This window comes from Micromonospora sp. NPDC049559 (genome assembly GCF_040676675.1).
GTDB lineage: Bacteria > Actinomycetota > Actinomycetes > Mycobacteriales > Micromonosporaceae > JBFAPK01.
This window is the reverse complement of sequence record NZ_JBFAPK010000020.1, coordinates 1-115343: the sequence shown is the minus strand read 5'-3', so window position 1 is coordinate 115343 and position 115343 is coordinate 1. Positions and strand designations below refer to the sequence as shown.

Sequence of the window (115343 nt, the reverse complement as noted above, 5' to 3'; positions counted from 1 at the left end):
CCACCACCGGGGAGGGGCTGAGCCGGCCGAGCGTCGCGTACAGCTCCGCTATCCGCGCCCAGTCGGTCACGCCGCGGTCCGCCCCCCGCAGTTCCAGCGCGGTGATCGCCGCCTGGAGCTGGTACTGCCCGGGGGTGCCGAGCCGCAGCGCGCGGTTGAGCGCCGTCAGTCCCTCGCGGATCCGGTCCGGGTCCCAGCGGGACGTGTCCTGTTGGGGCAGCGCCACGTAGCCGCCCCGCCCATCGGTCCGGGCGGCCCGGCGGGCGTCGTGCAGCACCATCAGCGCCAGCAGCCCCCACGCCTCGGCGTCGTCCGGCATCAGTTCGCAGAGCAGCCGGCCCAGGCGGATCGCCTCGTCGCACAGCTCGGCCCGGACCAGGCGGTCGCCCTCGCTGGCGGAGTAGCCCTCATTGAAGATGAGATAGACGACGCGGAGCACGCCGCGTACCCGGCCGGGCAGTTCGTCGCCGGCGGGCACCCGGTACGGGATGTGCGCATCGGCGATCTTGCGCTTGGCCCGGACGATCCGCTTTCCCATCGTCGGCTCGGCGACCAGGAAGGCGCGCGCGATCTCGCCGGTGGTCAGGCCGCCGAGCGTACGCAGGGTCAGCGCGAGCCGGGCCGGCATCTCCAGGGCCGGATGGCAGCAGGTGAAGATCAGCCTGAGCCGGTCGTCGACGATCTCGTCCGGGTCGCTCGGCGCGGGCTGTCCCCGCTCGTCCAGGCGGAGCAGCTCGGCCAGGCGTTCGGCCCGGCCGGCGACCGCCCGCTCGCGGCGCAGCAGGTCGATCGCCCGCCGCCGGGCGGCGACCGTGATCCACGCTCCCGGGTTGTCCGGGACCCCGTCGCGCTGCCACGCCGTGATCGCGGACTCGAACGCGTCCTGCACGGCATCCTCGGCGATCTGGATGTCGCCGGTGTACCGGATCAGCGTCGCCAGTACGGCGGCCCGCTCGGCGCGGAACGCCCGGACCAGGGCGCCGCCCGCGTCGGCCGGCGCGGCCGTGGGCCCGTCCCGGTCGCTCATCTGCCCGGTGCGGGCGCCTGGCCGGTCGTCGGGACCGCACCCGGATCCATGATCGGGCGCACCTCGACCGAGCCGTAGCGGGCGGTCGGCAGCCGTGCCGCGTGCCGCAGCGCCTCGTCGAGGTCGGCGCAGTTCAGTACGTAGTACCCGGCGAGGATCTCCTTGGTCGTCGCGAACGGCCCGTCGGTGAGTTCGGTCGCACCGTCGCGTACCCGCACCGTGGTCGCGCTCGTCGGCGGGTGCAGCGGTGCGTTCGCGACGAGCAGCCCCGCCTCGCGCAGGCTCTCGGTCACCTCGCGCCACAGCGGCAGCTCCGCCCACCGCTCCTCCGACCGCTCGGGCTCGTCCGCCGCGGGCGCGTACAGCAACAACATGTACTCCGGCATCGCACCTCCTCCGTTCCGCCGCGTACGCGGTCCTCGTCCCGTACGACGCAGCATGGCACGGGATTTGGACCGTCGCCGCGAGTGCGCCACGCCACCCGGCGCGCAGCCGCCACGCCACCCGGCGCACAGCCGCCACGCCGCCCGGCGCACAGGACACGGCCTAGCCGAGCAGGTTCTCGATCGCGTCCAGCGCGGCCGGTACGGTCTCCGCCACGACCAGGCGCTCGGCCGCGTCCGGCCGGACGAACTGGGTACGGGTGAGTCCGCTCAGCCACTCGACCAGGCCGCCGTAGAAGCCGTCGGTGTCGACCAGCACCATCGGCTTGCGATGCAGGCCGAGCGTCCCCAGGGTCCAGATCTCGAAGAGTTCGTCGAGCGTGCCGAGCCCGCCGGGGAGGGTGAGGAACGCGTCCGACTTGTCGATCATGGCGGTCTTGCGCTCGGCCATGCTCTCGGTGATCACCAGCTCGTCGGCGTCCAGGTCGGCCACCTCGCGCTGCACCAGCAGCCGCGGCATGACGCCGAGCGTGCGTGCCCCGCCGGCGCGGGCGGCCTCGGCGACGGCGCCCATCATGCCGACGCAGCCGCCGCCCGACACGAGCGTGTGCCCGCGCCGGGCGATCTCCGCGCCCGTCTCGGCGGCGAGGTCGAGCCAGTTCTGTTCCAGGGTGCGCGACGAGGCGCAGAACACGCAGATGGCGGCCACGGCTCACTCGTCCCGCTGGTTGCTCGCGGCGGCCTGCTGGTCCGCCTGGGTCTGGGCCACCGCCGCCTCCTGCAACGACTCCTGCTCAGCGGCGAGCGCCGCGTCCGCGTCGACGATGTGCGCCACGGCGGCCGCGACGTCGTCGGTGAGGCAGATCAGGTCGAGGTCGACCGGTCCGATCTTGCCGTCGGCGGCCATGGTGCCGCGGAGCCAGTCGAGCAGGCCGGACCAGTACTCGGTGCCCATCAGCACGACCGGGAAGCGGGTCACCTTGCCGGTCTGCACCAGCGTCAGCGCCTCGAAGAGCTCGTCCATGGTGCCGAACCCGCCGGGCAGGACCACGAACGCCTGCGCGTACTTGACGAACATGGTCTTGCGGGCGAAGAAGTAGCGGAAGTCGATGGCCAGGTCGACCCAGTCGTTGATGCCCTGCTCGAAGGGGAGTTCGATGCCCAGCCCGACGGAGAGCCCGCCGGCCTCGGTCGCGCCCCGGTTCGCCGCCTCCATCACGCCGGGCCCGCCTCCGGTGATCACGGCGTAGCCGGCGGCGGCCAGCGCCGCTCCCAACTCCTCCGCCAGCCGGCACTCCGGGCTGTCGGGCTTGCTGCGGGCCGAGCCGAAGACGCTGACCGCGGGCGGCAGGTCGGCGAGCGTGTCGAACCCCTCGACGAACTCGGAAAGGATCCGCAGCGCCCGCCAGGCGTCCTTGGTCTTCCAGTCGCCCCGGGTACGCGAGTCGAGCAGCCGCTGGTCCGCGGTGCTCACCGGGATGGCCTCCCGGCGCAGGGTCACCGCCCCACGGTGCCGTACCGGGCCGGGGTCCCGGCCGCCGTGCCGCCGATTGGTGTGGCTCATGAGGTCAACCGTATCGGTGGGGATCCCACCCGGGCCCGCGCCCCGGCCGGTCGACGGACAAAGCCGCGGGTGACCGGAGAAACCACGGCCGGTGTCGCCGAAGGGAAGAAAGGGTACGGGTCGGAAAGACGACGGCAAAAAAGAACGAGATCGTGACAACAAAATCTGTCGTACCGACGTCTTACTATGCACATACTGCGTATGCACGGCGCCCACCGGCGACCGGCCCGGCGCGACACCCGGCCGGGACGCCGGACCGTCGAGCACCTTCGGGGGGAGGAACTGGCGTGATGAACAGCAACGAGATCATCCGGCAGCGGCGGCAGATGCAGCGGCGGATCCGGGACGTGGTGGCGGAGCGTCGGCTCTCGCGCCAGCAGGACACGGTCGGCATCGAGGACGCTTCGGACGTCCGCCCGGACGACCTGCGTTCCACCGGCGAGACCCTGCTCGCCAGCTGACGTCCGACCGCTACCAACAGGCCACGCGAGGCCCGTCCCGCCCAGGCGGGGCGGGCCTCACCAGGTCAGGAGGCGAGCCAGCGGTGCAGGGTCGCCGCGCCGTCCCTGATCTTGCCAATCTCGACGTGCTCGTCCGGGGCGTGCGCCAGGTTCGGGTCGCCCGGCCCGAAGTTCAGCGCCGGGATGCCCAGCGCGGCGAAGCGGGCCACATCGGTCCAGCCCAGCTTCCCGACCGGCGCCTCCCCCACCGCCGCCAGGAACTCCCGGGCCGGCTCCGCCGTCAGCCCCGGCAGCGCCCCGGCCGCCGAGTCGGTCACCGTCACCTCGTACCCGGCGAAGACCTCGCGGACGTGGTCCTGTGCCTCCTGCTCGCTGCGGTCCGGCGCGAACCGGTAGTTGACCTCCACCTCGCAGCGGTCGGGCACCACGTTGCCAGCCACCCCACCCCGGATGCTGACCGCGTTCATGCCCTCGCGGTAGGTGCAGCCGTCGATGGTCACGGCCCGCGCCTCGTACGACTCCAGCCGGCGCAGCACCTCGCCCGCCGCGTGGATCGCGTTGACCCCGTGCCACGACCGCGCCGAGTGTGCCCGGCGGCCGGTCGTGCCCACGGTCGCGCGCATGGTGCCCTGGCAGCCCGCCTCGACCACGCCGTAGGTCGGCTCCAGCAGCACCGCGAAGTCGGCGGTCAGCCACTCGGGGTGCGCCTGCGAGACGAGGGTGAGCCCGTTGTACCTCGACTCGATCTCCTCGGCCTCGTAGAAGAAGTACGTCACGTCGTACCGGGGATCCGGCACGGTCACGGCCAGGTGCAGCGCGTACGCCACCCCCGACTTCATGTCCGACGTGCCGCAGCCGTACAGCAGGTCGCCCTGCATCCAGGACGGGAAGTTGTCGTTGAGCGGGACGGTGTCCAGGTGGCCGGCGAGCACGACCCGCCGCTCGCGCCCCAGGTCGGTACGGGCCATCACGGTGTTGCCGTGGCGCCGCACCGACAGGTGCGGTACGGCCCGGAGCACCGCTTCGACGCAGTCTGCGATCTCCTTCTCGTGCAGTGAGACGGACTCGATGTCGACCAAGGCGCGGGTCAACGCGACCGGATCGGCCAACACCTCGGGGGTCAGCGGGTTCTCCATGGTGGGCACGGTACCGTCAGGTGTCTGGGGGCGAGGAGCGAGCAGCCCAGCCCAGCCCGGACTCGGACGAAAGGTTGCCCGGTGACCACTGCACAGCCCGCCTGGGGCATCGGCCTGGCCACTGTCACCGACCAGGACCAGGTCCTCGACACCTGGTACCCGGGTGGAAAGCTGGGACTGGGCACGCTCCCGCTCGGGCCGAGCGAGGACCCGGCCGAGGCGATCGGCCTGCCGGCCGGCGCGATCGGCGAGCGGGCGCTGCCCGGGCTGCGTACCGTGGTCGTCGTCACGGAGATCGGGTCGCTGGCCGAGCCGATCAAGGACGCCTCCGACGCGTACCTGCGGCTGCACCTGCTCTCCCACCGCCTGGTGCGGCCGAACGAGCTGAACCTGGACGGCATCTTCGGCACGCTCGCGAACGTCGCCTGGACCTCGGCCGGCCCCTGCCCGCCCGACCGGGTCGACGAGCTGCGCGTGATCGAGCGGGCCGCCGGCCGGCACCTCGCCGTCTACGGCGTGGACAAGTTCCCCCGGATGACCGACTACGTGGTGCCCTCCGGGGTACGCATCGCCGACGCCGACCGGGTCCGGCTCGGCGCCCACCTCGCCTCCGGCACCACCGTCATGCACGAGGGCTTCTGCAACTTCAACGCCGGCACGCTCGGCGCCTCGATGGTCGAGGGGCGGATCGTGGCCGGCGTGGTCGTCGGCGACGGCTCCGACATCGGCGCCGGCGCCTCGATCATGGGCACCCTCTCGGGCGGCGGCACCGAGAAGGTACGCATCGGCGAGCGCAGCCTGCTTGGCGCCAACGCCGGCATCGGCATCTCCCTCGGCGACGACTGTGTGGTGGAGGCCGGCTGCTACATCACGGCCGGCGCCAAGGTCACCCTGCCGGACGGCCGGGTCGTGAAGGCGCGCGAACTCTCGGGGGTCGACGGGCTGCTCTTCTGGCGCAACTCGGTCACCGGGGCGCTGGAGGCGCGCCCGCGCACCGGCCGCGGCATCGAGCTGAACGCGGCGCTGCACGCCAACGAGTGACCGGCCGGGGCATCGGGCTGACCGCGACCGCACCACCCCCGCACCGACGACCGACGGGCCGAGCCGTCCACGGGCCGCCGGCCGGTACCGTCCCCCGCCTGAGCCAGGCATGATGCGCTGATGGACCCGACGACAGGACCGAGGGCCGACCGCGACGCGGAGGTCGTCAAGGGCAAGCTCGCCCGGCTGGACGAGCCGCACGTGGCTCCGATCACCCGGTTGGTCGAGCAGATCCGGGTGCTCGTCGGGACCGACGTGCCGTACGTCGACCCGACGCTCGGCGGCGTCGACGCCGAGGTGCTCTTCCTGTTCGAGTCCCCGGCCCGGACGGCGGTCCGCAGCGCGCTGCTCTCCCCCGACGACGACGACCCCGCCGCCGCGAACGTCTGGGAGTTCTACCGCGCCTCCGGGCTGGACCGGCGCCGCTGCGTGCACTGGAACGCGGTGCCGTGGCCGCTCGGGGCCGACCGGAAGAGCCGGCACGCCGAGCGCAACGACATCGAACAGGCCCTGCCGTGGCTGTCCCGCTTCGTCGACCTGCTGCCGCGGCTGCGCCTGGTCGTGGCGCTGGGCGACGCCGCCCGGCAGGCGCTGGCGCTGTACCTGCTGCGGGAGGACGCGCGCCTGGTGCCGTGGCTGGCGGTGGCGCACCCGAGCGGCCGGGTGCGCGGCGCCAACCCGAGGATCTGGCAGGACGTCTCCCGCGCCTTCGACGTCGCCGCCCGGATCACCGCGCCCGAGCAGGGCCGGCTGCTCTCCGACTGAGGCCCAGGCTCCGCCCGCGTACCGGGTGACCGGCCGGGCGCCGCGCCGTCCCGCCGTCAGCCGGCGGCGCGTTCGCGGGTACCCCGGCGCACCTGGCGCAGCCAGTGCAGCACCTCGCCGTCGCCGAGCGGCTGGGAGAAGTGGTAGCCCTGGGCGCAGAGGCAGCCGATGTCGGTCAGCAGCACCCGCGCCGCCTCGGTCTCGACCCCCTCGGCGATGATCTCCAGTCCGAGCGTCTCGGCCAGCCGCAGGATCCCCTCCATCAGCAGCCGCTGCCGGCGCGACGAGGCGGCGGTGGCGGTGAACGAGCGGTCCAGCTTGAGCACGTCGGCCGGCATCTTCTGCAGGTAGCTGAGGGACGAGAAGCCGGTACCGAAGTCGTCGATGGCGACCCGTACCCCCATGCCGCGCAGCTCGGCGAGTTCGGCCCAGACCCGCTCGTCGTCGCGGAGCAGCAGGCTCTCGGTGATCTCCAGCATCACCAGCCGGGGCGGCACCCCGGCCTCCGCCAGCGCGGCCCGGACCTTGTCGACGAAGCCCGCGGTACGCAGCTGCCGGCCGGAGACGTTCACGCTGACGTACGGCGTCGCGCCCGCCGGCATCTCCGCGTGCCAGCGGGCCGCGGCCGCCACGGCGTGCCGCAGCACCCAGTCGCCGATCGGCTCGATCAGGCCGGTCTCCTCGGCGAGGGCGATGAACTGCGCCGGCGGTACCTTCCCCCGGACCGGGTGCTGCCAGCGGACCAGCGCCTCGAAGCCGACCGCGGTGCCCCGGGCCAGGTCGACGATGGGCTGGTACTCGATCACGAAGTGGTCCTTCTCGACGGCCTCGGTCAGCGCGGCCCGCAGCTCCAGCCGCTCCACGATCGCCGTGTGCAGGGCCGACTGGTACCGGCACCAGCGCCCCTTGCCGGCCCCCTTCGCGACGTAGAGGGCGAGGTCGGCGCGCTGCAACAGCTCGCCGGCGTCGGTCGCGTCGGCGGTGGTCGCCACCCCGATGCTCACCGACGGGGTGACCAGGGCCTCGCCGAGCAGGAGCGGTACCGCCAGCGCGGTCACCAGCTGCTCGGCGATCCGCTCCACCGCCTCCGGGCCGTCCGCGTCGGTCACGAGCACCGCGAACTCGTCCCCGCCGAGCCGGGCGACCGTGGGCGGCCCGCCGCCGGGCGGTACGACGCCCGGCAGCTCGGCGACGACGGCGCGCAGCCGTTCGGCGGTCGCCACCAGCAGCGCGTCCCCGGTGCCGTGCCCGTGCGAGTCGTTCACCGAGGTGAACTCGTCCAGGTCGATGCTGAGCGAGCCAACGGTACGGCCGCTGCGGCGGGCCCCCTCGACCGCCTCGTGCAGCCGGTCGTGGAAGGCGACCCGGTTCGCCAGTCCGGTCAGCGCGTCGTGCGTCGCCCGGTGCTGCAGCTCCCGCTCCAGCCGGCGCCGCTCGGTCACGTCCCGCACGGTGAAGACCAGGCCGCGTACCGTCCGGTCCCGGCGCAGGTCGCGGCAGCTGACCTCCAGCTCCACCCGCTGGCCGTCCGGCCGCCGTACGCTCCAGTCGTGCCACTGTTCGTGGCTCGGCGGGTCGGACCGGATCGCCTCCAGCAGCCCGGCGACGGACTCCCCGTCGTCCGGGTGCACCAGCGCCCGCAGCTCGGTGCAGCTCTCCGGCTCGACCCCGAGCACCGTCGTCACCGACGGGCTGGCGTACCGGATCCGGTCGCTGTCCTCGACGATGAGGATCATGTCGGCCGTGTGCTGCACGAGGCTGCGGAAGTACTCGTCGCTGTCCCGCCGGCTGATCTCCTGGCTCAGCCCGATCCGCTCCAGCGCGAGCGCCACCTGGGCGGCCAGCACCTCCAGCGAGTCCCGTACGGCCGCGAGCACGGCGGCGTCGGCGGCGACGAGCAGCGCGCCGACCCGGGGCAGCGTGGCCGCCCGCTCGTCCAGCACCAGCGGGCAGAGCACCACGGAGTCGAACCCGCCGAGCTGCTCGGCCAGGGCCGGCTGGAGCGCGCGCACCCGCAGCACCCGGGTACGGCGTACGGTCGCGGCGCGCGGCGCCGAGTGCGGCCCGGACGGGGCGCCGACGGCCGGCCCCCAGATGCTCGCCGCCGTGGCCGGTATCCCGTCCGACCGATGCACCGAGAAGATCACTCGGTGGGCGGCGTACGCCGGCACCAGGTGACCGACGGCCACCCGTACGGCCCGGTCGACCTCCTCGGCGCTCGCCGCCGAGACCAGCGCGGCGCCGGCCTTGCGCAGGCTCCGTTCCCGGGTGACCGAGAGCCGGTGCGCGTCCACCGCGTCGGCGAGCCGGCTGAGCACCAGCACGAACGTCACGCCGGAGACCACCGCGATGACGGTGGCGTCCCGCACCCGCCCGGTGACCGACTGGAAGAGCAGCACCCCCGGGGCGAGTACGGCCGCCGCGCCGAGCAACATCAGCCGCACCCCGCTCAGCTCCGCCTGGTACGGCTCCGCCGGCTCGCTCAACCGGACCATCGACGGGTGCAGGGCGGCGGCGCCCCAGCCGACGTAGAGCGCGAACCAGCCGAGCTCGACCGGGCCGCCGCCGCGCCACTCGCCGTCCAGCACGGCGGCGCCGAAGGCCAGGTCGGCGATGAGCATCCCGCCCGCGCCGGTCACCAGCAGCACCGCGGCGACGTTGCCCCGCACCGCGGTGAGCAGCCGTACCGTCGTCGCCAGGACCAGCACGTCGGCGAGCGCGTACGCGGCCAGGGTGGACCGCTCGAACGAGCCGACCTCCGGCGTCGCCAGGTACGGCGCGATCAGGAAGACCCAGATCAGGAACGCCACGGCGGTCGTGTAGATCAGGGAGTCCAGCAGGCCGGAGCGGTCCCGGGCCGCGGTGGTGGCCCGGGTCAACCCGAGCAGGCCCATCCCGATCAGCGGGAACATCGCCAGGTAGCAGACGTCCGAGAACGGCACCGAGAGGTCCCGGCCCGCCTGGCCACCGCCGAGGCTGTAGCTGGCGTCGCCCACCGTGAAGGCGAGCAGGCCGGCCGCGAGCAGCCACCACGCGTACGCCCGGCTCGGGCGGTGGATCCGCGTACCGAGCACCACGACGGCGGCGCTGAGCAGGCCGATCACGACGCCCAGGAGGGTGCGCAGCCCCGGTAGCGCGAAGAATCCGGCGATCAGGACGGTCATCCCCGCCGCGTACCAGGTCATTGCCTTCCGAGCTGCCACGAGCCTCCTGTCGACACCCCCGCGGGCCGTGCCGCGCCGTCCGGAAGAAACGTTCGTGCCCGGTTTACCAGCCAGCGATGCGCTTCGCTATCACCCCGGCGGGTAGTGGTGTCAGCCGATGCGTCAGCTCTCGTCCGGCAGCCGGTCCGCTCGATTCGTCAGCTCTCGTCCGGCTCGCGGAGCCGCACACCGTGCCGCTACTCGTCCGGCTCGCGGAGCCGCACACCGTGCCGCTACTCGTCCGGCTCGCGGAGCCGCACGACGAGGTCCGCGCGGGGCGCGGTGGTGGCGATCAGCCTGGCGTTGGCCTCGTCGCTGCCCCGGGCCCACGCCTCGGCGGCCGCCACCGTACGGCCGTAGGCGACGTGCCGGTCGACGAGGCGGCGCAACCGGATCTCGGCCGCCAGGTCGAGGAACCAGATCTCGTCGAGGATCCGGCGCACCTCGCTCCACGGTGGATCGGGCAGGAGCAGGTAGTTCCCCTCGGTCACCACCAGCCGCACCTCGGCCGGTACGCCGATCGCCCCCGCGATCGGCTCCTCGATGTCGCGGCGGAACTCCGGGGCGTACACGGGCTCCGGCCCGCGCTCGCGCAGGCGGTGCAGCAGCGCCACGTACCCGGCGGCGTCGAAGGTGTCGGCCGCGCCCTTGCGGGACTCCCGGCCCAGCCGGCGCAGCTCCGACCCGGCCAGGTGGAACCCGTCCATCGGTACCAGCGCGGCGACGCCGCCCAACGCGGCCACCAGCCGGGCGGCCAGCGTGGACTTGCCCGCCCCGGGCGCGCCGGCGATGCCGAGCAGCCGCCGGGGCGCGCCGGCGGCCAGTTCCCGCGCCCGGGCGACGAGCTCCGCCAGGGTCAGCTCGGCGGGGGCGGACACGTCAGTCCAGCGTGGGCGTGCTGATGGTGAACCGTGCCTCGACGCTGGCGTGCACGGTCTGCACCTGCGGGTCGAGTTCCAGCTCGGGCGCGGCGGCGGACTCGGCCATCATGCTGACGCCGTAGCCGACCCGGTTCATCGACGGCGGCGGCGCGCTGCTCAGGCCCGTGTCGGCCAGCTCCACCAGCGCCGTGACCTGCGCGCCGAGCGCGTCGGCGTACTCGCGGGCCCGGGTCACCGCCGCGTCGACGGCGGCCCGGCGGGCGGCGGAGTGGACGGGGCTGTCCGGGCGCAGCAGCCACCACGGACCGTTGACCGAGGTCTGGTCCTGCTCGGCCAGGCGCAGCATCAGCTCGCCGAGCACGGTGAAGTCGGTGACCGTCACGGTGGTGGTCACGCTGCCGTGGTAGGCGGCGACCCGCTCGCCGGAGCGCTTCAGCTCGGGGCGTACCCGCAGGTCCCCCGCCTCGCGACGGTCGATCGCGGGGCCGTACCCGTCGATCAGCTCGCGGACCGCGTCGGCGCGCCGGGCCAGGCGCTCCAGCGTGGTCTGGCGGTCGCGGTCGCGCGCGGCCACGGTCACCGAGAAGCGGGCGAGCTCCGGGGGTACCTCCCGGACGACCTCACCGCGCACCGACACGACCGGACTGTCCACCATGCGGCCAACCCTATGCCAGCGGCCGGCCCTCGCTGTACCGCTCCGCCGTTCGGGTCCATCACGGTCGGCCGACCGTTGGGCGGGACCGACACCCGTCGTACGGCGGATGGCCGGACGGCCGGCGACAAGCATTCAGTCGGCTATCTGGCAATTGGGAACTTATCCGATATTCCCCGCGACCCGGGCGCCATCCGGGGCAGTTGAAACCGGCGTCGGTTCTTTCCCAAGCCGGTCATGGTCACCGGACCCGGCGGAGACCGACGACCCGGCAGAGCAGGGGGAACAGATGACCACTCGCACCGTGCCGCGCCAGCAGGAAACCTCGATCTTCGAGCGTCGTGAGTCGGCGGTACGCAGCTACTGCCGCCGCTTCGACCGCGTCTTCGACACCGCGCGGGGGAGCGTGATCCGAGATGTCTCCGGCCGGGAGTATCTCGACTTCGTCGCCGGCGCGGGCGCGCTGAACTACGGACACAACGACCCGGACATGGGCGCCGCCCTGATCGCCCATCTCGAACGCGGCGGCCTCGCACACAGCCTCGACCTGTTCAGCTCGGCCAAGAGCGCCTTCCTGACGGCGTTCGAGACGCACGTACTGCTGCCGCGCGGGTTGGACCACCGGGTGCAGTTCACCGGCCCGACCGGCGCCAACGCGATCGAGGCGGCCCTCAAGATCGCGCGGAAGGTGACGGGTCGCACCAACGTCGTCGCCTTCACCAACGCCTTCCACGGGGTGACCCAGGGCGCGCTGGCCGCGACCGGCAACCGGCACCACCGGATCGGCCCGCAGTTCCCGCTGCACGGGGTGACCCGGATGCCGTACGACGGTTATCACGGCGAGGGCGTCGACACCGCCGACTTCCTGGCGCGGATGCTGCGCGACCCGTCCAGCGGCGTGGACGCGCCCGCCGCCATCCTGCTGGAGACCGTGCAGGGCGAGGGCGGACTCAACGTGGCCTCGACACCGTGGCTGCGGCAGATCGCGGAGCTGGCGCGGGACTGCGGCGCGCTGCTGGTGGTGGACGACGTGCAGGCAGGCTGCGGCCGTACCGGCACGTTTTTCAGCTTCGAACCGCACGGCATCGTCCCCGACCTCGTCGTACTGTCGAAGTCGATCTCCGGCTACGGCCTGCCGATGGCGTTGCTGCTGATCCGGCCGGAGTACGACGCCTGGCTTCCCGGTCAGCACAACGGGACCTTCCGCGGCAACGTGCACGCCTTCGTCACCGCCCGGGTCGCCCTCGAGAAGTTCTGGGCGGACGACGCCCTGACCGACGACGTGGCGCGCCGGGGCGCGTTGCTCGCCCGCCTGCTGGCCGGCGTGGCCGCCGCCATACCCGGCGCGACGGTCAAGGGGCGCGGGATGTTCCGGGGCGTCGACACCGGCTCGGGTGCGCTCGCCGCGACCATCGCCGAGCGCTGCTTCAAGGACGGCCTGCTGCTGGAGACCGCAGGCCCGCACGACGAGGTCGTCAAGGTCCTCGCGCCCCTGACGACGCCCGACGACGTCCTGGAACACGGCATGGCCGTGCTGCTCGCGGCCGCCCGGACCGCGGTGTCCGAGCGGAACCCCCGCGCCGAGGACGATCCGCGCGGGACCGGACGCGATCTCGTGGTCGAGCCCGCGGGGTGGCACCCGTGACCGGGGAACGGCTGGTCCCGCCGCGCACCGCGGCGCCGCCGGAGACCCGGACACCCCCTGACACCGCCGGCGTCGCCGCCCCGGCGGCCGAGCCGGTCGGCTCCTCCGGTACGACCGCTGCGCCCCCACCGGCGGACCTCGTGCTGACCGCGCCTGCCGACAACGAGATCCGGTGGCGACCGGGTGAACGCCTGCACCACCTGTTCGAGGGCCGCTGCGACCGGTTCCGCGCCGAGGGCGACCCCGACCATCCGGCGGTCGACGACGGCGAGCTGAGGCTGACCTTCTCGCAGCTCGACACGCGGGCCAACCAACTCGCCCGCTACCTGCTGGGGCGGGGACTGGGTCCCGGGGACCGGATCGGGTTGCTGATGGACCGGTCCGCCTCCGCCTACGTCGGCATGCTCGCCGTATCCAAGATCCATGCCGCCTACGTCCCGCTGGACGTGAGCTTTCCGGCGGACCGGATCTCCTTCGTCGTCGCCGACGCGGGCGTCGCCACGGTCCTCACGCTGTCGTCCCTCGCCGGCCGGCTCACCGCGCTGGCCGTACCGGTGCTTCCGCTGGACCGGTGCGCGGAGATCGAGCAGCAGCTCACCGCCCGGATCGGCCCGGACGAACTCGCTCCCGCGACGGGCGACACGGAGTTGGCCTACGTCATCTACACCTCGGGCACCACCGGCCGGCCCAAGGGGGTCGCCATCGACCAGGCGAACATCTGCAACTTCGTCCGGGTCGCCGTCGAGAGCTACGGCCTGCGCGAGGACGATCGGGTCTACCAGGGCATGACCATCGCCTTCGACTTCTCCGTCGAGGAGATCTGGGTGCCGCTGATCTCCGGCGCGACCCTGGTGCCGAGCACCGCGCCCGGAGCCCTGGTCGGTCGGGATCTCGCCGATTTCCTCGTCCGGCACCGCGTCACCGCGCTCTGCTGCGTGCCGACCCTGCTCGCCACGATCGAGGAGGAGCTGCCCGAACTCCGGTTCGTCCTCGTCTCCGGCGAAGCCTGCCCACCGCATCTCGTCGCGCGCTGGCACCGGCCGGGTCGGACGCTGCTGAACGTCTACGGGCCGACCGAGACCTCGGTCACCGCGACCTGGACGCGGCTCACCCCCGGAGCGCCGGTGACGATCGGCACCCCGCTGCCGACGTACGCGGTGGTGATCCTCGGACCCGACCAGCGGGCGCTGCCCCGGGGCGAGACGGGCGAGATCGGCATCGCCGGCGTCGGTCTCTCCCCGGGGTACGTCAACCGGCCCGACCTGACCGCACACGCGTTCATCCCCGACCGGCTGGGAATCCCGCACAACCCGTCCGGACGGATCTACCGGACCGGGGACCTCGGCCGGGTCAACCAGGACGGGCAGCTCGAATACCTGGGCCGCGCCGACAGCCAAGTGAAGATCCGTGGTTACCGGATCGAGCTGACCGAGATCGAGTCGGTGTTGCTGACCCTGCCGGAGGTCGCCCAGGCGGCGGTCGCGCCGTACGAGCCGGAACCCGGCGTCGTGGAACTCGTCGCGTTCTACACCCGGCGCGCCGACGCGCCGGACCTGGACCACGCGGCCACCGTACGTACGCTGCGCTCGCTGCTGCCCGGCTACATGGTCCCGGCCTATCTCGAGGAACTTCCGGCGCTGCCGATGCTGCCCAGCGACAAGGTGGACCGCAAGAGCCTCCCCGCCCCGACCGGACCGCGCTGCCAGCCGCGCGGATCGAGGGTCGTCGCGCCGGCCGGGGCGACCGAGGCCGCGCTCGCGGAGCTGCTCGCCGAGCTGTTGCGGGTGGAGCGGGTATCGGTCGAGGACGACTTCTTCGCCGATCTCGGGGCCGATTCGCTGATGATGGCCCGCTACTGCGCCCGGATCCGGGAGCGGCTGCGTACCGAGGTATCGATCAAGGACGTCTACCTGAACCCCACCGTCCGCGACTTCGCCGTGGTGGTCGCCGGCGTACTCGACGCGGACGCGCCCCTGCCGACCGCCGAGCCGCCGCCACCGCCCGTGCGGCTGTCGAGCGACCTGGAGTACTACGGCTGCGCGATCCTGCAGGCGCTCTTCGGCCTGGTGTATTTGGTCTGTCTCGCCGGGCTGTCGATCAGCGGGTACGTCTGGATCACCGCCGCCCAGGGGATGCTCTCCACCGGGCTGCGCTCGCTGGCCTTCGGGGCCGGCGGCTTCCTCCTGGCGAGCCTCCTGCCGGTCGCGCTGAAGTGGCTGCTGATCGGCCGCTGGCGGGCCCGGACCTTCCCCATCTGGGGGCTGACCTACTTCCGCTTCTGGGTGGTCAAACGGCTCATCCGGGCCAGCCCGATGGTGCTGTTCCGGGGCTCGCCGCTCTACTCGCGGTACCTGTGGCTGCTCGGCGCGAAGGTCGGCCCGGGTGTGGTGGTGCTCTCGCGGTCCGTACCGGTCTGCACCGACCTGATCACCCTGGGCGCCGGCACGGTCATCCGCAAGGACGTCAGCTTCCTCGGCTACCGGTCCGAGGCCGGCCGGATCACCACCGGCCCGATCCGCCTCGGCCGGGGCGCCCACGTCGGCGAGGGCAGCGTGCTCGACATCGACACGACGCTGGGCGACGGCGCCCACCTCGGCCACGCGTCGTCCCTGCGCGCCGGGCAGACCGTGCCGCCCGGGGCCGTCTTCCACGGCTCACCGGCGGTACCAGCCGCGACCGGCAACCCGTTGCCGACCCGCCGGCCCTGCTCGCGGGCGCGCCGGGCGTACTACGGCGCCAGCCAACTGCTCGGCCGGATGCTTGTCGACACCCAACTGGTCGTGCTCGCGGCCACGCTGGCGTTCGTGGTCGACGTCAGTACGGTCGGCGGGTCGCTGCTGATGTTCTTCGGCGCGATCCCGCTCGGCCTGCTGCTGGCGGTCGCCGTACCACGGCTGGCGCACCTGTTCCTGTCGCCCGGCCGGGCCTACCCCCTGTACGGCTGGCACTGGACGTGCTTCCAGACGGTCTCGCGGTTCAGCAACGTCCGCTTCTTCAACGTGCTCTTCGGGGACAGCTCCTACATCGTCGGCTACCTGCGGGCCATCGGCTGGCGGCTGCGCGGGGTGCGGCAGACCGGCTCGAACTTCGGACTCGTCCAGAAGCACGACAGTCCGTTCCTCTGCGAGGTGGACGGCGGCGTCATCGTCTCCGACGGACTTTCCATGATCAATGCCAGGTTCTCCAGTTCGTCGTTCGCGCTCGCACGGGCGACCCTCCGCCAGGAGAGCTTCCTGGGCAACGGAATCGTGTACCCCGCCGGGGCGAGGGTGGGCGAACGGTGCCTGCTCGCCACGAAGGTGATGGTGCCGATGGACGGGCCCGTACGGGAGGGGGTCGGGCTGCTCGGCTCGCCGCCGTTCGAGATCCCCCGGTCCGTGCGCCGGGACAGCGGCTTCGACGAGTTCAAGACCGGTGCCGAGTTCCGCCGCCGGCTGGCCGGCAAGAACCGGTCGAACCTCGGCACCATGGGCTGGTACCTGCTGACCCGGTGGCTGCTCTTCCACCTCTCGGTACTGGTGGTGGTGCGGGTGGAGGGGGTCCACGACGGCGCCCGTCCGAACATCTTCTCCCTGGCCGCGGGGATCCTGGTGGCCCTGCTGCTCAACGTCGCCGCCGCCGTCGCGCTGGAGTGGACCAGCCTCGGGTTCCGGCGGCTGCGCCCGCTGTACTGCTCGATCTACGACCCGCGCTTCTGGCGGCACGAGCGCTACTGGAAACTCGCCGAGGTCGGCTTCCTCGCCCTGTTCAACGGCACACCGTTCAAACCGTTGGTGCTGCGCATGCTCGGCGTACGGGTCGGCCGCCGGGTCTACGACGACGGCTGCGGAATGCCGGAGCGGTCGCTGGTCGAGATCGGTGACTACTGCACCCTGAGCGAGGGCTCGATCCTGCACACCCACTCGTTGGAGGACGGAACCTTCAAGTCCGACCGGGTCCGGCTCGGCAACGGATGTTCCGTCGGTACCGGCGCCCTCGTGCACTACGGGGCCGACCTGGCCGACGGGGTGGTGGTCGCCCCCGACTCGTTCGTGATGAAGGGGAGCAGCGCACCCGCGTACACGATCTGGCGGGGCAACCCGGCCCGTCTGGTCTCCCGGCCGAACTGAGCGGAGCGACCTGGCGCCGTACGTCGAAGCCGACCGGCTCGGCGGGGTGCATACGCCACGTACAGGAGCGACCGTGGCGCGTTCGATGGATCGGATCGCCGGTACGTATTTTGGTGGCCACGTGAACCGTCACGCCTCCGGAACAGGAAGGCCTCCTTCGTCGTGCGTATGCTCTTCACCTCCGGGCCGGTACACAGTCATCTCGCGCCGATGTTCCCGCTGGCCACGGCGGCGCGCGCCCGGGGACACGAGGTCGTCTTCGCGACGGGCGCGGACGCCGCCCGCCACGTCGAGAAGGCCGGCCTGACGGCGGTGCCGGCGGGGCTGCCGTTCGCCGAGTCGATCCGGCGGTACCGCGACTCCGTTCCGGGCGACCTGTTCGCCGCGCTCTCCCCGCACGAACGGCTGCAACACGTCGTGCTGCACTCGCTGATCGGGATCAACGCCCCGGCGATGGCCGACGACCTCGTACCGTTCGCCCGCGAGTGGCGGCCCGACCTGGTGGTCAGCAACCTCGCCGAGTGGGCGGGCGAGGTCGCCGCCGCGGCCGTCGGCGCGCCGCACGTCCTGCACGGGTTCGGGTCCCCGAAGTCGAACGCCTCGGCTCCCCTGCTCCGCGCGGCGCTCACCGATCTGCACGCACGCTGGGAGGTCGACCCCGCCCGCGGCGCCGCCTACACCGCGACGCCCTACCTGGACATCTGGCCCGAGGAGCTGCGCCCGGAGGTGCCGGGCTGGCTCTACCCGGAGATGTGGCCGCTGCGACCGGAGAGCGTCCTCCCGCTGGCCACGTCCCCGCCTCCGCCACCCGCGCTGTCGGGACTGCCGTACGAGCGGACCGTCTACGTCACGCTCGGCACCACGCACAACAACAGCGCGGTGGGCGTGCTGGCGGTGATGATCGAGGCGCTGCGCGACGAGGGGGTGAACCTGGTCGTCACGATCGGCCCGGACGGCGACCCGGACCGGTTCGGGCCCCAACCGGCACACGTCCGCGTCGAGCGCTACATCCCGCAGCAACTCCTGCTGCCCCACTGTGACCTGGTGGTCTGCCACGCCGGCGCGGGCAGCGTACTCGGCGCGCTCGCGCACGGGAAACCGCTGGTGATGCTCCCCGTCGCGGCCGACCACCACGAACTGGCCGGGCTCGTCGAGGCCGGCGGTGCCGGGTTGACCTGTCCCGCCCAGCCGACGTCACCGCACGCCGTCCGCGACGCGTTCCGCCGGCTCGGCGCCGACCCGTCGTACCGCGCCAACGCGGCCCGGATCGGCGGGCGGATCGGGGCCATGCCCCGCGCCGAGGAGGTCGTACCGCGACTGGAGGAGCACGTCCGGTGCGTACGGGACGCGGCATAAGAACGGCACGGCCAGCGGCAAGGGAGTTGACGGGACGCGAACCGCATCGCTCATGATGAATGCGTGGCGTCGCGGTGGCGACGCCGGCAGCCGAGAGCGAGGAGTTCGTCGTGCGCAGCCACCCGTACCGAACGGCCCGGACCCGGGCCCGCGGTCTGATCCTCTCCGTCCTGGCGGTCGCCCTGGTCGCGCCGGGAGCCGCCCCGGCGTACGCGGCCTACGAGGACACCGAACCACCGAGCAGACCCGGCCCGATCACGGTGGTCGAGGCCACCAACACCACCCTGCTGATCAGCTGGGAGGCGTCCACGGACAACGTCGGCGTGGTCGAGTACCAGATCGGCATGCGGTACGAGGACTTCGGCCGGAGCTTCTCCAGCCCCACCAACAGCCTCCGGATCGACGCGCTCAGCCCTTCGCACACCTACTACCTCACGGTGCGGGCGCGGGACGCGGCCGGAAACGCCTCCGCGTCCTCGCCGGAGCTGCGCGTCACCATGCCGCCCGGGGACAGCGAGCCGCCGACCGTGCCGGGTCGGCCGGTCGCCTCCGAGATCGCCGCCACGAGCGTGCGGCTGACCTGGGCCCACTCGACCGACAACGTCATGCTCGCCCGGTACGACATCATGCTCGTCGAAGCCGGGGGCGCCCGCCGCATCTGGGACGTGCCGCAGTACCCGACCGGGCCGAACACCACCGGGATCGGCAACCTGACGCCGTCGACGACGTACACCTTCGCGATCCGGGCCGTGGACGACGCCGGCAACGCCTCGGCGCTCTCCGAGACGGTGACCGTGACCACCCTGCCACCGCCGCCGCCGAGCTGCACCTTCGACTTCGCCCAGTACCCCGCAACCGGGGCCACGAGGACCCGGCTGGTGCTGCGCAACACCACCGCGACGACGATCGACGGCTGGACGTCGAGCTGGAGCCTGCCGGCCGAGCACGAGCTGCGCGGACTGCGGGGCGCCGTGCTGCTCGACCGCTACGACGGCTTCGTCAGCGTGGCGAACGCCAGCCACAACCGGGTGATCCGGCCGGGCGGCTCCGTCACGATCACGTACCTCTCCTCCGCACCGGCCGAACCGGGGACCGTCTGGCTCAAGAGCAACCGCTGCGCGCCCGTCTCCTGACGGCGCGGCCGGGGAACGGCCGAGGTTTCCGACGTCGCGGGTGGGAGATGTCAGATGGATGACGCCCAGGGCCCCAGGGCGAACCCACCGGCCCGGCTCGATCGGAGCCCCGAGCCGTGCGCCGGGTGCGAGGATGTGCGGGAAGGAGGCCACGACGATGAAGGCCCCGCCGTCGCCGGCGGTACGTCGGCCGGTGATGTACCACCGCTGGAGCCGGATCGCCTTCCTCCACTGGCGGTACCCGACGGAGACGCTCCAGGCGCTGGTACCGGCGCCGCTGACCGTCCAGACCTGCGACGGGTCGGCCTGGGTCGGCCTGACGCCCTTTCTCATGCGCGGGGTCCGGGCGCCCGGCGTGCCGGCGCTGCCGTGGCTGTCCCGGTTCCCGGAGACCAACGTCCGCACGTACGTCCGGGACCCGAGCGGGCGCAGCGGCATCTGGTTCTTCTCCCTGGACGCCGCCCGGCTCCCCGCCGTGCTGGCGGCCCGGGCGGGGTACGCGCTGCCCTACTTCTGGTCGGAGATGGCGGTGCGGGTCGACGGAGACGTGGTCAGCTACCGCAGTCGGCGCCGCTGGCCATCCACCGGCCGCGGCCGACGCCGGGCGGAGCTGCGGCTCGGACCGGCGCTGGCGGAGCCGGAGTACGACGCCCTGGCGCACTTCCTGACGGCCCGCTACCGGCTCTTCTCGAAGGTCGCCGGTCGGTTGGTCGCCGCCGAGGTGGAGCACCCGCCCTGGCCGCTGCGGCACGCGGAGCCGGTGCGGCTGGACCAGGACCTGCTGACCTCGGCGGGAATCCCGGCCCCCGACACCGATCCCCTGGTGCACGCCTCCGACGGGGTGCCGGTACGCGTCGGGATCTGGCATCGGTGACAGCGCGGCGCCGGGGGCGTCCGCCGGGCCCGGCGGACGGCTGAAACGGGTCCGCCGGCGGCACCGCGTCACCGCGGGCCCGGCGGACCGGGGACTGATCAGCCCTGCTACGCGTTCGACTGACGCCAGTCGCGTACGCCGTCGCGGAGCTTGTCGAAGAGCGCCAGCGGCGGTCCGGCCAGCAGGTTCGCGGCGGCCGACTCGCCGCTGTGCGGGTGCGGCCGGGTCGGCGCCATCGCCTCCGCCGCACGCAGCGCCCCGGCCATCCGGACCAGTTCCTCGGCCGGTACGTCCCGACGCAGGGCCGGGAACTCCTCCGACTCCTCGTGGCTGGCGTGCCGGATCACGGCGTCCGCGAACTTGGCCAGGCGGGTGTCGAAGTCCGGGTGCTCGACGCCCAGGTCGTAGAGGTCGGCAAGCTCCCGCTTGGCCTCGTCCTCCTCGTGCAGCCGTTCGGCCACCAACTGTTCCACCTCGGCGGCCCGCTTGGCCGCCGGGTGCACCACGATCTCCTCGGCGCTCTCGTGTACGGCGAGCAGCCGGACCAGGTCCTGGAACAGCTCCCGCTTCCGTTCCCCCTGCGCCCCGGCCAACTGGGCGAAGAGCCCCTTGATCTGGTTGTGCTGGTCGAGCAGCAGGTCGACCACGTCCTGTTCCTGTGCCATTGTCATCCGAGCACCCCTCCGGTCGGGTCCGTTCCGCTTGTCACCTCGTTCCCCGTACGGGCGCGTTCATGCGGTTCGGCGCGGGCTTTCCCGAATGGCGGGTTCGCCGACGGCCCGGCGGAGGGACGGCGTGGGCGGAGACGCTCGGGGCGGGCGGCGGTACCGCTCAGCGTTCGGGCGCGCAGGCGGCGTAGACCACCTCGGTGGGCTCGACGGCACAGCCGGTCAGGTAGCCGCCCGACTCCCCCAGCGCCAGCAGGAAGTCCCGCTCGGCGCCGCCGGTGCCGGTCCCCGCCCCGCCGCCGTTCCCGGCGCTGCTCCCGGCGCGCGGGAACCGCCGGACCGAGGCGGCGACCCTCCGGTCCAGCAGCGCCTCGCGCAGGCCACGGCCCTCGGCGTACCGGCGCTGGAGCGCCTCGACGTCGTCGTCGCGCACGGCGTCGGCCAGCGCGGCGAGGAACTCCTGCACCGCGCCGAGCTGGCGCAGCACCGCGTCCCGATTGTTGATCACCATGTCGGCGGTACGCCGGCTCGGCGCGCCCGCCACCCGGGTGCCGTCCCGGAAGCTTCCCGCGGCGAGCCCGAGCACCGCGTCGCGCAGCGGCGAGCGGGCCACCGCCCCGGCGAGGCTGCCGGCGAGCAGGTGCGGGATGTGCGAGGCGAGCGCGGCGGCCGAGTCGTGCACCACCGGGGACATCGGCACGATCTTCGCCTCGAAGACCCGCACCAGCAGCGCCGCCAGGGTACGGAAGTGGTCGAGCGGGGCGTCCGACGGCGGGCAGAGCACCCAGGCCGCGCCGCGCAGCAGCTCCGGCGCGGCGGCCGTCAGCCCGGCCCGCTCGGTACCCGACATCGGATGCCCGGGTACGAACCGGTCCGCGAGCCCGTGCTCGACCGCGTACGTCGCCAGCGCCGACTTGGTGCTGCCCACGTCGGTGATGACGCAGCCGTCGCCGGTGGACTTGGTGACCGTGGCCAGGGTCTCCGGCAACGTCGGCAGCGGCCCGCAGAGAAAGACGACGTCGGCCTCGCGTACCGCCTCGACCAGCTCGTCGGCGAAGACCAGCCCGCGTCCGCGCCCCTCCCGCCGGGTGCCCGGATCCGGGTCCCAGCCGCACACGTCCAGCTCCGCGTCGGAGCGCGCCGACCCGGGGAATGCCGCGTCGGAGCGCGCCGTCTCGGCCAGCCGCAGCAGGATCGAACCGCCGATCAGGCCGGTACCGACCACCGCCACGCGCGTCATGGTCCGCCCCGTCAGCCCGCGAGCCGGTCCGCGACCGCCGAGACGTGCTCGTCCGTCTCGGTCAGCGCCAACCGCACGTGCCGCCGGGCGGTCGGGCCGTAGAAGACCCCGGCCGCGACGAGGATGCCCCGGCGGGCGAACCAGTCGACCGTCTCCCAGCAGTCCTCCTGCCGGGTGGCCCAGAGGTAGAGCCCGGCCTCGGAGTGTTCGATCTCGAAGCCGGCGCCGAGCAGCGCCGCCCGGAGCAGCTCGCGGCGCGCCGCGTACCGGTCCCGCTGCGCGGCGGCGTGCTCGTCGTCGCCCAGCGCCGCGACCATCGCCGCCTGCACCGGCGTCGGCACGATCATCCCGGCGTGCTTGCGTACCCGCAGCAGCTCGGCCACGAGCGCCGGGTCGCCCGCGACGAAGCCGGCCCGGTAGCCGGCCAGGTTGGAGCGCTTGGAGAGCGAGTGCACGGCCAGCAGCCCTTCGGCCGACCCGCCGCAGACCTCGTCCGCGAGGATCGAGACGGGCTCGGCCTGCCAGCCCAGCGGCAGGTAGCACTCGTCGCTCGCCACCACGGCACCGCGCTCGCGGGCCCAGTCGACCACCTTGCGCAGGTGCGCGGCGGGCAGGACCTGGCCGGTCGGGTTGCTCGGCGAGTTGACCCAGACCAGGCGGACCCGGGTCGCCGGACCGAGCGCGGTCAGCGAGTCGGACCGTACCGTGGTGGCGCCGGCCAGCCGGGCCCCGTCCTCGTAGGTCGGGTAGCAGACCGACGGCACCACGACCGTGTCGCCCGGGCCGATGCCGAGCAGCGTCGGCAGCCACGCGACCAGCTCCTTCGAGCCGATCGTCGGCAGCACCCCGAACTCGGTACCGCCGGTGCGGCAGGTCCGGGCAACCCAGTCGGAGATGGCGGCGCGCAGCGCGGCGGTACCGGCGGTCAGCGGGTAACCGGGCGCGTCGGCAGCGCCGGTCAGCGCCTCCCGCACCAGCGGCGGCACCGGGTCGACCGGCGTGCCCATCGACAGGTTGATCAGGCCGTCCGGGTGGCTGGCGGCGAGCGCGCCGGCCTGCTCCAGGGCGTCCCAGGTGAACTCGGGAAGCCGGGCGGAGACCGGGGCGGACGCGACCGCACCGGACCCGGGTACCGACGCCCCGGGCCCGGACATGGCCGGGCCCGACGTCTCCACCGCCGGTCCCTGCCCGTTGCCGATCCGGTTCAGTGTGCTTCCCCGCGCGGCGGCTGGGCGGCGACGAAGGGGCTGTCCTTCTCGACCTTGCCGATCTTCGAGGCGCCGCCCGGCGAGCCGAGGTCCTCGAAGAACTCGTAGTTCGCCGAGGTGTAGTCCTTCCACTGCTCGGGCACGTCGTCCTCGTAGAAGATCGCCTCTACCGGGCAGACCGGCTCACAGGCCCCGCAGTCGACGCACTCGTCGGGGTGGATGTAGAGCATCCGGTTGCCCTCGTAGATGCAGTCGACCGGGCACTCTTCGATGCACGCCTTGTCGAGCACATCGACGCACGGCTCGGCGATGATGTAGGTCACCGATCTTCTCCTCCGCAAACTACGCCGCGATCAGCCGCGACGGTAAGAGCCTAGTATCTCGCCGTGGAGGAGGTCGATCGTGCTCCGAAGGCAGGATGTGGGACACCGTGTGGTGGTCCGCCGGATTGTGGGGATTTCCGAGGGCCGGACGCAGTTCTCCGACACGCTGGGTGAGCTCGTCGAGCTGAGCGAGACCCATCTCACGGTCGCCACCGGCAAGGGCGAGCTGCGCGTACCGCTGGCCGAGGTGCACCGCGCCAAGCGGGTACCGGCGGCCCGGCGGCCGGTCGCGGGCGCGGTGGTCGACCTGGAGTTGGCGGCGAACGAGGCGTGGCCGGCGCCGGTGCAGGACCGGCTCGGCGGCTGGCTGCTGCGCGCGGCCGACGGCTGGACCGGGCGCGGCAACTCCGCCCTGCCGGTCGGCGACCCGGACCGGCCGCTGCCCGCCGCGATCGACGCGGTCGAGTCCTGGTACGCCGCCCGCGGCCTGCCGGCGCGGATCAACGTACCGCTGCCGCTGGCCGGGCCGGTCGGCGTGGCGCTGGACGAACGCGGCTGGCGCGCCCAGCCGCCCGTCCTGGTGCAGACCGCGTCGCTGGCCGCGCTCCTCGACCGGATGCCGCACCGCGCCGACCTGCCCACCGTCGAGCTGCTGGAGGAGCCCTCGGACGCCTGGCTCGCGCTCGTCGCGGCCCGCAAGAGCGGCCCCGACCGGCCGGCGAACAGGCTGCCGGAGGCCGCGCTGCGGCTGCTGACGGCGGTGCCGACGATCCGGTTCGCGCACGTGTACGCCTCGACGGGCGGCCAGGAACTGCTCGCCGTCGCCCGCGGCACGGTCACCGGTCAGCGCGGGCGCTGGCTGGGGCTGACCCTGCTGGAGGTGGTGCCGGCCGCCCGCCGACGGGGGCTGGCGCTGCACGTGCTCCGCGCGCTGACGCGGTGGGCCGCCGGACTCGGCGCCACGGACGCGTTCCTGCAGGTCGAGGAGCACAACGCGGCGGCGGTGGCGCTGTACCGGCGGCTCGGCTTCACCACCCACCACACGTACGTGAGCCGGGTCGCGCCCGACTGAGCCGGCCCGCCGGTGGGCGGGCCGGCGGCGGGGTCAGCGCCGGACGACGCGCTGCGGCTTCGCCCGCTTGACCTCGGCGAACCGCTTCAGCGACTGCGACCGGTGGTCCAGCCCGAGGGCGGTGACCAGGAGGTAACCGAGCAGCACCCCACCGGCGGAGAAGCCGGCGTAGAGCCAGATCTGCGCGAAGAACTCGCCGGCGCCGTTGGCGAAGGGCTGGCTGCCACTGATGAACGGCCCGATGAAGATCGTGGCGGCCAGCGCGACCAGGATCGCCACGGCGACGTCGCCGCTCCATCGGGCCAGCGGCTCGCGCCGGGCCACGACGAATGCGATCGCCGCCAGCAGTACGCCGATCACGGCGAACATCGCGAGCGAGACCCGGTCGGAGGCCTCGGTGCCGTTGTCGAACCCGAACCTGATCACCAGCCGGGCCACCACGTTGATCACGAACAGGATGCCCGCGAGCACTCCTACCGGCAGCCAACGCTCCTTCATCTGTTTCCTCCCCGCGGATCGGACCCACGCCAGCTGACGCACCGCAACCGGGGCGTTGCTGCCACAGATATTTACCACTCCGACCTGGGAATGAGCTATAAGTCACCGGCGCCGAAAACGCCCGCGAGCCGCGACGGCGCGCCGGTGACCCGGTCTCACCGGCCGGGCGGGCCGGCGAGGTGCGCGGCGGGTGCGCGCCGGCCGGGTCAGGAGAGGTCGACGGTCCACTGGGTGCCCACGACGCCGAGCAGTCTCAGCGCCTCAGCGGAGGGACTGCCCGGCCGGGCGGTGTAGATGATCAGGCGTTGCCCGTGCCCGGCGATCTCCAGCACCTCGCACTCCAGGGTCAGGTCGCCCACCACCGGGTGCCGGAGCTGCTTGGTGGTCGAGCCGGCCCGTACGCAGACCCGCAGCTGCTCCCAGCGCCGTACGAACTCGGGGCTGGCCGCCCGGAGCCGGGTGATCAGCTCCTGCACGCCCGGGTCCTCGGGATACCGGCCCGCGGCGGCGCGCAGCTCGGCGACGCACTCGTCGGCAAAGGCCGAGGAGTCCGGGTCGGCCAGCGCGGCGGCGGAGTACTCGCCGACGAAGAGGTTCCAGACGATGTTGCGCCGGTGCGGCGGCCACGCGGACGGGTCGCCCAGCAGTGCGGCGGCCATCGGGTTCCAGGCGAGGATCTCGTACTTGACGTCGATCACGTACGCGGGCGTGTCGTCGAGCCGGTCGAGCAGGTGCAGCACGCCCGCCGGCACGTCCCGGCTCGGGCTGGTCGGCGGGGTGGGCAGCTCGCCGACCAGATGGTAGAGGTGCGCGCGCTCGGCGTCGTACAGCCGCAGCGCCCGGGCCAGCGCCGAGAGCACCTGGCGGGACGGGCGCGGGCCACGCGCCTGCTCCAGCCGCGAGTAGTAGTCCACCGAGATGCCGGCGAGCCGGGCCACCTCCTCCCGGCGCAGGCCCGGCGTGCGGCGCCGGGCACCGGCGCCCAGCCCCACGTCGCCGGGCTGCACCCGGGCGCGGCGGCTGCGGAGGAACTCGGCGAGCTGGCGGCGGTCCATCCGCCCATCCTGCGCCGGTCGGTGGCGTCGAACCAGGGACCGCCGGTCCGTGGTTCGGCCGGTCTCTCCCGCCGGCGCCGTGGCCGCCGCAGGATCGGCGGCATGAGCGAAGCGAAGATCGCCCTCGTCACGGGCGCGAACAAGGGAATCGGGTACGAGATCGCGCGCGGGCTGGGCGGCACGGGCGCCACCGTGCTGGTCGGCGCGCGCCACCGGGGGCGCGGCACGGCCGCGGCCGAGAAGCTCGCCGCCGAGGGGATCCGGGCGGTGCCGCTGGAGCTGGACGTGACCGACCCGGTGTCGGTCTCGGCCGCCGCGGCCACGGTCGAGCGGGAGCACGGCCGGCTCGACGTCCTGGTCAACAACGCCGGCGTCCTGCTGGAGCGCGGGCAGCGGCCGAGCCAGACGCCGGTGGCGCTGCTGGAACGGACCTACGCCACCAACGTGTACGCCGTGGTGCTGGTCACGAACGCCCTGCTGCCGCTGATCCGCCGCGCGGCGTCCGGTCGGATCGTGAACGTCTCCAGCGGCCTGGGTTCGCTCGGGATCACCAGCGATCCGACGGGCCCGTACGCGGCGTTCCCGCTGCTGGCGTACAACTCCTCGAAGAGCGCGCTGAACGCGGTGACCGTCTCGTACGCCAACGAGCTGCGCGACACGCGGATCAAGGTGAACGCCGCCGACCCGGGCTACTGCGCGACCGACCTGAATGGGCACGCCGGCCCGCGCACGCCGGAACAGGGCGCGATCGTCGCGGTACGGCTCGCCACCCTGCCGGACGACGGCCCGACGGCCCGATTCTTCAGCGAGGACGGCGCCGAACCCTGGTGACACCGCCGGCCGGGTAGGGCCGCTGGCGACGGCGGGTCGACACGGTCAGCGGCCCGGTACGGGCGGCTGGCCGGGTCGGGGCGCGAGGATCAGCCGGTAGCCGGCCACCGCGAAGGTCAACGAGCCGACGGCGATCATCGCGACCCCGACCCAGTTGTCCCCGGCGAGCAGCACGTCGCCCTCGCTGGTCCGCCCCGCGGCGACCAGCATCAGCGCGAACCAGGGCAGCGCCGGCAGCAGTACCGCCCAGCGGCGGCCGACCGCGCGGTAGGCGAACCAGCTCAGCGCGGCGTTGCCCAGCACCACCAGCAGCACGGCGACGCCGGTCGGGACGCCGCCGATGCGCAGGGTCGAGCAGAGCAGCTCGACGACCCCGGTCACCACCGCGGCCACCACCGCGACCACCCCGCCGGCCACGCGAACGAGAAGATCGAGTACCGGCCGCCGGCGGGGCGGTTCCGGCAGCAGCTCCGGGGAGGCGGTCACGGGCGGACTCGGCAGCGTCACCGCGAGCCGGCCTCCGCCGGGGCGGTCCCGCCCGGCACCGCCGGACCCGGCACCGCCGCCGTGCCGGCCGCCAGCCCCGCGAAGAGGTCGTCCTCCCAGCCGTACGGGCCGGAGCCGGGTCCCTTCTCGCCGGCCGCGAGCGTGTAGTACTCCACGCCCATGAACTCGTTGCCGAAGTTGCCGGCGATCGAGTAGAGCCAGGAGTTGTCGGGAATCTGGCTGGCATGCGCCCGCATCGCCGCCTCCTTGGCGGCGTGGTGGTCGGTACCGTCGATCCGGGCCGCGATCTGCTCGTCCGGCGTGCCGAACGGCAGCTCCTCGGCCTGGTCGAGACCGGCGAACGGGTTGTCGGCGGACTCGCGGAAGGCCGCCATGCCCGCCTCCAGCACGCTCCTCGGCATGGCCGTCCAGTAGATCTTGTCGGGCCCGAAGCCCTCCGCCCCGGCCAGCTCGGCCGCCCGCATCGCCACCCGGTGCGCCTGGATGTGGTCCGGGTGCCCGTAGAAGCCGTTCGGGTCGTAGGTGACCAGCACCTGGGGGCGTACCTCCCGCATGATCTCCACGAGGTGACCGGCCGCCTCGTCCAGGTCCGCCTGCCAGAACGCGCGCGGGTGGGCGTTGGTGGGCAGGCCCATCATGCCCGAGTCGCGGTACCGGCCCGCGCCGCCGAGGAAGCGGTGGTCGGTGACGCCCATCGCCGCGCACGCCGCCCGCAGCTCGGTCAGGCGGTAGCCGCCCAGCTGGTCGGCCTCGGTCGCGGCGAGCCGCGCCAGCTCCGGTAGGTGGATCTCGCCCTCTTCGCCGAGCGTGCAGGTGACCAGGGTGACCCGGGCGCCCGCGGCCGCGTACAGGGCCATCGTCGCGCCGGTGCCGACGGTCTCGTCGTCGGGGTGCGCGTGGACCAGCAGGAGCCGGCGATCGGCTACGTTCGTCACGTCTCGACACTGTACGCGGCCCCGCCGCCACCCGGCCCGAACCCGCGCGGGCCGTCGCGCGCGCCGCCGCCCACCCGTCCGGCGCGCCGACGTGTGCCGGGCCGCGGGCGACGTCCACGATCGGACCGTGCCCGGTCGGGCGTCCGATCCTCAGCTCGGCCCCATCCCGGAGGGCGCCGATCTACGATCTCCGTGTGGACTATCCGGAGCTGGCCGCTCGAACCCGCCGGTTCACCCGCGGCGCGCCACGGTCGGTGACCGTCGCCAACGACGGCTCCCGGGTGGTGTTCCTGCGCTCCGGCGGTCCCGAGGACCCGGTCGACGCGCTGTGGCTGCTCGACGTCGAGTCCGGCGAGGAGCGGCTGGTGGCCGACCCGGCGGTGCTGCTCGGCCGGGACGACGTCGGCGACGACCTGCCGGCGGCCGAGCGGGCGCTGCGCGAACGGCAGCGGCTCAGCGCCGGCGGCATCGGTGGCTACACCATCGACCCGGCCGCCCGGGTGGCCGCCTTCGCGCTGGCCGGGCGGTTGTTCCGGGCCGACCTGGTGCACGGCGACGTGGTCGAGGTGGCCGTAGCCGGGCCGGTCCTCGACCCCCGGCCCGACCCGACCGGGCAGCGGCTCGCCTACATCACCGAGGCGCCGCCGGAGGGCGGTACGCACAACGTCGGGGCGGCCGACCGGGCGGTGGTGCAGCTGCGGGTGGTCGACTCGGACGGGACCGACTCGTTGCTCGCCGGCGAGGACGCCGGGGTGACCTGGGGCCTGCCCGAGTTCGTGGCGGCCGAGGAGTTCCACCGGTTCCGCGGCTACTGGTGGGCGCCGGACGGGCGCACCATCCTCGCCGCCCGGGTCGACGAGTCCCGGATCCCGCGCTGGCACCTGCACGACCCGAGCGAGCCGGCTGCCGCGCCGCGCAGCTTCGCGTACCCCCAGGCGGGCGGCCCGAACGCCGAGGTGAGCCTGCACCTGCTCGACCTCGACGGCGGCTGGGTCGACGTGCACTGGGACCGGGAGACCTACCCGTACCTGGTCTCCGTGCACTGGGCCGACGGCGGTCCGCTGATCACCGTGCTGCGGCGGTTGCAGCAGCACGGCCTGGTCCTCGCCGTCGATCCGCGCACCGGTGAGACGCAGGTGCACGCCGAGCTCGCCGACCCGCGCTGGGTCGAGCCGGTCGCCGGCACCCCCTGCCACCTGCCCGACGGCCGGGTCCTGGTCGGCGGGGAGCTGGCCCACGACGGGTACGACGCCCGCTGCCTCTTCGCCGACGGCACCCTGCTCACCCCGCCCTCGCTCTACGTACGCCGGGTGGTCGGTCGGCTCACCGGTACGACCGGCGCCGAGCTGCTGGTCGAGGGGAGCGACGGGGAACCGAGCCAGCAGCACCTCTTCCGGATCCGTACCTCGATCGGGGCCGGCGGGGTCGACGCCCAGCGGTTGACCACCGACCCGGGGTGGCACGTGGGCGCGGTCGGCGGCGACGTGCTGGTGGTCGGTAGCGCGTCGCTGGACCACCCGGGTACCCGCTGGACCGTCTGGCAGGGCGAGCGCGAGGTGGCCACCCTCGTCTCCCACGCCGCCACCCCGCCGTACGCCCCCCGCCCGGTGCTCGACCGGGTCACCGACCGGCGGCTGCCCAGCGCGGTGCTCTATCCGCGCAGCCACGTCGCCGGGCGGCGGCTGCCGGTGCTGCTCGACGTCTACGGCGGCCCGGGGCACCAGGAGGTGCTGGCCGCGCGGTCGAGGTGGCTGGAGCGGCAGTGGTGGGCCGACGCCGGCTTCGCCGTGGTGACCGTCGACAACCGCGGTACGCCCGGCGTGGCGCCCTCGTTCGAGAAGGTGATCCACCGCCGGGTCGCCGACGTCGTCCTGCTCGACCAGGTCGACGCGCTGGCCGCGCTGGCCGGCAAGCACCCGGACCTCGACCTGGGCCGGGTGGCGATCCGGGGCTGGTCGTTCGGCGGCTGGCTGGCCGGGTTGGCGGTGCTGCGCCAGCCGGAGCTGTTCCGCTGTGCGGTGGTCGGCGCGCCGGTGACCGACTGGGCGCTGTACGACACCGCGTACACCGAGCGGTACCTGGGGCTGCCCGCGGAAAGCACGGACGTCTACGCGCACCACTCGCTGCTGGAACTGGCCGCCGAGCCGTTCGCCGTGCCCGAGGACGCCCGCCCGATGCTGCTGGTGCACGGGCTCGTCGACGACAACGTGGTGGCCGCGCACACGCTGCGGTTCTCCGCCGCGCTGCTGGCCACCGGCCGCCCGCACTCGGTGCTCCCGCTGACCGGCGCCACCCACATGGCGGCCGGCGGCGCCGCCGAGCGGCTGCTCCGGCTGGAGCTGGATTTCCTCCGCCGCCACCTCGCCTGAGGGCCCTCGTTGTCGCATGCTTTTACCGCGGAGGCCGACATCCGACGCCCACCGCGGCCCCGGCCGGGCGGAGTGAACGCGCCGGGTGAACGGTCCAGGCCGGGTGAACGGTCCAGGCCGGGTGAACGGTCCAGGCCGGGTGAACGCACCGGGCGGACGGGTTGGGCCGGGCGGACGGGCCGGGTTTGGGTGAGGGAGGCGCGACGGCATGGCGGACGAGGTGTGGCGCGCGGAGGCCGACGACCGGTGGCTCGCCGAGCGACGGTCGGGCCTCATGGGTTGGCTCCGCCGCCGGTTCCGGCTGCTCGGCGGGGTCGCCGGGGCGGTGTCGCACGCCGACACCGGGCCGTACGCGGGTGCCCCGCGCAATCCCCGGCTGGGCACCGGCGACGAGAAGACGTACTCGACCGTGCGGTACTCGACCAACCAGGTCACCAACAGCAGGACCGTGGCCGACTCCGACAAGTGTCGGCGCTGCGGCGAGCCGCTGGTCGAGCGGCACCAACTCGAGTACGCCCAGGACGGGCGGAGCGCGGTCCCGGTCGGCGCGGTACGGGTCTGCCGCGGCTGCCAGGCCGACTCCTGGCTGCTGCGCTCCCGGATGCCCGGAGCGTCCCGGGCGCGCGACGTCGCCCGGAAGAACGTGGTCTGACCGGTCTGCCGCGCCGCGGCAAGGCCGCCGGCCGCGCCGCCGCGCCGTACCGTGCCGGCGGCAGCGGCCCGCCGCGCGGTCGGCAACGCCCCGCCGTCGGGCGCGGCAGAAGAGGCGGCAGCGGCAGCGCGAAGGGCCCCTCCCCGCGTCGTGGACGGCGGGAAGGGGCCCTGGCGAGGAACGTCTACTGCTTCACGTACACGTTCACGAAGGACGGGTAGCCCACGATGCTGGAGATGAAGATGCCCCCCACCTTCGAGCCGTGCAGGTAGTTGCCCCGCTCCACGAAGAGCGGCACGACCGGGGCAAGCTCCTTCATGATCCGCTGGTCGAGCTTGGCCCACTCGGGCGCCTGCTCGTTCGCGGGCATGGCGAGCACCCGGTCGAACTCGGTGTTGATCGCGTCGTTGTTGACGTACGAGGTGTTGCTGTTGCTCTCGGCCTTGATGCTGCGCCCGTCGAAGAGCACCGGCAGGATGGCGGCGCCGCTCGGCCAGTCCGCCGCCCACTGGCTGATGTAGAGATCCCAGGGGTTGTTCTTCTTGCCGACCTCGTCGAGCTTGGCGTCGGCCGGGATCGTCTTGATCGTGATCTTGATGCCGGCCCGCTGGTAGTTGGCCTGCAACTGCGTGGCCAGGCGGGTGCCCTCAGAGTCGTCGCTGACGCCGAGCACCAGCTCGGGGGTCTTTCCGGCGAGCAGCTCCTTGGCCTTCTCGGCGTTGCCGGTCTTACCGGCCGGGTACGCGTCGTACTGCTGGAAGCCGATCGTGGAGGGCGGCATCAGCGTGGTGACCGGCGTGGCGCTCGCCTCGCCGCCGTACGCCTTGACGAAGCCGTCCCGGTCGATGGCGTAGTTCAGCGCCTGCCGCACCGACAGGTCGGTCACCCGCTGGGTGTTGATGTCCAGCCGCCACAGGCTCGGCGTCTGCCCCTGCACGCCGCGCGCCTGCAGGGCCGGGTCGCCGGCGACCCGGGGGATCAGCGAGGACGGAACGCCGTTCCAGGCCAGCGCGGTCTGGTCGTCGCCGTTGTCGGCGATCACGCGGTTGGCGCCGGCCTCGGCGTCCGGCCCGTAGTTCCACACGATCTTGTCGGGGTACTGGTGGCGCACCGGGTCGGTGGCCGGGTCCCAGTACTGGTTGCGCTCCATGACCAGCTCGACGCCGGCGGTGTTCTTCGTGATCTTGTACGGCCCGGACGAGAACGGCTGGTTGTCCAGGTTGACGCCGGTGTCCTTCTCCGGCTTCAGCGGCGCCGTGTACGGCAGCGAGACCGCGAACGGCAGGTCACAGTGCGGCTTGGCGAACTCGAAGCGCAGCGTCTTCGCGTCCGGCGCGGTCAGCCCCGGCGGCAGCGAGCTCTTGTTGGCCTTGAAGTCCCACTTGGTGTCGTACTGCGGGCTGTCGGCGAGCCACTCCTGGATGTAGGTCGGGCCGCCGGTGAGGTCGGGGTCGAAGGAGCGGGCGATGCCGTACGCGATCTCCTTGGAGGTGATCGGGCTGCCGTCCTCGAACTTGACCCCGTCCTTGATCTTGAATTCCCAGACCTTGCAATTCTTGTCGACGTCGGTTCCCGGCGTCTCGGCGAGGTCGCCGACCAGCAGCACCTTGCCCGAGCCGTCGTCCTTGAAGGTGGTCAGGTACCGGCTGTAGAGCGGGGCGTTCATCAGGCCCGCGAACGAGTAGACCCGCTGGGGGTCGAGGTGCGAGATCTTGGTTTCCCGGATCACGCGGAAGGTGCCGCCCTTGGTGGCGCCCGGCACCTCGGGCGCCGGGCCGAGCGAGTCCTTGCCCTCCGTGGCGATCGAGCCGGTGCTCACCCGCTGCTCGCCGTTGTTCCCGCCGGTCCCCTTGTTCTCGGTGCATGCTCCCATCGTCGCGAGCAATACGAGCGCGCCGCTCGCGACGGCTGCTCTGTTGAGGCGCATCCCGCGTCCCTTCCTGTCCGCTCAACCCAGTGAATTCGCCGAAAATATGCAGTTTGTGTAACAGAGCGCGTCAAATTCCGCCATCGGCATTAGCGGACCGATGCGCTATCGCAACCGCGCGCGGCCCGGCCGCTAGCGCAGCCGTACCCGCGGGTCGATCACCGCGTACAGCACGTCGACCACGATGTTGGCGACCACGATGAAGAACGCCGAGATCAGTACCGTCGCCATGATGGTCGGCAGGTCGCCCGACCGGACGGCGTCGACGGCGGTACGCCCCAGCCCCTGGATCCCGAAGGTGGTCTCGGTGATCACCGTCCCGCCGAGGGCCCCGCCCACGTCCAGGCCCGCGATGGTCACCACCGGCGTGATCGCCGCCCGCAGCGCGTGCCGGCCGTACACGGTGGACTTGGCCAGGCCCTTCGCCCGCGCGGTCCGGATGAAGTCCTCCGAGAGCGTCTCCAGCATCTGCGCCCGGGAGAGCCGGGCGTAGATCGCCGAGAAGAGGAAGGCGAGCGCGCACCAGGCGAGCACCAGGCCGCTCGCCCACTTCGCGGGGTTGTCGAAGATCGAGGTGTAGCTCGGGATCGGCACCAGCCGCAGCTTGTAGCAGAAGACCAGCAGCAGCACCGCGCCCACGAAGTAGAGCTGCAGCGAGGCCCCGGTCAGCGAGAAGCCGATCGCCAGCCGGTCCAGGACGCTGCCCCGGCGCAGCGCGGATATCATCCCGAGCCCGACGCCCAGCGCGAGCCAGAGCACCGCCGCCGGGATCACGATGCTCAGCGTCACCGGCAGCACCCGGGCCAGCGTGTCGGTGACCGCCTCGCTGTTGACGTACGAGTAGCCGAGGCAGGGGGCGTCGCACCGGCCGCCCTGCGCGCTGCCCAGGTCACGCCCGACGAAGATGCCCTTCATGTAGTTCGTGTACTGCACCACCAGCGGGTCGCGCAGGCCCAGCTCGGCCCGGACCCGCTCCAGCCGCTCGGCGTTGCAGTTCTTGGGACACATCCCGCTGACCGGGTCCTTCGGCAGCGCGAAGAACATCAGGAAGCTCAGTACGCTCACCGCGAAGAGCGTCAGTACGGCGCCGAGCAGCCGCCGGATCAGGAATCGCGCCATCTCAACACCTGCTAACGGGACGACTTCGGATCGAGCGCGTCGCGCAGCGCGTCACCGAAGAGGTTGAAGGCGAGCACGAGGGCGAAGATCGTGATGCCCGGGAAGAAGACGTACGCCGGATCGGTCTGCAGGTACGGGATGCTCTGGAAGATCATCCGACCGAAGTCCGCCGTCGGTTCGAGGATGCCGATGCCCAGGAACGACAGCGCCGCCTCGCCGGTCACGTACGACGGCACGGCCAGCGAGAACGAGACCAGGATCGGCGCCCAGATGTTCGGCAGCAGCTGCCGGAAGAGCATGTGCCCGAGGCCCGCCCCGCTGGCCCGCGCCGCCTCGACGAACTCGCGCTCGCGCAACGAGATCACCTGACCGCGTACCAGCCGGGCGGTGCTCGTCCAGCCGAACGCCGCGAAGACCCCGATCAGCACCGCCACCTGGAACGCCGCCGGCACCTCGTCGCGCGGGCCGTAGAAGCGCAGGGCGACCGTCGGTACGACCGCCAGCGCGAAGATGAGGAACGGCAGCGCGAGCGCGACGTCGGTGATCCAGCCGATCACCGCGTCGACGACGCCGCCCAGGAACCCGGCGAGGATGCCGAGCACGACGCCGATGGCCGAGGTGATCAGGGCCGCCGCGAACGCGATGAAGAGCGACGTGCGCATGCCGTAGACCATGCGGATGAAGATGTCCCGGCCCAGCCGCGGCTCCAGGCCGAACCAGTGGTCGCCGGTGATCCCGCCGACATAGCCGAGCGGCATGCTGTTGCCGTCGAGCCGGTCCTGGAACTGGTCGTTCGGCCCCACGCCGTACAGCCTGGCGATCAGCGGCGCCGCGATCGCGACGATCATCAGGAAGACCAGTACCGCACCACTGATCATCGCCGTCCGGTCCCGCTTGAGCCGGGCCCAGGCGAGCTGGCCCGGCGAGCGGCCGACGAACTCGCGGTCGGAACCCGTCGGGTCCTCGCCGACCGGCGTGGTCTCGGCCAGCACCACGCCCTCGACCGGTGACAGACTCATCGCGCCACCTCCTCGATCTCCACAGCGTCCGCGCTCCGCGCGTCCCGCCCCGCGACGCGTACCCGCACCGCCCTCACCGCAGCTCACCGGATTCCGGGAAGTGGCAGGCGACCGGGGCGCCGCCGTCCCGCGCCACGAGCGCCGGTTCCTCGGTCGCGCACCGGTCCTGCGCCTTCCAGCAGCGGGTGCGGAACCGGCAGCCGGTCGGCGGGTTCAGCGGCGTCGGCACGTCCCCGGTGAGGCGGATGCGCCCGGCCGGGCCGAGCTGCGTCACGTCCGGGATCGCCGAGAGCAGCGCCCGGGTGTACGGGTGCCGGGGCCGCTCGTAGATCTCGGTCCGGTCCCCGATCTCGACGATCTTGCCGAGGTACATCACCGCGACCCGCTGGCAGAAGTGCCGCACCACGGCCAGGTCGTGCGCGATGAAGACGAAGGCCAGCCCCAGCTCGCGCTGCAGGTCCCGGAGCAGGTTGATGACCTGCGCCTGGATCGAGACGTCCAGCGCCGAGACCGGCTCGTCGGCCACGATCAGCTTGGGGCGCAGCGCGAGCGCGCGGGCGATGCCGATCCGCTGCCGCTGCCCACCGGAGAACTCGTGCGGGTACCGGTTGTAGTGCTCGGGGTTGAGCCCGACCAGCTCCAGCAGCTCCTGCACCCGGCGCTTCACGCCGCCCGGCGGCTTGATGCCGTTGACCTCCAACGGCATCGACACGATCCGGCCGACCGTGTGGCGCGGGTTCAGCGAGGCGTACGGGTCCTGGAAGATGATCTGGAGGTCCTGCCGCAGCGGGCGCAGCTCCCGGCGCCCGGCGTGGGTGATGTCCCGGTCCTCGAAGACGATCTTCCCGCCGGTCGGCTCCAGCAGCCGCACCAGCATCCGCCCCGTGGTGGTCTTGCCGCAGCCCGACTCGCCGACCAGCCCGAGGGTCTCCCCGGCCCGTACCTCGAAGTCGAGCCCGTCGACCGCTCGGACGGCGCCGCCGCCACCCGGCTTCAGTCCACCGCGGACCGGGAAGTGCTTGGTGAGCCCCTCGACCCGCAACAGGGTCGCGCCCGCCGCGCCCGTCCCGCCGGCGGCCGGCGCGGTCGCGGTCGCGGTCGACACGTTCTCACTCATCGGGCCACTCCCACCTGGGCGATCTCCTCCGCGTAGATCCGCTTGCGGTCCGCCTCCGCCAGGTGGCACGCCACCAGGTGCCCGCTCTCCCCCGTCGGCAGCAGCTCCGGTACCTCGCGGCCGGAGCGTCCGCCGGTGCCGGCGGCGTACCGGCAGCGGGGGTGGAACGCGCAGCCGGACGGCAGGTTGATCAGGCTGGGCGGGTTGCCGGCGATCGGCACCAGGTCCGCGTCCGCCTCGCCGTGCAGCGACGGCACGCTGGAGAGCAACCCCCAGGTGTACGGGTGCTGCGGGCGCCGCAGCACCTGCTCGACGCTGCCGTGCTCGACCGCCCGTCCGCCGTACATGACCAGCACGTCGTCGGCGACCTGGCTGACCACGCCGAGATCGTGCGTGATCATGATGATCGCGGAGTTGAACTCGGCCTGGAGGTCGGCCAGCAGGTCGAGGATCTGCGCCTGCACGGTGACGTCGAGGGCGGTGGTGGGCTCGTCCGCGATCAGCAGCTCGGGGTTGTTGACCAGCGCCATCGCGATCATCGCGCGCTGGCGCATACCGCCGGAGAACTCGTGCGGGTACTGGTCGGCGCGCCGGGCCGCCTGCGGGATGCCGACCCGGTCGAGCATCTCGATGGTCCGCTGCCGGGCGGCCCGGCGCCCGGCCTCCGGATGGTGCACCCGGTACGCCTCGGCGATCTGCCGGCCCACCGTGTAATAGGGATGCAGCGCGGAGAGCGGATCCTGGAAGATCATGGCCATGTCCCGGCCGCGCAGCTTGCGGATCTCCTCCTCGGGGCGGCCGACGAGTTCCCGGCCGCCGAGCAGGATCTGCCCGCTGATGCTCGTGCGCCGGGGATTGTGCAGGCCGAGCACGGCCAGGCTGGTCACGCTCTTGCCCGAGCCGGACTCGCCCACGATGCCCAGCGTCCGTCCGCGCTCCACGCTGAACGAGACGCCGTCGACCGCGCGTACCACTCCGTCCTCGGTGTCGAAGCGCACCCGCAGGTCGTGGACGCGCAGGTACGGCGCCGACTCCGCGCTCTCCCGCGGCGCGGGTACCGTCGGCGCGTCGGTACGCGTCGCCGCGTCGTCCGCTCCGGACGGCACCGATGCCGGTTCTTCCACGTCGCCTCCCTCTTCCTGCCGGTGGGCGAATCCCCGCTGGTCACGGACTGCGACGGGATGCGAACGCCGAAGAGAACCTACAGCAGGGTTTGAAGGCTGAAAATAAGCTACAAACGCGGGCTTGTCAGCGGGGCCGCCGTAACGACTGCGTATCAAGCATGTTCGCAGCTCATCACCGCATTCAAGAACTCCTGTCCGGCCCGTCGATCGCGGTACGCGACACGGCGGCGGTACCCGCCGAGCACACCCGTCCGACCGGAACCGTATGGGAGACTCGGCGTCGAGTCGAGTCGGAGGTGACGATGACCTCGGCGGTGTTCGGGCACGGTGGGCCGTGGACCGAGGAGGAATACCTCGCGCTCGGTGAGACCCCAGAACGCGTCGAACTCCTCGATGGCGGCCTTCTCCTGAGTGCCGCAGGATCGCTCCGTCACCAGGCCGTCCTCGGACGAATCTCCGAGATCCTCGCGACCGTGGCCCACGGCGCGGACCCGCATGTGCTCACCGCCGTCAACGTACGGCTCCGCCCGGGTCGGATCGTCATCCCCGACCTGGTCATCACCGGCCAGGTCGACCTCGACGAGCTGGTCGTCGACGCCGCCGCGGTACGGCTGGTCTGCGAGATCACCTCGCCGGGCGACGCGGCGGCGGACAAGGTGCTCAAGATGCACTACTACGCGACCGCCCACATCCCGTGGTACCTGCTGGTCGAGCAGGAGACCGGCACGCTGCACCTGTACCGGCTGCGCGACGGCCACTACGCGGAGGAGTCGGTGGCCAAGCCCGGCGAGACGCTGCACCTCACCGAGCCGGTCGAGGCGACGCTGCGCCCCGAGGCCCTCCTGCCCTGACCCGCGCGCCCACCCTGGGGCCCGATCGGCCCGCCCGTATGCGCTCGTCTGCGCGCGGACTGACAGCGCGCCCCCGGTCGCATAGGGTTTGATCATGACTCACTTCGACGTCGCCACGGCCGCGGTACAGGCCGCGCTCGACGCGGGCGCCCGCTACGCCGACGCACGGGTGATGCACCGCCGGTACGAGTCGATGTCCGCCCGCAACGGCGAGATCGAGTCGTCGACCCAGTCCGAGGACGCCGGGATCGGCGTACGGGCGCTGGTCGGCTCCGGCTGGGGCTTCTACGCCGTACCCGATCTGTCCGACGCCGCGGCCCGTGACGCCGGCACCCGCGCGGCCCGGATCGCGGCGGCGAGCGCGCTGGTCGCGCCCCGACCCGGCGGACCGGGCGGCCCCGCCGAACGCGCGGGCTGGGACCTGGTGCCCGCGACCCCGGTGACCGATTCCTGGGCGTCGCCCTGCGAGACCGACCCGCTCTCGGTGGCGCTGTCGGCAAAGGGCGACCTGCTGGTGCACGCCACCCGCACGATGGGTGAGCACGGCGCCGACCTGGCCGAGGGGCTGTACCAGATCTGGGACACCGGCAAGTGGTTCGTCTCCAGCGAGGGGCACCGCGTCGACCAGCACATCCGGGAGTGCGGCGGCGGCATCTCGGCGACCGTCATCGGCGACGGCGAAAGCCAGCGCCGCTCCTACCCGAGCTACCGGGGGCAGTACGGCACCCGAGGCTGGGAACTGGTCGACTCGCTGGACCTGCCGGCCCACGCCGCCCGGATCGCCGAGGAGGCACGCGAGCTGGTCACCGCCCCGCTCTGCCCCGCGACCGAGACCACGCTGATCCTCGGCGGCGAGCAGATGGCGCTGCAGATCCACGAGTCGGTCGGGCACGCGATCGAGCTGGACCGGATCCTCGGCTGGGAGGCCGCCTACGCCGGCACCTCCTGGCTCGACCTGAACCAGCTCGGCAGCCTCCGCTACGGCTCCGAGCTGATGAACATCACGATCGACCCGACCATCCCCGGCGCGCTCGGCAGCTTCGGCTTCGACGACGAGGGGACGCCGGCCGCCAGGCGGGACGCGGTGCGCAACGGCCGCTGGGTGGGCGTACTGGCCGGCCGGGACTCGGCCGCCGCCGCCGGCCTCGACTACGCCGGCAGCGTACGGTCGGACGGCTGGGCCCGGTTGCCGATGGTGCGGATGACCAACGTCGGCCTCGAACCCGGCCCGCACACGCTGGACGAGATGATCGCCGCCACCGACGACGGCGTCCTGATGGACATGAACCGCTCCTGGTCGATCGACGACAAGCGGCTCAACTTCCAGTTCGGCTGCGAGATCGGCTGGGAGATCAAGAACGGCCGCCGGGGCCGCATGCTGCGCAACCCCACGTACACCGGCATCGGCCCGCTCTTCTGGCGCTCGATGGACATGCTCTCCTCCGAGACCGTCGCCTGGGGCACCCCGAACTGCGGCAAGGGCCAGCCCGGCCAGGTCGGCCACACCGGACACCCGGCCGCGCCGGCCCGCTTCCGCAACGTCCGCGTCGGGGTACGAGGGTGAGCGCGAGGAGCGAGCCGGGTTTGCGAGCCCCGCAGTCGCGAACGAAAGGCGGGCACGGGTGAGCGTCAATCCAGATCGAGAAACGGGGGACGGATGAGCAGCGAGCTCGACCTGGCCGGACGGGTCGTGGAGCTGGTCCGGCGCGCCGCCGGGCCGAGCGCCGAGGCCGAGGTCAACGCCGTACGCAAGGAGTTGGCGTTGACCCGCTTCGCCAACTCGTACATCCACCAGAACGTCGCCGAGGCGACCACGACCGTGGCGCTCCGGCTGCACCTGGACGGGCGTACGGCCGCGGCCTCGACCACGCTCACGGGCGACGACGGCCTGCGCGACCTGGTGGAGCGTACGGTCGCGGCGGCGCGGCTCGGCCCGCTCGACCCGAAGTGGCCGGGGCTGGCCCCGCCCGCGCCGGCACCCGGGGCCGGCGACTGCGACGAGGCGACCGCGCAGGCGTCGCCCGACGAGCGCGCCGAGCGGGTACGCGCCTTCGTCGAGGCCGCGAACGGCCTGGAGACGGCCGGCTACTGCCGTACGCTCTACCGCTCCGGCGGGTTCGCCAACACCGCCGGTCAGTCGGCCGGCGACCGGGTCGCCGAGGCGGCGCTGGACGGGATCGCCCGGTTCGGCGGGGTCGACGGCGTCGCCCGGCTCGCCTCCGCCCGCCTCGCCGACCTGGACGGGGCGGTGCTCGGCGCCCGGGCGGCCGTCAAGGCGCGGGCCGGCGCGGCCCCGGTCGAACTGCCACCGGACCGGTACGAGGTGGTGCTGGAGCCCAGCGCGGTCGCCGACCTCCTGCACAACCTCTCCGCGTACGGCTTCAACGGCCGCATCCACAACGAGCGGCAGTCCTTCGCCGCGCCCGGCGAGCGGCAGTTCGACCCGGCGATCACGCTGGTCGACGACGCGCCGGGCACCCCGGGGCTGCCGTACGACGCCGAGGGCACGCCGCGGCGCCGGATGGCGCTGGTGGAGCGGGGCGTCACCCGCGCCGTGGCCCACGACCGGCGTACCGCGGCCGAGGCGGGCGTCGCGTCGACCGGGCACTCGACCAGCGAGCGGGGCAACTGGGGGCCGATGGCGCTGAACCTGCGGCTGGAACCGTCCGCTGTGGACGGCGGCGGCGCCCCCACGGAGGTCTCCGGCCCGGTGGCGGACTCGGCCACCGCCGCGCTGGTGGCGCGGGTACGCCGCGGGCTGCTCGTCACCGATCTCTGGTACACCCGGGTGCTCGACCCGAAGAGCCTGGTGATCACCGGGCTGACCCGCAACGGGGTGTGGCTGATCGAGGACGGTGAGGTCACCACGGCGGTGCGCAACTTCCGCTTCACCCAGTCGTACCCGAAGGCGCTGGCGCCGGGCGCGGTACTCGGCGTCGGCACGCACTCGGTGATGCACGCCGACGGGTGGGACACCGCGTGGTGGACGGCGCCGGCGCTGCGGCTGGCGTCGTGGAACTTCACGGGCGGCGCGTCGGGGTAGGCCGTCCCGGTCGCGGTGGGGGTGGGGCCCGCCATACCCGGCTCAGCCCGTCACGCTTGATGTCTTCGCCGGGCACGGCGGGCCCCACCAACCGTGGCTTGCGGGTCCCCACCCCCAACCGCTACCCGCCGAACGCCGGCAGTGCGTGGTGTCGGGGTGGGGCGGGGATGCTTGACTGTGCGACGTGACGGACCCGACGACTCCCACCGGCGACGACCGGTCCGCCGCCATCGGCGGACCCGACGACCGTAAGCACAACGGTTTCGACCTCTCGACCGCGTTCCCGGCGGCGCCGATGTCGGCCCCGCCCGCCGACGCGGAGGTGTCGGCGGCGTTTCCGAGCGCGGAGACGTCGACCGGTCTGCCCAGTTCCACGACGTACCGAAGCTCCTCTGTGGACGATCGCGAGGACCCGGGCGCCGAGACCGTGAGCCTGCCGACGGGTACCGACCGCATCCGCGACTTCAGCTTCCTCGACCTGCCGGACGCGGGCACGCGTCCGGGCGACTCGACCGGCGCGGAAACCGGGTCGGAGACCTCCGGCGCGGAGTCGAGCGCGTCGGGGTCAGGATCGAGCGGGTCGACCGGATTCGCGCATTCCGACTTTTCGGACCTATTCGCCGCCGCCGCCGGCGGCTCGACCGACTCGACCGGGTCGAGCGGCTCGACCGGGGACGACCCGGAGGCCGGCTCCGGCGGCGACGACGAGACGCCGCCCTCGGGCGGCGCCCGGGACGACGGGGCGCGGCGGCGACGCCGCCGGCTGATCGGCGGCGCGGCGGCCGGTACCGTCCTGGTCCTGCTCTTCTGCGGCGGGATCGGTACGGTCGCCGTGGCCCTCGGGCACGTGGCGAACGCCGCCGAGCAGCGCCGCGAGGTGCGTTCCCGCACCCAGTTGGCCTGCCTCGAACTGGAGCGCCGCCTCAACCGGTTGGCCCCGCCCGGCGCCGCCGCCGGTCCGGCGCAGCGGGCGACGGCCATCCGCGCGGAGAACGCCGCCACGCAGCCGTTCCTCGCCGAGATCGAGCAGCTGCAGGATCGGGTGGCGGGCGACGGCGACGACAACGGGCGGCCCGGCGAGGCGGGTCGGGGCGTGGCCGGCTGGCTGGACGACTGGCGCCGGCTGATCGGCGCGCGCGACGCGTACGCCGACGCGCTCGACCGCCAGGTGCGCAGCGGGGCTCCCGCGTTCTTCGTCGCACCCCGTGACCGTCAGGGGCGCCCGGTGCTCGAACAGCTGCCGCACGGGCCGCAGTCGTGCGCGGGGGCCGGCCGGCGGTTGGGCGCGCCCGACCTCTGACGGCCCGTCACCGACGGGCGGGACTCCCCGGAAAAGATCCGCTTCCGATGTCCGCAGGTGAGTGAGGTTCTCCACATCGGGCATCGGATCGAGCGTCGGGACTTTCGTAACCCGAGGGACACACGCGACACTCCCTTGCGCGTCGGAGGGTTGGCGCGGCGTAACGTGTGCACCGAACTGCGCCGGAGCCGTCCGACGCAGGTATGGAACGCGCAGGGTGGCGCGCCTGCGGTGACTCCTGCCCCGGCGCATCCGTACCGGAACCATCCGTGCCCGCCAGCAAGCGCGGGCCCCGCCAGGGAGACGTGAAACATGACAACGAGGTCGGCCACCTTAACGGCCGGACAGGCGCATGGCGCGCGGGAACGCGCCGCGATCGCAGCGAAGACGTTGCGCACCGACCGTTGGTGGTTCGCCCCGCTGATCACGGTGGTCGGGCTCGGTGCGTGGGTCACGTACGCGACGGTCCGGGTCTTCATGCACAAGTGGTACTGGGTGGACGAGCACCACTACCTGACGCCGTTCTACTCCCCCTGCGTCACGGAGCGGTGCGTGCCCGAGGCGGCGCACTTCGGCCGGATCCTGCCGGGCTGGTGGATCATCCCGGACGCCGCGCTGACCCTGCCCTTCCTGCTGCTGTTCCGGTTGACCTGCTACTACTACCGCAAGGCGTACTACCGCGCGTTCTGGCTCTCCCCGCCGGCCTGCGCGGTCCCGGACGGGCACAAGACCTACTCGGGTGAGACCCGCTTCCCGCTGATCTTCCAGAACGCCCACCGGTACGCCTTCTACGCCGCCGCCATCATCTCGGTGATCAACACCTGGGACGCCGTGCTCGCCTTCCGCAGCGGCGACGAGTTCGGCTTCGGTCTCGGCAACGTGATCCTCGTCGGCAACGTGGTCATGCTCTGGGCGTACACGCTCTCCTGCCACTCCTGCCGGCACATCGCCGGCGGCCGGCTGAAGCACTTCTCCAAGCACCCGGTGCGCTACCGCTTCTGGACCTTCGTCTCCAAGCTCAACGTCCGGCACATGCAGCTCGCCTGGATCACGCTCGGCACGCTGGCCTTCACCGATTTCTACATCATGGCGCTCGATGCCAACTGGATCAGCGACCTGCGGTTCATCAACTAAGGGCCTGGATATGTCTACTCAAGAATCGACACCCAACCGGGTGGAGCGGCACCACTACGACGTGGTCGTGATCGGGGCCGGCGGGGCGGGTCTGCGCGCGGCGATCGAGGCCCGGCTCGCGGGCAAGCGCACCGCCATCATCTCGAAGTCGCTCTTCGGCAAGGCCCACACGGTGATGGCCGAGGGCGGCGCCGCGGCGGCGATGGGAAACGTGAACAGCCGGGACAACTGGCAGGTCCACTTCCGCGACACCATGCGCGGCGGCAAGTTCCTGAACAACTTCCGGATGGCCGAGCTGCACGCGAAGGAGTCGCCGCAGCGGATCTGGGAGCTGGAGACCTACGGTGCGCTCTTCGACCGCACCAAGGACGGCAAGATCTCGCAGCGCAACTTCGGCGGCCACGAGTACCCGCGGCTGGCGCACGTCGGTGACCGTACCGGCCTGGAGCTGATCCGTACCCTGCAGCAGAAGATCGTCTCGTTGCAGCAGGAGGACAAGCGCGAGTACGGCGACTACGAGGCCCGGATCAAGGTCTTCGCCGAGACCACCATCACCGAGCTGCTGCTCGACGGGGAGCACCGGGTCGCGGGGGCGTTCGGCTACTACCGCGAGTCCGGCGAGTTCGTGCTCTTCGAGGCGCCGGCCGTGGTGCTCGCGACCGGCGGGGTCGGCCGCTCGTACAAGGTGACCTCGAACTCCTGGGAGTACACCGGCGACGGCCACGCGCTCGCGCTGCGCGCCGGCGCGACCCTGATCAACATGGAGTTCCTCCAGTTCCACCCGACCGGCATGGTCTGGCCGCCGTCGGTGAAGGGCATCCTGGTCACCGAGTCGGTCCGCGGCGACGGCGGGGTGCTGAAGAACTCCGAGGGCAAGCGGTTCATGTTCAACTACGTCCCCGACGTCTTCCGCAAGCAGTACGCGGAGACCGAGGAGGAGGCGGACCGCTGGTACAGCGACCCGGACAACAACCGGCGCCCGCCGGAGCTGCTCCCCCGCGACGAGGTCGCCCGCGCGATCAACGCCGAGGTCAAGGCCGGCCGGGGTACGCCCGCCGGCGGCGTCTACCTCGACATCGCGAGCCGGCTGCCGGCCGAGGAGGTCAAGCGGCGCCTGCCGTCGATGTACCACCAGTTCAAGGAGCTGGCCGACGTCGACATCACCAAGGAGCCGATGGAGGTCGGGCCGACCTGCCACTACGTGATGGGCGGCGTCGAGGTCGACCCGGACACCGGCGCGGCGGCCGGGCACGTGCAGGGGCTCTTCGCCGCCGGCGAGGTCTCCGGCGGCATGCACGGTTCGAACCGGCTCGGCGGCAACTCCCTGAGCGACCTGCTGGTCTTCGGCAAGCGGTCGGGACAGTACGCGGCCGCGTACGTCGACGAGGTGGCGCACCGGCCGCAGGTCCGTACCGCCGACGTCAAGCAGGCCGTGGAGCGGGCGCTGGCCCCGCTGGCGCGTACCGAGGGCGAGAGCCCGTACCGGTTGCAGCAGGACCTCCAGGCGGTCATGGGCGACCTGGTCGGCATCATCCGGCGCCGCGGCGAGCTGGAGGACGCGCTGGTCCGCCTCGCCCAGCTGCGGGAGCGGGTGGCCAAGGTCGCCGTGGCCGGCGGGCGCCGCTACAACCCGGGCTGGCACCTCGCCCTGGACCTGCGCAACATGCTGGTGGTCTCGGAGTGCACCGCCAAGGCCGCGCTGGAGCGGGAGGAGTCCCGGGGTGGCCACACCCGCGAGGACTTCCCGACCATGCAGCCGACGTGGCGTCAGGTGAACCTGATCTGCTCGCTCGACGGGGAGAAGGTGCGGCTGGAGCACAAGCCGCTGCCGAAGATGCGCCCCGAACTGATCAAGCTCTTCGACCGTACCGAGCTGGCGAAGTACCTGACCGACGAGGAACTCGCCGACTTCGACGCGCTCGCGCAGGACGCTCTCGCTGAGGAGGCGAGCAAGTAATGGGCACGACACGCACCTTCCGGGTCTGGCGCGGCGACGAGACCGGCGGCGACCTCGCGGACTACCAGGTCGAGGTCAACGAGGGCGAGGTCGTCCTCGACGTCATCCACCGGCTGCAGGCCACCCAGGCGCCCGACCTCGCGTGCCGGTGGAACTGCAAGGCGGGCAAGTGCGGCTCCTGCTCCATGGAGATCAACGGCATGCCGCGGCTGGGCTGCATGACCCGGATGTCGACCTTCGAAGAGTCCGAGACCGTGACGATCACCCCGTTGCGGACGTTTCCCGTCATCCGGGACCTGGTCACCGACGTCTCGTTCAACTACGAGAAGGCCCGGGAGACCCCGGCGTTCGCCCCGCCGCAGGACGTGGCGCCCGGCCAGTACCGGATGAAGCAGGTCGACGTCGAGCGCTCGCAGGAGTTCCGCAAGTGCATCGAGTGCTTCCTGTGCCAGAACACCTGTCACGTGGTTCGTGACCACGAGGAGAACAAGCCGGCCTTCTCCGGGCCGCGCTTCTTCATCCGCGCCGCCGAGCTGGACATGCACCCGCTCGACACCAAGACGGACCGCAAGGAGTACGCCCAGGCGTCGCAGGGCCTCGGATACTGCAACATCACCAAGTGCTGCACCGAGGTTTGCCCCGAGCACATCAAGATCACCGACAACGCCATCATCCCCATGAAGGAACGCGTCGTCGACCGCAGGTACGATCCAATTGTGTGGCTGGGCAGCAAAATCTTCCGACGGGGTCAGTCCGAGAGTGACCAGGCCGGCGCCGCGCGCGTCGATCCGGACACCGGGCCCAATATCCACTCGCACGCGGGTCGTTCGCACGACCCGCACGCGGAGGTCGAGGCCGAGCGGGGCGTGAACTGGCACCGCCAGGTCCCCGCGCCCCAGGCGCCGCCGGTGGACGAGCGGGGCCGGTTGCCGATCAGCGAGTTCACGGCCGACCGGCCGGCCGCGCCCTCGCCCTTCGGCGACGACGTGACCTTCCCGCTGCCCGCCGACAATCTGAACTACGCCCACCCGGAGCAGAAGGACTGATTTCCGGCATCAACGCGACAGGGGTCGCCGGTTCCGGCCGGCGACCCCTGTTCCGTACCGTTCCAGCCGACGGACGGCGCCCAGCGGAGGCGGACCGTCGCCGGCCCGGTACCGGTCGCCTTCCGGCGAGCACTTTTCGCTTCTCCACCGACGCGGACCGTAGCCGTTCAGGCGTCGGGGGAACCTTCCAGCAGCGGGCGCAGCGCCGCGACGATGGGCCGGTCCGCCGGCAGCCAGGTCACGCTCTCCAGTTCGTCGGGGCCGAGCCAGCGCAGGTCGGAGTGCTCCAGGGGCCGCGGCCGGTCGTCGCCGAGCAGCGCCGCGGTGTAGACGCGCAGCACCGACCGGCCGTGCCCCAGCGGTACGTCCGGACCGAGCCGGTCGCCGACGCTCACCCGTACCGCGAGTTCCTCGGCGCACTCGCGCACCAGCGCGACGGCGTCGCTCTCGCCCGGCTCGACCTTGCCGCCCGGGAACTCCCACATTCCGGCCACTTCGGGCGGATTTGCCCGAGCGCAGGCCAGCACCTTCCCCGCCGCGATGATGGCCGCGCCGACCACCACCCGCGGTTCCCGCTGGCGCGACTGCCCGGATCGCTCGTCCCGCCCGCCGCTACTCGACCTTTCGGTGTGCACGGGCGTCAAGGGTGCCAGATGAATCGGCGGTTCGGGTGGCTCCGCTGTCCCCACGGTCAACAAGAGAAGGAAGTGTGGGCGTGGACACAAGCAGTCGGCCGACGAAAGACTAGGGAGCACCGACCAAGACACGGGATGGCGACGATTTGGCCACAAGCCGGCAACGACGCCTGGGAGGTGCGATGATGCGTGCGCTCTGGAGCAGCCGGCCCAAGGGCGACTACCTGAGCGACGCGTTGGCCCTGCTGGATGGTTGGACGCGCGAGGACCGGCAACTGAAGCGCACCCTGCTGCTGGACGACGCGCAGCACGCGGCGCTGACCGAGCGGATCAAGGTGGTGTCGGACGCGCTGCACCTGCGCCCCGAGATCCGCCGGCTCGACGGGCACACGCAGATCCGGGTCGGCGCCCGCGACGGCGACGCGATCACCGAGGGCGAGGTCACCCTGGCCGCGCGGATCGAGGACGCGTACCGCGTGGTGACCGGCGCCGAGTGACCTGACCGGCGGCCCGGACGCGCCCCGATCCGGCCCGGCGTGATCCTCGTCTCCCCCGCGGCGTGCCCGCGCCGGCCGCCGGCCCGTGCGGGCCGTCCTTTCCGCAGTTGGCCAGCCCGGCCCGCACGGGCGGCGCATACGACCGCGCCGGGAGGCGGACGGGCCCGATTGCCCGTACGATGCCGCGCCCCTTAGGGTGCTCGGCGTCGGACGGAGAGATGTTGATGAAACACCGAGACGGTCGCCGGCTGCGTAAGCGTTTCCTGTTGAAGGCACTGGCCGCCGCCGTGGTGATCGGCGCGAACACCCCGCCGATCTACTCCTTCGCCTCGGACTACGCCCACGATCGTGAGATCAACAGTGCGGAGTACAAGGCCAGGTACGGGTTCTGGCAGGTCGTCGAGCTGCCGCCGGCGGTACGCGTCAACGCGATCCACGCCGCGCTGCTGGACACCGGCAAGCTCCTGATCATCGCGGGCTCCGGCAACGACCAGGCGCAGTTCGACGCGGGCACCTTCAAGACGCTGGTCTACGACCCGAACACCGGGCGGACCAAGCTCGTGCCGACCCCGACGGACCTCTTCTGCGCGGGGCACGCGTTCCTGCCCGACGGCAAGCTGCTCGTCGCCGGCGGCACGCTCCGGTACGAGGTGCTGAAGGCCGACGTGAAGTACGCCGGCGGCACGATGGTGGTCAAGAACGAGTCCCCCGACGGGGCGGCGCGCACCTTCCCGAAGGGCACGGAGTTCGTGGCGCCGAACGGCAAGCGGTACCGGGCCGCCGCCGAGTTCACCGTCCCGCCCGCGACGAAGACCCTGCGGAAGAACGGCCCGGCCCTGGTCACCGCGAGCCAGACCACGCTCTGGGTGGACGCGGTCGAGCCGGGCGGCCAGTCGATCAGCACCCGGCAGACGCAGTACACCGTCACGGGCCTGACCGGCGACGACGCCCGCAACATCTACGGGCTCTCCGACCGGATGAGCCTCGACAAGCAGGACTTCCAGGGGCGCAAGGAGACCTACGAGTTCAACCCGCGCACCGAGCAGTACGAGCGGGTCGACGACATGTCGGAGAAGCGCTGGTACCCGACGCTGACCGGGCTCGACGACGGCAAGGTGCTCGCCACCTCCGGTCTGGACGGCAAGGGCGAGGTCGTCGACGGTACGCAGAACGAGATCTACGACCCGAAGACCAAGAAGTGGACGGTCCGGCCGGACCTGGCCCGCTACTTCCCGACGTACCCGGCGCTGTTCCAGACCGCGACCGCGGACCGGCTCTTCTACAGCGGTTCCAACGCCGGCTACGGCCCGGCCGACAAGGGCCGCGAGCCCGGCTTCTGGAACCTCGGCGACAACACCTTCCAGCCGGTACCGGGGCTGCGCGACCCCGACCTGCTGGAGACCAGCGGCTCCGGCTGGGTCGGGCCGGTGCAGGACCAGAAGATCATGGTGGTCGGCGGCGGCGGGGTGGGCGAGTCGAACCGTTCGACCGGGCGGATCGACATCATCCGGCTGACCGACCGCAACCCGCACTTCACGCCGGGGCCGTCGCTGCCCGAGGGGACGCGCTACCCCAACCTGGTCCAGTTGCCGGACGACACCACGCTCATCACCGGCGGCTCCAAGGGCTACCGCGGCAAGGGCGACAGCGACAACCACACCGCCCGCATCTACCACCCCGAGACCAACTCGCTGTCGTACGCGGCCGACCCCACCGTGGGACGCGACTACCACAGCGAGGCGCTGCTGCTGCCCGACGGCCGGGTCATGACGATGGGCTCCGACCCGCTCTTCAAGAACAAGCAGAACACCGTCGAGGGCGAGTTCGAGCAGCGGCTGGAGATCTACACCCCCGCCTACCTCTACCAGGGCGCCCGGCCGACGATCGGGGACGGGCCGGCGGCCGTGCAGCGCGGCAGGACCGTCCAGTACGGGGTCTCGGACAACGGCAACGGAATCGCGACCGCCCGACTGATCCGGCCCAGCGCGGTGACCCACGCGACCAACGTGGAGCAGCGTTCGGTCGGGCTCGACCTGCGCCGGATCGGCGACCGGATCGAGCTGACCATCCCGAAGGAGCCGGCGGTGCTGCCGCCGGGCTACTACATGCTCTTCGTGACCGACCGGCGCGGCGTACCGTCGACCGCCAAGTGGGTCCTGGTCCGCTGACGAGCCGTACCGCCGGAACGGGGCCCTCGTCCGCGCGACGGGGCCCCGTTCCGGCAGTCCGGGACTCGCTCAGTTGGAGCGGCGGGCCAGGTCCAGCGCGTACTCGGCCCACCACTGGCCGGCCGGCGGCTCACCCGGCCGGCAGGCCCCGTCCGACTCACCGGGCCGCTTCACCCACAGCAACGCGTCAACCCGCGGCAGACCGGTACGCGTCGTCGGCGCCGTGCCGAGCGCCCGCCCCGGCGGGTTGCACCAGTTCGGGGCCGTACCCGTGCCGCCCGCGCCCGACCACGGGCCGTTGCCGTTGCGGCTGGTGTCGACGACGAAGTGGGCGCCGCCCAGCGCGTCCGAGAGCCGGTTGCCGTAGCCGACGTTCGCCTCGGTGCTGACGAAGTTCGACACGTTGAGGGCGAAGCCGTCCGCCTGTTCGATCCCGGCCGCGCGCAGCGCGCCGGCCAGCGCCCCGATGTCCTTGATCCAGTCCGGGTTGCCGGCGTCCAGGTAGATCCGGGCGCCCGCCCGCCGGAGCACCGAGATCGCCTCGCCGAGCAGCCGGAGCCGCTCGTCCCGTACCGCCCTGCAGGCGTCCAGCGTCTGGGCGACCGCGTCCGGCTCCACCACGACGGTGGCGGGGTGCCCGGAGATGCCGGCGGCGACCGCGTGCACCCACCGCCGGTACGCGGCGCCGTCGGGCGCGCCGCCCGCGGAGTAGCTGCCGCAGTCCCGCTTCGGAATGTAATAGATCACCAGTACCGGCATCTGTTTGCGCCGTTCGGCCTGTACCACCAGGTCCGCTGCCTCGGCGCGGATCCTGCCCGGGTCCGGGTCGGTGAGCCAGTGCGCCACCGGGCGGGCCGCGATCTTGCCGACCTCCCGCGCGTCGTCGGGCCGCCCGGCCGCGGTCAACTCGGTCACCTCCTCGGCCGCCGGGCTGTCCGGGTCGAGGAAGAGGTCCGTACCGGGCAGCGCCGGGCCGCGCACAGCCGCGGGCACATCCTCCACCGACGTACCGGCCACCTCGCCGCCGCTGCCCGGCACGGCCGGGTCGGCGCCGCCGTCCCGGGACTCGGTGCAGCCGCCGGCCATGGCGACCAGTACCGAGCCGGTGACGGCCGCTGCCGCCGCGCGGGCGCGCAGAGCTAGCGCGTGGTGCAGAAGGCCCGTCCGACCGCGTGTAGTCATCCCGTCCGTTCCTCGTCTCGGCGGAGCGCGAACGTCGCACACGCTACCGGTCGGCGCGCCGCCCCGGCCCCGGCAAGAGGCGGTAGCTGACCTAGTATCGGGCCCGACCGATCCGCTGAGGCGTACGTGGGGTAATGGGTGCTGTGAACGGCGACGCCGAAAGTGTTCCCCCGTCCGGCGTACCGGTGGTCCACTCCGGGGGCGCGCTGCCCGACCCGGAGGAGCTGGCCGCGCAGGCCCGGCAGTGGGCCCGGCTCGAACGGTTCAGCCGGCTCGCCGGTCCGGTCGAGGACGTACCGGCGGGTGAGCCGTACCGGGTCCGCTACCGCACCCTGCGCGCGGCGGCCGGCCGCGGCGCGGCCACCAAGACCGCCGTCATCGCGCTGCTCAACCTCGCCTTCGAGGTGGTCTTCTTCTGCTGGCTGCTGCGGCCCAGCCACTTCGCCGAGCCGGACCCGGCCCGTACCGCCACGATCGCCAACATCTTCGTGATCTGCTCGATCGCCCTGGTCGAGCTGCTCCGACTGATCAACGTGGTCTCGCTGTCGCTGGCGTCGCTCGCCGCCCGCGACCCGGTCCCGGTCCGTCCCGACCTCAACCTGCGGGTCGCGTTCCTCACCACGATCGTGCCGAGCAAGGAGCCGATCGCGGTGGTCCGCGAGACGTTGCAGTGGGCGCTGCGGGTGCGCTACCTCGGCCCGTTCCACGTCTGGATCCTGGACGAGGGGAACGACCCCGAGGTGATGCGGATGTGCCACGAGCTGGGCATCCGGCACTTCAGCCGCAAGGAGATCGCGCGCTACAACCAGCCGAGCGGCCCGTTCCGGGCCAAGACCAAGCACGGCAACTACAACGCCTGGGTGGACCAGCACGGCGACTCGTACGACGTGCTGCTCTCGGTCGACCCGGACCACGTACCGCTGGCCAACTTCGCCGAGCGGATCCTCGGCTACTTCCGGGACCCGGACGTCGCGTACGTCGTCGGGCCGCAGTGCTACCGCAACAGCGAAACGTTCGTCACCCAGGCCGCCGAGTCACAGCAGTTCCCGTTCCACAGCGTCATCCAGCGGGCCGCCAACCGGTACGACGCGGCGATGCTCGTCGGCACGAACAACGCGATCCGCATCTCGGCGCTGCGCAGCATCGGGGGTCTCAGCGACTCCATCACCGAGGACATGGCCACCGGCCTGACCATGCACACCGCGCGCAACCCGGAGACGGGCCGGCGCTGGAAGTCGGTCTACACCCCGGACGTCCTCGCCGCCGGCGAGGGACCGTCGGCCTGGAACGACTACTTCAGCCAGCAGCGCCGCTGGTCGCGCGGGACCTTCGAGGTGCTGCTCGGCCTCTTCTGGCGCAAGGTGGTACGGCTGACGCCGGGGCGGCTGCTGCACTACGGCCTGATCACCACCTTCTACCCGTCGATGGCGATCGGGTGGCTGCTCGGTGCCGTCAACGCACTGCTCTTCCTCGCGCTCGGGGTCAGCGGCATCACGGTGGCGCCGACCATCTGGTTCGCCCTCTACGTCGACGCGACGGCCTTCTCGCTCTGGCTGTACCTGAGCAACCGGCGCTACAACGTCAGCCCGTACGAGGCGGAGGACTCCGCCGGCCTCAAGGGCATGCTGATGTCGATGCTCTCCGCGCCGGTCTACGCGGCGATGCTGATCAGCACCGTGCTGCGCCGGCCGGCGAAGTTCGTGGTGACCCCGAAGGGCAGCTCGTCGAGCCGCGACGGGCTGCGGACGTTCCGCAACCACCTCGGCTGGAGCGTCGTGCTGGCCGCCGCGTTGCTGGTGGCGTTCGTGCTCGGGCACGCCACGCCGGCCGCCCTGCTTTGGCCCTGCGTCGCGCTCGCGGTGGCGCTGTCGCCGATCGTGCTCTGGCGCTGGGACGAGTGGCGCACGTCCCGGGCCCGGGCCGCCACGGTGCCGCAGGGCGGGCGACCCGACCGGGTCGGCGACATCACCAGCGAGTTCCCGCTGGTGCGGCTGCCCCAGCACCCGGCCGAGGGGCCGGCGGAGGCGTCGGGAAAGAAGCCGGCCGCCGGTGCCTGGCTGCCCCGGCCCCGCCGGGAGTCCAGGTCCGGCTCCCACGCCGCGGCCGAGCGCTGACGGTCGGCCCCGGCCCGCCGCTCCCCCGGACCTCGGGCCCGCCGCACCGCCCGGATCTCGGGCCGGGGCGCGTCGGAGCTGCACCCTGGCCCGGCATTGTCCGGGGTGGAGCGGGCCGGACGCGGTCAGTGGCGCAGCTTCGCCAGCGCCTGCCGGCCGACCCGTAGTCCGACCACCGCGGGCACGGCCCTGCCGGCCATCCCGCGCATCCCCTTGACCGCCGCCATGCCGGGCATCGCCCTGCCGGCCATCCCGCGCATCCCCTTGACCGCCGCCATGCCGGGCATCACCTTGCCGGCCATCCCGCGCATCCGCCGGCCCGAGGTCCCGAGTCCGCGGGTCCGTCCCCTGACCCCGCGCCAGAACTGTCCCGGCTTCTGCTGCTCCCCGGCGAACGCGGTGACGATGATCAGTCCGCCGGTCAGCGCCGGAATGGCCCACTGCAGCACCCGCAACTGCCGCTGCCGGGCGGCGACGTCCGGCGGCGTACCGTCATGCGGTGCGGTACCGGCCGCCACCGGCGCCTCGGCGCGCTTCTGGAGCTGCCGACCGAGGACCCGGCTGTACCCCGTCACCGCCAGCGCGGCCACCGTGAGCCCGGTCTTGATCGCGCTCATCCGGCCCACGCCGGCCTGGACGGCCATCCGGGGACTCTCGACCACCAGCTCGCCAGCCGCGCCCACCACGTGCGCGCCGATCGCCGCCGCGTTGACCGGAGTCCACCTGGCCCATCCCTCGGAGACCACTCCGAGCCGCTGCTTCGACTCACCGACCTTCTCCGCCGCGCCGTTGAGCCCGACGGCTCCCATCAGCGAACCACCGAACCAGGCCGCCAGACCGAGATCGTGGATCGAACGCAGCATCGTGTGCTGTTCCGCCATGAGACACCCTTCGTCGTACGGGTTCCGCGCGTACCCGCTGAGCTGCGCTTCAATCCGGCCGCCCGCCCCCGCTCGGCGGCGGCGCCCCACCCACGCCCGGCTTGCGCGTCCCGTTCGGGGGCGCGGTGTCCGGTTACGGCCAGCTCGGGCCGGGCCGGCTGCCGCGCTCCGACCTCGGACCCGCCCGCCGTTCCCTCGGACACGGCCGGACGTCCCGGACGCGGACGGGGCGGAGCTGTCGGCCCTGCCAGCGAGCAGCGCACTCGCCCAACCCGCCGCCAGCGGTGTTTATGCTGGTCAACGTAGTCATCCCGGTCGCGGCGGCGCCGACGTCGAGGCGTCGCCGTCCGCCGGACCGCGCGGGCCGACCCCGGGGCCGACCCGCGCGGAGAGCACACGCGGAGGGGAGCGGACGTGGCTGAGGCGCTGGAAGTGACGACGTTCCGGTTGGCCGACGGGCGGACCGGCGCCGACTTCGTCGCCGCGAACGAGGACATCAACGCGTACCTGAAGCGCCAGCACGGTTTCCGGTGGCGCCGGATCACCGAACACGAGGACGGCACGATCGTCGACGTCGTCGCCTGGGAGAGCGTCTCCGACGCCGAGGCGAGCGCGCGCGGCATCATGACCGAGATGGGCGACTCGCCGGTGCACGGCACGATCGACCAGTCGACCGTGGACTTTCGGATCCTCTCGGTGCTGCAACACACCACCTGACCGGGGGACGCCGGTCACTGCCCCGGTCAGGCCTGGCGTACGTAGCTCAGGCCGAAGTCCAGATCCCAGGTCACGCCGTCCTCCGAGCGCTCCCAGCGCGCGTCGATGCTGGCCTCGTCGGCGGTCACGGTGCCGACGAAGCGTTGGTTGAACCCGGGCGCCTCCCGCCAGATCCGCCACTCCCGTCCGGCGAACGTCATCCGGTACACCCGGTGCACGCCCCGGCCGTCGGCGTAGAGCATGGTGAACTCGTCGGTCGCGTCGTCGAACCCGATCACGGCGTACGTCGGGAACGGCGCGTTCTCCCGCCATGCCCGCGGCGTGCCGGCCGGTATCGAGTCGACGTCCACGACCTGCTCCAGGTAACGGCCGCCGTGCCGCCAGGCGAACCCGGTCCACGCCGGACCGACGCCCTCGACCCTCGGCTGCACCGTCCAGCGGCCGACCAGCACGTCGAGCCGGGCCAGTGCGGGATTCCGGTCATTCATCTGCGCGTCTCTCCCTCGGGTCGTCCGCGTCGTTCCGGCACGCTATCAACAGGGTGTGACCATTCCGCCACCGAAGATCATCGCAGTGGCGGCGGCCCTCCCTCGACGCACTCGCCGGGAGCGGGAGCTGCTTTGACACCCGCTCCTAACCTCGGGGCATGGCCAACGTGACGTACGACCGCCGCGAGCAGCTCAGCCAGATCCAGAGCGGGCTGCTCGACGGCGAAGAGGTGATCGCCGTGTACGACGCGATCGGGGCGGGCACCGGCTTCATCGGGCTGACCAACCGACGCGTGATCATCCAGGACAAGTCGTTCGTCGGCAAGAAGGTCGCGATCACCAGCATCCCGCACTCGAAGATCACGAGCGTCAGCGTGGTGAGCAACAAGTCCTGGGGCGGCTCCTTCTTCTCCACCGGCGCCATCGCCATCCACGTCGGTACGCACACCTACGAGGTGGAGTTCCGCGGCGACCAGAAGAGCCACCACGCGCACAACGTCATCCTGCACTTCATCTCGTGACGCCGCGCCCGCGCGCCGGCGCCGACACCACGCGGTGCGTCCGAACCGCCGAAACTACCCCGGGCCGGGCGCGCCGTCCGAAGTGGACCCGCCCGTCGGGGCCCCGGCGCGGACTCTAACCTTTGCGACATGTCAGACGTCATCGAGAACGTTACGTACGACAAGGAAAGCCAGCTGGAGCAGGTCCAGAGCGGGCTGCTCGACGGGGAACAGGTGATCGCGGTCTACGACGCCATCGGCGCGGGCACCGGCTTCATCGGCCTGACCAACCGCCGGGTGCTGATCCAGGACAAGTCCTTCGTCGGCGGAAAGGTCGCGATCACCAGCATCCCGTACTCCAAGATCAGCAGCGTCAGCGTGGTGAGCAACAAGTCCTGGGCCGGATCGTTCTTCTCCAGCGGTGCGATCGCCATCCACGTCGGCTCGCACACCTACGAGGTGGAGTTCCGCGGCGACGAGAAGAGCCATCACGTGCACAACACGATCCTGAACAACATTTCCTGAGCGCCGGCGGGGCAGGCGGCGTTGTCCCGGGCGCCCGGGGCGGGGCGGCCCGGGACAGCGCCGCCGCTCCGCGCCGGGCGCGTAACGTCCGGGGCGCGATCGGCCGGGTACGCCCGGCCGGCTACCGGTGGCCTCAGACGGCGTCGCGGGCGCCGGTCCAGGGCAGACCGAGGTACCGCCCCCGCCCCGGGCCGACCGGCGAACCGATCACACCGGCACGCTCCAGCTTCGGCACCAGCCCACCGGGTACGTAGACCAGTTCGCCCGCGCTGTGCTGCCGGCCACTGCTGTCGGTCCAGTTCTGCGCGAGTCGTACGGCGACCATCGTGACCTCCACTTCCCAAGCGGGTCGCGTCGTCCTGCCGTACGGATTGCCCCGCCGGCACCCAAGGGCAAACCGCGCGCCGGGTGTCCGCTTTCCCGCATGCCGCACGGGGTTGGTCGAGGTCGACGACGGCCGCCGAGCAGCGCTCGGCCGGGCGTTGACCCGGGAACCGACGCAGCCGCCGCCGGCGATCGCGGGCCCTGCCGCGATGCCGGATAACTACCCCCACGTCGAGCGACCGCCCTGATACATTCGCGCTTCGCTTCGATCGAAAGAGGGATCCAGCATGACCGGCACGGGGGCCGATCCGGGCGCGGAATCCACGGCGGAGCCGGTAGCGACTCCGCCGGCTACACCGACGCCGGCAACGTCGACGCCGGAGGCTTCAGCGCCAAACGCGTTCGGTCCTGTTCCGACCGTGCCGCCCGCGCCCGACCCGGCCCCGGCCGGCGGCGACGGCGCTGGCGGCAGCAGCCCGACGCTGGCCTACGACCCGTACCCGCCGCTCGCGGGGGCGCACCCGGCCGGCCCGTCCATGGTGGCCCCGCCCTTCGGACCGCAGCCCTGGCAGAGCCCCGCCCCACCGGCGTCCCGCGACCGCGGTCTGCTCATCGCTGCCGTGATCACGGGCGTGGTGCTGCTGGTGGCCTGCTCCGGCCTGGTCGGCGGGCTCTTCCTGCTGCGCGGCACGAACACCGCGGAAGCCGACCGGGCACCGCAGGCGCCGCCACCGGGCGGGATGCGATCGCCCACGGCCGGCCAGGGCCCGACCGGGAGCGCCGCACCCGAGGCGGGCGGAGAGTCGGTACAGCAGGGGCCGCAGGCCAGCGAGTACCCCCCGACCAACACTTCCGACCTGGACAGCCTCTGCGAGGAGAGCACCTTCTTCCCGCAGTTGCCGAAACGCGCCGGCAAGGCCCCCCATCCGGTGGTACTGCTCGTCGGCGGCGAATCGGGGGGCCGTTACCAGGACGGTACCTACTACTTCGACGAGGGCCTCTCGTCGAGCGTGGAGCAGACCTGGGCGGCCGAGAATCCGGGCAAGGTGCAGCTGGTCGCCTGCCTCGACCGGGTCCGCACCGGCTCGACGATCCGCAGCTGCAAGTACGACGACCCCAGGCCGGAGACCCTGACGCTGCTGCGGGCCGACTGGCACCTGCGCGTGTACGAGGCGGCGACCGGCCGGAAGCTGCTGGACAAGCCCATGCCGGGCGACGACCGGAGCTGCCCGTACGTCGTGCTGACCGGCGCCGACAAGAAGATCTACGCGAGCGTCAGCAACCGGGCGAAGCTCGGTGCCCTCCGCAACCTCGTGAAGAAGTAGGTCGGCGCCGGCCTCCGAGGTGTCCGGGCGGCCCGGAACCCTACTCCGGCTCGGGCCGCCGGTCGTACCGCGCCAGCGTCGCCTTGTTCGTGCTCGCGTCCTGGAAGACCAGCTCCCACGGGCCGGTGTTCACGTCCATCTCCTTGCCGAAGCCGACCCATTTGCCGGCCAGCCGGCGCCCGGTCGGCTCGGCCAGGAGCTGGATCGCGCCGTGGTAGCGGGCACCCCGGTAGTACCCCTCCGGCGCGGTTTGTTCGACCCACGTTCCGGTGATGACATTGCCGTCCACGGTCAGGTCCATGGTGAGCGGCGCGTCGGACGACCCGGGCAGGCTCCGCACGGTGAGCCGGTCGCCGTGCTGGAGCAGCACCACGAAGTGCCGACCGGTGAACGTGTCGCTCCGGCCCGAGCTGTAGTACTCGTACCGGGACAGCCACACGCCGGAGTAGTTGCCGACCGGCGCGGTGCGCGGCACCGGGCCACCGTTCGGTACCGGCGTGGCCGCCACTGGCGCCTCCAGGTCGTGACCGCCCTGCCCATCGTCCGAGACACGAACCCGCGGTACGGCCACGGTGAAGCCCAGCGAGGCGATCGGCAGACCCGTGACGGCCTCCAGGGCACGCGCGTACGCCGGTCGCGGTGAGGCGATAGCGCCCGCTTCCCAGCGCTGCACGAGACGCTTGTTGGCGTCGTTGGGCACCCCGGCGCGGTCGCCGGCCTCCCGAAGCGCGCGGGCGAAGTCGTCCTGGCTCATGAGCAGGCCCATACGCACGGCCCGCAGCGTCGCGTTTGGAGTGACCGTCACGAGGCGAGCCTAACGCCAGCGTCGCCGGAATGTCACCCCATATGACGTCGGAATGTCACCCCAAGCGCCGTCGCAAGCAGCGACATTCCGACGACATTCTGTACCCAGCCCATGGCGACCGGTCCGATCGTTCCGACGAAGCCCGGTCGTTGCGGGTGGGAAGCACACACCGGCGAGAAGGGCCCGCCACCCGGGGCCGCCCGCCACGCACGAGAGAGGGGTACCTCATGACGATCTTGGTCGTCGCTCCACGCGAACTGCCAAAGAGCGGGACGGTCCGGGTGTGGATCGACGCTGGCAGCGGCGCGGGCGGGCAGAGGATCAGCGTGCCCGTCGGGGACCTTCAGGTGGCCGACCTGGACAGCGGAGAGGGCAGGTACGCGCTCTACACGCTCCTGCGATTGCCCCGCCCAGAGCATAGGTGAATGGGTCGAGGCTGCCTGGCTCTGTCTACGCCGGTTGCTGTCAAGGTCGCTGTCGACAGCCGCGCGGATCGCGGCAGAAGAGTGCGTCTTGCTGGTGGTCGCGACTGCGGGGTATGGTGCCCGGCATGTCCTCACCGCGTAAGTCCTAGCTGTCACGCTCCGACACGCGGGTGGAGTCTGCCCTTTTTCGGGCGGCTTCCGGTGATCATTCCCCTTCCGCCGTGATGCCGTGCATCACGCGGTACCCGCGTGTCTGTCGAGCCCGTGACGGCGCGCCGTGTCGGCGCATCCATCGACAGGACTTCACCATGGACATCCTCACCCCGACGCCGCCTCGCAACCTGTGGCGTCAACCCGACTTTCGACTGCTGCTCGGCGGGCGACTGGTCTCCCAACTAGGCGACCAGCTTCAGTTCCTCGCCCTGCCGCTCCTTACCGTGGCCCTAACCGGGTCATCAACGCAGGCCGGCATCGTGCTCGGCCTCCAGACCATCGTCTACCTCGTCTTCGGACTCGTGGCCGGCGCTCTGGTCGACCGCTGGGATCGCAAGACCACGATGATCTGGTGCGAAATCGGACGCGGGTCTCTGACCGCTACCATTCCCATCGCCGCAGCGTCCGGCGTACTCGGTATGCCGCAGCTGTTTGCCATCGCGGTCGCGAACGGCGTGCTCAGCACGCTGTTCGGGGCGGCGAACAGCTCGGCGTTGCCGAACATCGTCACCAAGGCCCAGCTTCCTAGCGCACTCGGAGCGGTCGGAGCGACGTCCAACACGCTCCGGATCGTCGGCGCCTCCGTGGCTGGCGTCGCCTACGCCCTGGGGCGGATGATCCCGTTCGGGTTCAACGCCGTCTCGTTCCTGGCCTCGGCAGCAACCCTGCGGGCCATCCGTGCCGACTTCCAGCAGGAACGACCCACGGCTACGGCGCCTCCGCGCGAGCTCGTGGCCGACATCAGGCACGGCCTGTCCTGGCTGTGGCATAAACCAGTGATCCGAACGCTAGCCCTGCTCGACGCGGGAGACAGCCTGCGTTACGGCGCCGGCTACATCCTGATCATTATGCTCGCTCAGCACCTGCACGCGAACCCCACACAGGTCGGGACCGTCTTCACCGGCGCCGCAATCGGTGCTCTTCTCGGGAGCCTGCTGGCTCCAGCACTCACCCGCCGGTTCCCACTCGGGAAACTGTCCATCGCCATGTTGTGGGTCGAGGCCGTAGCCTTCCCCTTCTACGCGGTGGCACCGACGTGGTGGCTGCTTCTGGTCGTGGCGTTCGCTGAGTCGGTGGTGTCGCCGATCTACAACGTCGCCCTCGACTCCTACCGACTCAGCGTCACCCCCGATGCTCTCCGTGGCCGAGTCACCAGCGCGATCGACACCCTCACCAGCGGAGCCACCGCCATTGGAACCATGGCCAGCGGCGCCTTGATCGCACTGTTCGGAGCGCCGACCCTGACCATCGTTCTGACCGGATGGCTCACGCTCCTCGCACTCGCGGCGACACTGAGCAGAACAGTCCGCACGGCCACAGCGACAGACTGACACGATGATCTCCCGTGGCCGCACGACGAGGCCACGGGAGACATCCGGAATTCGGCACGAGCGGACGCAGGTCAGCCGTACGCCGCCACGCTCTGTGACCGAATGCCCTGACTTCAGACGTTGAAGCGGAACTCGACCACGTCGCCGTCCTGCATGACGTAGTCCTTGCCCTCGATCCGTACCTTGCCGGCGGCCTTGGCCGCGGCCATCGACCCGGCCGCCATCAGGTCGTCGTACGAGACGATCTCGGCCTTGATGAAGCCGCGCTGGAAGTCGGAGTGGATCACACCGGCCGCCTCGGGGGCGGTGGCGCCGACCGGGACGGTCCAGGCCCGCGCCTCCTTGGGCCCGGCGGTCAGGTACGTCTGCAGCCCGAGGGTGCGGAAGCCGACCCGGATCAGCTGGTTGAGTCCCGGTTCGGGCTGCCCGATCGACTCCAGCAGTTCCCGGGCCTCCTCCTCGGGCAGGTCGATCAGCTCCGACTCGACCTTGGCGTCCATGAAGACCGCCTCGGCCGGGGCGACCAGCTGGCGCAGCTCGTCCAGGAACTCGGGGTTGCCCAGCTCGGCCTCGTCGACGTTGAAGACGTACAGGAAGGGCTTGGTGGTGAGCAGGTGCAGCTCGCGCAGCTCGGCCACGTCGATGCCGGCGCCCGCGGCGCCGGCGTAGAGCGTCACCCCGCTGTCCAGCAGCTCGACGGCCTTCTTGGCGGCCGCCACGGTCGCCGCCCGGTCCTTGCGGAGCTTGGCTTCCTTCTCCAGCCGGGGCAGCGCCTTCTCGACGGTCTGCAGGTCGGCGAGGATCAGCTCGGTGTTGATCGTTTCGATGTCGTCGGCGGGCGAGACCTTGCCGTCGACGTGCACGACGTTCGGGTCGGAGAAGGCCCGGACCACCTGGCAGATGGCGGCGGCGTCGCGGATGTTGGCCAGGAACGCGTTGCCCCGGCCCTGCCCCTTCGAGGCGCCCCGGACCAGGCCGGCGATGTCGACGAACGAGACCGGCGCCGGGACCACCTTCTGCGACTCGAAGAGGTCGGCGAGCTTCTGCAACCGCTCGTCCGGCAGCCCGACCACGCCCACGTTGGGCTCGATCGTGGCGAACGGGTAGTTCGCCGCCAGCACCTCGTTCTTCGTGAGCGCGTTGAACAGGGTGCTCTTGCCGACGTTGGGCAGGCCGACGATGCCGATGCTGAGACTCACGGGAGGCCAGTCTACGCAGGTACCCGCGGCACCGGCCCGCCGCGCCCGCCAGCCCCGCCCGCGCGCCCGCCACAACGGCGCCGCCCCGCCGATCTAGGGAGAATCGTCGTGAGTTGATCTCTAATCACGACGATTTGCCCTAGATCGGCGGGGCGGGGGCCTGCCCGGGTGCGGGCCGGGGGTCCGGTGGGTCAGCTCTTGACGGAGCCGGCCATCAGACCGCCGATGAACCACCGGCCGAGCACCACGTAGACGACCAGGGTCGGCAACGAGGTGATCAACGCTCCGGCCATCGAGGCGGCGTAGTCGGGCGACTGCGCGCCGGCCAAGGCGTTCAGGGCGATGGTGATCGGCCCGTTCCGCGTGTTCGAGAGGAAGATCGCGAACAGGTAGTCGTTCCAGGCCGAGGTGAACTGCCAGATCACGGTCACCACGAAGCCGGGGATCGAGATCGGCAGGATGAGCGAGAAGAAGGTACGCAGCAGGCCCGCCCCGTCGACCCGCCCGGCCTCGATCAGCTCTTCCGGCACCGTGGTGGCGTAGTAGTTCCGGAAGATCAGCGTGCAGATCGGGATGCCGTAGACGCAGTGCACGAAGACCAGCGTCGGGATGCCCGGCTGGATGTTCATCGCGGTCACGATGTCCCGCAGCGGGATCATCACGGCCTGGTACGGGATGAACATGCCGAACAGGATCAGCGTGAAGACCACGTCCGCGCCGGGGAAGCGCCAGCGGGACAGGACGAACCCGTTGGCCGAGCCGATGATCGACGAGATCAGCGCGACCGGGATCGCCAGCTCGAACGTACGCAGGAACGACGGTCCGAGCGCGTCCCACGCCTTGCCCCACGACGCGGTCGTCCAGACCTTCGGCAGGTTCCACTGACCGGTCACCCCGATCTCGGAACCCGACTTGAAGCTCGTGACGACGAGGACGTACGCCGGCATCAGCACGATGATCAGGAAGAGGATCAGGATCGCGTACTTGACCGTCCGGCCGAGCACCGACGTGGCCGTCAGGTCCCGGCCGCGCTTGCGGCTCGCGGCCGGCACGACCGCCCGGGGTGGCGGCGGCGCGGTGGTTGTCGTGGTCACGAGCGTCGCTCCGCCCTGGTGGTGTGGATGAGGTACGGCACGATCACGATCGCCACGAGCAGCAGCAGGATCACCGAGATCGCCGCGGCCTTGGCGTAGTCGCTGGTGAGCAGGCTCTGCCAGACGTAGACCGCCGGGACCTCGGTCAGCCACTGGGCGCCCGAGACCGACATGATCAGGTCGAACATCTTCATCGACATGTGGCCCACGATGATCAGCGCGGAGAGCGCGACCGGGGTCAGCTGCGGGAAGAGCACGTGCCGGTACAGCTGGTAGGTGCTCGTACCGTCCATCACCGCCGCCTCGCGCAGCTCCTGCGGGATGCCGCGGAAGCCGGCCAGGAAGAGCGCCATGACGTACCCGGAGAGCTGCCAGATGGCCGGTACCGCCATCGCCGCCATGCCCCAGTTCGGGTCGGTCCACCACTTGGTTTCGAGGAAGCCGAGGTGGAGCTGACCGAAGATCCAGTTCAGGCCGCCGGCGTCGTCACCCTGGGCCGAGTTCATCAGCCAACGCCAGACCACACCGGAGGCGACGAACGAGATCGCCATCGGGAACAGGTAGATCGTCCGGAACACGCCCTCGGCCTTCACGCCGCGTTCGAGCAGGAACGCCCAGAGCAGGCCGAGCAGCATCGTGCCGACCATGAACACCACGGTGAAGATCAGCAGATTCTTCAACGAGTGCACGAACCGGCCGTTGATGTCGTTGGTGAACAGGTCGGTGTAGTTCTGCAGGCCGACGAACCCCTTGGAGCCCAGCGCGTTGTGCTGGTCGGAGAGCGAGACCTTCACGGTCCAGGCGATCAGGCCGTACACGAAGATCGCCAGCAGGACCAGGGATGGGGAGATCAGCAGCAGACCTGGTCCCCATCGTTTGATTCGAGTGCGCATCGGAACCTCTATGTGCTGCGGGCCGCCTCAGGCGGCGGTACGCGGATGAGATCGGTCATGGACGCGGACCCCCGCCTGCCACGGCCACGGTGCGGCGGGTCTGGGGTTGGCCCGGACCCGCCGCACGCGATTTGGGGTAGTTCCTACTTCTTGGCGAACTGCTTGGCGCCGGCCGCCATCGCCTTCTGCAGCTCCCCGACGTTCTGGTCGCTGGAGAACTTGCCGAGCGCGGAGTTGGCCGCCCCCTGGAAGCCCTGCGAGCAGGCCGAACCGTGGGCGCAGGACGGGACCTGGGTCGCCGTCTTCCAGGCCGCGATCGCGGTCTGCTGGTAGGCCGGGTAGTCGGCCGCGTTGGCGTCGGTACGTGCCGGGATCGAGCCCTTCTTGGTGTTGAAGGCCTTCTGCCCCTCGGCGCTACCCACGGTCTTCAGCCAGCACTTGGTGCCCTCGGGGTTCTTCGCCCCCTTCGGCAGCACGAACGAGTCGGCCAGCCACTGGAAGGTCTCGCCGTTGCCCGGGAAGACCGAGTAGCCGTAGTCCTTGAAGCCCTTGGCGTCGAGGTCGGCGGCCTCCCAGTCACCCATCAGCTGGTAGCCGGCCTTGCCGTCCATCACCAGCTTCTCGGCGTCGGTCCAGTCGAAGGTGTCCCGGTCCTTGTTCGAGTAGCTGAGCAGCTTCTTGAAGTCCTCGATGCCCTTGGCGACGTCGGCACCGTTCCAGTCGGTGCTGCCGTTCCAGAGGCCGGTGAACTTCTCCGGGCCGAGGTCGGTGATCAGGACGGACTCGAGCAGCATCAGCTGGGTCCAGTCCTTGCCGACCGCCAGCGGCGCCGCGACGCCGCTGTTCTTGAGCTTGTCGAGGTTGGCGAAGAGCTCGTCCAGGCTCTTCGGCTCGCTCGTGATACCGGCCTTGCTCAGGACGCTCTTGTTGCTCCACAGCACGTTGGCGCGGTGGATGTTCGACGGCACCGAGTAGATCTTGCCGTCGACGGTCAGGTTGTCGAGCAGGCCCTTCGGGAGCGCCTCGGTGAGGCCCCACTCCTTGTACTGGGCGCTCAGGTCCTCGATCTGCCCGGCGTTGATGTAGTCCTGCAGCTCGGCACCGGCGTGCGCCTGGAACGTGTCCGGCGGGTCGCCCTGCTGGAGCCGGGACGCGAGTACCTGCTTGGCGTTGGCGCCGGCGCCGCCGGCCACCGCCCCGTTGACGAACGTGTAGTCGGGGCAGGCGGTACCGAAGGTGCTGACCAGTCCGTCCAGACCGGCCTTCTCACCACCATCCGCCCACCAGGTGAAGACCTCGACATTCTTACCGCCGCTGCCGCCGCTGTCGTCCCCGCTGCCACAGGCAGCCGGCGCCAACAGGGCCGCGACGCCGACGACGGCGAGCGCGGTGCGTCGCGTAAAGCGCATCGTCCCCTCATTTCGGTTCATGCATGGTGGTGATACGGAGCTGTTTCACGTTGTGTTGCAGCAAGTCACAGTGCTCTCGACCGAGCGCGTTGTCAACGATGTCAAGCACCGGACGACGCAGATCACTCTGTGTTGCCCAGCACCTCGCGGAGCGCTGATCAGCAGGCCACAAATCGGCGTCAACCAGGCATCGCTCGGGCTTCAATCCGGTATCGGAATGGTCACGACGACCCGCCGACGTCGCGCTGTCACCCTCCGTGGTCGACGGGCACATCGCCGTACGGTGACGTCCGATTTCCGCGAGCCACCGGTACCGTGGCGGGGCACGATTGCCACATGGAGCTGGACTTCGAACGCTGCTACCGGGCAGTCGACAGCCGCGACCAGCGCTTCGACGGCTGGTTCTACACCGGCGTCACGTCGACGGGCATCTACTGCCGCCCGTCCTGCCCCGCTACCACCCCGAAACGGGAGAACGTCCGATTCTTCCCGTCCGCGGCGGCCGCCCAGCGGGCCGGCCTGCGGGCGTGCCGGCGCTGCCGCCCGGACGCCGCCCCCGGCTCCCCCGAGTGGGACGTCCGCGCGGACGTGGTCGGCCGGGCGATGCGGCTGATCTCCGACGGCGTGGTCGACCGGGACGGGGTGCCCGGGCTCGCCGCCCGCCTCGGCTACACCGAGCGGCACCTGCACCGGATGCTCACCGCCGAGCTGGGCGCCGGGCCGCTGGCGCTGGCCCGGGCGCAGCGGGCGCAGACCGCCCGCATCCTGGTCGAGACGACCGACCTCGGTCTCGCGGAGATCGCCTTCGCCGCCGGCTTCGGCAGCGTGCGGCAGTTCAACGACACGATCCGGGAGGTGTACGCGGCGGCGCCGTCCCAGCTGCGGGCCGGCGTCCGGGGCCGGCCGGCCGCGAACGGGGCGGGCACGATCAGCCTCCGGCTCGCGTACCGCCCGCCCCTGCACGCCGGCGCGCTGCTCGACTTCCTCGCGCTGCGCGCGATCCCCGGCGTGGAGGAGCTGCGCGACGGGACGTACCGCCGGGGCCTGCGCCTGCCGCACGGACCGGCCGAGGTCGCCCTGACGCCGCTGCCGGAGTACGTCGCCGCCACGCTGCGCCTGACCGACGTGCGGGACCTGGCGCCGGCGGTGGCGCGCTGCCGGCGGCTGCTCGACCTGGACGCCGACCCGGAGGCGATCGACGCGACCCTCGGCGCGGACCCGGCGCTCGCCGAGGCGGTACGCAAGGAGCCCGGCGTACGGGTGCCCCGGGCCGTGGACGGTTTCGAGATGGTGGTCCGCGCGATCGTCGGGCAGCAGGTCTCCGTCGCCGGGGCCCGCACCGTGCTCAGCCGTCTCGCCGCCGCCGCGCGCGCGGCCGGCGACGCCGGAGACCCGACCGCCCGCGCGGCCGGCGCCCCCGAGGACCCGACCGCCCGCGGGACCGACGACGCCGAGAACCCGGCCGCCCGCGCCGCCCGGGAGGGCGAGGACGCCGCCGGGGCGCCGGCCGACCGGCTCGGGACCTTCCCGACCGCGGCCGAGGTGGCGGCGCTGCCCGACGCGGTGTTCGCCATGCCGGTCGCGCGGCGCGAGACGATCCGTACCGTCGCCCGGCACGTCGCCGCCGGGGAGCTCGACCTCGACCCGGGCGGGGACCGCAACGAGCTCGTCCGGCGCCTGACGGCGCTGCCCGGCATCGGCGGCTGGACCGCCGGGTACGTCGCCCTGCGCGGCCTCGGCGACCCCGACACGTTCCTCTCCGGTGACCTGGCGGTCCGGCGCGGCGCGACGGCGCTCGGCCTGCCCGGCGACCCGAAAGCCCTGGAAGAACACGCGACCGCCTGGCGGCCCTGGCGCTCGTACTCCGTGATCAGACTCTGGAGAGCCTCATGACCAACCTGTACCGCGGCACCCTCGACACCCCCGCCGGCCCGCTGACCGTCCTCGCCACCGGCGAGGGCGTGGTCCGCGCCGCCGGCTTCACCGCCGACGCCGACGTGCTGGCGGCCCGGATCCACCCGTCGCTGGCCGGCCCGGTGCTGCCCCGCGCGGACCTCGGCCCGATCACCCGCGCGGTCAGGTCCTATCTGGATGGTGACCTGACGGCGATCGACGAGGTCCCGGTCGAGCAGCACACCGGCGGCGAGTTCATGGGCCGGGCCTGGCGGGTGCTCCGCGAGGTCAAGGCGGGCGAGCCGGTCACGTACACCGGCTTCGCGGCGCTGGCCGGCCAGCCCCGGGCGGTCCGCGCCGCCGCCGCGGCCTGCGCCCGCAACGGCATCGCGCTCTTCGTACCGTGCCACCGGGTGCTGCGTACCGACGGCGGGCTCGGCGGCTTCCGCTGGGGTCTCGACGTGAAAAAGTGGCTTCTCGGGCACGAGGCGCGGTGACGGCAAGCTGACTCTTACTAATAGCAATTTGCCGATACCGTCGAGGGGTGCCCGCGGATCGTGACCCCTCGCCGCGCCCGACCGCCCGCCCGCACCCCCTGACCAGCCTGTGGCGCCTGCGGCGCTACGTCCGCCCGTACGCCTGGCAACTCTGCTGGTTGCTGGTCGCCGCGTTCGCCGCCACCGCCGCGGGCATCGGCATCCCGCTGGTGATCCGGCAGGTGGTGGACGGCCCGATCGCGGCGCGGGACCGGGAGGGGTTGTTCTGGCTCGGCGGGCTGGCGCTGCTGCTGGGGCTCGTCGAGGCATTTCTGATCTTCATCCGGCGCTGGGTCCAGTCGTCCCTGGCGGTCGGGATGGAGGCAACCATCCGGGACGACCTCTACGCGCAGCTGCAACGGCTGCACGTCGGCTTCCACGACCGCTGGCAGTCGGGGCAGCTGCTCTCGCGGGCCACCATCGACCTCTCGGTGATCAGGCGGTTCCTCTCCTTCGGGCTGATCTTCATGATCGTCAACACCGCCACCTACCTCACCGTCACGGTGCTGCTGATCGGGCTGCACCCCGTACTCGGGCTGCTCGTGGCGACCAGCGCCGTACCGCTCTTCCTGGTCAGCCGCCGGTTCACCCGGACGTACCTGATCGCCTCCCGGCGGATGCAGGACGAGCTGGGCGACGTCGCCACGCTGGTCGAGGAGTCGGCCCAGGGGCTGCGCACCGTCAAGGCGTTCGGCCGCCGGCCGCAGATGGCGGCGCGCTTCGCCGCCGGCACCCGGCAGCTGCACGACACCGCGATCGGCAAGAACCGGCTGCTCGCCCGCACCTCGGCGCTGTTCGACCTGGTACCGAACCTCACCCTCGCCGTGGTGCTGGTCGCCGGCGCCGTGGCGGCGGCACACGGCGCGCTGACCATCGGCGAGTTGGTCGCGTTCGTCACGCTCCAGCTCATGCTCATCTGGCCGATCGAGTCGCTCGGCTGGATCATCGCGAACGCCCAGGAGGCGACGACCGCCGCCGACCGGGTGCTGGAGGTCCTCGACACCGAACCGGCCGTCGTCGACCGGCCGGCGGCCGTACCCCTGGTCGGCTCCGACGTCGACGGCGCGCTGCGGTTCGAGGGCGTCGAGTTCGGCTACCCCGGTGGCCCGCCGGTGCTCGCCGGCGTCGACCTGGTCGTCCGCCCCGGCGAGACGCTCGCCGTCGTGGGCGCCACCGGCAGCGGCAAGACCAGCCTGCTCTCGCTGGTGCCCCGGCTGCACGACGTCACCGCCGGGCGGGTCACCCTGGACGGCCGGGACATCCGCGACGTCCGGCTCGCGTCGCTGCGGCGGGTGGTCGGCGTCGCGTTCGAGGAGCCCACCCTCTTCTCCATGTCGATCTGGGAGAACCTCACCCTGGGCCGCGCCGACGCGAGCGAGGAGGAGGTCTGCGCCGCCCTCGACGTGGCCCAGGCCAACTTCGTGCACGACCTGCCCTGGGGCCTGGCCACCCGGGTCGGCGAGCAAGGGCTGTCGCTCTCCGGCGGGCAGCGGCAGCGGATCGCGCTGGCCCGGGCGGTGCTCGGCCAACCCCGGGTGCTCGTGCTCGACGACCCGCTCTCGGCGCTGGACGTGCACACCGAGGCGCTGGTCGAGCGGGCCCTGGGTCACCTGTTACGGGAGACCACGGCACTGCTGGTGGTGCACCGCCCGTCGACCATCGCGCTCGCCGACCGGGTGGCGCTGCTCGCCGGGGGCCGGATCGCGGCCGTCGGTACCCACTCCGAGCTGCTCGCCACCGTGCCGGCGTACCGCGCGCTGCTCTCCGCCACCGCCGGTAGCCCGGACGACGTCGGACTCGTCCGCTCGTGACCGCCACCGAACCCACCGCCGACCCCGGCACCGCGACCGGCCCGGGCCACCACCCGCGCCCGCGACCGGCGCCCCCGCCGCACCGGCCCGGACCCCCGCCGCTCCCGCCCGGGTCCGCGCCGGCGGCCCCGGCTCCCCCGCCGGCCGTGCCGGGCCAGCGCCGGGCGCCCGGGCAGCGCCCGCCGGAGTCCCTCGACATCACCCGCTGGCGTGGGCTCGCCACCGAACCCGACGCCGACCGGACCAGCGCCGAGGCCGCCACCCCCGGCTCGCCCGCCCGGTTGCGCCGGCGCAGCCGGGCGCTGCTCGGCTCGCTGCTGCGGCCGCACCGGCGGCTGCTCGCGGTGACGGTGCTCCTGCTGCTGTTGCAGAACGCCGCCGGCATGGCCGGCCCGTACCTGGTCATGCTCGGCATCGACCGGGCCATCCCGCCGATCCGCGAGGACGGCTCGTACGCGACGCTGGCCGCCATCGCCACCGTCTTCCTCGTCGCCGCGGCGGCGGAGTACGTCGGCAAGCGCGGCTTCCTCACCCTCTCCGCCCGGGTCGGCCAGGCCGTCCTGCTCGACCTGCGGCGCCGGGTGTACGACCACTTCCTGCGCCTCTCGGTCGGTTTCCACGAGCGGTACACCTCCGGGCGGGTGGTGGCCCGGCTCACCAGCGACATGGACTCGATCTCGGAGCTGGTCGACGGCGGCATCGACGACCTGGTCCTGGCCGGGCTGTCGATCGTCTCGGTCGCCGGCATCCTGCTCTGGCTGGACCCGCCGCTGGCCGGGGTCACCCTGCTGGCGTTCCCGTTCCTGCTCTGGCTCTCTCGCTGGTTCGCGCTCGCCTCGGCCGCCGCCTACCGCCGCACCCGCGAGGCGATCGCGCTGGTCATCGTGCACTTCGTGGAGTCGCTCGGCGGGATCCGCGCGGTGCAGGCGTTCCGCCGCGAACCCCGCAACCAGCAGATCTTCGCGGCCGTCAACGACGACCACCGGCGGGCGAACCTGCGGGCCTTCCGGCTCATCGCCACGTACTCGCCGGGAATCAAGGTGATCGGCAACGTGACGATCGCGGTCGTCCTGACGTACGGCGGATGGCGGGTGCTGGGCGGGCACACCGAGATCGGGGTGCTCGCCGCGTTCCTGCTCTACCTGCGCCGGTTCTTCGAGCCGATGCAGGAGCTGAGCCAGTTCTACAACGCGCTGCAGTCGGCCACCGCGGCGCTGGAGAAGCTCGCCGGGGTCCTCGACGAGCAGCCGGGGGTGGCGGAGCCGGGCCGCCCGCTCCCGCTGCCGACCGGCCCGCGGCGGGGCGCGATCGACTTCCGCGGGGTCCGCTTCGGCTACCGGCCCGACGCGCCGATCCTGCCGGAGCTGACCCTGCACATCCCGGCCGGGCAGACCGTGGCGCTGGTCGGGGCGACCGGTGCCGGCAAGTCGACGGTGGCGAAGCTGGTCTCCCGCTTCTACGACCCGAGCGCCGGCGCCGTCACCCTCGGCGGGGTGGACCTGCGCGACCTGCGCGACGCCGACCTGCGCCGGGCGGTCGTGATGGTGACCCAGGAGAACCACCTCTTCGCCGGCTCGATCGCGGACAACATCCGGTTCGGCCGGCCGGACGCCTCGGACGAGGAGGTGGCGGCGGCGGCCCGCGCGATCGGGGCGCACGAGTTCATCGCCGCCCTGCCCGACGGGTACGCCACCGACGTGCACCGGCGCGGCGGCCGGCTCTCCGCCGGGCAGCGGCAGTTGGTCGCCTTCGCCCGCGCGTTCCTGGCCGACCCGACCGTACTGATCCTGGACGAGGCGACCTCCTCGCTCGACGTACCGAGCGAGCGGCTGGTCCAGCACGCGCTGCGCTCGATCCTCGCCGACCGTACGGCCATCGTGATCGCGCACCGGCTCTCCACCGTGGAGATCGCGGACCGGGTGCTCGTGCTCGACGCGGGACGCGTGGTCGAAGACGGCGCGCCCGCGGCCCTGATCTCCGGCGGCGGTCGCTACGCGGCCCTGCACCAGCAGTGGCTCGACTCCCTGGTCTGAGCGGCGCCCGCCGGGGTCATCCCCGCCGCCGCGAGCGGCACCCGAGCCGGCGACGGATCGGCCAACTCGTTCGTGTCGTCGGGGAAAGCGCCTCTAGCATCGACCCATGACTGATACGGCGAGGACCGCCCGCGCCGGTATCCCCGAGCGTCCCACCCTGGACGGCATCGAGGAGACCTGGGCGCGGCGTTGGCAGGAGGAGGGCACGTACGCGTTCGACCGGTCGAGGAACCGGGCGGACGTGTACGCGATCGACACCCCGCCGCCGACCGTATCGGGCGAACTGCACATGGGGCACGTTTTCTCGTACACCCACACCGACATCGTCGCGCGCTTTCAGCGGATGCGCGGGCGGACCGTCTTCTACCCGATGGGCTGGGACGACAACGGGCTGCCCACCGAGCGCCGGGTGCAGAACGTCTACGGGGTGCGCTGCGACCCGTCGCTGCCGTACGACCCGGACTGGCAGCCGCCGGCCGCACCGGTGAACGCCGAGGCGCGCAAGAACCCGATCTCCATCTCGCGGCGCAACTTCGTGGAGCTGTGCGGCCGGCTGACCGCCGAGGACGAGCAGGTCTTCGAGGCGCTGTGGCGGCGGCTCGGGCTGTCGGTGGACTGGTCGCTGACGTACACCACGATCGGGCGGCACGCGCAGGCCGTCTCGCAGCGCGCGTTCCTGCGCAACCTGGCCCGGGGCGAGGCGTACACGGCGGAGGCGCCGACCCTCTGGGACGTCGGCTTCGCCACCGCCGTGGCCCAGGCCGAGCTGGAGGATCGGGAGCGGCCCGGCGCGTACCACCGGATCGCGTTCGCCCTCGTGCGCGGCGGACCCGCGGGCCCCGCGCCCGACGGCGGCACCGTCGAGATCGACACCACCCGGCCGGAGCTGCTGCCGGCCTGCGTGGCGCTGGTCGTCCACCCCGACGACGAGCGGTACGCGGGGCTGGTCGGCGGCGTCGCCCGGAGCCCGCTCTTCGGCGTCGAGGTGCCGATCTACGCCCACTCGCTGGCCGAGCCGACCAAGGGCACCGGTGTGGTGATGGTCTGCACCTTCGGCGACCTCACGGACGTGACCTGGTGGCGGGAGCTGCGGCTGCCGACCCGGGTGATCCTCGGCCGGGACGGCCGGCTGCTGCCGTCGCCGCCGGACGGGGTGCCCGCCGAGCCCTACGCGGAGGTGGCCGGGCGGGCGGTGAACGCGGCCCGGCGCCGGATCGTGGAGCTGCTCGCCGAGTCCGGCGCGCTGCTCGGCGAGCCGCGGCCGGTCACCCACCCGGTCAAGTTCTACGAGCGGGGCGACAGCCCACTGGAGATCATCTCCAGCCGGCAGTGGTACCTGCGCAACGGCGGTCGCGACGCGGAGCTGCGGGAGGCGCTGCTGGCCCGGGGGCGCGAGCTGAACTGGGTGCCGCCACACATGCGGCACCGGTACGACCACTGGGTCGGCGGGCTCACCGGTGACTGGCTGGTCAGCCGGCAGCGCTTCTTCGGCGTGCCGATCCCGGTCTGGTACCGGCTCGACGACACTGGCGAGCCGGACTACGCACAGCCTCTCACGCCGGAGGAGTCGGCACTCCCCGTCGACCCGTCGTCCGAGGCGCCGGCCGGGTACGACGAGTCCCAGCGCGGCCGGCCGGGCGGCTTCATCGGCGACCCGGACGTGATGGACACCTGGGCCACCTCCTCGCTCACGCCGCAGATCGTCAGCGGCTGGGAGACCGACCCGGACCTGTTCGCCCGGGTCTTCCCGATGGACCTGCGCCCGCAGGGGCAGGAGATCATCCGTACCTGGCTCTTCTCGTCCGTGGTCCGCGCGCACCTGGAGCACGGCGTGCTGCCCTGGCGGGACGCGGTCCTCTCGGGCTGGATCCTCGACCCGGACCGCAAGAAGATGTCGAAGTCCAAGGGGAACGTGGTCACCCCGATGGGGCTGCTGGTCGAGAACGGCTCCGACGCGGTGCGCTACTGGGCGGCGAACGGGCGGCCCGGCACGGACCTGGCCTTCGACCCGGCGCAGATCAGGGTCGGTCGGCGGCTGGCGACGAAGCTGCTCAACGCGTCCAAGTTCGCGCTCGGGCTGGGCGCCGCCGACGCGCTGCGGGCCGAGGTCGGCGAGCCGCTGGACCGCTCCATGCTCGCCGGGCTCTCGGGCGTGGTCGCCACCGCGACGGCCGCCCTCGACGCGTACGACCACACGGCCGCGTTGGCCGCGACCGAGGGGTTCTTCTGGCGGTTCTGCGACGACTACATCGAGCTGGTGAAGGAGCGGGCGTACGGCTCTGGGGCCGCCGCCGAGTCGGCCCGGGCGGCCCTGGCCACCGCCCTCTCGGCGCAGCTGCGGTTGTTCGCGCCGTTCCTGCCGTACGTCACCGAGGAGGTCTGGTCCTGGTGGCGGTACGGCTCGGTGCACCGCTCGCCGTGGCCGACCCGGTACGAACTGGAGCGGGCGGCCGGGGACGGTGACCCCGAGCTGCTGGAGCTGGCGGGCGCGGCGCTGACGCAGGTGCGCCGGGCCAAGTCGGAGCGGAGGCTGTCGATGCGCGCCGAGGTGCCGCTGGCCGAGGTGCTCGGGCCGGCGACGATGCTGGAGCGGCTGGCCCTGGTCGCCGGCGACCTGCGGGCGGCGGGACGGATCGCCAAGCTCGACTACCTGCCGGGCCGGACCGAGGAACTCGTGGTCGCCTGCGCGTTCTGAGCCGCCGGTCAGCCCACCCGGCGGGCGGCACCGAGGCGCCCCGGATGGGGAACGGCCCCTCGTCGTCGGCGCGAGCGACGACGACGAGGGGCCCACCGGGACCGCCGGCGCGACTACGCCGGGCCGTACCGGTAGGCGCGGACGACGGTCTGCCGGACCGTGTTGCCCGCGCCGTCGGCCGCCGTGGCGCGCAGCGAGACGAACCCGGCGCCGGCCGGATGACGTACCCGGGCCGCGCCGTCGCGTACCGGCACGCGGTTCCAGGTCGCCCCGTCGTCGTACGACGCCTCGACCGCCAGCTCCCGCAACCTACCCACCTGGGCGCCCGGGTTCGGGCTCGCCGTCACCGGCACCGGGAACTCGCGGCCGGCCGGAGCGGCGTTGCCGGCGCCGCCGGGACGGTGAACTCGCCCTGCCCCGCGACCCGGCTCTCACCGACCTTGACGCCGTCGCGGTAGAGCAGCGTGGTGCCCTCGCCGATCTCCCGGCCGGGGCGTCCGGCGCCGTCCCCGTACGGGGAGAGCCGCACCGCCACCACGTCGCCGCCGCGCGCGGCGCCCATGCCCCAGTCCTCCGGACCGGGCAGGACCGGGCCCGCGACCGCCGCACCCCAGGTCTCCCGGTAGGTACGGCCGGCCTGGTAGCCGGTCCACGGCCCGAGCACGCCCCACCAGGACCACTGGTCTCCGTTGGCCGGGTCGGTCCAGAACATCCGGCCGACCGCCCGCCACTGGAGCCCACCGTCGGTGTTGACGTAGTGGGTGCGGGTGGCGGGCAGCGGGAACGCCGCCCCCATCAGCACCACCTGGCCGGTCCCCGGCTCGCCGGGGACCCGGTTGACCGCGTACCAGCCACCGGTCAGGGCGGGATCCTCGCCGGACACGGTCCGGGTCTCGATCGTCGCCAGCTCCGCCGGCGCGACCTGCCGCCGGTAGCCGGAGATCATTCGACCCGCCTCGTGGTGGCTGACCGAGTACGTGTTCGGGCTCCCGCTCGCGTCACCGTCGGCGCCCACCTGGGCCCAGAGCCCGTCGACGGAGGAGTGGAAACCGGGCACCGGGGTCGTACCGCCGAGCTGTCCGGTGCGGACGTCGTCGAACGTCCGCCCCGACTGCCCACCGCCGATCGGCCCGTTCGGCGTCTGGATCCGGTACGTGAACTGGGCGGCGACCTGGGTGGCCCCCGACCTCGGTACGCCGATCGCGCTCCCGGTCGCCAGCCGCCGCACCTCGTCCCGGTACCGGTCGCGCACCACGTTGCGGGCCACCCCGAGCAGCCACGGCAGCGGGTCCGCGGGGACCGCGTCCAGCCGCCGCCAGGCGATCAGGAAGGTCTCGCTGACCACGTCGTCCGCGTACTGCCGGCCGGCCCGGCTCACCGCGTATGCGTACACCTGTGCCCGGTGTGCCGCGTACCAGTCGGTGAACCGGGCCTGCGCATCTCGTTCCGTCACTGGCTCGTGCTCCTCCGCTCGCACCGCGAAAGCGACTGTCGCCGTCACCAGGTAATGCCGCCGGGGGCCGGATTCTTGCAGGGAACTTTCGCGGGGACCCCGCGCGGCCGGCGACGCAACGTTCGCGACAGCCGCTGGCAGGGTGGATCCGTTATGGTCACGGTCGGCCGTGAGCTCACGGCCCATTTCTTGGGGGAGGATTCGTGGTTTCTCGGCGAAGAGTGCTGGCCGTGGGGGCGGGGACGGCCATCGGCGCGGTGGTTCCGCTCGCGGCGGCGACGACGGCGACCGCGACGGCAGCCCAGGCCGCCCCGCGGCCGATCCCGGTACCGGAGGCCGCCCGCCGCAGCCTGCGGGGCGGGCGCCTGCTCGTGGAGCGGACCGAGTTCCGGCTGAACAGCCTGGCGGTGAGCTGGCAGGGACCGGCCGCCCAGGTCCGGTGGCGCACCGCGAACGGGTGGAGCGCGTGGACGACGGTGGTGGAGGACTGCGCCGGCGGCCGGGGCGACGTGGCCACCGGTGCCGAGGAGCGGACCAGGAGCGCCCGACTCTCCGCGCCGGCCGCCGAGGGCTACGAGGTGTGGGTGGCCGGCGAGGGGACCGCCCAGGTCACCGAGCTGGGCACGGTGGATGCGTCGGCGAGCGCGCTGGCGGTCGCCGCCCCCGCGGACTCGATGCCGCTGCCCGGCGGGGGCAGCTGCCCGGTGCCCTACTTCTCCCGGGCGGCCTGGGGCGCGGACGAGTCCCTGCGCTTCGACCCGGACACCGGCGACGAGCTCTTCCCGCCGACGTACTACCCGGTGCAGACCATCACCGTGCACCACGAGGGCGGCGGGGTGAACAACCACCCGGACCCCGCGGGCACGATCCGCACGATCTACTACGACCAGACCATCACCAAGGACTGGGGCGACATCGGCTACCACCTGGTCATCGACGAGGCCGGTCGGGTCTACGAGGGGCGCTGGACCGGCACCGACGGCGTTCCGGTCTTCGGCGGTGTCCCCGGCCCGGACGGCCGGCCGCAGATGGCCACCGCCGCGCACGCCGAGGGCTGGAACTCCGGCAACATCGGCATCTGCCTGCTCGGCGACTTCACCTCGCAGCTGCCCACCGCCGCCGCCCGGGAGGCGCTGACGACGGTCCTCGCCTCGCTGGCCCGGGTCTGTCAGCTGGACCCGCGGGCCGTGGTGAACTTCGTGAACCCGGTCAGCGGCGCCACCAGGACCGTACAGAGCATCCCCGGCCACCGCGACTGGAACGTCACCCAGTGCCCGGGCGACCTGTTCTACCCGCAGCTGCCGTCGCTGCGCGAGGACGTGGCGGCCCGGCTGCAGACCGGAATTCCGCGCCGGCCGACGGGCCCCGGCACCGGTACCGGGCCGATCCCGCGCCGCTGACGGCGTACGGGTGGCCGGCGCTCGCGACCGCGCCGGCCACCGCCCGTCCCGGCGCGCCGCACGCCCCGGCGCCACCGCCCGGGCAGGACCGCCACCGGACGCGGGCCGGCGTCCGGCGGCGCCGTCAGTACGGCCAGTCGCCGCGCAGGAAGCGCAGCCCGAGCAGGAACGTGAAGAGGGCCGGCCCGATCAGCAGCGTGATCGCCTGGAGCCGGTACGGGATGCGGTGCCGGACCAGCTCCAGCGCGTTGCCGGCGACGATGACCCCGGCCAGCATCATGAACCCGCCCCACCAGTCGGTACGGCCGAAGTCGATCGCCCCGGCGCCCATCAGCAGGAACGTCACCCCCAGCAGCGCGCCACCGAGCGCCAGCGTGGCGACGGTGCGGTGCAGCCCCCGCGCGAGCGGATGCGCCGGGTGCCAGCCGTAGGTGCCGGTCACGGCCAGCGACGGCAGGATGATCATGAAGGGCCAGCCCTCCCCCATCGCGCCGAGCATGAGCAGCGTCCCCACGGTGAAGACCAACGCCCCGACGCAGGTCACCAGGTACCCGCCGAACGCCGGCCCGCCGGCGCGGATCAACAGCGGCGCGCCGGCGGCCGCGATCAGCGCTCCCGGGATCAGGACGAAGCCGGCCCACCAGTGGTAGTGGCCGATCGACTGGGCGACGACGTTCACCGTCGCGGCGGCGAACGCCGCCACCGCCAGACCGGCCAGCCAGCGCACCCGCGCCGGAGCGCCTTTGCCCCCGGCGGTCTGCATCTGCGTAGTCACGCCCCCGACTCTGCCCGCCGTGGCCGCCCGGTGCCATCCCGCCAGCCCTACCATCCGCCGCCCGGCTACCCCGACCACGACGCAGGGTTACCGCGAGATGGCACGCACCTGGACATCCGCCGAGCCGACCACGCAGTTATACATTGACGCTAGCCAATTGCATTAATCGATGCTATGAAATGTTGATTCGCTGGCCGCCCACCAGCAGGGCAACGCCGCCACCACTGCTTGGGCATCGACGTCATTTGGGGAGAACGGTACATGAGCGAACATCAGGACGGCCGGCTGCGGACTCGGTGGCGGCGTTCGACGAGAACCATCATCGCCGCGGCGGCGCTGTGCGCCGCAACCACCGCGCTCGCGAGTGGACCCACGGCGGGGCCGGCCAACGCGGGCGTCAACCTCGCCGGACGTGGCTCGGCCCACGTCTCGCTGGCCGCCGCGGCGCCTTCCCGCGTCGCCGTGGGTAACGGACACACCTGCGCGATCCGTACCGACGGGGCACTGTGGTGCTGGGGCAGCAACCGCAGCGGCCAGGTCGGCGACGGGACCACCACGAACCGGACCGCCCCGGTACGGGTCGGCACCGCCACCACCTGGGCCAGCGCCGACGCCGGCACGAGCCACACCTGCGCGGTACAGACGGACGGGACGCTGTGGTGCTGGGGCAGCAACAGCAGGAGCCAGCTCGGCGACGGGACCACCACGAACCGGACCACGCCGGTGCGGGTCGGCACCGCCACCAGCTGGGCCAGCGTCAGCGCCGGCGACAGTCACACCTGCGCCGTCCGGACCGACGGCACCCTCTGGTGCTGGGGCTTCAACCGTAACGTGCAGCTCGGTGTCGGCAGCTCCCCGTACATCGTGGCCGCCCCGGTACAGGTCGGCACGGCGACCAACTGGGCCAGCGTCACCACCGGCTACGCGCACACCTGCGCCACCCGTACCGACGGCACCCTGTGGTGCTGGGGTGACAGTTCGAACGGACAGCTCGGTCTCGGCATCCTGAGCTACAAGGCGACGCCCACGCAGGTCGGCACCGCCACCGCCTGGACGGGCGTGACGGCCGGATACGCCCACACCTGCGCCGTCCGCACCGAGGGGACCCTGTGGTGCTGGGGCGAGAACGGGTACGGGCAACTGGGCGTCAGCGTGGCGTACCAGACCAGTCCGATCCAGGTCGGCACCGCCACCACCTGGACCCGGGCCGGCGCGAGCCTCGACTCGTCGTGCGCGACCCGCACCGACGGCAGCATGTGGTGCTGGGGCAAGAACGCCTCGGGACAGTTGGGCGACGGCACCACCACCCACCGGTACGTCCCCACCCGGGTCGGCACCGCCACCACCTGGACCAACGACTTCGCCGTCACCTACCACAGTTGCGCGCTCCGTACCGACGGCGGCCTGTGGTGCTGGGGCGACAACACCTCGGGACAGTTGGGCGACGGCACCACCACCCACCGGTCGGCCCCGGCGCAGGTGAACCTTCCGGCCTGACCACAGCCACCGGGATCCGACGCACCGTCGGCCTGTGCCGCTGACCCGCGGGCCAGCGGCACAGGTCTCAGCTCGCGGCGGGGCGTAGCAGCCGGTCCAGCCGGATCGGCAGCTCCCGCACCCGGGTCCCGGTCGCGTGGTACACCGCGCTGGCGATCGCCGCCGCCGTACCGACGATGCCGATCTCGCCGATCCCCTTGACCCCGATCGGGTTGACCCGCCGGTCCTCCTCCTCGACCCAGTACGCCTCGATCCGCTCCACGTCGGCGCAGGTCGGGATGTGGTACTCGGCCAGGTCCTGGTTGACCCAGGTCCCCACCCGGGGATCGAGCTGACCCTCCTCGTGCAGCGCCATCGACAGTCCCATGGTCATCCCGCCGATGAGCTGCGAACGGGCGGTGACCGGATTGACGATCCGCCCCACCGCGAAGACCCCGAGCAGCCGGCCGACGCGTACCTCGCCGGTCTCCGGGTCGACCCGGACCTCGGCGAACTGCGCGCCGAAGCCGTACCGGGAGAGCTTCTCCTGGCGGGCGATCTCCTCGGTCGTGTCGACGTACGCCTCGACCCCGCCGGCCGGGACGGTGCCGCCGTACTCGTCGCGGATCCTGGCGCGCAGGGCCGCGCAGGCGGAGTGGACCGCCCAGCCCCAGGAGGAGGTGCCGGTGGAGCCGCCCGCGCCCGGCGCCTCGGGCAGCTCGGTGTCGCCGACCTCGATCGCCACGCGCTCCGGCGGCACCGCCAGCTCGTCGGCGGCGAGCAGCCAGAGGGCGGTACGGGCGCCGGTGCCGATGTCGGCGGCGTTGATCCTGATCTCGTACCCGCCGTCGGCGTCCGCCCGGACGAGCGCGGTGGACGGGCGGGCCCGGGCCGGATAGGTCGACGAGGCCACCCCCGTACCGACCAGCCAGCGCCCGCGCCGGCGGACCCCGGGCGTCGGGTCGCGGCCGGACCAGCCGAAGCGCTCGGCGCCCTCGCGCAGGCAGGCGGCGAGGTTGCGGCTGCTGTACGGCACGCCGAGCATCGGGTCGACGTCGGTGTCGTTGCGCAACCGCAGCTCGACCGGGTCGATCCCGCAGGCCACGGCGAGTTCGTCCAGCCCCGACTCGACGGCGAACGAGCCGGGGCACTCGCCCGGCGCCCGCATCCACCACGGGCCCGGTACGTCGAGCGGGGCGATCCGGTGGGTGGTGCGGTGGTGCGGCGGCGCGTACAGGTTGCGGCTGTAGACGGCGACCTGTTCGGCGAACTCCTTGACCGCCGACGACTGGCTGATCGAGTCGTGGCAGAGCGCCTGGATGTGCCCCTGGTCGTCGGCGCCGAGCCGGATCCGCTGGATCGACGGCGGGCGGTAGCCGACCGGGCCGAAGAGCTGCTGCCGGGTCAGGGCCAGCCGCACCGGCCGCCCGACGTGCCGGGCACCGAGCGCCGCCAGGACGGCCGGCGAACGGGTGTAGCCCTTGGACCCGAAGCCACCGCCGACGTGCGGGCTGATCACCCGTACCGAGTCGGGGGTGAGCCCGAAGAGGTCGACGAGGGCCCGCTTCACGATCGAGGAGCCCTGGGTGGAGTCGTGCACGAGCAGTCGGTCGCCGTCCCACCGGGCCGTGGCGGCGTGCGGCTCCATCGGGTTGTTGTGCTCGGCCGGGGTGCGGTACGTCTGGTCCAGGCGCACGTCGGCGGCGGCGTACCCGGCGTCGAAGTCGCCGATCTCGGTCTCCGCCGGGTAGTCGGGGTTGACCTTGGCGGGGACGTAGAGGTCGGGGTGGTCCGCCGTCAGCACCGTGCTGTGGGGCCGGGTGTCGTACTCCAGCCGGACCAGCCGGGCCGCCTCCCGGGCGGCCTCCAGCGTCTCGGCCACCACCAGCGCCACGATCTGGCCCCGGTACGCCACCTCGGGGCGTTGCAGCACGTACAGCTCCGGGTCGGCGTCGGAGGAGAGCCGGGGCGCGTTCTCGTGGCTCAGTACCGCGATCGCGCCCGGTACCGCCAGCGCGGCGGCGGTCTCGACCCGGGTGATCCGGCCCCGTACCGCGCTCGACTGCACCACCCAGCCGTAGGTCAGGCCGGCAACGGGGTACTCCGCGGCGTACCGGGCGATTCCGGTCACCTTGGCCGGGCCTTCGAGCCGTGGGCGCGGCTGGCCAACGGCACCCGTCGAGCTGCTCACCGCGCCTCCCGGTCCGGCCGAGACGATCCCGTCCAGGGTAAGGCGACAAAGCGCGATACCGGCGGTTTATCCCGTACGGTCGATCGGCGGTGTCGTCCGCAACGCTCCCGCCCTCCCGCGCGTGTCCTGGTGGAGCACAGCCAATCCACCACCCCGGCACGAACGCGGGTCGGGTCAGCGAGGAGGTACCAGTGCAGACCACGCACGCTGGGAGCGACACGGTCCCCCGCGGCACCGGACGGTGACGGCGGGCCACGGGGAGACCATCATGTCGACGAGCTTCGACGACTTCTACAGCGCACACTTCGGCGGGCTGGTGGCACAGCTACGCGCCGGCACCAACGACCTCGCCGAAGCACAGGACGTCGTCCAGGAGGCGTTCTGCCGCGCCTGGGGTCGCTGGGACCGGGTCGGCCGGTACGAGGACCCGCTCGGCTGGATCCGCCGGGTCGCGTGGAACCTCGCGATCAGCCGGTGGCGCCGGTCCCGTACGGCCCTGCGTTTCCTGGCCGGTCAGCGGCCCGCGCAGGTGCCCGGCCCCGGGCCGGAACGGCTGGACCTCGACGCCGCCCTCGCCCGGCTGCCGCTCAAACAGCGACGGGCGGTCGCCCTGCACTACCTCGCCGGCCTCACCACCGCCGAGATCGCGCGCGAGTGCGGGGTCTCGGACAGCACGGTCCGGTCCTGGCTGCACCGGGCGCGGGCGGCCCTGATGAAGGACCTCAGCAACAGCACGGAGGAGGCGGACCATGGCTACCCGCGATGACCTGACCAGCGGCGACGGGTGGGCGGACGAGTTCCTCGGTCGGCGGTTCGACGAATACCGGGAGGACACCATGAACCGGCTGCGTCCGGCCGGCGCGCTGGCCGCCCGGCGGGCGTACGAGCGGCGGCGCCGGTCCCGCCTGATCGCGATCGCGGCGACCACCGCCGCCGTCGCCGTACTCGCCGCAGTGGGGGGAAACGCGCTGGTGCGCCGGTCCGCGCCGCCGCTCCCGCCCGCCGTCTCGCCCTCACCGGCGATGCCCTCCCCGACGGCCAGCCCGTCGTCGACGAGCCCCGCCCCTAGCCGGACCGGACCGTCCGGGGCAACCGGGTCGGCGAGCGGATCACCCGGGTCCGGACAGCCGGCGACGCCGCGCTGCCGTACCGGCGATCTGTCGGTGCGCCTCCTCGGCGCCGACGGAGCCATGGGCTCCACGGGTCGCTACTACGCCCTGACCAACGACTCCTCCCGCGACTGCACCATCACCGGGATTCCGACGGTTCGCGCCGTGGACGGCGGCGGTGCGACCCTCGCCACCGCCGAACCGGTGGGCGGCGGCGCCGACCGGAAACTGCTGCTACGCCCCGGCGCGGAGGTCTACCTGATGGTCGTGCACGGCTTCGCCGGCCTGGACGAGAACGCCGACAAGAGTCCCTGCGACCCGCCCGCCGACGCGATCTGGCTCGTGCTTCCCGGCCAGACCACGCATCTCACCCTCGAACGCCGGACCAAAATCTGCAACGGCCGCTTCGAGGTCAGTCTCTCCCAGAACCGGCCGGGAGGTTTCGGCGACTGACCGATCCGCGACGTCGGCGAAGAGAAGACGGGGCGGGTGCGTGGTGAAGATCCACGTACCCGCCCCGGAGGTCGGTCCGTCCCGGAGTGCTAGAAGTCCCCGCCGCCGAAGTCTCCGCCACCGCCCCAGTCGCCGCCACCGAAGTCACCGCCGCCACCGAAGTCACCGGCCGCGTAGTCGCCGCCGCCGAAATCACCGGCCGCGTAGTCGCCACCGCCGCCCCAGTCGTCCCCGCCGCCGCCCTGGTCGGCGTCGAAGTCCGCCCCGTCGGCGAAGCCCTCCTGGTAGCCCTCGTCGTAGCCGTACCCCGGGTCCGCGAAGGCCGGCGAGAAGAGCGCGTCGAAGATCAGCATGCCGCCGACCACGCCGGCGCCGGTCGCCAGCGCCCCCTTCCACCAGGGCTGCGAGTACCAGCCGGCCGGCACGGGACGGCCCTGGTAGTGCCCGCCCGGGTAGTAGTAGGGGGTGTCCCGTCCCGGCTGCGGGCCGGCCTTGAAGACCTGCCCCTGCACGTCGACCGTGCGCTCCTTGGTGAGCTGGCCCACACCCCGGGCCGCGGCCAGCGCCGGCAGCTCCGGGCCGGGGTCGAGGCCGAGCGCGGTACGGGCCGCGCGCACGTAGGCCAACCCCTCCAGCGCGGTCTCCCGGGCCAGCTCGAACTGCCGGGCGCTGCGCGCCTGCTCCAGCTGCCCACCGGCCGCGTTGTAGCGCTCCCCCGCGTCGGCGAGCGCCTGCCGCACCGCCGGCTCGTCGCCGTGCAGGTTCATCAGCTGCCCGCCGAGCCGCTCGTACCAGCGCTGGGCCTCCGCCCGCGCGTCGGCCAACTCGCGCGCGTGGCGGGCCTCACTCTCCCGCCGCCGCCAGAGCACGAAGCCGACGACCAGGGCCAGCAGCACCAGCAACCAGATCCATCTCACGAATACGACAGTAGCTCCGCCAGACAAAACCGGCTGTTCGGCGAGTCAGGGCAGCGGTTCGGCGTACCCGTTTGGCATGCTTCGCGACGTGGACGCTTCGACCGTGGCCGTGGTGGTGGTCTGCCTCGGCGCCGGCGGCGCCGCGGGCTGGCTCGCGGCCCGCGCCCGGTCCGCCGCCGAGATCGCCCGGCTCGACGCCACGCTGCGCGCCACCCGCGAGGGCGAGGGCCGCCTGGAGCAGTCGATGCGGGCGCTCTCCTACGAGGCGACCGCGCAGTCGCAGGAGGCGGTGGCCCGGGCGGTCGCCCCGCTGCACGAGACGCTGCGCCGCTACGAGCAGCGGGTGACCGAGCTGGAGCACGAGCGGGTCGACGCCTACGCCGAACTGCGCGAGCAGGTACGCGCGATGAGCGCCGTCTCCGGCGAGCTGCGTACCGAGACCAAGCAGCTCGTGGCGGCGCTGCGCGCGCCGCAGGTGCGCGGCCGGTGGGGCGAGCACCAGCTCAGGCGCATCGTCGAGGCGGCCGGCATGCTCGAACACTGCGACTTCTCCGAGCAGGTGACCGCCGCCACGGACCAGCAGGGGGTCCGCCCCGACCTGGTGGTCCGCCTGGACGGCGGCCGTACCGTGGTGGTCGACGCCAAGGCGCCGTTCGACGCGTACCTGAGCGCCATGGAGGCCCGCGACGAGCGCGGCCGGGACGCGCAGCTCGACCTGCACGCGCGGCACCTACGCGCGCACGTCGACTCGCTCGCGGCCAAGTCCTACTGGGCCGCGTTCGACCAGACGCCCGAGTTCGTGGTGCTCTTCGTACCGGCCGACCCGTTCCTCGACGTGGCGCTGCAACGCGATCCCACGCTGCTGGAGCACGCGTTCGCCCGCAACGTCGTACTGGCCACCCCGGCGACCCTGGTCGCGCTGCTGCGTACCGTCGCCTACGCCTGGCGGCAGGAGGCGCTGGCCCGCAACGCGGTGGCCGTGCACTCGCTCGCCCGCGAGCTGTACGGTCGACTCTCCACTCTGGGCGATCACGTCTCGAAGCTGGGCGGCGCGCTGGGCGGCGCGGTCACCGCGTACAACCGGGCGGTCGGCTCGCTGGAGGCGCGGGTACTGGTCAGCGCCCGCAAGCTCGCCGAGCTGGGTGTCTCGCGGGACGAGCTGGCCACGCCGGCCCAGGTCGAGCTGGCGCCCCGCCAGCCGCAGGCACCCGAACTGGTCGACGGCGCACCCGGAGGCTCCACTGTGGACCGATCTTCGACCAGGGACTGATTTCCATTAGCGGATTCGGCCGATCTTCGACATCGGACCGTCGGGCACTCCGCGTGGTCGTCCCGTCGCAGGTCATCCGCTAGTTGACCGGCAATTCACCCCACTCGACCAGAACATGTCACGGGCTGGTCACAACGGCCCGGTGGCTAGTGACAAGCGATGCCGGCAGCGCGAAGGATGCGGCTCACGCGTGCCCTGATATTGAGGGCCCTGTTCTCTGGAGGAAGAGAACGTGAGTAGACCCCGCACCTGGAGCCGGCGCACCTCCGCCGGCCTCCTCGCGTCGGTCGTGGCCGCCGGCGCCATGACGCTGGCCGGCGCCACCACCGCCAGCGCGAACCCGCCGGGCGAGACCGACGTCCCGAAGACCACGCCGGTGGAGACGCTCGGCTCGCACGACGCCAAGCTGCTCAACGACGCCGAGGCCAAGGGCGAGCCGACGGTGACGCTCATCGTCGCCACGGACAAGGCCCGCACCAAGGACGTCGCCGCCGCGCTCGGCAAGCTGGGTGGCAAGATCAGCCGTCGGTACGACTCGGTCGGTTACCTGCTGGCCACGGTGCCCACCGCGCAGGCGCTCAAGGCCGCGAAGCTGCCCGGCGTCACGGCCGTCGACCTCAACGACGTGGTGCAGCTGCCGGACCCGCGCCCGGCCGGAAAGCCGGGTACCGGTGCGACGGCCAAGGCCCAGGCTCCGGCCGTGAAGGCGCCGGGAGCGGACACCCCGGCCGCCAACCCGTTCATGCCGACCAACGAGACCGGCGCGGTCTCCTTCAAGCAGCAGCACCCGGCGTGGGACGGGCGCGGCGTGACGATCGGCATCATGGACTCGGGCGTCGACCTGGACAGCCCCGCCCTCCAGAAGACCACCACCGGCGAGCGCAAGATCACCGACTGGTTCACGGCGACGGACCCGCTGGAGGACAGCGCCTGGCGTCCGATGCTCACCGAGGTGACCGGCCCGACCTTCAGCGCCGCCGGAGCCACCTGGACCGCCCCCGCGGGGACGTGGCGGTTCAACCGCTTCTCCGAGTCGATCACCATCGCCGACGACGCGGCCGGTGACGTCAACCGCGACGGCGACACCACCGACACCTGGGGCATCCTCTACAACCCGGTGAACCACGACATCCGGGTGGACGTGAACCAGAACCGCGACTTCACCGACGACGCGGTGATGCGGCCGTACCGCGAGAAGTACGACATCGGGCACTTCGGTACCGACAACCCGGCGACCGCCGTACGCGAGCAGATGCCGTTCGTGGTCGAGTACCGCGAGGACGTCGACACCACCCCGGCCGGCGGGCCGGGCCTGGTCGACTACGTCAACATCGGCATCCTGGAGAGCGAGCACGGCACCCACGTCGCCGGCATCACCGCCGCCAACGACATGTTCGGCAACTCCGTCTTCGACGGGGCCGCGCCGGGTGCCAAGCTGGTCTCCGCCCGCGCCTGCAGCTGGGGCGGTGGCTGCACGTACGCCGCGCTGACCACGGGCATGGTCGAGCTGGTGGTCAACCGCAAGGTCGACGTCGTCAACGTCTCGATCGGCGGCCTGCCGGCGCTCAACGACGGCGCCGACGCCCGCGCCACGCTCTACAACCGGCTGATCAACGACTACGGTGTGCAGCTGTTCATCTCGGACGGCAACGACGGGCCCGGCGTGAACACCACCGGCGACCCGGCGACCGCCAGCGACGTGGTGAGCGTCGCCTCCAGCATCAGCAAGGAGAGCTGGCTGGCCAACTACGGCGCCGTCGTCCGCACGCCGTACCAGCTGCACAACTTCTCCTCCCGCGGGCCGCGCGAGGACGGCGGCTTCAAGCCGAACATCACCGCGCCCGGCTCGGCCATCTCCACCACCCCGGTCTTCCTGCCGGGCGGCCCGGTCGCCGAGGCCGGCTACGCCCTGCCGCCGGGGTACAGCATGCTGCAGGGCACGTCGATGGCGGCGCCGCAGGCGACCGGTTCGGCCGCACTGCTGCTCTCGGCCGCTAAGGCGAACGACCTGGGCGTCACCCCGGCCGCGCTGCGCCGGGCGATCTACTCGTCCGCGACCTGGATCGACGGGGCCCCGGCCCACGCGCAGGGCAACGGTCTGCTGAACGTCAACGGCGCGTGGAAGCTGCTCGCCAAGGGCGTCGAGACCCGCGACTACAGCGTGGACGCGCCGGTCTGCAGCCCGCTCGACGAGCAGCTGAGCACCCCCGGCCGTGGTACCGGCATCTACAACCGGTGCGCGGCCGGCGACGGCGGCCAGAAGCCCGGCGTCGCCAAGACGTACGCCGTGAAGATCACCCGGACCAGCGGCCCGAAGGGGAACGTCAAGCACTCGCTCAGCTGGGTCGGCAACGACGGGACCTTCCGGGGCGCCCCGAAGAGCGTCACCCTGCCGCTGGGCAAGACCGTGACCGTCACGGTGGAGGCCAAGGCCGGCGTGGGCGCGCACAGCGCGATCCTGCGGGTCGACGACCCGAAGACGAACGCGGTCGACTTCGAGATCCTCAACACCGTGGTGGTGGGCGAGACGCCGAAGCACCCGGACTACTCGTTCGCCGCCGACGGCTCGGTGGAGCGCAACGGCTTCACCTCGTACTTCGTCACCGTCCCGCAGGGCGCCAAGGCGCTGCAGGTGAACCTCTCCCGCATCGCCACCGGCTCGCAGGTCCGGTTCATCGCCATCAACCCGTACGGGCTGCACGTGGAGAGCACGGCGAGCACCGCGTGCTTCACCAACTACTCCGACGCGGCGGCGTGCAAGCCGCAGGAGCGCGACTACCAGAACCCGATCCCCGGGATCTGGGAGATCGAGGTCGAGGCCCGGCGTACCACGCCGGCGCTGGACAACCCGTTCCGGCTGAGCGCAGAGATCCAGGGCGTGTCGGTGAACCCGGCCGTCGTGGACCTGGCGAGCGTGTCGGCGGGCGTACCGACGCCGCTGACCTGGTCGTTGAAGAACGACTTCGGCCCGGCGACGGTCACCACCAAGGGCGGGGCGCTCTCCAGCGCCAGCACCGCCCGGCCCACCATCGTCGAGCACACGACGCAGGAGTACACGGTCAACGTACCGGCCGGGGCGACCAGCCTCACCGCGGTGATCGGTAACCCCGCCAACCTCGGCGCCGACCTGGACCTCTACGTCTACCTCGGTACCGCCGAGGTCGGCCGCTCGGCCGACGGTGACTCGGAGGAGGCCGTGACGCTGGCCAACCCGGCGCCGGGCACGTACCGGGTGGTCGTCGACGGCTACAACGTCGACGGCAGCGGTGGCAGCACCCAGTACGACTACCGGGACTCGTTCACGGCGCCGTCGCTCGGCTCCGTGACCACGTCGACCGGTACCTTCGACCTGGCCAACGGCGCCACCGCCACGGCCACCGGCGCCGTCACGGCCAACGCGGCCCCGGCCGCCGGCCGTACCCTCTACGGCGAGCTCTCCGTGGTCACCGACCAGGGAGCGGTCGTCGGCCAGGGCGCGGTGTCGATCCGCGCGGTCAGCTGACCTGACGCGCCCGACAGCACCGGAGCCCGCCCCCTATTAGGGGGGCGGGCTCTCTGTTTTCCCGCCCCAGCGAGCGCGCGTAGCGGCGCCGGCGTCGTCCTGCAGCCGAGGAGCGCGCCGCGAAGCGGTCGCGCCCCGCAGGCGAAGGACGATCGCCTCTCAGGCGCCGCGAAGCGGTCGCGCCCCGCAGGCGAAGGACGATCGCCTCTCAGGCGCCGCGAAGCGCGCGAGCGCAGAGGTCCAGCGAGCGCGGAAGCTCAAGCGGGTTTGGCGCTCTGCACCACGAAGGGGGTGCCCTGCTGGCAGGTGGTCATCAGGTCGGACTGCACCCGGCCGGTGACCGAGACCCGCGCGCCGGGCCGCAGGACGTCCCGAGGGCCGCCGACGAGCAGGAAGTTGTCGAGCAGTACGCAGTTCGCCTCGACGCCGGCGGTCACCGTGCCGGTGAGCGTACGGAGGTCGGTGGGCTGCGGGGAGCCCGGCGTACGCGGCGGCGGCGACTTCGCCACGGGCGGCGACGGGCTCAGCGGGTTCGGCGGCGAGGGCGGGTTGCTCAACGAGGGACCTCCCGATGCCGTCGGCGGCGGAGTGGAGCCGCCGCCGGTCCGGCCGTCCTGGCCGCAGCCGGAGAGGGCCAGGCCCGCGACCGCGACGAGCGCGGCAATGCTGATCATTCGCATGGGGCGTACGACGCTCGGTGCCGACTTCTCGTTCCCGGCGGCCGGTGTCACGGTGCCCCTCGCCCCGGTCAGGACTCGACCGCGGTGGCCGCCAGCGGCGCGGCCTGGGCGGCCCGGGCCGCCGCGGCACGCATGTCGCGCTTGAGCTCCTGCGGCAGCGAGAAGGTGAGCCGCTCGTCGGCGGTCGTGATCTCGGTCACCTCGCCGAAGCCGCGCTCGGCCAGGTGGTCGAGGACCTCCATGACGAGATCGTCCGGAACGCTGGCGCCCGAGGTCACGCCGACCGTGGTCGCGCCGGCCAGCCACTCGTCGGCGATCTCGGAGGCGTAGTCGACCAGGTAGCCCGCGCGGGCACCGGCGTCGACGGCGACCTCGACGAGCCGTACGGAGTTGGACGAGTTCCGCGAGCCGACCACGATGACCACGTCGCAGTCGGGGGCGATCTCCTTGACCACGTGCTGGCGGTTCTGGGTCGCGTAGCAGATGTCGTCGCTCGGGGGCGACTGGAGCAGCGGCAGCCGGCGCTTGAGCCGCGCCACGGTCTCCATCGTCTCGTCCACCGAGAGCGTGGTCTGGGAGAGCCACACCACCTTCGCCGGGTCGCGCACCGTCACCGTGTCGGCCGCGCCCGGGCCGTCGACCAGCTGGATGTGCGCGGGAGCCTCACCGGAGGTACCGATGACCTCCTCGTGCCCCTCGTGACCGATGAGCAGGATGTCGTAGTCGTCGGCCGCGAAGCGCCGGGCCTCGTGGTGCACCTTCGTGACCAGGGGGCAGGTGGCGTCGATCGCCCGTAGCGAGCGGGCCTTGGCCTGCTCGTGCACCTCCGGGGCGACGCCGTGCGCCGAGAAGATCACGATGGCGCCCTCGGGCACCTCCTCGTTCTCCTCGACGAAGATCGCGCCCTGCCGCTCCAGCGTCGACACGACGTGCTTGTTGTGCACGATCTGCTTGCGTACGTAGATCGGCGCTCCGTAGAGCTTGAGCGCCTCCTGCACGGTCTGTACCGCGCGATCGACCCCGGCGCAGTAGCCACGGGGCTTGGCCAGCAGCACGCGCTTGCGGACTTGGGGAGTCGCCTGTGCCTCGGTCACCCGACCAGTCTACGTGCCGCCGTCCGGCCGGGCCCCGTGGCGGCCGGGCCCCGTGGCGGCCGGGCCGGGTCCCGCGGCGGCCGGACGTCGCGGTGGCCGGGCCGGGCGCCGTGGCGACCGCGCCGGTTCCGCTGCCCGTCGGGGGTGGGCCGTAGGCTGACCGGGTGACCGGACCGGACGCCCCGCGCAGCACCTCGGAGGAACCCTGGCCGGTGCGGGTCGTCAGCCAGAAACTGAGCGCCTGGATCGCCAAGCTCGGCTGGGTGTGGATCGACGGGCAGGTCGCCCAGATCAGCCGCCGGCCGGGCGCCGCCACCGTCTTCCTGACCCTGCGCGACCCGTCCGCCGATCTCAGCCTCACCGTCACGACCAACCGGGACGTCCTGGACGCCGGAGCGCCCGAGCTGGCCGAGGGCGCCCGGGTGGTGCTGCACGCCAAGCCGGAGTTCTACGCCGCGCGCGGCACCCTGAGCCTGCGCGCCGACGAGATCCGCCAGGTGGGCCTCGGCGAGCTGCTCGCCCGGCTGGAGAAGCTCAAGAAGCTGCTCGCGGCCGAAGGGCTCTTCGACCGGGCCCGCAAGCGCCGGCCGCCGTTCCTGCCCAACCGGATCGGGCTGATCACCGGCCGGGCGTCGGCCGCCGAGCGGGACGTGCTGACCAACGCGCGGCGGCGCTGGCCGGCGGTGGAGTTCCGTACCGTCAACGTGGCGGTGCAGGGCCCCACGGCGGTACCGCAGATCGTGGACGCCCTGAAGGTGCTGGACGCCGACCCGGGCATCGACGTGATCATCATTGCCCGGGGCGGCGGCGGGGTGGAGGATCTCCTCCCCTTCTCCGACGAGGCGCTGTGCCGGGCCGTCTTCGCCTGCCGTACCCCGGTGGTCAGCGCGATCGGGCACGAGACGGACGTCCCGCTGCTCGACTACGTGGCCGACGTGCGCGCCTCGACCCCCACGGACGCCGCCAAGCGGATCGTGCCCGACCTCGGCGAGGAGCTGCGGCTGATCAGGCAGGCCCGGCAGCGGCTCGACCGGGCGATGGCCCACCTGCTCGACCGGGAGGCGCACCGGATCGAGAGCCTGCGGTCGCGGCCGGTGCTCGCCCGGCCGCAGGTGATGCTCGACCAGCGGGCCGCCGATGTCACCGCGCTCCGGGACCGGGGCACCCGCTGCCTCGACCACCGGCTCGGCTCCGCCGCCGGCGAGCTGCGGCACACCGTCGCCCGCCTCCGCGCGCTCTCGCCCGCGGCGACGCTCCAGCGGGGGTACGCGATCGTGCAGCGCGCCGATGGCCGGGTGGTACGCGCCGCGGCCGAGGTCGCCAAGGGCGACCCGCTGCGGGTCCGGCTCGCCGAGGGCGAGCTGGGCGCGACCGTCGACGGGTGAACCACCCCGCCCCGACCCGCCGACCCCGGGTCGAGCCCGACGTGTGTTGAGATGGAGCCACCATGACCGACCAGAAGACATCCGCGACCGGGTCCGAGGAAGGGCTCAGCTACGAGCAGGCCCGTGCCGAGCTGGCCTCGGTGGTCGAGCGGCTGGAGGCGGGCGGGACCTCGCTGGAGGACTCGCTGGCGCTCTGGGAGCGCGGCGAACGGCTGGCCGCCGTCTGCCAGCGCTGGCTCGACGGCGCGCGCGAACGGATCGAAACGGCCCGGAGGGAACGGGACACGGCCGCCGGAAACGGACCGGAGCCGGCGGCGTAAGCCCGGAGCGGGACGCGGGCGGCCACGGGCGGGAACCCTCGGCGCCGCGGGCCGGGGCGAGACGCGGCCCCGGGGCGGCCACCCGCGGAAACCCGCGACGCTCGCGCCGGCCCGGGTACGGGCACGCCGGCGGCGCCGCGGGTCGACGCGGGCCACTGGTGGAACGCGAGCTACTGGTTGAACAACGTGTAGAGCTGCTCCGGGGCCTCGGTGACCTCGTTCGCCGGGGGTGCCTCCGCGGGCTCGGCGGCGCCGTAGTCCGAGTAGCTGAGCCGCAGCGTCTGTGCCTTGGCCGTACCGACCGCCGGCAGCTGGATGGCCAGTTCCCGGAGCCGGTTCTCGCCGTCCAGCTTCGCGGTGAACGGCACCGTGCTGCCCTGCGCGGGCAGGCCGTCGACCGCGATGTTGTCGAGCAGTCGGGCGCCCGTCGCCTTGGCGAGGTCGATCTTTCCGGAGAAGGAGCCGGCGGAGTCCTGCCGCACCTCGACGACGGCCTTCGTCAGCTGCTCGCTGCCGGCCGGATCCGCCATGTCGAGGCGGAGGTTCTTGGCATTCTTGATCTTGTTCTTGTCGAGGTGCAGGAACTTGTCGCTGATGAACTGCTGCGCGCCCGGCAGGCTCTTGGCGCTTTTCTCGTCGAGCTTGAGCTGCACCCAGGCGTCCGAGCCGCGGTAGACGAGCGTGATGTCGGTCGTGACGTTCCCGGCCGAGTCGAGGAACCGGGTACGCATCTGGGCGCTCTGGCTGGCCTGGTGGACCCAGCCGTCGCCGGTCACCTGGTCGCTGCCGATCGCGAACTTGAAGTTGCCCTTCGCCAGCTCCGCGGTGGAGGCGAGCAGTACCCGCTTGGCCTCGTCGGAGCTGGCCGGCGAGCCGGACCCGGTCGCGCTCGGGGTGGTACCCGCGCCCGGGGTGGTGCCGCCCGGGGCGCAGGCGGTGAGGCCGGACAGGAGCAGCGCGGCGGCGAGACCGGCGGTGCTCCACCGTCGAATCTTCACGTGGATCTCCCGTTGGTGGTTCCGGCGGCGAGGGCCGCCGGAGCGTGGACGTGGCAGCTTACGGTTCGACGTGACGTGACTACCGGCCTCGTCGAGCGGCCGCACCTCCGGGGGATCCGAGGGTTGGTCCCGCGGATCGTCGAGACCCGCGGGACCCCGTTCAACGCAGCGCGCCGGCGAGGCTCCGCAACTCTTCTTCCCGCGCGGAGCCGACCACAATCACCGTACGGCCGGATTCCAGCAGAACCAGGGCCCGCTCCCCGGCCCGGGCGGTGTACGTCTGCCAGCTCCGCCCGGCGAGTTCGCTGGGGCCCTGCGGCCGGCTCTTGTCGGTCAGCTCCACCGGCAGCAGCCGCTCGGCCGGCACGTTGCTCTGCAACAGCTGCACGCCCTCGCCGTCCGGGGAGAGGTAGCCCACCCGCAGGGTCGCCCCGTCGTCGCCGCGCCGGAACTGGGCGCTGACCGTACGCCACTTCGGGTCCAGCCCCTGCGGCTCGCTCACCGGGAAGGCGTTGGCGGCCCGCGCCTCGGCGATCGTCGGCGTCGCGTCGACCGGTACCGGGTCGTCGCCGCCGAGGAACACCCGGTAGAAGCCGAGCAGCAGGGCGATCGGGACCAGGAGCACGAGCAGCGAGAGCGCCATGTCCTTGGGCGAGCGCTCGGAGCGCAGCCGAACCCGCCCGCCGGAGTCCCCGCTTTCGGTACGGTCGTCAGGAGTCCCGTCGTCGGCCGGAGCCGGCTCCTCGTCGGCGGCGTGCGGGATCCGGTCCTCCGGGGCGGGATCCGACATCGGGTCCTCGCCGGGACGAACCGGGTACCCGTCCTGACGGGGACCGCCGGACGGCTGGTCGTCGCGGGTGCGGTTGGTGGGCTGCGCGGGTTCCACGTATCCATCTTCGCAGCCCGGCCCGTCCCGCCCACCGGCCGTACCGGTTACCGTCATCTGGGCCACCAACGCCCCGGACCGGCGTGAAGCGGGCCACCGTGTCAGGATCCCTGACAGAGCCGGCGGCACGGCGACCCCGACCCGCCGGCCCACCCCGCAACGTCGCGAGGAGGCCGTCATGACCAGCACCAGGACCCGGGTCCCGCAGGACCTGGACCGGAATCTCGCCCTGGACCTCGTCCGCGTGACCGAGGCGGCGGCCATGGCCGCCGGCCGGTGGGTCGGCCGGGGCGACAAGGAGGGCGGCGACGGTGCCGCCGTCGACGCCATGCGCAAGCTGATCAACTCGATCCAGATGCGCGGCGTCGTCGTGATCGGCGAGGGCGAGAAGGACAACGCCCCGATGCTCTTCAACGGCGAGCGGGTGGGCGACGGCACGGGGCCGGAGGTCGACGTGGCGGTCGACCCGATCGACGGTACGACGCTGATGAGCAAGGGCATGCCGAACGCGCTCGCCGTGCTGGCGGTCGCCGAGCGCGGGGCGATGTTCGACCCGAGCGCCGTCTTCTACATGGAGAAGCTGGCGGTCGGCCCGGTCTACGCCGACGTGATCGACATCAACGCCGGCGTCGGCGAGAACCTGCGCCGGATCGCCGAGGTCAAGGGGGCCCGGGTCGCCGACGTCACGGTCTGCGTACTCGACCGGCCCCGGCACGCGGAGCTGGTGGCGGAGATCCGCCGGGCCGGCGCGGCCATCCGCTTCATCTCCGACGGGGACATCGCCGGGGCCATCGCCGCCGCGCGCGGCGAGTCCGATGTGGACGTCATGATGGGCATCGGGGGTACGCCCGAGGGCATCACGGCCGCCTGCGCGCTCAAGTGCATGGGCGGGGCGATGCAGGCGAAGCTCTGGCCGAAGGACGACGACGAGCGCGCCAAGGCGCTGGCCGCCGGCCACGACCTCGACCGGGTGCTGCACACCGACGACCTGGTCAGCGGCGACAACTGCTTCTTCGTCGCCACCGGGGTCACCTCCGGAGACCTGCTGCGCGGCGTGCGGTACCGGGCCGGCGGGGCGTACACGCAGTCGATCGTCATGCGCTCCAAGAGCGGCACGATCCGGGTGATCGACTCGTACCACCGGCTGGAGAAGCTCGCCCTCTACTCGGCCGTCGACTTCGACGGCCGTCCCCTGGCCGAACAGGAGTGAGCCTGACCGCGACACGCGAGGCCACCGCCGACGGGCCGACCCGGAGGCGGCGGGCCGCCGCGCTCGGGCTCGCGGTGGTGGCGGGCGGCGCGGTCGCGGTCCAGTCCCACATCAACGGCGAACTCGGGGTACGCCTCGGCGACGGCATCGCCGCGGCGGTGGTCTCGTTCGGCCTCGGCCTGGTGATCCTCGCCGCGCTGGTACCGGCGACGCCGGCCGGCCGGCGCGGTCTGGCCGCGCTGCGGACCGCCCTGCGCGAGCGCTCGCTGCGCCCGTGGCAGTGCCTCGGCGGCGCCTGCGGTGCCCTGCTGGTCGCCTCGCAGGGGCTGACCGTGGGCGCCCTGGGCGTCGCCATCTTCACGGTGGCCGTGGTGGCCGGGCAGTCCGCCAGCAGCCTGGCGGTGGACCGGGCCGGCGTGGGGCCGACCGGCCGGCAGCCGGTCACCCCGACCCGGCTCGCCGGGGCCGCGCTCACCGTGGTCGCCGTGCTCCTGGCGGTCGCGGCCCGGATGGGCAGCCCGGCCACGCTGGCGCTCGCGGCGCTGCCGGCCCTGGCCGGGATCGGGGTCGCCTGGCAGCAGGCCGTCAACGGCCAGGTACGGGCTGCCTCCGGCAGTGCCCTGACGGCCGCGCTGGTCAACTTCGCCGCCGGTACGGCGGTCCTGCTGCTCGCGTACGGGGTCGAGACGGCCGTGCACGGCTGGCCCGCCGGGTCGCTGCCGGCGACGCCCTGGCTCTACCTCGGCGGGCCCGTCGGCATCGTCTTCATCGCGGTCGCCGCGGCGGTGGTCCGCTTCACCGGGGTGCTGCTGCTGGGCCTGGCCACGATCGCCGGCCAGGTGCTCGGCGCCGTCGCGATCGACCTGCTCGTGCCGCCCGAGGCCGGACGCCCGGGTGCCTTCACGCTGACCGGCGCGCTGCTGACGCTGGTGGCGGTGGGCGTCGCCGCGAGCCAGCCGGCAACCCGCCAGCCGGAGTAGCCGGTCGTGACCGGTCGGCCGCGAGTCACGGGTCGGCGGGAGCAACCGGTCGGCCGGGGTGGCCGGTCAGCCGGCGTCGGAGGAGTGACCGGGGAAGAGGTGGGCGGCCGGGTCGATCACCACGGCCGCGTTGTTGACGGCCGTGGCCGCCTCGCCGAAGCCGGTGGCGATCAGGCGGACCTTGCCGGGGTACTCGGTGATGTCCCCGGCGGCGAAGACCCGCGGCAGGTTCGTCGCCATGGTGCTGTCCACCAGGATGTGCCGCCGGTCCAGGGCCAGCCCCCAGGTGGCCAGCGGGCCGAGGTCCGCGGTGAAGCCCAGCGCCGCGACAATGGTGTCGGCGGCGACCGTCTCGGTTCCCCCGCCCTTGACGGCGATCTCCGCACCGGCCACCGCCCCATCTCCGTGGATCTTGGCCACCTCGGCGTTGACGATGATGCGTACCGGTAGCTGCTGCACCCGGGCCACGGTCGCCGCGTGGGCGCGGAACCGCTCCCGCCGGTGCACCAGGGTCACCGACCGGGCCAGCGGCGCGAGCGCCAGCGCCCAGTCGAACGCGGAGTCGCCACCGCCGACGATCAACACGTCCTGCCCGGTCAGATCGGCCAGGTGCGGTACGAAGAAGACGATCCCCCGCCCGGTGAAGTTCTCCGCGGCCGGCAGCGGGCGCGGGGCGAAGCTGCCGAGACCGCCGGTGACCAGCACCGCGCCGCAGCGCAGCGGCTCCCCGTCGGAGAGGCCCAGCACGGGCCGCTCGTCGGCGTAGCTGAGCGTCTCGGCGCGGACCCCGAGCAGGTACTCCGGCCCGTACGGCTCCGCCTGGGCGACCAGGTTCGCCACCAGTTCCCGACCCTTGATCGCCGGGAAGCCGGCCACGTCGTAGATGACCTTCTCCGGGTACATGGCCGTGACCTGGCCGCCGGGCTCCGGAAGCGCGTCGATCACGGCGACCGAGAGCCCGCGGAAGCCCGCGTAGTACGCCGCGAAGAGGCCGGACGGTCCGGCACCGATCACGGCGATGTCGACCTCACGCATGGACCCTCCGTCGTCTTCCGGATATGGATCAACGTCTGCTGATTTCCGACGGTAGTTCGGCGGGACGAGGGCGAGCAAGGATGTCCCAATCCCGCTGGGATCGGGGCGGTCCTGATCTCCCCGCCCTGACCAGGGCCGGTGCGTCAGGGCAGGGTCAGCGTGGAGTCGCTGTGGTCCGGACCGCCGCGGTACGGGCTGCGCCGCCGGAACAGGATCGCCGCCACCAGGCCGCCGAGCAGCCCGAAGAGGTGCCCCTGCCAGGAGATCCGCTCGTCGGTGGGGAAGATCCCGATCAGCTGCCAGCCGTAGAGCAGGCCGACCAGCAGCACCACCGCGAAGTTCCACCAGCTCCGCTCGACGATGCCGCGCATCAGCAGCATTCCCAGGTACCCGAAGATCACGCCGCTGGCACCCACCACGACCGAGCCGGGCTCCCCCGTGAACCAGACGCCGAGGCCGCTGACGAACATGATCAGCAGCGTCGAGTAGAGGAACCGGCGCACCCCGGCGGCGAGCACGAAGGTGCCGAGCAGGATCAGCGGCACGCTGTTGCTGTAGAGGTGGTCGAAGCCGTGGTGTAGGAACGGGCCGAAGAAGATGCCGTCGAGCCCGTCGGTACGGTGCGGGATGATGCCGGCCGTGACGTCGAAGCCGGCCCCGAGCCAGACGTCGAGCGCCTCGATCAGGAAGAGCAGCGGTACGACCGCGCACATCCCCACGAACGCCCGACCGAGCGCGGCGTAGAACGCCTCGGTGCCGAACCGGTACGGCTCGTCACCCCGGGAGTGCGCGTCGAATGCCACCCACAACTAGGTATCAGGTCCTTCGGGTACGCGCCACCGGACCGGCACGACGGTTTCCTCGACGGCAACGGGGTGCGTACCGGTTTCCCGGTCCGCACCCCGTCACGAGCTGCCGGCGGTGTCTGTCGCGGGCTCGCGGGACACGCGAGCCGAGGAGCACTGTCGGGCTAGTACCAGCCCTCGTCCTCCGAGTGTTGCCACGCCTTGCAGGGCGTGCCGTACCGATTCTCGATGTAGTCGAGACCCCACGCGACCTGCGTCGCCGCGCTGGTCTTCCAGTCCGCGCCGAACTCGGCCATCTTGTTGCCCGGCCGGGCCTGCGGGATCCCGTACGCGCCGGAGGGGTTGGCGGCCCTGGTGTTCCAGCCGCTCTCCTTGTTCCAGAGCTTGTCCAGGCAGGGGAACTGGTCCAGCCCGAAGCCGCTGTTGAGCATCACGGCACAGCCGATCTTGCGGTTGCCGCTGTACTGGTTGCAGGAGCTGGGGATCGGACCGTCGTACGGCTTGTCCGCCGCCTTCTCCTCGGCCTCTCGCCGCTTGCGGCTCGCCGCCGCCTCCTCCGCCTTGCGGGCCCGTTCGGCCGCCGCCTTCGCGGCCTCGGCGGCCTTGACCCGCGCCTCGTACTCGGCCATGCGTTGCTGCGCGGTGGCCGCCATCTGCCTGGCGTGCTCCTGGCGTTGGAGCTCGAACTCCACCTCGTCGGTGTCGGCGGCCAGCTGAGCGCTGATTCCCTGTTGCTGGGTCTCGCGGTCCTGGCCCAGGTAGTACCCGCCGCCGACACCCGTACCCAACAGGGCGATGGCGAGCACCCGGACACCGACCCGGCTCCACAGCCGACTCACAGAGTGGTCCCTTCGTCGGGGGCAAGGACACGACGCGGCCCGGTCGCGGTCAGCGACGCCCGCGCCGCGAGCGCCGCGATCCCACGGATCACGACCCGGCCGACTTGTGATCGTCGGTGCCGTCCGCCGCCGGGGTGGTCGATCGTCGATGCCCTTCCGGCGACTGGCGCTCGCAGCCACCATCGCGCACCGGTTCGCCACAGGGAAACCAATGGTCACATTTGTGATCTGGGCCACAGGACGAATCGGTACGATCGACCACAAACCCGGCGGAGACCGACTACAGCGGCATGTCCTCCAGCAGGTCCGTCACCACCTCGGCGATGGGGGACCGCTCCGAGCGCGTCAGCGTCACGTGGGCGAAGAGCGGATGGCCCTTCAGCGCCTCGATCACCGCCGTCACGCCGTCGTGCCGGCCGACCCGCAGATTGTCCCGCTGCGCCACGTCGTGCGTGAGGACCACCCGGGAGCCCTGCCCCACCCGGGAGAGCACGGTCAGCAGCACGCCGCGCTCCAGGGACTGCGCCTCGTCGACGATGACGAAGGCGTCGTGCAGGCTGCGACCGCGGATGTGGGTCAGCGGCAGCACCTCCAGCATGCCGCGGGCCAGCACCTCCTCCATCACGTTCTCGTGCACGACCGCGCCGAGCGTGTCGAAGACCGCCTGCGCCCAGGGCGACATCTTCTCGGCCTCCGAGCCGGGCAGGTAGCCCAGCTCCTGCCCGCCCACGGCGTAGAGCGGGCGGAAGACGATGACCTTCTTGTGCCGCCGGCGCTCCATCACCGCCTCCAGGCCGGCGCAGAGCGCCAGCGCGGACTTGCCGGTACCGGCCCGGCCGCCGAGCGACACGATGCCGATCGACTCGTCCAGCAGCAGGTCCAGGGCGACCCGCTGCTCGGCTGAGCGGCCGCGCAGGCCGAACGCCTCCCGGTCGCCACGGACCAGCCGTACGGTCTTGTCCGGCAGGACCCGGCCCAGCGCGGAGCCGCGCGGCGAGTGCAGCACCAGCCCGCTGTGACAGGGCAGCCCGGCCGCCTGGTCGAGGTCGATCGTCTCCCCCGCGTAGAGCTGGTTCACCTCCTCCTCGCCCAGCTCCAGCTCGGTCATGCCGGTCCAGGTGGGGTCGCTGGCCTGCCCGTGCCGGTACTCGTCCGCGGTGAGGCCGACCGAGGCCGCCTTCACTCGCAGCGGCATGTCCTTGCTGACCAGCGTGACCGTGCGCCCCTCCGCGGCGAGGTTGAGCGCCACCGACAGGATCCGGGCGTCGTTGGACTCGTTGCGGAACCCGGCCGGCAGGATCGTCTCGTCGGTGTGGTTGAGCTCGACCCGCAACGTGCCGCCCGCGTCGTTCGCCGGCACCGGCTGGTCCAGCCGGCCGTGCGTGACGCGCAGCTCGTCGAGCAGCCGCAGGGACCGCCGGGCGAACCAGCCCAGCTCCGGATGGTGCCGCTTGCCCTCCAACTCCGAGATGACGACGAGCGGGATGACCACCTCGTGCTCGTCGAAGCGGTGGAACGCCGCCGGGTCCGACAGCAGGACGGAGGTGTCCAGGACGTAGGACCGGCCGGCTGGTGCGGGCTCCACGGGGTCGGCGGCACCGGCCGTGGCGGCCCGGCGTGCGCCCCTGGAGCGGCTGGTCGTGGGAGTGGCGGCCGGGTCGTGGTTGGCCCGAGGATTGGTACGGCGAGTCGTCACAGGCCTGCTCCGGCGGGTGTGCACCCCATCCACCCGCGTTCCGACTCGTCCGGTGCCCGGTCGCACGGGGCCGGGTGCTGGGCCCCGTTGAGCATGGCTTCGCAGGGTCCGGGCTGGCCGGCTGGCGCGGGATGACCCCGGGCCATGCCTAGACGCTAACCGCCGAACGAGGGCTTGGGCTAGACACCTGGGATGGATCTCAGCTGAACGAGGGGATCTTTGGCCCCGGCCGTCGCTGCGGCCCCTGAGCCGGGTCGGAAGCCCCCCGGTCCTCCGACCCGGAAGGGACCGGCCGGGATGCATGCCCCCTGCGCGCATCCCGGCCGGTGGGATCGCGTCACCGGTCTGACGTGATCCCGACGGTGGGCCGTCCGCCGCGGACGACGCACCGTGATCGCGGGTGACCGCTCACTCCACCGCGACGCCGGCTCAGCCTCGCCGGCCGGCGAAGGCGTCGGTGGAGTGCCGTCCGCCGTTGGCCGCGGTCCCCGCGAAGGAGGCGCCCGTATAGGTCGTTCCCTGACCTACGACGGTGTGGGCGTTGTCCGGTGTCGTGGGTGATGGAACCGCCAACACCGAGGCGATTGCCGCCTGCGCCTCCCGACGACGGCGATTCCAGGCCCCCCGATCGCCGTCGAAGTAACCCTGGCGGTAGCCGAACCGGTATCCGATCCGGTAACTGAGCTGCCCGTGCAGCCGGCCCGCCGCATAGCTGGACGAGGCCAGCAGGAGCACGAGAAAGATCGCGAAGAAGGGGCTCATGCGGTCACCCCGGTCCGTCCGGCCGCTCCGCCGATCCACCCGGATCCGCTCATTTCTCCTCCGGCTCGGCGGACGTCGGCTCGGTGGTGAGGAGTTGGTCGAGGTCCTCGGTGCTGACCTCCTCGACCAGTTCGACGCTGATCCGGCAGCCGTCCAGCACGACCTCCGCGACGGAGGCCCGGCGGATCTCGCCCCCGGCGTCGTAGACCCGCACGCTCAGCTCCGGGCAGCCGAGGTGGGTCCGCCACGAGTTCCACTCCTGGCGATCACCCACGTTGAGAGAGAGGTATCGACAACCCCGCGCCAGGTACAGGCGCCAGGGAGCGCTCAGACCGGCGGCAACCCCCTCGGCGATCAATCCGAATGCCTGGGCACGGGTGGCGAGTTCGGTCACCGAGCTCCTCCTGTCACGAGCGAGTGACCCACGTGAGCACAGATCGTCTCAAGCACGTGACACACGTTAGATCGTCTCATGGGCGTGACAGTATCAGCTTTTCGTCCGATTACCCCCGGCACTTACGTACCCCTATCCTGCCCGGGTGGCACCCCTCAACACAGGCCGCGGGCCGACGACGGGGGACTCACCCCTGTCACGCACGCGATACAACACTACGGCAGACGATGCGCGAACCGGAAGCTGGCCGTACCGTCACCAGGTGTCGGATACTCCTCAGAGCCGGAAGTTCGCCTTCGCGGCCTTCGTGAAGAAGGCGCTGGACGACGCGCGCGCCACCCGGGCCTGGACGGGCACGGAGGTCTCCCGTCGCACCGGCGTCTCCCGGCAGACCATCAACCGCTGGGTACGCGGAGAGTGGGCGAGCGACCCGGAGGCCGAGCGCGTCGTCGCTTTCTGTGAGGGCCTCGGGATCAGCCCCACCGTCGCCTTCGGCGTCCTCGGCTGGGACCGCGGCACCGCCGCCCGCCCGACTCCGAGCACCCCTGAAATGGACCCCGACGTGGCGGCCCTGCTTCGCCGGCTTGTCGACCCAAATGTCTCTGATGCAGAGAAATTTCACATCAGAGAGACCATCCGTTACCTGGCCTACAAGCCAACACTCCCGCAAAATGTCCGAAAAGACCGTAAACGTGCCGGGTAGTTCCTCAGATGGCGAAAGAATGCATACATGGCGCCATCCGTACCCTCCCCGCAACTGATCGCACACGCTAGCGTGCCTCTCTGTACTGCTTGGGCTCGTCGTCGGCGGGGGGACGGGACAAGGCCGAACCCAGCCCTGCGGGACAGAAGGAGGGGTCTACCCATGACCCTGAAGTGGATGGCAGTCGTGGTCGCGGCCGTGTCAGCGACACTGTGCGTGACCGCAAACGTGGTGGTCGGCTCCATGAACGGCGCACCGGTCCCGGTCGTCGTCAACCTCATCGCCATCACCACCGCCGGCAGCGCCACGGTGCTCGCCGTGGTCGCCGACCTGTACGACCGGCTCGACGGTCGGGTCACCGCCCTGACCGAGTTCCTCATCGCGCGCCTGAACGAGATCGACGCCCGCACCGGCGACCGTAACGCCGGGTTCGTCGAGGGCTACCTCCTCAACCACGGTCAGGACGCCGCGGTCGTCCCGATCGGACCCCGCGTACACGGCCGCCGGGCGATGATTGGAGGCGACGACTGAGGTTCCCCAAGGCGTCATCTACCCCCCTCCCGACCGGGGTACGCTGACGCCCGTGCAGCCGTCCAATGCTGGTAACCACCGTCTCGCCCGCCCGCTGAGCGCCGAACAGGCGTGGCGGGCAACCATCGATCGGGCCGAGCAGTGCGTGCTGTTCTTCGACTTCGACGGCACGCTCGCGCCGGTGGAGGACGATCCGACCGCGGTGCAACCGGTACCCAAGGTACTGGCCGCCATCTCCGCCCTTGCCGGGGTGGTCAAGCGGATAGCCATCGTCTCGGCCCGGCCGGTGGAGTTCCTGCGGGAACGGTTCGCCACCCAGCCGGAGGTGGACCTCTACGGTCTCTACGGTCTGGAGCACAGCCACGGTGCGGGCGAGACGGTTACCGAGGCGGCGGCGCTGCCCTGGGTACCGACCATGGCCGAGCTGGCCGAACGGGCCCGCGCCGAACTGCCCCCGGGCGCGCTGGTGGAGTTCAAGCGACTCTCGGTGGCACTCCACTACCGCACCGTGCCCCACCTGGGCGAGGTTGTCGAGGCGTGGGGCCACGCCCAGGCCGGCCGCCTCGGGCTGCGCGTACAGAGCGGCCGGCGGGTCATCGAGCTCAAGCCGCCGGTGGACCGCGACAAGGGCATGGTCATCGGCGAGGCGGTCCGCTCGGCCGGCTGCGCCTGGTACTTCGGGGACGACGTCTCCGACATCAAGGCGTTCGCGGCGCTGCGGGCCCGCGAGGAGGCCGACCCGGACTTCTTCGGCGTCTGCGTAGCGGTGGCCAACCCGGAGACCGGGGCGGAGGTGGCCACGGCCGCCGACCTCACCATCGACTCCCCCGAGGCCCTCGGCGACTTCCTCACCGAAGCCGTCCACCGCTTCGGCTGAGCTGTCTCCCTCGCGGGCGAGACAGCTCAAGCGCCGTAGCGGCGTTGGCGGCTGGCGTACGAGCGGAGGGCGCGGAGGAAGTCGACGTGGCGGAAGTCCGGCCAGTTGGCGTCGCAGAAGTAGAACTCCGAGTGCGCCGACTGCCAGAGCAGGAAACCGGAGAGCCGCTGCTCGCCGCTGGTACGGATGACCAGGTCGGGGTCGGGCTGCCCGCGGGTGTAGAGGTGCTCGGCGATGTGCTCCACGTCGAGGACCTCGGCGAGTTCCTCCAGGGTTCCGCCGGCCGCCGCGTGCTCGTAGAGCAGGGACCGGACCGCGTCGGCGATCTCGCGCCGCCCGCCGTACCCGACCGCGATGTTGACCTGCGCCCCACCGACCCGGTCCTGGGTACGCTCCTCGGCGGCCTTCAGCGCCGTCGCCGTCTGGGCCGGCAGCAGGTCGAGGGCGCCGACCATGCGCAGGCGCCAGGGGTTGCCCTCCTCGGCCAGTTCCACCACCAGGTCTTCGATGATCTGAAGGAGCGGGTCGAGTTCCTTGGCCGGCCGGCGCAGGTTGTCGGTGGCGAGCAGATAGAGGGTGACGTGTCCGATTTTGGCCTGGTCGCACCAGTCCAGCACGTGCTTGATCTTCGCCGCGCCGACCCGATGGCCGTCGTTCGGGTCGACGTAACCCATCTCCCTGGCCCAGCGCCGGTTACCGTCACACATGACACCGACGTGCTGCGGCACCGGCTTGCCGGCGAGCTTCGCCGTCAGCCGCCGTTCGTACATGGAATAGATCAGGTCCCGCAGAGTCATCCCCTGCAGAGTAGCGACCCGGGATGAACGCGTGTCGACTACCGACGCCGTACGGCCAGTCGCAGACCGATCCTGGCGAGCGTCCGGCCGTCCAGCAGGCCCTCACCCAGCCCCAGCTCGACGACCGTGTCGAAGACGTGACGGTCCGCGTCGGCGGCCCGTACGGCGGCCTCCACCACCGACCGGCGTCGGGCCAGCCAGGCCGCCGCCGAGCTGTGCCGCAGATGCGTGCCGAGTCGGCGGCGCAGCGCGCGGGCGTACCCGTCGGCGGCGGTGCGCGGGGCGCGGGCGGCGACCCGACCGGCGATCGAACCGGAGAGCACCGCGTAGAAGATCCCCTCCCCGGTGAACGGGTTGACCAGGGACAACGCGTCTCCGGCCAGCACGATCCGGCCCCGCCCGACCGGCGGCCGGTGGGTGGAGAGGGGCAGGTGGTGGGCGCGTACCCCGGTCAGCGCCGCCGGGTCGAGGTCGGGCAGCAACCGGCTCAGCCCGTCGAGCAGCCCCTGGCGGGTCAACGGCTGCCCGCGCAGCACCTCGCCGTACCCGACGTTGGCGCGGCCGTCCCCGATCGGGAACGACCACGCGTACGCCGGCCAGCGCGCCCCCGAGGTGACGATCCGCTGCTCCAGCGGCCCGCCGGTCGGGGCGGCCGGGGTGTACCCGCGGATCGCCAGCGCCAGGTGGCGGTCCGGGTTGACCGGATGGCCCAGCGCCCGGCGCACCACCGAGCCGGCCCCGTCGGCGCCGACCACGGCGCGCGCGGCGAGGACGCCGTCCAGCACCACCAGGTCGTCGCGGGGCTCGATCCGGCGTACGGTGTGCCGCACCAGCCGGGCGCCGGCCGAGACCGCGGCGGCCACCAGCCGGGCGTCGAAGATCCGCCGGGGCACCGTGTACGCGGGGCGCGGCAGCGGCCGGAGCACCTGCCCGCCCAGCGGCCCGACCAGCCGTAACGCCGGTACCGGGAGGTAACCGGCCACGGCGTCCGGCACCCCCAGCTCGGCGAGCACGTCGACGGCGTGCGCCGCGATCCCGTCCCCGCAGGGCTTGTCGCGGGGGAAGTCCGCCCGGTCCAGCAGCAGCACCCGGGCGCCCGCCCGGCGGGCCGCCAGGGCGGCGCTGGCCCCGGCCGGCCCGGCGCCCACCACCGCCACGTCGAAGGTGTCCATCAGCGCCTCACCGGACCGGCTCGGCGGCCCGCGGCGTCGCACCGGTGCCGGCCGGAACGGGACGTTCGTCGCGGCCGGCGCGGCGGAGCCCGAACAGGGTGATCCCGGCCGCGACCGCCAGGGGCGCGCCGTCCCGGACCAGGCCGTCGAGGCCGAGCAGCAGCCAGCAGAGCGGCAGGTCCACGGCGAGCGCGGCGACCGTGCCGGCGGCCAGCAGGGCCCGCGCCCACCGCCGGCCCCGGAGCAGGAAGAACGTGCCGAAGAGCACGACCTGGCTGACCACGACGGCGGTGAGGCCCCAGCCCACCACGAGCGGTACGGCGACCAGCCGCCCGTCGAGGACCGTGCCGACCGCCACCAGGCACGGCACGAGCATCAGCGGGCTGTAGGTGAACGCGGCGATCCGTACCGTGAGCAGCCAGGCGGCCACCGGCGGGCGCCGGGGCGCCAGCTCCCGCCAGAAGATCCCCCGCCGGTCGACGACCAGCCGGTTCGGGTGCCGGACCAGCACCTCGCGCAGCGCGAGCGACCGGTACAGCAGCCCCACCACGGCGACGCAGAGCAGGGTCAACGCCGCGAAGCCGAGCACCCCGGGCAGGGGCGGTACGCCCGCGCGCGGCACCAGCAGCCGGCCGACCGCGAAGACCGTGGTGACGGCCAGGATCAGCCCGAACGGCCGGGCGACCACCCGTCCCCGCCGCACGTGCCAGATCAGCACCGCGAACCCCAGGGAGCGCAGCAGCGCCCAGCCGGTCCGCACCGCCAGCCCGAACCCGCGCTCCGGCGCGTACCACCAGTTGAGCAGCTCGACGGCGACCGTGGCGATCGCCGTGACGGCCAGCAGTACGGTCAGCGCGGTGACGACGAGGGGCCGCCGGACCGGGGTCGCGGCGGCCGTCGTCATACCGTCGATGATGCCGGGAGCGGGACGTACCCGCACCTCACCGGGCGGTACGACCGCCCGGCGTGTCCCGTCGGTCAGCGCGGCTGTGGTTCGGCGTCGAGCCGGGCGCGCAGGGCGTCCAGCTCGGCCCAGAGCACCCCGGGCAGCTTGTCGCCGAACTTCTCGAACCACTCGGCGACCATCGGCAGCTCGCCGCGCCACTCGTCGACGTCCACCCGGGTCGCGATCCGCAGGTCCTCGGGGGTGACGTCGAGCCCCTCCACGTCGAGCGCCTCGGTGGCCGGTACGAACCCGACCGGCGTCTCCACCGCCTCGCCGCGGCCCTCGACCCGCTCGACGATCCACTTGAGCACCCGGATGTTCTCACCGAAGCCGGGCCAGATGAACTTGCCGTCCTTGTCCTTGCGGAACCAGTTCACGTAGTAGATCTTGGGCAGCTTGGCGGCGTCGCCGTCGACGCCCTTGCCCATCTCGATCCAGTGCCGGAAGTAGTCGCCGCCGTGGTAGCCGATGAACGGCAGCATCGCCATCGGGTCGCGGCGTACCACGCCGACCTTGCCGGAGGCGGCCGCGGTGGTCTCCGAGGAGAGGGTCGCTCCCATGTAGACGCCGTGCACCCAGTCGCGCGCCTCGGTGACCAGCGGAATCGTGTCCTTGCGCCGGCCGCCGAAGAGGATCGCGTCGATCGGTACGCCCTGCGGGCTGTTGAACTCGTCGGCAAGGATCGGGCACTGCGTCAGCGGGGTGCAGAACCGGCTGTTGGCGTGCGAGGAGAGTTCCCCGCTGTCGGGCGTCCAGTCCCGGCCCTTCCAGTCCGTCAGGTGGGCCGGCGGGTCGCCCATGCCGTCCCACCAGACGTCCCCGTCGTCGGTGAGGCCCACGTTCGTGAAGATCGAGTTGCCCCGGTCCAGGGTGCGCATCGCGTTCGGGTTGGTCTTCCAGTCCGTACCGGGCGCGACGCCGAAGAGCCCGTACTCCGGGTTGAGCGCGTAGAGGCGACCGTCGGGGCCGAACCGCATCCAGGCGATGTCGTCGCCGATCGTCTCGACCTTCCAGCCCGGCAGGGTCGGCTCCAGCATGGCCAGGTTCGTCTTGCCGCAGGCGGAGGGGAAGGCACCCGCGATGTGGTGCACGCTCCCGTCGGGAGAGGTGAGCTTCATGATGAGCATGTGCTCGGCGAGCCAACCCTCGTCCCGGGCCATCACGCTGGCAATTCGCAGCGAGTAGCACTTCTTGCCCAACAGCGAGTTACCGCCGTACCCGGAACCGAATGACCAGATCTCCCGCGTCTCCGGGAAGTGCGAGATGTACTTGGTCTCGTTGCAGGGCCAGAAGGAATCCTCCTGCCCGGGCTCCAGCGGTGCCCCGAGCGAATGCAGGGCGTGCACGAAGTTCGCGTCGTCACCCATTCCCTGCAGCACCTTGGTACCCATCCGCGTCATGATGCGCATGGACGCCACCACGTACGCACTGTCGGTGATTTCGACACCGAACATGGGCTGTTCCGCCTCCAGCGGGCCCATGCAGAACGGGATGACGTACATGGTGCGTCCGCGCATGGACCCGCGGTAGAGGTCCGTCATGATGCGCTTCATCTCGGCCGGCGCCATCCAGTTGTTGGTGGGCCCGGCATCCGCCTCGTCCACCGAGCAGATGTAGGTACGCTCCTCGACCCGCGCCACGTCGCCCGGGTCGGTACGGGCCCAGAACGAGTTCGGCTTGCGCTCGGGGTTCAACCGCACCAGGGTGCCCGCCGCGACGAGTTCGTCCGTGAGCCGCCGCCACTCCTCCTCTGACCCGTCCACCCAGACGACCTGGTCCGGTTGGGTCAACTCGGCGACTTCCTTAACCCAGGCAAGCAATTTCGGATGGGAGGTCGGGGCCTGATCGATACCCCGAACCGTGGCCGGAGCAACCATGACACATCTCCTTGTGGTCGACGCTGACCGTTCTGTGGGTGCACGAGTTCGACGAGCGGGAGTCCGTTCGCCGTCGTGAAACCTGGGATTTCGACCAGCGTAAACCGAGCGGCGCTCATGGGCAGCGGGACCCGTTGTGAAGAACTGCACAAGGTACGGTCGTGGTGGATTAACACGATCTTTTCCTCGCTCCCACGCTCACTTTCGCGCAAATCCTTCGGTACCGGCCAGCCGACCGGCCTCGTCCCCGGGACCCGCCGGACACCCGCCGACCCGCCACGGGTTCCCGCCCTCCCCCGCCGTCCCCGTCCCGTCGGACTCGTCGTCCCCGCCGTCCCCGTCGGACTCCCTCGGACCCGTCGGACTCCTCGGACCCGTCGGACTCGAAAGACGCCGTGGGCCCGGGAGACGCCGGCCGGCACTGCCCTCCCGGAGATTGACGCGGAGCAACAGCGATGTCACCGATCCCACCACGTCGGCGGGGTACCGGAACCCGTTGACCTGCAATCCGAATCGCCGGGGCAAGACTCGCCGGTGCGGCCGATGAGCGACGGCGGCAACCGGTAGGCTCGCTTTCGTGCCAGCCACCGTCACCGGCGACCAGCCCACCCCTTCGGGCACCCAGCGGGGCTTCCTCCGCGTCCTGCTCGACCGGTTCGGCCACCTGATCCGCGAGGTGGGCAAGTTCGGTGTCGTCGGCGTGGTGGCGTTCGTCGTGGACCTCGGGCTCTTCAACTACGCCATCACGGGCCTCGGCATGGAGCGGCTCCTCGCGAAGACCTTCTCCACCGTGGTCGCCGCGACGGTCGCCTTCGTCGGGAACCGGTTCTGGACGTGGCGGCACCGCGAACGGTCGGGCATGGTCCGGGAGTACTCGCTGTACTTCTTCTTCAACGCCGTGGGCCTCGGTATCGGCCTTGGCTGCCTGGCCATCAGCCACTACGGCCTCGGTAGCATCTGGCCGACCGTCTTCAAGTCACTCCTCGCGGACAACATCTCCGCCAACCTGGTGGGGGCCGTCCTGGGCACCCTGTTCCGTTTCTGGTCGTACCGGCGGTTCGTCTTCGTCGGCCCGGCGGCACAGGATGCCCCCGAGGCAATCACGAAGAGTGACTGAGGGCGTGATCTCTAGCCCACCTCGCGCCGGTCGGCCGGTCCCGACCGCCTCACTGCCCTAAGGTGTCCGCATGCGTCTTGTCGGAATGCTGCCCGAACGTTGGCAGAAGTTCGTGCGCGAGGCGCTGAAGTTCGGGATAGTCGGCGGGGCGAACACCGTGGTCAACTACGCGGTCTTCAACGCCCTGGCGCTCACGGTCTTCGCGGACGGGCAGCTCAAGGCCACGGTCATCGCGACCATCGTCGCCGCGACCTCCTCGTACCTGATGAACCGGCACTGGACGTACCGGGACCGGCCAAAGTCGACGATGCGCCGCGAGTACACCCTGTTCTTCCTCTTCAACGGCGTCGGCCTGATCATCGAGCTGGGCCTGTTGGGGCTGGTCAAGTACGGTTTCGGCATCGAAGGGCTGATCGCCCTGAACGTGGTGCGGACCTTCGGTGTCGTCTTCGGCACGATCTTCCGCTTCTGGGCGTACCGCAGCTTCGTCTTCCAGCCCGCCACCGACGTGCCCGGCCCGGGCGACCGGCACCACCTCTCCGCCGAGCTCGACCCGGTGGCGGAGCTGGCCGAGGCGGTCACCGAGCTGGAACACTCCGAGCCGGCACCGGACGTGGCCCACGGTAACGACCGGAGCGCCGCGCTGGGCAGCGGGTTTGTCAACTCGATCGACGCCAACCTGCGGGCCGAGTTGCGCCCCAGCGCGCCGCGTCCGACGTTCCTCTGACCCGCGCCGCCGTGCGGTCCGGAACGGGCGCCCCCGCTGAGCTGTTCTTCGAGGATCTCACCCCGGGGCAGAGCTTCGACCTCGGCGTCATCACCATCGACGGCGCGGAGATGCTGGCCTTCGCCCAGCGCTTCGACCCGCAGTGGTACCACGTCGACGCCGCGCTGGCGCGGCAGAGCCACCACGGGGGGCTGATCGCCAGCGGTTTCTACACCGTGAGTCTCTTCATGCGCGCGTACGTCGATCACGTGCTCTCCCGCGCCGCCGCGGACGCCTCCCCCGGCTTGGAGGAGCTGCGCTGGCTCGCGCCGGTGCACGCCGGCGACCGCCTCGCCGTCCGGCTCGACGTGATGGGGAGCAAGTTCTCCACCGCCCGGCCCGGCTTCGGCACGGTGACCCTCGCCGGCACGATGACCCGGCTGGACGCCCAGGGGCAGCCGGAGCGCGAGGTGCTGCGGACCCGCTTCCGTGGCTGGTTCGCGATGCGCGACGCCTGACGCCACGCCGGTCAGGTCCGCGGTGCCGGCCGAACCCGTCGGCGGCACCGCCCCCCAATTTCCCCCGCGCCCGGTTACTTCGTACCGCTCGTCATCGCTGACGACGACCGTTGCCGCCGCGCCGGGCCGGGGTCACCGGCGACGCGGCGGCCCTCACTGCTGCGCCTGCTCGCGAACCGGCTTGCCCTCCTGCACGTCCGCCATGATCTCGCGCATCTCGTCGTCGCCGAGCGAGTGCTTGTCGTGGATGGCCTCGACCAGCTCGTAGAGGGTGGTCTGCACCTTCTCCACGTTCGGGATGTCGGTCAGCCTCGACTGGCCGCGCTCACCCGCCGACTCGATGACCAGCGTGCCGCAGCCGAGCATCCGCTCGAAGAAGCGCTGGTTCATGGTGTGGTCGTTGACCCGGCCCAGCGGGATGTCCCGCCGGTCGCGCGAGAAGACGCCCTGCTGCAGTACCACCCGCTCGTTGGTGAACAGGTAGTGCGTGGTGCGCCAGACCAGGAACGGCCAGAGGCCCAGCCACACCACCCCCACCAGGGCGACGGCGGCGATCGCGTACAGCGCGACGGTCGCGGCGGCGTTCTCGGGCAGCAGCACGAACCCGGCCACGATCGCGGCGATCGCGACGACCAGCACCGCGATGGGCCGCACCAGCGCCTTCCAGTGCGGGTGCAGGTGCAGTACGACGTGCTCGTCTGCGGTGAGCACGTCCTCGGGGAAAGCCACGCCAACCTCCTTGGTCACACGAATGTCCGCGCCGACCGTAGCGGCTCGGCGCCAGCATCGGGCATACCGTGCGGCGTGTGTTTTTCGTGCCGTCTCGATCTGTTATCGAACGGGCTCAGCGCACGTGCAACACGTCGCCCGCAGCCACCCGATGCTCACCGTCGGTAGCGCGGACCACCAGGCGACCGTCGGGGTCCACGGTGGTCGCCGTACCGTGCAACTCGTCGCCCGCCGGCAGCAGCACCCGCACCTGCCGGTCGACGGTGGCGCTGAACCGGAGGTACGCCTCGCGCAGGCCGGCGGCCTCGACGTCGCCCGCCGCCGCGCGCCAGCGCCCGTACCAGTCGGCGATGCCGCGCAGCAGCGAGCGGAGCAGCGGATCGCGGTCGGTGGCCACCGCACCGGCCAGGGCCAGGGAGGTCGCCGGCAGGCCGGTCGGGTTGACCGGCAGCTCGTGGGTGCGCAGCGTCACGTTCAACCCGATGCCGAGCACGATCGCCGGCGGCTGGCCGGGATCGGCGGCCGGTACGGCCTCGGCCAGGATGCCGGCGCACTTGCCCGCCTCGGCGCCGCTGCCGGGCGGTGCGGGCACGAGCAGGTCGTTCGGCCATTTCAGCCGGGCGTCCACCTCGGCGAGCCGGACCACCGTCTCGGCCAGCGCGACCCCGGCCAGCAGGGGCAGCCAGCCGTACGCGGCGGTGGGCGCGGCGGGCCAGCCCCGGCCGGAATCGGCCAGCCCGGGACGGAGCAGGACGCTGGTCGCGAGGCCGGCCCGTGGCGGCGACTCCCACGACCGCCCCCGCCGGCCCCGGCCGGCGACCTGCCGTTCGGCGACGACGACCAGCCCCTCGGGCTCACCCGCCCGGGCCGCGGTCGCCACGTCCTCGTTGGTGGAGCCGGTCTCCACCCGCAGGTCGAGCCGATTCCAGAGGCCCCCCGGCTGGACGAGCGCCCGTTGCAGCCGCCGGGCGTCGAGCGGCGGGCGGTCCAGGTCCGTGTACGGCGAACGCGACATCCGGTCAGCGTACGACCCCGCCCCGCCCGTGCGCCCGCAGCTCACGGCCCTCGTTACGATCGCAGTCGCGAGCCGGTGGGCCCGGCGACGCCGTACCGGCCGGGACCGACGAAAGGCGGCAGCGTGAGCGCGACCAGCGACACCGAGACCAACATCCACACCACCTCCGGAAAGCTCGCCGACCTGGAGCGGCGCGTCGACGAGGCGGTGCACGCCGGCTCGGCCCGGGCGGTGGAGAAGCAGCACGCGCGCGGCAAGCGGACGGCCCGGGAGCGGATCGCCATGCTGCTCGACGAGGGCTCCTTCGTCGAGCTGGACGGGCTGGCCCGGCACCGCTCGACCAACTTCGGCCTGGACCGCACCCGCCCGTACGGCGACGGGGTCGTCACCGGCTACGGCACGGTCGACGGGCGGCAGGTCTGCGTCTTCGCGCAGGACTTCACCGTCTTCGGCGGCTCGCTCGGCGAGGTCTTCGGCGAGAAGATCGTGAAGCTGATGGACCTCGCCATGAAGATCGGCTGCCCCATCGTGGGGATCAACGACTCGGGCGGCGCGCGGATCCAGGAGGGCGTGGTCAGCCTCGGCCTCTACGGCGAGATCTTCTTCCGCAACGTCCGCGCCTCGGGCGTCATCCCGCAGATCTCGCTGGTCATGGGGCCGTGCGCGGGCGGCGCCGTCTACTCGCCGGCCGTCACCGACTTCACCGTGATGGTCGACCAGACCTCGCACATGTTCATCACCGGCCCCGACGTGATCAAGACGGTGACCGGCGAGGACGTCGCCATGGAGGAACTGGGCGGGGCCCGCACGCACAACACCAAGAGCGGCAACGCGCACTACCTCGCCACGGACGAGGAGGACGCGATCGACTACGTCAAGGCGCTGCTGGCGTACCTGCCGGCCAACAACCTCGACGAGCCGCCCGCGTACCCCGTCGAGGCCGAACTCGACGTGACCGACCTCGACCGGGAACTGGACAGCCTCATCCCCGACTCGGCCAACCAGCCGTACGACATGCACCGGGTGATCGAGCACGTCCTCGACGACGGCGAGTTCCTTGAGGTCCAGCCCCTCTACGCGGAGAACATCGTGGTCGGCTTCGGCCGGGTCGAGGGCCGGCCGGTCGGGGTGGTGGCCAACCAGCCCATGCACTTCGCCGGCACCCTGGACATCGCCGCCTCGGAGAAGGCGGCCCGCTTCGTGCGCACCTGCGACGCGTTCAACCTGCCGGTGCTGACCTTCGTGGACGTGCCCGGCTTCCTGCCCGGCACCGGCCAGGAGTGGGACGGCATCATCCGCCGCGGCGCCAAGCTGATCTACGCGTACGCCGAGGCGACCGTCCCCAAGGTCACCGTCATCACCCGCAAGGCGTACGGCGGGGCGTACGACGTGATGGGCTCCAAGCACCTGGGCGCCGACTTCAACCTCGCCTGGCCGACCGCGCAGATCGCGGTGATGGGCGCGCAGGGCGCGGTCAACATCCTGTACCGGTCGGAGCTGGCCGCGGCGGAGGACCCGGCCACGGTCCGGGCCGAGAAGGTCGCCGAGTACGAGGAGACGCTGGCCAACCCCTACATCGCGGCCGAACGCGGCTACGTCGACGCGGTCATCCCGCCGGCCGAGACGCGGACGCAGATCGTGCGGGCGCTGCGGATGCTGCGGACCAAGCGGGAGACGTTGCCGCCCAAGAAGCACGGCAACATCCCGCTCTGATCTTTGGTCGGTGGTTGCGGTTTGGGGCCGGCCCGCCGTACCCCGCGAAGCCCGTCAGGCTTGATGTCTTCGCGGTGGACTCGATCCGCACCA

At 72.3% G+C, this 115343-nt stretch carries 102 protein-coding genes (1 of these 102 running past the window's edge); 50 read left to right on the top strand and 52 right to left on the bottom strand.

Features of this window, described 5'->3' with window-relative positions; translation table 11 throughout:
• The 4 genes from AB0J86_RS21835 to AB0J86_RS21820 all read right to left on the bottom strand — a co-directional run.
• A protein-coding gene (locus AB0J86_RS21835) for a sigma-70 family RNA polymerase sigma factor (RefSeq protein WP_363859406.1) crosses the window boundary here: on the bottom strand, positions 1-1027 show its 5' portion. 251 nt of this gene lie to the left of the window's left edge; only the first 1027 of its 1278 coding nucleotides appear in the window; the start codon lies at positions 1025-1027; the stop codon falls past the left edge of the window.
• Positions 1024-1413, bottom strand: coding sequence for a YciI family protein (locus AB0J86_RS21830; RefSeq protein ID WP_363859405.1), 390 nt, complete (start codon positions 1411-1413; stop codon positions 1024-1026). The genes AB0J86_RS21835 and AB0J86_RS21830 overlap by 4 nt, the downstream gene beginning before the upstream one ends.
• 160 nt (positions 1414-1573) lie before the next feature.
• On the bottom strand, positions 1574-2119 hold the full coding sequence (locus AB0J86_RS21825) for a TIGR00730 family Rossman fold protein (protein ID WP_363859404.1): 546 nt from the start codon (positions 2117-2119) through the stop codon (positions 1574-1576).
• A gap of 3 nt (positions 2120-2122) precedes the next feature.
• On the bottom strand, positions 2123-2974 hold the full coding sequence (locus AB0J86_RS21820) for a TIGR00730 family Rossman fold protein (RefSeq protein WP_363859403.1): 852 nt from the start codon (positions 2972-2974) through the stop codon (positions 2123-2125).
• Between the two features lie 290 nt (positions 2975-3264).
• Between AB0J86_RS21820 and AB0J86_RS21815 the strand changes: the two genes are divergently transcribed.
• Complete coding sequence (locus AB0J86_RS21815; RefSeq protein ID WP_363859402.1) at positions 3265-3435, top strand: hypothetical protein; 171 nt, start codon at positions 3265-3267, stop codon at positions 3433-3435.
• Between the two features lie 65 nt (positions 3436-3500).
• Here AB0J86_RS21815 and dapE read toward each other — a convergent pair whose 3' ends face one another.
• Entirely contained in the window at positions 3501-4571 is a 1071-nt protein-coding gene (gene dapE, locus AB0J86_RS21810) for a succinyl-diaminopimelate desuccinylase (protein WP_363859401.1), read from the bottom strand.
• An 81-nt stretch (positions 4572-4652) separates the two neighbouring features.
• On the opposite strand from dapE, the gene dapD reads away from it, so the two are divergent.
• Positions 4653-5612: a 2,3,4,5-tetrahydropyridine-2,6-dicarboxylate N-succinyltransferase gene (gene dapD / locus AB0J86_RS21805; protein ID WP_363859400.1), complete on the top strand. Its 960-nt coding sequence runs from the start codon at positions 4653-4655 to the stop codon at positions 5610-5612.
• 120 nt (positions 5613-5732) lie between these two features.
• A complete protein-coding gene (locus tag AB0J86_RS21800) occupies positions 5733-6377 on the top strand; it encodes a uracil-DNA glycosylase (RefSeq protein WP_363859399.1) in 645 nt (214 codons plus the stop codon).
• 56 nt (positions 6378-6433) lie between these two features.
• Here AB0J86_RS21800 and AB0J86_RS21795 read toward each other — a convergent pair whose 3' ends face one another.
• The 3 genes from AB0J86_RS21795 to AB0J86_RS21785 all read right to left on the bottom strand — a co-directional run bounded on the left by AB0J86_RS21795 (position 6434) and on the right by AB0J86_RS21785 (position 11116).
• Positions 6434-9580 carry an EAL domain-containing protein gene (locus AB0J86_RS21795; RefSeq protein ID WP_363859398.1) on the bottom strand — a complete coding sequence of 1049 codons (3147 nt, stop codon included), beginning with the start codon at positions 9578-9580 and terminating at the stop codon, positions 6434-6436.
• A 233-nt stretch (positions 9581-9813) separates the two neighbouring features.
• Positions 9814-10458 (bottom strand): nucleoside/nucleotide kinase family protein, encoded by a 645-nt coding sequence (locus AB0J86_RS21790; protein ID WP_363859397.1) that lies wholly within the window; start codon positions 10456-10458, stop codon positions 9814-9816.
• A gap of 1 nt (position 10459) precedes the next feature.
• On the bottom strand, positions 10460-11116 hold the full coding sequence (locus AB0J86_RS21785; RefSeq protein WP_363859396.1) for an SIMPL domain-containing protein: 657 nt from the start codon (positions 11114-11116) through the stop codon (positions 10460-10462).
• 286 nt (positions 11117-11402) lie between these two features.
• Between AB0J86_RS21785 and ectB the strand changes: the two genes are divergently transcribed.
• From ectB to AB0J86_RS21760, 5 genes are all read left to right on the top strand, one after another.
• Positions 11403-12758 (top strand): diaminobutyrate--2-oxoglutarate transaminase, encoded by a 1356-nt coding sequence (gene ectB, locus AB0J86_RS21780; protein ID WP_363859395.1) that lies wholly within the window; start codon positions 11403-11405, stop codon positions 12756-12758.
• Positions 12755-16867, top strand: a complete 4113-nt coding sequence (locus AB0J86_RS21775) for a Pls/PosA family non-ribosomal peptide synthetase (protein WP_363859394.1) — start codon at positions 12755-12757, stop codon at positions 16865-16867. The genes ectB and AB0J86_RS21775 overlap by 4 nt, the downstream gene beginning before the upstream one ends.
• A 168-nt stretch (positions 16868-17035) precedes the next feature.
• A complete protein-coding gene (locus AB0J86_RS21770; protein WP_363859444.1) occupies positions 17036-18223 on the top strand; it encodes a glycosyltransferase in 1188 nt (395 codons plus the stop codon).
• A 74-nt stretch (positions 18224-18297) separates the two neighbouring features.
• Entirely contained in the window at positions 18298-19356 is a 1059-nt protein-coding gene (locus AB0J86_RS21765; RefSeq protein WP_363859393.1) for a fibronectin type III domain-containing protein, read from the top strand.
• Between the two features lie 157 nt (positions 19357-19513).
• Complete coding sequence (locus AB0J86_RS21760) at positions 19514-20230, top strand: DUF2071 domain-containing protein (RefSeq protein ID WP_363859392.1); 717 nt, start codon at positions 19514-19516, stop codon at positions 20228-20230.
• 107 nt (positions 20231-20337) lie between these two features.
• Here the strand turns inward: AB0J86_RS21760 and AB0J86_RS21755 are convergent, their stop codons facing one another.
• The 4 genes from AB0J86_RS21755 to fdxA all read right to left on the bottom strand — a co-directional run bounded on the left by AB0J86_RS21755 (position 20338) and on the right by fdxA (position 23669).
• Positions 20338-20901 carry a hemerythrin domain-containing protein gene (locus tag AB0J86_RS21755; protein ID WP_363859391.1) on the bottom strand — a complete coding sequence of 188 codons (564 nt, stop codon included), beginning with the start codon at positions 20899-20901 and terminating at the stop codon, positions 20338-20340.
• A gap of 160 nt (positions 20902-21061) precedes the next feature.
• Positions 21062-22138, bottom strand: coding sequence for a prephenate dehydrogenase/arogenate dehydrogenase family protein (locus AB0J86_RS21750; RefSeq protein ID WP_363859390.1), 1077 nt, complete (start codon positions 22136-22138; stop codon positions 21062-21064).
• An 11-nt stretch (positions 22139-22149) separates the two neighbouring features.
• Entirely contained in the window at positions 22150-23292 is a 1143-nt protein-coding gene (dapC, locus tag AB0J86_RS21745) for a succinyldiaminopimelate transaminase (protein WP_363859443.1), read from the bottom strand.
• Between the two features lie 50 nt (positions 23293-23342).
• Positions 23343-23669 carry a ferredoxin gene (gene fdxA / locus AB0J86_RS21740; protein WP_363859389.1) on the bottom strand — a complete coding sequence of 109 codons (327 nt, stop codon included), beginning with the start codon at positions 23667-23669 and terminating at the stop codon, positions 23343-23345.
• 79 nt (positions 23670-23748) lie between these two features.
• On the opposite strand from fdxA, the gene AB0J86_RS21735 reads away from it, so the two are divergent.
• Entirely contained in the window at positions 23749-24741 is a 993-nt protein-coding gene (locus tag AB0J86_RS21735; protein ID WP_363859388.1) for a GNAT family N-acetyltransferase, read from the top strand.
• A 33-nt stretch (positions 24742-24774) separates the two neighbouring features.
• Here the strand turns inward: AB0J86_RS21735 and AB0J86_RS21730 are convergent, their stop codons facing one another.
• Together AB0J86_RS21730 and AB0J86_RS21725 are read right to left on the bottom strand one after the other, a co-directional pair.
• Positions 24775-25239 carry a hypothetical protein gene (locus AB0J86_RS21730; protein ID WP_363859387.1) on the bottom strand — a complete coding sequence of 155 codons (465 nt, stop codon included), beginning with the start codon at positions 25237-25239 and terminating at the stop codon, positions 24775-24777.
• 206 nt (positions 25240-25445) lie between these two features.
• Positions 25446-26294: a helix-turn-helix transcriptional regulator gene (locus AB0J86_RS21725; protein ID WP_363859386.1), complete on the bottom strand. Its 849-nt coding sequence runs from the start codon at positions 26292-26294 to the stop codon at positions 25446-25448.
• A 102-nt stretch (positions 26295-26396) separates the two neighbouring features.
• On the opposite strand from AB0J86_RS21725, the gene AB0J86_RS21720 reads away from it, so the two are divergent.
• Positions 26397-27125, top strand: a complete 729-nt coding sequence (locus tag AB0J86_RS21720; RefSeq protein ID WP_363859385.1) for an SDR family oxidoreductase — start codon at positions 26397-26399, stop codon at positions 27123-27125.
• A 45-nt stretch (positions 27126-27170) separates the two neighbouring features.
• Here the strand turns inward: AB0J86_RS21720 and AB0J86_RS21715 are convergent, their stop codons facing one another.
• Complete coding sequence (locus AB0J86_RS21715) at positions 27171-27632, bottom strand: hypothetical protein (protein ID WP_363859384.1); 462 nt, start codon at positions 27630-27632, stop codon at positions 27171-27173.
• Positions 27629-28567 (bottom strand): N-acetyl-1-D-myo-inositol-2-amino-2-deoxy-alpha-D-glucopyranoside deacetylase, encoded by a 939-nt coding sequence (mshB, locus tag AB0J86_RS21710; protein ID WP_363859383.1) that lies wholly within the window; start codon positions 28565-28567, stop codon positions 27629-27631. Before mshB ends, AB0J86_RS21715 begins: the two co-directional genes overlap by 4 nt.
• 194 nt (positions 28568-28761) lie before the next feature.
• Here mshB and AB0J86_RS21705 point away from each other — a divergent pair, with 194 nt between their 5' ends.
• Positions 28762-30936 carry a prolyl oligopeptidase family serine peptidase gene (locus AB0J86_RS21705; protein WP_363859382.1) on the top strand — a complete coding sequence of 725 codons (2175 nt, stop codon included), beginning with the start codon at positions 28762-28764 and terminating at the stop codon, positions 30934-30936.
• Positions 30937-31144: 208 nt separating this feature from the next.
• Positions 31145-31588 (top strand): hypothetical protein, encoded by a 444-nt coding sequence (locus AB0J86_RS21700; protein ID WP_363859381.1) that lies wholly within the window; start codon positions 31145-31147, stop codon positions 31586-31588.
• A 184-nt stretch (positions 31589-31772) separates the two neighbouring features.
• Here AB0J86_RS21700 and AB0J86_RS21695 read toward each other — a convergent pair whose 3' ends face one another.
• The 5 genes from AB0J86_RS21695 to AB0J86_RS21675 all read right to left on the bottom strand — a co-directional run bounded on the left by AB0J86_RS21695 (position 31773) and on the right by AB0J86_RS21675 (position 37789).
• Positions 31773-33515: an ABC transporter substrate-binding protein gene (locus AB0J86_RS21695; RefSeq protein ID WP_363859380.1), complete on the bottom strand. Its 1743-nt coding sequence runs from the start codon at positions 33513-33515 to the stop codon at positions 31773-31775.
• A gap of 132 nt (positions 33516-33647) precedes the next feature.
• A complete protein-coding gene (locus AB0J86_RS21690) occupies positions 33648-34634 on the bottom strand; it encodes an ABC transporter permease (RefSeq protein ID WP_363859379.1) in 987 nt (328 codons plus the stop codon).
• Between the two features lie 11 nt (positions 34635-34645).
• Positions 34646-35653: an ABC transporter permease gene (locus AB0J86_RS21685; RefSeq protein WP_363859378.1), complete on the bottom strand. Its 1008-nt coding sequence runs from the start codon at positions 35651-35653 to the stop codon at positions 34646-34648.
• A gap of 73 nt (positions 35654-35726) precedes the next feature.
• Complete coding sequence (locus AB0J86_RS21680; RefSeq protein ID WP_363859377.1) at positions 35727-36770, bottom strand: dipeptide ABC transporter ATP-binding protein; 1044 nt, start codon at positions 36768-36770, stop codon at positions 35727-35729.
• The gene (locus tag AB0J86_RS21675) at positions 36767-37789 is read right to left on the bottom strand and encodes an ABC transporter ATP-binding protein (RefSeq protein WP_363859442.1); all 1023 of its coding nucleotides are present in this window, start codon (positions 37787-37789) and stop codon (positions 36767-36769) included. The genes AB0J86_RS21680 and AB0J86_RS21675 overlap by 4 nt, the downstream gene beginning before the upstream one ends.
• A 407-nt stretch (positions 37790-38196) precedes the next feature.
• Here AB0J86_RS21675 and AB0J86_RS21670 point away from each other — a divergent pair, with 407 nt between their 5' ends.
• From AB0J86_RS21670 to AB0J86_RS21640, 7 genes are all read left to right on the top strand, one after another.
• On the top strand, positions 38197-38745 hold the full coding sequence (locus tag AB0J86_RS21670; RefSeq protein ID WP_363859376.1) for a Uma2 family endonuclease: 549 nt from the start codon (positions 38197-38199) through the stop codon (positions 38743-38745).
• A 94-nt stretch (positions 38746-38839) separates the two neighbouring features.
• Positions 38840-40309 (top strand): TldD/PmbA family protein, encoded by a 1470-nt coding sequence (locus AB0J86_RS21665; RefSeq protein WP_363859375.1) that lies wholly within the window; start codon positions 38840-38842, stop codon positions 40307-40309.
• Positions 40310-40402: 93 nt separating this feature from the next.
• A complete protein-coding gene (locus AB0J86_RS21660) occupies positions 40403-41788 on the top strand; it encodes a metallopeptidase TldD-related protein (protein ID WP_363859374.1) in 1386 nt (461 codons plus the stop codon).
• Positions 41789-41972: 184 nt separating this feature from the next.
• Positions 41973-43088 carry a hypothetical protein gene (locus AB0J86_RS21655; protein WP_363859373.1) on the top strand — a complete coding sequence of 372 codons (1116 nt, stop codon included), beginning with the start codon at positions 41973-41975 and terminating at the stop codon, positions 43086-43088.
• A gap of 312 nt (positions 43089-43400) precedes the next feature.
• Positions 43401-44222, top strand: a complete 822-nt coding sequence (locus AB0J86_RS21650) for a hypothetical protein (protein ID WP_363859372.1) — start codon at positions 43401-43403, stop codon at positions 44220-44222.
• Positions 44223-44232: 10 nt separating this feature from the next.
• Positions 44233-46179, top strand: a complete 1947-nt coding sequence (locus AB0J86_RS21645) for a fumarate reductase/succinate dehydrogenase flavoprotein subunit (RefSeq protein ID WP_363859371.1) — start codon at positions 44233-44235, stop codon at positions 46177-46179.
• Positions 46179-47225, top strand: a complete 1047-nt coding sequence (locus AB0J86_RS21640) for a succinate dehydrogenase/fumarate reductase iron-sulfur subunit (RefSeq protein ID WP_363859370.1) — start codon at positions 46179-46181, stop codon at positions 47223-47225. The genes AB0J86_RS21645 and AB0J86_RS21640 overlap by 1 nt, the downstream gene beginning before the upstream one ends.
• Positions 47226-47392: 167 nt before the next feature.
• Here the strand turns inward: AB0J86_RS21640 and AB0J86_RS21635 are convergent, their stop codons facing one another.
• A complete protein-coding gene (locus AB0J86_RS21635; RefSeq protein ID WP_363859369.1) occupies positions 47393-47860 on the bottom strand; it encodes a (deoxy)nucleoside triphosphate pyrophosphohydrolase in 468 nt (155 codons plus the stop codon).
• Positions 47861-48045: 185 nt separating this feature from the next.
• On the opposite strand from AB0J86_RS21635, the gene AB0J86_RS21630 reads away from it, so the two are divergent.
• Positions 48046-48357, top strand: coding sequence for a 4a-hydroxytetrahydrobiopterin dehydratase (locus AB0J86_RS21630; protein ID WP_363859441.1), 312 nt, complete (start codon positions 48046-48048; stop codon positions 48355-48357).
• 224 nt (positions 48358-48581) lie between these two features.
• Complete coding sequence (locus AB0J86_RS21625; protein ID WP_363859368.1) at positions 48582-50525, top strand: galactose oxidase-like domain-containing protein; 1944 nt, start codon at positions 48582-48584, stop codon at positions 50523-50525.
• A 69-nt stretch (positions 50526-50594) separates the two neighbouring features.
• On the opposite strand, the gene AB0J86_RS21620 is transcribed toward AB0J86_RS21625, so the two are convergent.
• The gene (locus tag AB0J86_RS21620; protein ID WP_363859367.1) at positions 50595-51707 is read right to left on the bottom strand and encodes a glycoside hydrolase family 6 protein; all 1113 of its coding nucleotides are present in this window, start codon (positions 51705-51707) and stop codon (positions 50595-50597) included.
• A gap of 134 nt (positions 51708-51841) precedes the next feature.
• Between AB0J86_RS21620 and AB0J86_RS21615 the strand changes: the two genes are divergently transcribed.
• Positions 51842-53821 carry a glycosyltransferase family 2 protein gene (locus AB0J86_RS21615; RefSeq protein ID WP_363859366.1) on the top strand — a complete coding sequence of 660 codons (1980 nt, stop codon included), beginning with the start codon at positions 51842-51844 and terminating at the stop codon, positions 53819-53821.
• Positions 53822-53946: 125 nt separating this feature from the next.
• Here the strand turns inward: AB0J86_RS21615 and AB0J86_RS21610 are convergent, their stop codons facing one another.
• Positions 53947-54702 (bottom strand): hypothetical protein, encoded by a 756-nt coding sequence (locus AB0J86_RS21610; RefSeq protein ID WP_363859365.1) that lies wholly within the window; start codon positions 54700-54702, stop codon positions 53947-53949.
• Between the two features lie 414 nt (positions 54703-55116).
• Here AB0J86_RS21610 and AB0J86_RS21605 point away from each other — a divergent pair, with 414 nt between their 5' ends.
• On the top strand, positions 55117-55419 hold the full coding sequence (locus AB0J86_RS21605; protein WP_363859364.1) for a hypothetical protein: 303 nt from the start codon (positions 55117-55119) through the stop codon (positions 55417-55419).
• A 26-nt stretch (positions 55420-55445) separates the two neighbouring features.
• Here the strand turns inward: AB0J86_RS21605 and AB0J86_RS21600 are convergent, their stop codons facing one another.
• Positions 55446-55907 carry a hypothetical protein gene (locus AB0J86_RS21600; RefSeq protein WP_363859363.1) on the bottom strand — a complete coding sequence of 154 codons (462 nt, stop codon included), beginning with the start codon at positions 55905-55907 and terminating at the stop codon, positions 55446-55448.
• A 158-nt stretch (positions 55908-56065) separates the two neighbouring features.
• On the opposite strand from AB0J86_RS21600, the gene AB0J86_RS21595 reads away from it, so the two are divergent.
• Together AB0J86_RS21595 and AB0J86_RS21590 are read left to right on the top strand one after the other, a co-directional pair.
• Complete coding sequence (locus tag AB0J86_RS21595) at positions 56066-56428, top strand: PH domain-containing protein (protein ID WP_363859362.1); 363 nt, start codon at positions 56066-56068, stop codon at positions 56426-56428.
• A 141-nt stretch (positions 56429-56569) separates the two neighbouring features.
• Complete coding sequence (locus tag AB0J86_RS21590) at positions 56570-56932, top strand: PH domain-containing protein (RefSeq protein ID WP_363859440.1); 363 nt, start codon at positions 56570-56572, stop codon at positions 56930-56932.
• A 133-nt stretch (positions 56933-57065) separates the two neighbouring features.
• On the opposite strand, the gene AB0J86_RS21585 is transcribed toward AB0J86_RS21590, so the two are convergent.
• The gene (locus AB0J86_RS21585; RefSeq protein ID WP_363859361.1) at positions 57066-57257 is read right to left on the bottom strand and encodes a hypothetical protein; all 192 of its coding nucleotides are present in this window, start codon (positions 57255-57257) and stop codon (positions 57066-57068) included.
• Positions 57258-57675: 418 nt separating this feature from the next.
• Between AB0J86_RS21585 and AB0J86_RS21580 the strand changes: the two genes are divergently transcribed.
• Complete coding sequence (locus AB0J86_RS21580; protein ID WP_363859360.1) at positions 57676-58581, top strand: hypothetical protein; 906 nt, start codon at positions 57676-57678, stop codon at positions 58579-58581.
• A gap of 40 nt (positions 58582-58621) precedes the next feature.
• Here AB0J86_RS21580 and AB0J86_RS21575 read toward each other — a convergent pair whose 3' ends face one another.
• Complete coding sequence (locus AB0J86_RS21575) at positions 58622-59347, bottom strand: XRE family transcriptional regulator (protein ID WP_363859439.1); 726 nt, start codon at positions 59345-59347, stop codon at positions 58622-58624.
• Between the two features lie 266 nt (positions 59348-59613).
• On the opposite strand from AB0J86_RS21575, the gene AB0J86_RS21570 reads away from it, so the two are divergent.
• On the top strand, positions 59614-59811 hold the full coding sequence (locus AB0J86_RS21570; protein ID WP_363859359.1) for a hypothetical protein: 198 nt from the start codon (positions 59614-59616) through the stop codon (positions 59809-59811).
• 308 nt (positions 59812-60119) lie between these two features.
• Positions 60120-61355 carry an MFS transporter gene (locus tag AB0J86_RS21565; RefSeq protein WP_363859358.1) on the top strand — a complete coding sequence of 412 codons (1236 nt, stop codon included), beginning with the start codon at positions 60120-60122 and terminating at the stop codon, positions 61353-61355.
• 113 nt (positions 61356-61468) lie between these two features.
• Here AB0J86_RS21565 and ychF read toward each other — a convergent pair whose 3' ends face one another.
• The 4 genes from ychF to AB0J86_RS21545 form a co-directional block, all read right to left on the bottom strand.
• A complete protein-coding gene (ychF, locus tag AB0J86_RS21560) occupies positions 61469-62554 on the bottom strand; it encodes a redox-regulated ATPase YchF (RefSeq protein ID WP_363859357.1) in 1086 nt (361 codons plus the stop codon).
• 191 nt (positions 62555-62745) lie between these two features.
• Positions 62746-63648, bottom strand: a complete 903-nt coding sequence (locus AB0J86_RS21555) for a carbohydrate ABC transporter permease (RefSeq protein ID WP_363859356.1) — start codon at positions 63646-63648, stop codon at positions 62746-62748.
• Positions 63645-64541, bottom strand: coding sequence for a sugar ABC transporter permease (locus AB0J86_RS21550; RefSeq protein ID WP_363859355.1), 897 nt, complete (start codon positions 64539-64541; stop codon positions 63645-63647). Before AB0J86_RS21550 ends, AB0J86_RS21555 begins: the two co-directional genes overlap by 4 nt.
• A gap of 143 nt (positions 64542-64684) precedes the next feature.
• Entirely contained in the window at positions 64685-65950 is a 1266-nt protein-coding gene (locus tag AB0J86_RS21545; protein WP_363859354.1) for an ABC transporter substrate-binding protein, read from the bottom strand.
• 336 nt (positions 65951-66286) lie between these two features.
• Between AB0J86_RS21545 and AB0J86_RS21540 the strand changes: the two genes are divergently transcribed.
• From AB0J86_RS21540 to valS, 5 genes are all read left to right on the top strand, one after another.
• The gene (locus AB0J86_RS21540) at positions 66287-67843 is read left to right on the top strand and encodes an AlkA N-terminal domain-containing protein (RefSeq protein ID WP_363859353.1); all 1557 of its coding nucleotides are present in this window, start codon (positions 66287-66289) and stop codon (positions 67841-67843) included.
• Positions 67840-68340, top strand: a complete 501-nt coding sequence (locus AB0J86_RS21535) for a methylated-DNA--[protein]-cysteine S-methyltransferase (RefSeq protein ID WP_363859352.1) — start codon at positions 67840-67842, stop codon at positions 68338-68340. Before AB0J86_RS21540 ends, AB0J86_RS21535 begins: the two co-directional genes overlap by 4 nt.
• A 47-nt stretch (positions 68341-68387) precedes the next feature.
• Positions 68388-70190: an ABC transporter ATP-binding protein gene (locus tag AB0J86_RS21530; RefSeq protein WP_363859351.1), complete on the top strand. Its 1803-nt coding sequence runs from the start codon at positions 68388-68390 to the stop codon at positions 70188-70190.
• 146 nt (positions 70191-70336) lie between these two features.
• Positions 70337-72223, top strand: coding sequence for an ABC transporter ATP-binding protein (locus tag AB0J86_RS21525; protein ID WP_363859350.1), 1887 nt, complete (start codon positions 70337-70339; stop codon positions 72221-72223).
• 106 nt (positions 72224-72329) lie between these two features.
• The gene (gene valS / locus AB0J86_RS21520) at positions 72330-74918 is read left to right on the top strand and encodes a valine--tRNA ligase (protein ID WP_363859349.1); all 2589 of its coding nucleotides are present in this window, start codon (positions 72330-72332) and stop codon (positions 74916-74918) included.
• Positions 74919-75031: 113 nt separating this feature from the next.
• Here valS and AB0J86_RS21515 read toward each other — a convergent pair whose 3' ends face one another.
• Positions 75032-75226 carry a hypothetical protein gene (locus tag AB0J86_RS21515; RefSeq protein ID WP_363859348.1) on the bottom strand — a complete coding sequence of 65 codons (195 nt, stop codon included), beginning with the start codon at positions 75224-75226 and terminating at the stop codon, positions 75032-75034.
• A 35-nt stretch (positions 75227-75261) separates the two neighbouring features.
• A complete protein-coding gene (locus AB0J86_RS21510; RefSeq protein WP_363859347.1) occupies positions 75262-76371 on the bottom strand; it encodes an RNA polymerase sigma factor in 1110 nt (369 codons plus the stop codon).
• Between the two features lie 230 nt (positions 76372-76601).
• Here AB0J86_RS21510 and AB0J86_RS21505 point away from each other — a divergent pair, with 230 nt between their 5' ends.
• Positions 76602-77771, top strand: coding sequence for a peptidoglycan recognition family protein (locus AB0J86_RS21505; RefSeq protein WP_363859346.1), 1170 nt, complete (start codon positions 76602-76604; stop codon positions 77769-77771).
• 124 nt (positions 77772-77895) lie between these two features.
• Here the strand turns inward: AB0J86_RS21505 and AB0J86_RS21500 are convergent, their stop codons facing one another.
• Complete coding sequence (locus AB0J86_RS21500; RefSeq protein WP_363859345.1) at positions 77896-78546, bottom strand: hypothetical protein; 651 nt, start codon at positions 78544-78546, stop codon at positions 77896-77898.
• 261 nt (positions 78547-78807) lie between these two features.
• Here AB0J86_RS21500 and AB0J86_RS21495 point away from each other — a divergent pair, with 261 nt between their 5' ends.
• A complete protein-coding gene (locus AB0J86_RS21495) occupies positions 78808-80043 on the top strand; it encodes a hypothetical protein (RefSeq protein ID WP_363859344.1) in 1236 nt (411 codons plus the stop codon).
• Positions 80044-80110: 67 nt separating this feature from the next.
• Here the strand turns inward: AB0J86_RS21495 and AB0J86_RS21490 are convergent, their stop codons facing one another.
• Complete coding sequence (locus tag AB0J86_RS21490) at positions 80111-82213, bottom strand: xanthine dehydrogenase family protein molybdopterin-binding subunit (RefSeq protein ID WP_363859343.1); 2103 nt, start codon at positions 82211-82213, stop codon at positions 80111-80113.
• 268 nt (positions 82214-82481) lie between these two features.
• Between AB0J86_RS21490 and AB0J86_RS21485 the strand changes: the two genes are divergently transcribed.
• Together AB0J86_RS21485 and AB0J86_RS21480 are read left to right on the top strand one after the other, a co-directional pair.
• Positions 82482-82979: a SigE family RNA polymerase sigma factor gene (locus AB0J86_RS21485; protein WP_363859342.1), complete on the top strand. Its 498-nt coding sequence runs from the start codon at positions 82482-82484 to the stop codon at positions 82977-82979.
• Positions 82963-83775 carry a DUF4232 domain-containing protein gene (locus AB0J86_RS21480; protein ID WP_363859341.1) on the top strand — a complete coding sequence of 271 codons (813 nt, stop codon included), beginning with the start codon at positions 82963-82965 and terminating at the stop codon, positions 83773-83775. The genes AB0J86_RS21485 and AB0J86_RS21480 overlap by 17 nt, the downstream gene beginning before the upstream one ends.
• An 89-nt stretch (positions 83776-83864) precedes the next feature.
• On the opposite strand, the gene AB0J86_RS21475 is transcribed toward AB0J86_RS21480, so the two are convergent.
• Positions 83865-84683 (bottom strand): hypothetical protein, encoded by an 819-nt coding sequence (locus AB0J86_RS21475; protein WP_363859438.1) that lies wholly within the window; start codon positions 84681-84683, stop codon positions 83865-83867.
• Between the two features lie 85 nt (positions 84684-84768).
• Between AB0J86_RS21475 and AB0J86_RS21470 the strand changes: the two genes are divergently transcribed.
• Positions 84769-85962 (top strand): DNA recombination protein RmuC, encoded by a 1194-nt coding sequence (locus tag AB0J86_RS21470; protein WP_363859340.1) that lies wholly within the window; start codon positions 84769-84771, stop codon positions 85960-85962.
• 232 nt (positions 85963-86194) lie between these two features.
• Complete coding sequence (locus AB0J86_RS21465) at positions 86195-89464, top strand: S8 family serine peptidase (protein WP_363859339.1); 3270 nt, start codon at positions 86195-86197, stop codon at positions 89462-89464.
• A 257-nt stretch (positions 89465-89721) separates the two neighbouring features.
• On the opposite strand, the gene AB0J86_RS21460 is transcribed toward AB0J86_RS21465, so the two are convergent.
• Together AB0J86_RS21460 and AB0J86_RS21455 are read right to left on the bottom strand one after the other, a co-directional pair.
• Positions 89722-90138 (bottom strand): hypothetical protein, encoded by a 417-nt coding sequence (locus tag AB0J86_RS21460; protein ID WP_363859338.1) that lies wholly within the window; start codon positions 90136-90138, stop codon positions 89722-89724.
• 74 nt (positions 90139-90212) lie between these two features.
• Positions 90213-91238: a 4-hydroxy-3-methylbut-2-enyl diphosphate reductase gene (locus tag AB0J86_RS21455; RefSeq protein WP_363859337.1), complete on the bottom strand. Its 1026-nt coding sequence runs from the start codon at positions 91236-91238 to the stop codon at positions 90213-90215.
• Between the two features lie 164 nt (positions 91239-91402).
• Here AB0J86_RS21455 and xseA point away from each other — a divergent pair, with 164 nt between their 5' ends.
• Both xseA and AB0J86_RS21445 read left to right on the top strand, forming a co-directional pair.
• Entirely contained in the window at positions 91403-92623 is a 1221-nt protein-coding gene (xseA, locus tag AB0J86_RS21450) for an exodeoxyribonuclease VII large subunit (protein WP_363859336.1), read from the top strand.
• Positions 92624-92685: 62 nt separating this feature from the next.
• Positions 92686-92943: an exodeoxyribonuclease VII small subunit gene (locus tag AB0J86_RS21445; RefSeq protein WP_363859335.1), complete on the top strand. Its 258-nt coding sequence runs from the start codon at positions 92686-92688 to the stop codon at positions 92941-92943.
• Between the two features lie 170 nt (positions 92944-93113).
• Here the strand turns inward: AB0J86_RS21445 and AB0J86_RS21440 are convergent, their stop codons facing one another.
• Entirely contained in the window at positions 93114-93941 is an 828-nt protein-coding gene (locus AB0J86_RS21440) for a hypothetical protein (protein WP_363859334.1), read from the bottom strand.
• A 160-nt stretch (positions 93942-94101) separates the two neighbouring features.
• Entirely contained in the window at positions 94102-94827 is a 726-nt protein-coding gene (locus AB0J86_RS21435) for a DUF4245 domain-containing protein (protein ID WP_363859333.1), read from the bottom strand.
• A 178-nt stretch (positions 94828-95005) separates the two neighbouring features.
• Here AB0J86_RS21435 and glpX point away from each other — a divergent pair, with 178 nt between their 5' ends.
• Positions 95006-96037, top strand: coding sequence for a class II fructose-bisphosphatase (gene glpX, locus AB0J86_RS21430; RefSeq protein WP_363859332.1), 1032 nt, complete (start codon positions 95006-95008; stop codon positions 96035-96037).
• Positions 96038-96111: 74 nt separating this feature from the next.
• Positions 96112-97017 (top strand): DMT family transporter, encoded by a 906-nt coding sequence (locus AB0J86_RS21425; RefSeq protein ID WP_363859437.1) that lies wholly within the window; start codon positions 96112-96114, stop codon positions 97015-97017.
• 66 nt (positions 97018-97083) lie between these two features.
• On the opposite strand, the gene AB0J86_RS21420 is transcribed toward AB0J86_RS21425, so the two are convergent.
• From AB0J86_RS21420 to AB0J86_RS21395, 6 genes are all read right to left on the bottom strand, one after another.
• Positions 97084-98052: an NAD(P)/FAD-dependent oxidoreductase gene (locus AB0J86_RS21420; RefSeq protein ID WP_363859331.1), complete on the bottom strand. Its 969-nt coding sequence runs from the start codon at positions 98050-98052 to the stop codon at positions 97084-97086.
• 143 nt (positions 98053-98195) lie between these two features.
• A complete protein-coding gene (locus AB0J86_RS21415; RefSeq protein WP_363859330.1) occupies positions 98196-98855 on the bottom strand; it encodes a rhomboid family intramembrane serine protease in 660 nt (219 codons plus the stop codon).
• Between the two features lie 167 nt (positions 98856-99022).
• Positions 99023-99697, bottom strand: coding sequence for a lytic transglycosylase domain-containing protein (locus AB0J86_RS21410; RefSeq protein WP_363859329.1), 675 nt, complete (start codon positions 99695-99697; stop codon positions 99023-99025).
• Positions 99698-99977: 280 nt separating this feature from the next.
• Complete coding sequence (locus AB0J86_RS21405; RefSeq protein ID WP_363859327.1) at positions 99978-101393, bottom strand: PhoH family protein; 1416 nt, start codon at positions 101391-101393, stop codon at positions 99978-99980.
• 429 nt (positions 101394-101822) lie between these two features.
• Positions 101823-102155 carry a hypothetical protein gene (locus AB0J86_RS21400; RefSeq protein ID WP_363859326.1) on the bottom strand — a complete coding sequence of 111 codons (333 nt, stop codon included), beginning with the start codon at positions 102153-102155 and terminating at the stop codon, positions 101823-101825.
• 49 nt (positions 102156-102204) lie between these two features.
• Positions 102205-102549 carry a hypothetical protein gene (locus AB0J86_RS21395; protein ID WP_363859325.1) on the bottom strand — a complete coding sequence of 115 codons (345 nt, stop codon included), beginning with the start codon at positions 102547-102549 and terminating at the stop codon, positions 102205-102207.
• A 262-nt stretch (positions 102550-102811) separates the two neighbouring features.
• On the opposite strand from AB0J86_RS21395, the gene AB0J86_RS21390 reads away from it, so the two are divergent.
• The 3 genes from AB0J86_RS21390 (at position 102812) to otsB (ending at position 104660) form a co-directional block, all read left to right on the top strand.
• Positions 102812-103252 carry an XRE family transcriptional regulator gene (locus AB0J86_RS21390; protein ID WP_363859324.1) on the top strand — a complete coding sequence of 147 codons (441 nt, stop codon included), beginning with the start codon at positions 102812-102814 and terminating at the stop codon, positions 103250-103252.
• A 162-nt stretch (positions 103253-103414) separates the two neighbouring features.
• A complete protein-coding gene (locus tag AB0J86_RS21385; protein WP_363859323.1) occupies positions 103415-103783 on the top strand; it encodes a hypothetical protein in 369 nt (122 codons plus the stop codon).
• A gap of 52 nt (positions 103784-103835) precedes the next feature.
• On the top strand, positions 103836-104660 hold the full coding sequence (gene otsB / locus AB0J86_RS21380) for a trehalose-phosphatase (protein WP_363859322.1): 825 nt from the start codon (positions 103836-103838) through the stop codon (positions 104658-104660).
• Between the two features lie 26 nt (positions 104661-104686).
• On the opposite strand, the gene AB0J86_RS21375 is transcribed toward otsB, so the two are convergent.
• The 4 genes from AB0J86_RS21375 to AB0J86_RS21360 all read right to left on the bottom strand — a co-directional run bounded on the left by AB0J86_RS21375 (position 104687) and on the right by AB0J86_RS21360 (position 109452).
• Positions 104687-105457, bottom strand: coding sequence for an isoprenyl transferase (locus AB0J86_RS21375; protein ID WP_363859321.1), 771 nt, complete (start codon positions 105455-105457; stop codon positions 104687-104689).
• Between the two features lie 38 nt (positions 105458-105495).
• Entirely contained in the window at positions 105496-106629 is a 1134-nt protein-coding gene (locus AB0J86_RS21370) for a geranylgeranyl reductase family protein (protein ID WP_363859320.1), read from the bottom strand.
• A 7-nt stretch (positions 106630-106636) separates the two neighbouring features.
• Positions 106637-107533 carry a hypothetical protein gene (locus AB0J86_RS21365; RefSeq protein ID WP_363859319.1) on the bottom strand — a complete coding sequence of 299 codons (897 nt, stop codon included), beginning with the start codon at positions 107531-107533 and terminating at the stop codon, positions 106637-106639.
• A 74-nt stretch (positions 107534-107607) separates the two neighbouring features.
• Positions 107608-109452, bottom strand: a complete 1845-nt coding sequence (locus AB0J86_RS21360; RefSeq protein WP_363859318.1) for a phosphoenolpyruvate carboxykinase (GTP) — start codon at positions 109450-109452, stop codon at positions 107608-107610.
• Positions 109453-110029: 577 nt separating this feature from the next.
• On the opposite strand from AB0J86_RS21360, the gene AB0J86_RS21355 reads away from it, so the two are divergent.
• The 3 genes from AB0J86_RS21355 to AB0J86_RS21345 all read left to right on the top strand — a co-directional run bounded on the left by AB0J86_RS21355 (position 110030) and on the right by AB0J86_RS21345 (position 111793).
• Positions 110030-110569, top strand: a complete 540-nt coding sequence (locus AB0J86_RS21355; RefSeq protein WP_363859317.1) for a GtrA family protein — start codon at positions 110030-110032, stop codon at positions 110567-110569.
• A 70-nt stretch (positions 110570-110639) separates the two neighbouring features.
• The gene (locus tag AB0J86_RS21350) at positions 110640-111296 is read left to right on the top strand and encodes a GtrA family protein (RefSeq protein ID WP_363859316.1); all 657 of its coding nucleotides are present in this window, start codon (positions 110640-110642) and stop codon (positions 111294-111296) included.
• 11 nt (positions 111297-111307) lie between these two features.
• Positions 111308-111793: a MaoC/PaaZ C-terminal domain-containing protein gene (locus tag AB0J86_RS21345; protein ID WP_363859315.1), complete on the top strand. Its 486-nt coding sequence runs from the start codon at positions 111308-111310 to the stop codon at positions 111791-111793.
• Between the two features lie 153 nt (positions 111794-111946).
• Here AB0J86_RS21345 and AB0J86_RS21340 read toward each other — a convergent pair whose 3' ends face one another.
• Together AB0J86_RS21340 and AB0J86_RS21335 are read right to left on the bottom strand one after the other, a co-directional pair.
• On the bottom strand, positions 111947-112522 hold the full coding sequence (locus tag AB0J86_RS21340; protein WP_363859314.1) for a PH domain-containing protein: 576 nt from the start codon (positions 112520-112522) through the stop codon (positions 111947-111949).
• 115 nt (positions 112523-112637) lie between these two features.
• On the bottom strand, positions 112638-113537 hold the full coding sequence (locus AB0J86_RS21335; protein ID WP_363859313.1) for a biotin--[acetyl-CoA-carboxylase] ligase: 900 nt from the start codon (positions 113535-113537) through the stop codon (positions 112638-112640).
• Between the two features lie 123 nt (positions 113538-113660).
• Here AB0J86_RS21335 and AB0J86_RS21330 point away from each other — a divergent pair, with 123 nt between their 5' ends.
• Complete coding sequence (locus AB0J86_RS21330) at positions 113661-115250, top strand: acyl-CoA carboxylase subunit beta (RefSeq protein WP_363859312.1); 1590 nt, start codon at positions 113661-113663, stop codon at positions 115248-115250.
• The last annotated feature ends 93 nt before the right edge of the window (positions 115251-115343 follow it).

Bases quoted from the DNA above. Each gene is read 5' to 3' on its own strand.
- AB0J86_RS21585 (WP_363859361.1), bottom strand. From the start codon at position 57,257: ATGGTCGCCGTACGACTCGCGCAGAACTGGACCGACAGCAGTGGCCGG.
- AB0J86_RS21385 (WP_363859323.1), top strand. From the start codon at position 103,415: ATGACCCTGAAGTGGATGGCAGTCGTGGTCGCGGCCGTGTCAGCGACA.
- dapE (WP_363859401.1), bottom strand. From the start codon at position 4,571: ATGGAGAACCCGCTGACCCCCGAGGTGTTGGCCGATCCGGTCGCGTTG.
- AB0J86_RS21495 (WP_363859344.1), top strand. From the start codon at position 78,808: ATGAGCGAACATCAGGACGGCCGGCTGCGGACTCGGTGGCGGCGTTCG.
- AB0J86_RS21650 (WP_363859372.1), top strand. From the start codon at position 43,401: ATGACAACGAGGTCGGCCACCTTAACGGCCGGACAGGCGCATGGCGCG.
- AB0J86_RS21640 (WP_363859370.1), top strand. From the start codon at position 46,179: ATGGGCACGACACGCACCTTCCGGGTCTGGCGCGGCGACGAGACCGGC.
- AB0J86_RS21755 (WP_363859391.1), bottom strand. From the start codon at position 20,901: ATGACAATGGCACAGGAACAGGACGTGGTCGACCTGCTGCTCGACCAG.
- AB0J86_RS21535 (WP_363859352.1), top strand. From the start codon at position 67,840: ATGACCAACCTGTACCGCGGCACCCTCGACACCCCCGCCGGCCCGCTG.
- AB0J86_RS21615 (WP_363859366.1), top strand. From the start codon at position 51,842: ATGGGTGCTGTGAACGGCGACGCCGAAAGTGTTCCCCCGTCCGGCGTA.
- AB0J86_RS21360 (WP_363859318.1), bottom strand. From the start codon at position 109,452: ATGGTTGCTCCGGCCACGGTTCGGGGTATCGATCAGGCCCCGACCTCC.
- AB0J86_RS21630 (WP_363859441.1), top strand. From the start codon at position 48,046: ATGCGTGCGCTCTGGAGCAGCCGGCCCAAGGGCGACTACCTGAGCGAC.
- AB0J86_RS21335 (WP_363859313.1), bottom strand. From the start codon at position 113,537: ATGTCGCGTTCGCCGTACACGGACCTGGACCGCCCGCCGCTCGACGCC.
- AB0J86_RS21480 (WP_363859341.1), top strand. From the start codon at position 82,963: ATGGCTACCCGCGATGACCTGACCAGCGGCGACGGGTGGGCGGACGAG.
- AB0J86_RS21565 (WP_363859358.1), top strand. From the start codon at position 60,120: ATGGACATCCTCACCCCGACGCCGCCTCGCAACCTGTGGCGTCAACCC.
- AB0J86_RS21830 (WP_363859405.1), bottom strand. From the start codon at position 1,413: ATGCCGGAGTACATGTTGTTGCTGTACGCGCCCGCGGCGGACGAGCCC.
- AB0J86_RS21800 (WP_363859399.1), top strand. From the start codon at position 5,733: ATGGACCCGACGACAGGACCGAGGGCCGACCGCGACGCGGAGGTCGTC.
- AB0J86_RS21730 (WP_363859387.1), bottom strand. From the start codon at position 25,239: ATGAAGGAGCGTTGGCTGCCGGTAGGAGTGCTCGCGGGCATCCTGTTC.
- AB0J86_RS21680 (WP_363859377.1), bottom strand. From the start codon at position 36,770: ATGAGTGAGAACGTGTCGACCGCGACCGCGACCGCGCCGGCCGCCGGC.
- AB0J86_RS21645 (WP_363859371.1), top strand. From the start codon at position 44,233: ATGTCTACTCAAGAATCGACACCCAACCGGGTGGAGCGGCACCACTAC.
- AB0J86_RS21700 (WP_363859381.1), top strand. From the start codon at position 31,145: ATGGCGGACGAGGTGTGGCGCGCGGAGGCCGACGACCGGTGGCTCGCC.
- AB0J86_RS21470 (WP_363859340.1), top strand. From the start codon at position 84,769: ATGCTTCGCGACGTGGACGCTTCGACCGTGGCCGTGGTGGTGGTCTGC.
- AB0J86_RS21670 (WP_363859376.1), top strand. From the start codon at position 38,197: ATGACCTCGGCGGTGTTCGGGCACGGTGGGCCGTGGACCGAGGAGGAA.
- AB0J86_RS21550 (WP_363859355.1), bottom strand. From the start codon at position 64,541: ATGCGCACTCGAATCAAACGATGGGGACCAGGTCTGCTGCTGATCTCC.
- AB0J86_RS21625 (WP_363859368.1), top strand. From the start codon at position 48,582: ATGAAACACCGAGACGGTCGCCGGCTGCGTAAGCGTTTCCTGTTGAAG.
- AB0J86_RS21445 (WP_363859335.1), top strand. From the start codon at position 92,686: ATGACCGACCAGAAGACATCCGCGACCGGGTCCGAGGAAGGGCTCAGC.
- AB0J86_RS21350 (WP_363859316.1), top strand. From the start codon at position 110,640: ATGCGTCTTGTCGGAATGCTGCCCGAACGTTGGCAGAAGTTCGTGCGC.
- AB0J86_RS21725 (WP_363859386.1), bottom strand. From the start codon at position 26,294: ATGGACCGCCGCCAGCTCGCCGAGTTCCTCCGCAGCCGCCGCGCCCGG.
- AB0J86_RS21720 (WP_363859385.1), top strand. From the start codon at position 26,397: ATGAGCGAAGCGAAGATCGCCCTCGTCACGGGCGCGAACAAGGGAATC.
- AB0J86_RS21610 (WP_363859365.1), bottom strand. From the start codon at position 54,702: ATGGCGGAACAGCACACGATGCTGCGTTCGATCCACGATCTCGGTCTG.
- AB0J86_RS21365 (WP_363859319.1), bottom strand. From the start codon at position 107,533: ATGACGACGGCCGCCGCGACCCCGGTCCGGCGGCCCCTCGTCGTCACC.
- AB0J86_RS21815 (WP_363859402.1), top strand. From the start codon at position 3,265: ATGAACAGCAACGAGATCATCCGGCAGCGGCGGCAGATGCAGCGGCGG.
- AB0J86_RS21665 (WP_363859375.1), top strand. From the start codon at position 38,840: ATGACTCACTTCGACGTCGCCACGGCCGCGGTACAGGCCGCGCTCGAC.
- glpX (WP_363859332.1), top strand. From the start codon at position 95,006: ATGACCAGCACCAGGACCCGGGTCCCGCAGGACCTGGACCGGAATCTC.
- AB0J86_RS21420 (WP_363859331.1), bottom strand. From the start codon at position 98,052: ATGCGTGAGGTCGACATCGCCGTGATCGGTGCCGGACCGTCCGGCCTC.
- AB0J86_RS21760 (WP_363859392.1), top strand. From the start codon at position 19,514: ATGAAGGCCCCGCCGTCGCCGGCGGTACGTCGGCCGGTGATGTACCAC.
- AB0J86_RS21600 (WP_363859363.1), bottom strand. From the start codon at position 55,907: ATGAATGACCGGAATCCCGCACTGGCCCGGCTCGACGTGCTGGTCGGC.
- ectB (WP_363859395.1), top strand. From the start codon at position 11,403: ATGACCACTCGCACCGTGCCGCGCCAGCAGGAAACCTCGATCTTCGAG.
- valS (WP_363859349.1), top strand. From the start codon at position 72,330: ATGACTGATACGGCGAGGACCGCCCGCGCCGGTATCCCCGAGCGTCCC.
- AB0J86_RS21750 (WP_363859390.1), bottom strand. From the start codon at position 22,138: ATGACGCGCGTGGCGGTGGTCGGTACCGGCCTGATCGGCGGTTCGATC.
- AB0J86_RS21540 (WP_363859353.1), top strand. From the start codon at position 66,287: ATGGAGCTGGACTTCGAACGCTGCTACCGGGCAGTCGACAGCCGCGAC.
- AB0J86_RS21570 (WP_363859359.1), top strand. From the start codon at position 59,614: ATGACGATCTTGGTCGTCGCTCCACGCGAACTGCCAAAGAGCGGGACG.
- AB0J86_RS21575 (WP_363859439.1), bottom strand. From the start codon at position 59,347: ATGGGCCTGCTCATGAGCCAGGACGACTTCGCCCGCGCGCTTCGGGAG.
- AB0J86_RS21690 (WP_363859379.1), bottom strand. From the start codon at position 34,634: ATGGCGCGATTCCTGATCCGGCGGCTGCTCGGCGCCGTACTGACGCTC.
- AB0J86_RS21595 (WP_363859362.1), top strand. From the start codon at position 56,066: ATGGCCAACGTGACGTACGACCGCCGCGAGCAGCTCAGCCAGATCCAG.
- AB0J86_RS21460 (WP_363859338.1), bottom strand. From the start codon at position 90,138: ATGATCAGCATTGCCGCGCTCGTCGCGGTCGCGGGCCTGGCCCTCTCC.
- AB0J86_RS21820 (WP_363859403.1), bottom strand. From the start codon at position 2,974: ATGAGCCACACCAATCGGCGGCACGGCGGCCGGGACCCCGGCCCGGTA.
- AB0J86_RS21770 (WP_363859444.1), top strand. From the start codon at position 17,036: ATGCTCTTCACCTCCGGGCCGGTACACAGTCATCTCGCGCCGATGTTC.
- AB0J86_RS21545 (WP_363859354.1), bottom strand. From the start codon at position 65,950: ATGCGCTTTACGCGACGCACCGCGCTCGCCGTCGTCGGCGTCGCGGCC.
- AB0J86_RS21620 (WP_363859367.1), bottom strand. From the start codon at position 51,707: ATGACTACACGCGGTCGGACGGGCCTTCTGCACCACGCGCTAGCTCTG.
- dapC (WP_363859443.1), bottom strand. From the start codon at position 23,292: ATGTCCGGGCCCGGGGCGTCGGTACCCGGGTCCGGTGCGGTCGCGTCC.
- AB0J86_RS21375 (WP_363859321.1), bottom strand. From the start codon at position 105,457: ATGACTCTGCGGGACCTGATCTATTCCATGTACGAACGGCGGCTGACG.
- AB0J86_RS21370 (WP_363859320.1), bottom strand. From the start codon at position 106,629: ATGGACACCTTCGACGTGGCGGTGGTGGGCGCCGGGCCGGCCGGGGCC.
- AB0J86_RS21485 (WP_363859342.1), top strand. From the start codon at position 82,482: ATGTCGACGAGCTTCGACGACTTCTACAGCGCACACTTCGGCGGGCTG.
- AB0J86_RS21785 (WP_363859396.1), bottom strand. From the start codon at position 11,116: ATGGTGGACAGTCCGGTCGTGTCGGTGCGCGGTGAGGTCGTCCGGGAG.
- AB0J86_RS21400 (WP_363859326.1), bottom strand. From the start codon at position 102,155: ATGAGCCCCTTCTTCGCGATCTTTCTCGTGCTCCTGCTGGCCTCGTCC.
- AB0J86_RS21685 (WP_363859378.1), bottom strand. From the start codon at position 35,653: ATGAGTCTGTCACCGGTCGAGGGCGTGGTGCTGGCCGAGACCACGCCG.
- AB0J86_RS21695 (WP_363859380.1), bottom strand. From the start codon at position 33,515: ATGCGCCTCAACAGAGCAGCCGTCGCGAGCGGCGCGCTCGTATTGCTC.
- AB0J86_RS21660 (WP_363859374.1), top strand. From the start codon at position 40,403: ATGAGCAGCGAGCTCGACCTGGCCGGACGGGTCGTGGAGCTGGTCCGG.